Consider the following 87494-nt stretch of genomic DNA (forward strand, 5'->3'; position numbering starts at 1 on the left):
GATTGGGGCGCTTCGCGCTCTCTGCCATAATTTCACCGCGGGCAAACGCCAAGCCGTCGGCACCCATTCCAAACAGCGAAGAGCCTAGATACCTCTTCGCTGTTTCAAGTGGGTGACAGGAGAGCGTCGGGGTCACCTCCTGACACTTGACACGGGCCCGACCTGGAGGGGCGGAGGAATCTCCCGCTAGCGAAGAATTCCCGCGCCGCCTCCGGGGCGCATCCGTGGGGGGACGTGTTCCGGGGGTGTCGCTCGCAAGCTCGCTTGGTCCCCGAGGCGGCGGAGGGGAATAGAGGGGGTTGGTGGATGGGCGAGCAGGCTAAATTCCTTTGTCCCTCCGGGACAACCTTCCGCTTCACCGCAGCGACTTTGTCGCCGCCATGGAGGAGGTGGGCAATGATCATGTCCGCGAACTTCAATCCAGCAACGCAAGGCGCCTTCCGCGTATGTCACTCGACCTGCAATCGTGGATCGGGATCGGGGGCAACTTGATCGGGGCGTAATCAAGGTCAACTGATCTGGAGAATCGCTTTTCGCCTCGCCACCCAACGATTTGACCGAAGAGTTTGATCGCAGGAGGCGGCCCGACCAGCCGCCCCACCCCCGAAACCGAGTTTCGCCGGAAAGGTGCGTTACCAAAGCCCCACTTTGGTAACGAGAGGGAAAGGGGCGAGAGTTGATCCCGCTCACCCGCTCCGCTCACCTATCTCCATTGAGTCCGCTTTGTCTCGCAAACCACTATTTCACATCCTCTACCGGGCCGGCGGAGACCCAACCACCGGCGGCGGCGGCAGGAAGGCTTGGGTGCCGGTGTTTTACCGAATCATACGCCTCGGTAAAGATGCTGAAGACGAATTTCTTCACGACGCGTTTGCGGGATTCCAACGTTTCAAAGGTGAATCTGGCTTGCGCGGTATGGGACTGTGCATCGACGTCATTCGTCGACGCCGTTTCCATCAGTCGGGCTAAATCCAGATAATGGGTGGAACTGGCCGCCCTGAGTTGATACGAACCGCCGAGAGGGCCGCGACTCTGAGCGGACAAAAAACCCCAATCCATCAGCAGCACGCTCTCGGAGTGCTTGCCGCCCGTCGCCGAAGGATGGGCAATGGTCTCGAAACGGCTCTTCAGTTTGCCGTCATCGTACTCGTCCTCGCGAAAAACCACGAGATCCCCCGCATGGGCGGTTGCTTCGAAAATGTATTTGGTGAAGCCCAAATCCTCCGGCGTCACCGTCTCGGCCTTGCTCACCTGCTGCGCGTGAAGAGGACACCCGCAAAGACCGACGACCACCACCGCTGCATAGACTCTCCGCACGACCGGGAAAACCGCCGCTCGCAAACGATCATCCCACCAACTCCTGAAATATCCTCGGATCATTGCCGATTCCTATCTGGGTGAGCCAAACGTGTCAATGCCATCGAAATTCTCGATGTGAGTTCCAAATTCTCTCGTTACCAAAGTGAGGCTTTGGTAATGCACTCCTTCGGCGAAACTGTGTTTCGGTGGCGGAGCGGCTGGTTTCGCTTTCCAGCCCACGCCCGAATTGGCACTCCCTTTTGCGCCTGGTAGGAATTCAGCCTATGGCCCGGCCGCTATCGCATCGAGGAACCCGCTGGCGCATCATGGGATGCTCCCAAGGACTGAGTATTTTCACCACGCCCCGGTGCTGCGGCGGGCCTCGCCGGTGGGCACGATTCCGCTGCGGAGTTTGATCGCTGGACGGCCTGACCAACCGCCCCACCGCCGAAACCGAGTTTCGCCGGAAAGGTGCGTTACCAAAGCCCCACTTTGGTAATGAGGGGGAATTGAACGAGGGGAAATTGAAGCCACGACCGGGACGAGGAATGAATTGCCCCGGCCTGCAGGATCACCTTAATCTCCCGGCGGAGGCGCGCATGATCCTCAAATTTCTTTGTCCGCAATGTGGCCAGAAGATCTCGGTGGATACGCCCGTCCGGGCGCAGACGCCGAAAACAGAGGAGCAGAAGCAATGAGACAATCAGACGATCAGACAATCAGACCGGGAGACAACGAGCGTTCCGTCCTGGGAGACGGGATTCTCCGGCGTCACCTCATCGTCCAGAATGACCGGCCAGGACACGCGCCATCACATCGGATGTCTGCCTTAACCGCCCTGCGCCCGCTGCGGGCTTTTGTCTTCTTTTTCCTGTTTCTGACCGCCGTTGCGGTGGCCCGCGCGGAGGAGATCGACGTCCCATCGCCGCACAAAAAATACGCGTTGCGCGGAAACAGCGGTAACTCCGGTGAGCTGGCGATCGTGCGCCTGGAGGATGGAAAAAAGGTGGCTGATCTTCTTTCCCCAGCGGACGGAATTACCCTGGGAGGCGCGAAGGCGCGGTGGTCTCCGGATGAGAAATGGGTGGTGGTGCTGATTAGTCGAAGGAAACTGTACGACCTGGACATCCTCGTGCGCGCGGAGGACGGGCGGTACGTCGAAAGGGAAATCACGACTCCGGAATTGGAAAAGGTATTTCAGATGACCGGAGACGAGGCCGCTCGACTGGACGGAGAAGATGCCGCGCTGGGCCCGTGGGCGAAAGGCCCCCTGCCCTGGATGAAAGGCGCGCTGACGGTGTGGTCGGACGGCTGGATGCGCACCGACTCCGGCGAATCGCAGCATTATGTTTACCGGTATGCGATCATGCTGGCTCAGGGAAAACCGGTCATCAGAGAGATCAAGAAAGTGGGTATCTTTTCCGACAAACAGTTCGAAACATTCCGCCGGAAACTAAAACAAGAGTCGGGCGTGGACTTATAATGATCGGGTGGGAGCCTACGCCAAGCGGCCAGGCGAAAAACCATGAAAGATAAACCCAAAACATCGCGGTTCGACGAACTGGCAAAAGACGACCCGGAACTGGCGGAGATCCTGGCGGAGATTAGACAGAAAAAAGAAGCTGGCATCATTCGCGACGCCCCGAAGACTTACCGGGATTGCAAGGACTGGCGCGATGCGTGGCTCTATGCTTTTATGCGCGCTAAACTTCATCCGGATCGACACATGCGATTGAATGGCGATGCGGTTCTTTGCGTTGCCTGGATCGGACCCGCTTTCAACGATAAGATCGTTGCGGCGCTGGAGAAGACCGCACCACTGCTTGGTGAAAATAGGGATTTGCGCGAACTAAGATTGATCGCAACCGCTGTCACCGGTGATGGCATGGAACGACTGAAAGCCCTTTTTCCGAAGGCAGCGATAACCGTTCATAGCTGGGAGGACGACCGGAGAGAACCTTCTCTGAGTAACGTCCGCGAAATGTAGGCGCAGGGGCCAGCCTTTCCATTATCCACAAATCAGCCACTGCTGTCCAAAATAGGGTAGTGTCCTAATTTGAATCCGGAACATCACCCCTCGGTGCAGACTCTGCCCTTGTCTCACCACCCCACTCCTTCTTCGCCGCCAGTTTGTAACCTGCACTGCGGTTATCGGTCGAGTGAAAGCCAGACCCCTTGAAAATGATCCCAGCGCCTTTCCCGATCAACCTCTGGACTTGCCCCTTACCCCATTTTTTCTTTGGACACAGAGTTTTTGGGCACACCTTGAAGGCGGTGGCGCTCATCGGTTGAAAGGCTTCGAAGTACGTTTTGCACTTAACGCACTGATAATCGTAGGTGGGCACCCCTCAATCATCTCCGCAAGATCGGTCACAGTCCACGCGGAATTGACGACGCCAGCCTCGACAGCGGGAGTGCAACGGATGGTTTTGCCCCTCGTTCCCAAGCTCCAGCTTGGGAATGCCCCGTCTCCGAAGCTCCAGCTTCGCAATGGGTCACTCTTTTGCCCTCGTGCCCAAAGAGTTTGGGCACGAGAGAACGAGGAGAAATGCCCTGTCTCAAATTTTTCGGCCGATCTGCGGGGCATTTCGCCACGTGCCGAAAATCGGCTTTCTGCGGATGACTTGGGGTGATAACGAAAGGGGAATGTCGCCTCTTCGGAAGTATCGCTCTCTCGGTTCGCGCGGTCGCCTTCGGGCGGGATCGGACACGGGTCAAAGAAGCTACCCCACGCCGATGCACAAGTTAGGCTTCCTTTTCATTCTCGCGGGGCTCAGCTTCCTCCTCTCCGCCTCGACGATCGCCCAGGCCGGTCCGCCGGCGGGTCGCGCCCGGTTCGAATTGCTCGGGATGCTCGATGAATATGAAGGCCGGTCGTTGCCGGATCCTGCTCATAGCGCCCCGAGCGATGGTTTCTTGATCGAGAGCTTTTACGGCTCGGAAGTCGCCGCGGCGAACCATTTTGAGAAGGTGCTCCGGGAATTCTGTGTCGAGGAGTCGCTGCCGCAAAACTGGAAACGTCTGGATGAAAAAGAAACGGAGGGTGGGCATATTTTCTTCGGCAGCACGGAAATCACGGCGGCAATCAACACCAGCTTTACGGCGGATCCGCGCGACCCTTTGCACGGAGTGGTTGCCGCCGAGGTTCTGCGGTCGGCGACCCGAGCAGATATGCTTCGCTATGTGGCGGGTGCGTATGTCCGCTTTGGCGACTATCAATCCGCCCATCGCGCCTTCTTTCACGCGGCCAATAACTTCAGCAAATTCTGTGTCTTGACCGACTTTTTGTCGCGCTTGGGATGTCGCCATCTGCGATTTTACGATGACACCGATGCCGGAACTGCTCCGAGTATCCTGGTGCTGACATTTCGCCCCAGCCTCAAGGTGAAAGCCGTTACCGGAATCCGCCGGGAGCTTACGGCCAAGGAATTGAAGGCCATGGATTACTCCCACCTGAAAGAGAAGAAATTACCGCATTTTAATTGAACTGGCGGTGGTCAATCCCGTGGCTCGGCGATTCAGCAAACGGCCTCGACATTCACTTGCAGAGCCGGGGCGCACCGAGTGTCCGCGGGCTGTTGCCCAGATCCTGAGAGACTGTGAAATAATTAGCCGCTCCCCCGCGTGTCATTCAGAGCGGGGGGCCCCGGTGGTAAGGTGGCGGGGTACGCAGTCGAAAACCGATCCCGCTCTGTGGGAGAGACGCCGATGGGACTGCGGGGCAACCCCGTCGCTTTACCAGGACTTTGCGTCCGCCTTCGAAGGGGTGCGCTAATTTAGGATTCCATTAATTAGCGAGCAGCAAACAATTTGTTTGGCTATGCGACAAGGCTTTATACAAGGTCGCGGGAACTCACCCATGAACACTATTTCCCTTGACGCTGGAGCCGGTTCCCGGACGAGAGCGCTTCTTCGGCTTCTCCCAATGCTGCTTATTTTCCTGGTGGCCGCTGCCTCGGCATTTGGTCAGGCGGGGCCACCGACGATCAACTCCCCTGGCAGTACTAGTTCGCCAGGACCAATCGTCTCGATCCAGACCCCGGTATTTTCCTGGAGTTCCGTTTCCGGCGCGACCGGATATGGGCTTTATATCCGCGACCTGACGACGAATACCCTCATTTTCAATAATGATGGCGGGCCTAAAACAGGCACCACCTTCTCACTGCCTTCAGGTTATCTCGCCCCAGGCCACAGCTACCGCTGGGCCATGACTACTTTTGTCAATACGACGGAGAGCAATCAATCCCCATATCGCTTCTTTCAAACTGGCACTTCCGTGAACCTGGTTCCGTACCTGGTTTCCGGACGCTCGAATATCATTGGGATCGGGACAGGGACATTCGTGATTCCGGCAAATGAGCCAGCGACAATCACAACCAATGACAGCGTTTATTTCGTCAATACGTGGGCCAATGTCGGTAACTGGGTTTCGTCGGGTCTCTATTCGGTGCAGTTATATTTGGATGGTGTATTGGCGACCACGTGGTCTGGGGTATCAGTGAGTAATCCCGGAGCCTATGTGGAAGGTTCCTCATTTCCCGGAAAACTGAGTGCGGGATCGCATACCGCGGTGCTCGTGGTGGATGCACTGAACAATATTCAGGAGAGCGATGAAGGGGACAATCAATACTCCCGGACATTTACTGTAGTCGATTCCGGTTCCGCCCCATCGATATCCAGCGTCACCCCCAATCCCATCGCCGCCGACCCCGCCGATGGCAACCAGATCTTGACGATCAATGGAGCAAACTTCGTCAACAAGCCGACGGTAGCGGTGACATGGACTGGCGGGGGCAGCACACTTTCCTCCGCGCAAGTGACATATGTGAGCAGCACGCAGCTGACGATGTCGATTAAACTGGGGGCGGTGGCGGACAATTGGACGGTCAACGTGAAAAACCCGGATGGACAGAAGTCGAATACTTTCGGTTTTCAGGTCGTAACGACACCCGTGGCCCCGGATGGTCTCGGCGCGCAGGTGTTCCCAGACCACGTATTGCTGGGCTGGAATGATAACTCCACCAATGAATCCGGTTTTAAGATCGAGCGCCGCACCGGCAGTGGATCATATGCGCAAATCGCCGTGATAGGAGCCAATTCCAGCAACGCGGCGTATTACACGGACAACACCGTAAGCCCCCAAACCAGCTATAGCTACCGGGTGCGTGCGTATAACGCGGGCGGAGACTCGGGCTATACGACCGAGGTCACGCTGACCACTCCGGAAGGGCCACCGGGCGCCTTCACGCTGTCCAATACCTCTCCCGTTTGGGATTCCAGTATTCCCGGGCCAGAAGTCCAATTGAATTGGACGGCATCGACCGACGCCGGAGGATATTCGGTCTATCGCAACGGAGTGATCTACTCAGCGGGTATTTCGGGAACGAGTTTTCTCAATTCGGCAAACTTGTCACCCGGCGCGACGTATACCTACTTCATCAGGGCTTCCAACGCGGCGGGTACGACGGATTCGAACACGATCACTGTCACCATGCCGACGGCTCCTCAAGGTCCGAGTGTTACGTCGGTAAATCCAAACCCAGTGCCGGGAAGCAATGCTTCGCAAAACTTCGTGGTCAATGGCTCCAATTTCGACCCCAATTGCACCGTGACCTTACGCGATCTGACGACTGGCATCACGTATGCCAACCGGACGAAGATTGCCCAAACGGGGACATCGATCACCTTGAATCCCAATTTTGGAACGCCGGCTCATATCTGGAGCGTCGAGGTGATTAATCCGGGCTCCGTCAGCTCGGGGCCGTATCAGTTCCTGGTGTCGGCTTCAGCAAGCCTGGTGAGTTTAACGGTCAACGGCCCATCCGCTCTGACCGCGGGCGGCCAGGCTGCGTTTACTGCTACCGCCTATTTCTCCAGTGGATCTCCGCAGGATGTCAGCAATCAGGTCGCGTGGAGCGTGACGGGTGGTCCGACCGGCACGCACATGTCCGGCCGCACTCTCGTCGCTGGCTCTGGTCCTGCATCAACCGCCGCCGTCTCCGCAAGCTACTCGCAGGGCACAGGTATACGCAGTGCCAGTGCAAGTGTGTCGATTGGGGCCGGACTTTCTGTCGCCATCCAGGCAAGCGCACCGTCGACGAGCGCTGGGTCCAGCTTTTATCATCTACAAGCGAATGCGACCCCGAGTGGCGGCTCCGGCACGGTCACTGCGGTATGGAAGATCGACGGTACATCGGTGATCGGCAGCTCGCTTGGGCTGGATACCACCGTCATTGCCACGCAGGGGACTACCCATAATCTGGAAGTGAAAGTCACCGATGGTGCCGGGTTGACGGCGCAAGCCAATGTCGACCTGCTGTTTCCGAAAACCACCCAGGTCAACGAGCAGTTTCCATCAGACGGTAGTGCTGGGGTTCCGCACGCTGCCACATTGTACGCTGCTGACGGGGTCAACGGATTTACCTTTGACGATAGTCTTCGGAACAACGGGGTGATTGTCATCATCCACGGCCTCAACGACAGCGTCGATTCCCAATGGATGCAAGAGATGGCGGCGGCCATTCGAAATAAGCTGGGACCAAATGCCGCACCCAATATCCTGCTCTACGACTGGCGCCAGGATGCCACTCCACTCCTGAACAGTTCGGATTTACTGAACGCGGCTGCGAAAGAAATGCCGGAAGCATTTCCCCCTAACAGCAGTTTAATGAAAAAGATCGAGTCGATCTCGGCGGACGCTTTTTACGAGAGCGGCCCCGTGCTTGTCTTATTGACTCAATGCATCTACATCCGGCCGATGGGTGAAGCCCACGGTTTCACGCTGGCAGATTATCTTTCCAAGCAGATCGATGCAGGACATATCGATGCAACGAAGCCAATTCAGTTGATTGGACACAGTGCTGGCGGCTTCGTGGCAGCGAATGCAGGATTGGCGCTACTGGCGGAAAGACATCCGGCGCAATTGCAAGTCACGACCTTGGACACGCCTTTTCTCCGGGGGACGCAGGTGCTGTTCGTAAAAGGTAATGGGGGTAAGTTTGACCGGTATGTCTCCTCGGCTCTCGGGGAGTTGGTGCCGGGATTGGAATTGCTGAAAAATATGCCGTCTTTGGAGAAAATGCTCCTTTCCTTGACCGGAGATGGGAGCGACAACGGCGGCCAATCCGACGTTGCGGACGTGATCACACAGGATGCTACCTACCATATCGGAGCCGATATTGATACTGCCCCGACCCATTGGTGGCAGGACCTGCTTCCATCACAGATTCTGATTAATCATCAGGATGCGCATGAGTGGTACAGTCGCACGATAGCCAATCCGGACCATTACGGGGAAGGCTTCTATTACTCTCCCTTCATTGGCAATCCCTTCCCCCAGAGCGCTGCAATGCAGCCTCTCGCAATGACTCCGAGTCCGGCGCCCGTCGCGGTTACTGGCTTTTCGAGCTTTGGCAATGTGAGCAACGCCAATGAGGTTTACACGCTCACCGAACAAGGGAACGCCGGAATCTACGAGAATGTGACCATCCCGATGAATGCCAGCACCTTGAAATTCAATGTGCAGTTCACGCATCCCGGGGATGGTGATTTCGTCGAGGTGAGTTTCGGCGACCACCCAGTGCTGGTCAATCTGCCCGATGGCGCGGCCCTCGAGTCCGGCCCCATTCCCATTGAGATTCCCATCGTTTACCTTGGCGGTGAGACGGGCCAGTTGCTCTTCAAGCTGAATGGGATTGGCGCGGACAATGCGATCGTTCAGCTCGACAGTATTGCGATCACGACGGACGACGACGCCGATCACGATGGCCTGACGTATCTTCAAGAGATCGCTCTCGGGACTGATCCCCGCTACCCGGATACGGACGGCGATGGCATCAACGACGGCGACGAGGTAAACATCTACCACACCAATCCCCTGCTCGCCGACACCGATGGCGACGGGATCAAGGACGGAGATGAAGTTGCTGCCGGGACGAATCCGCTCGACCCGACCTCGAACTTCAAATTGGTCGGGGGGCAGCGATTGCCGAACGGGAGCTTCACGGTTTCCTGGTCAGCAGTGGTCGGGAAAAGCTATCGGATTCTGCGCTCGCCCACTCCGGCTTTTGCCAGCTTCGACATACTGGCAGTGGACATTGAGCCTTCCTCGACGACGGCCACCTACACGGATTCGTCCGTGCCGCCGGGGACGACCGCCGCGTTTTACAAGGTGCTGGTGGAATAGACCCGTTGCCCATGGTGGTTCGGCAGCAACGAGACGGAACGAAGGGCAAACGGAGGAAAAGATGGATCACCACGGGCGAGGTGTCCTCTTGCCCCCCCAAGCGGGCCAGCCACAGCCGCACAACTGGGCGGCGCCCGACCAAATACGGCGCAAAACTAACAGACGGCGCTTTCCAAGCCACCCGAAATCTGCTTGCACTGTCAACCGCATGCTAAAAAACCCGTCTAATGAAGCCCCTCACCCGGTGAACCACGATCCATCCGGGAAATCCCGGTTTGCATCCCTCCAGGCGGCCGCGCTTGTCCTGGCCCTGCTCGGGAGCCTCATTCCGCGGGCTTTCGCCACCAACTATTATGTGGCCACCACGGGCAGCGACGGCAATCCCGGCACGCTCAGCCTTCCCTTTCAGCACATCCAAAAGGCCGCTTCCACGATGGTCGCCGGCGATGTTTGTTACATTCGCGCCGGAGTTTATCGCGAAACGGTGACCCCGGCCAATTCCGGCAATGGATCCGCGGCGATTACCTATCAACCCTACGGCAGCGAATCGGTCACGGTGAGTGGAGCGGATGTCGTGACCGGATGGTCCGTTTATAGTGGGGGCATTTACCAGGCGCCTTTTACCGGCTCGCTCGGGGACTCGGATCAGGTGTTTGTCGATGGGCAGATGATGAATCTGGCCCGGTGGCCGAATACCACCCTGGACGTGAGCCGTCCGGTGAAAGCCACCGCGGCCACCGGCAGCTACAATACCACGGCTAATTCCGATGGCACTTACACCGGCACCTACACGGACCCGGCGCTCACCCAGCCCGCGGGATTTTTCAACGGCGCCCGCATTCACACCGTCATCGGTCCGGTGTGGGTCGCGCAAACGGGTACGGTGACCAGTTCCGCCTCGGGGTCGCTGCAGTTTTCCTGGCACTTCGGCGGCGGCACCACCTACATCCCGCAAGCCGGCAATCCCTACTACCTTTTCGGCCTGCTCTCGTTGCTCGACACGCCGAGCGAATGGTTCATCGATGCCAGCGCCCACCTTCTCTATCTCTGGCCGCCGCAGAATGATTCGCCGGCCAATCACCTCGTCGAGGCGAAGCAGCGCACCTATGGTTTTGATCTGCGTGGCCGGGGTTACATCACCATCCAGGGTATCTCCCTTTTTGCCTGCGCCATCAACTCCTCCTCGACCAGCCAGTACCTGACCCTCGACCATCTCCACTGTTCCTACGTCAGCCATTACTCTCTGAACGACACCACCGGCGGTTTCGGGCCGCACATGGAGGATTCCGGCCTCATCCTGAATGGAACGCACCACATCCTGAGCAATAGCACCATTGCCTACAGCGCCGGAAATGGGGTCACGCTCCTCGGGACTTATCATCTCGTGGAAAACTGCACCATTCACGATGTCGACTATCTGGAGGTCGATTGCGGCGCGGTGAATACGGGCAATTCCTCTTCCACCTCGACCAACCACGAGATCGCCGACAACACCTGCTACAATGGGGCCCGGAGTTTGTTCGTCATCCGCTCCTTGCAGGCCGGTTATATTCACAACAACGACCTCTACCGGTCCATGCTGCGGACCACCGACGGGGGTTCCATCTATACTTATAACCATAGCGGGTTGAATACCGAGATCGCTTACAACAAGCTCCACGACAACATTTGCGCGGGCAATCCCGCGGTCGGCGTGTATCTCGACAACAATTCGTCCAATTTCATCGTCGACCATAACCTGATCTACAATACCCAGAGCGCGCTGCAGTATAACCTCCCGAGCGTCAATATTCTTTGGTACAACAATACGGCCATCGGCATCTCGAAAAGTCTCACGGGATCTTTCACGGGCAGTCAGTCGGGCACGCAGGTCGTCAACAATATCTTCACCTCCACGCTGACGACTTACACGGGCGCCACCCTATCGAATAACATCACCAGCACCACCAACCCGCTCTTTGCCTCCCCGGCCACGCTGGATTTCACTGTGCAGAGCGGCTCCCCGGCGGTCGACGCCGGCCTTGTGGAGTCACCGTACACCAACGGTTATGCGGGGACGGCTCCCGATATCGGCGCTTTTGAATCCACGGTCGCACCATGGACGGCGGGTTCTCCCCTCGACACGGGCATCCCCGCCACGCCGACCAACCTGACCGGAACACCCGGCGCCACCAGTGTCCAGCTTTCCTGGACGGATAACTCGACCAACGAAACGAACTACCTGGTCGAGCGCTCCACCAACCAGCAGACCTTCACCCAGATCGCCTGCCTTCCGGCCAACACCACGAGCTATACCGACAGTACCGTCCTCCCCGGGACCTATTACTATCGGGTGCGCGCCGATGAATCCGGGTTCAGCAATTACGCCACGGTCGCCGTGACTGGGCACAACGCCTTTGCCACCATCCAGGCCGGCTCGCTGGATGCGCAGAGCGGCCTCACCGTCCAGCCCTCGTTGATCGGGAGTTGCGACAACGGGGACTGGGCGGAGTATGCGAATGTCGATTTTCAAAACGGCGCTGCGCAGATCACTTTGCAAGTGGCCAGCGGCGCGACTTCCGCCACCAACTATATCGAGGTCCACCTCGGCAGCCTCACCGGGCCGTTGCTGGCGAATATCAATGTCCTGGGAACGGGAAGTTACAGTACTTACACCTCGCTGAGTTCCGCCATGACTCCCGTCTCCGGCGTGCAGACGATTTATCTGCTGTTCAAGGGCGGTTTCGGCATTTGCAACATGGAGTATTTCTCCTTCACCCCGACGTCGACGATTGCCGCTCCGCCCGCGCCGACGGGATCCGCGGCGGCCACCGTCTCGCAGAATGGGCTCCTGGTCACCTGGACGCCACCGGGGACCACGGAACTCGGCTTCAAGATCGAGCGCTCGACGGACAACCAGAATTTCACCGAGATCGCGAGCCTGGCGACGGGGACGTCCTCCTTGAGCGACAGCAATCTTCTTCCGGGAACGACTTATTACTATCGCCTGCGGACTTACAATCAAAACGGGTTTTCCGGCTATACCTCCATCGCCTCGGCGGTGACATGGACGAACCAGCAGGCGTGGCGCAATCTCTACTACGGCACCATTTCCAACAGCGGCAATGCCGCCGACTCCGCCGCGCCCGACGGCGACGGGATCACCAATCTCAACAAATATATCTTCGGCCTGCCGCCGGGGCACGTTGAGTTGCCGTCAGCGCTGACCGTCGTGTCCGTGACCCCAGCGCAAACCACCCTCCGTTTCACCGCCACGCCAGCCTCGGGCACCGGTTATCAGGGTGTGACGCGCACGTACGATCTTTGGAGCGCGAGTAACTTGTCCTCCGGCCCGTGGGCGCCGGTGCCTTCTTACACCGGGATCGTCGGGGATGGCCAGATACACAACTGCATCGTGCCTTCATCGGGCACGCCGCAGTATTTCCGGTTGAATGTGACCGTGCACTGAGCGGCCACTGCCGCTTGCTTCTTCAAACTGAGATCACAGCGATCACTTGATCCTTGGAGAGTGCCCCGAAAGTCGGACAAAAGGAGTCTTTGACCACGGATTGCACGGATTGCGCGGATTACAGAAATTCGCGTCGGCCCGGGCTGACACGGCAGGAAAAGGCAGAAGGATGAGGGATGAGGGATGAAGGATGAAGTGAAGTGCGCTACGCGGCTTTTGGATGTTGGCGTCCTCTTTTCGGGTGACGCCTTTCTTCATCCTTCATCCCTCCGCCTTCATCCTTCTCTTCATTCCCCCGCTTACCTGGATTTCGAAGGGGGATCCTGGGCGAGGGTGAAGCGGGTGGCGCGCTTAATGATCCCATTGAATTCCCCCAAACTGCCACGGAACCCGGCATGGAAGGTGCCTTCGATCGTTACCATCCGGTCGCCATCCATGGCTTTGGAATCGGAGTGTTTCTTGTTCAGGAAACAGGAAGCGGCAGTGACCCAAAAAGCACCTCTGCGCTCCTTGCCTGGCTTTTCCTCCTGCCCCTGGCTCTCCGGTTCCCGATCGGACATCAGCACGCCGTCATCTTTGGTATAGACGCCTTTGCTATAGTAGCCGGTCACGCGCACTCGCTTGCCATGGAAGCGGAAAGGGTCGGCGAGCAGTTCCTGGAATGTCACCGGCTGCGCCGGCTGATCATCGCCCTCGAAAGCGCGCTGCTCAGGATGCCAGGATTGGCGAGGTTCCTGGGCCATTTTCTGGACGAAATCCTCCACCAACGCGTCGAGCTTGCGCGCCAGATCCGCGTCGGGCGAGAGCACCACATAGCGATGGATCTCCCCGTATTCAATCTGCACGGTGGGATATTGCTTTTCCTTCGTCAGGTCTGGCGATTGCGGGAGCCGCCCGAGATCCAGCGCGTCCAAAGCGCAACGGAATTCGTCCTCCAAGTCTGACGGGAGAATTTCCAGCTTCAACTCGGCTTGAGTGAATGCTCTCAACTTTCCCCTGGCTCCGAAGATCCTGCCCGGTCCCCGAAGAATCAGCCCCCACATGAAAGTGCCATCCGCCGGCTGGGACTGGGCGTAGAGGTCGAAATAAAGCTGGTTTTCGAAAACCGTATCCTTTTGCCGCACGACCGACCTTTTGTCGTAATGGAAGGGCTCTTGAGCAAGGCCCATCCCCGCCCCCGAAAGGATCAAGGCCAGCACCTGGACAAATAGAATAAAAGGTCTCATGGATCAGCGCCCGTGCAGGGCCAAAATACACGTGATACAAAGCACCCCGTGTTCCAAGTCTTCCTTCCCGTTTGGGTTGTCCCGGAGGGACAAAGGACATTAGCCCCGGGTCGAGCGAGTCTGCGAGCGAACACCCGGGGTTATCCCCCCTAAAAAAGCGGAGCTTCCAACCGTCCCGGCGCCCGCCGCATCTCTCTGGTCGGCGGGACGTAAAGCTATAGTCGCGACTAATTTAAACGCAGAGGGCGCAGCGCGGCTGAGCCGCAATCAAACGGTTTTCGATTGAGGAGGAGATGAACCACGGATTACTCGGATTGCACGGATTAAAGAATCCGCGGCGACCTGCAATCCGTGAACCGGGTGGAGCGAGATAGCCTGCTGAAGGCAGCCCGAAGGGACGGCACGGCGGTGCCGAGCAATAGTGGCAGGTTGGCAAAGGGCGAGCAGCGCCGACGGCGCTGGCAAATTGTGAAATCAGTGTCATCAAAATGACACGCGAGGAGGGCGGTTTATTTATTTACCAGTCTCTAAGTCGCCGAGGATCTCCTCCGCCGCGCGAGCAACCAGCCGCCGGCCAGCAGTAAGCTCATGGCCACGCCCGGCTCAGGGACGGAGACGGATGCCAGACGAAAACCAGTGGTACTGCCCTCGGCCCCCGGAACGACCAGGACCCGGTAGGAGGACGCCAGGTTGACCGCATTGCTGCCCCACGAGCCGCCCCGCACCCCCCGATCATTGCCGCTGACCGCGTCATTCCAATTATTCACATCGCCATTCTGATCGTAGGTGCCGTAGGCGCTCGCGGAATTCGTAAAGGCTCCCACGTTGGTCAGGTAGTTCTGGTTGGTGTCGTAGACGTTGCTCTGCGTCACCGAATAAAACCCATTAGCAATCGTATTGAAGTTCGCCTGATTGGTGCCATTGCCTACCACATTCCCCGGCGCAGTGTTGCTCCTGGTCGCATAAGTCCAATAACCGCCCGTGCCCCCACTCGCCGTGGGATCGAAATACGCCGCCTTGTACCACTCGCTCTCGGTGGGGATCCAATTCACGGCGTTGGCGTTTTTCAGGATGATCCCCGAGGTCGCCCCATCCAGCGTATAGGCTCCCTCCTCTGTCGTCGCCGCCGTTTCCAAGCCCGTGAGCTGCCCGTTTTGCACCCAGTTGGCGAACCGCGCCGCGTCAAACCAACTCACCGCCGCCACCGGGCGGTTCCCGCTCCCAATCACCGAATAGCTGTAGCTCCCGCTGCTCCCGCTCTGGCTGATGCCCGCGCTGTTCGGGTCCGTCATCCTTGAATTATAGAGGCCGTAAGGGTCCGCCTTGGCCACGGCATTGAGGAAGGTGACATATTGGTTCAGCGTCACGTCGTACTTGCCGATGTCGTAGGTGTAATCCACCTCGCCGTAAATGCTACCGGTCGCCGGGTCATTGGCATTGCCCGGGTCGCCGACGGTCACGTATTGATAACCGATGTCCGCTTGCGCGCTGGCCGCGATGAGGGCGAGGAAGCCGGCAGCGATGAGGTGTTTTGATTTCATAGAAAGATCCGGGGGCCGACAGTGCTCGGTTCCGCCAAGCTAGCAAGGTAATACGCATCCGCGCCTCCCACGGGGGGTGATAGAGACGGGCGCCGAGCGGTCCGGTGAACGTCACCACAGATCTCAAACCAGAGCGGCGGCGGCGCGGGAAAGTGATCCAGGAAAAGGAGCGACGGCGCCCCTTCTCCTCACTCGCCGCGTGGCACCACTTTGGCAATGAGGGGGAATGGAGGCGGGCATCTCCGATCACCTCTGGACAATCGAAGAAGTAATTGCTCTTTTGGATTGAATGAAGCCGCAATACCTCGTCTGGGCTATCATAGGTGCCCTTTTGGCCTATCCGCTTTCGATGGGGCCTGCCTGTTCGTGGTACAAGCACTCTTCTGACCGCAGCGGCTCCAAAACCGCCGGTCTTGCGCGGCTTTATGGTCCGATTATTTTGGTCGGATTTAAGTGTTCACCCGCTTCAAGTGGTGATGCAAGACTACCAGAAATTTTGGGACGATCTGTGGTTGGAATTTGACCCAAATGCAAATTGAGCCACTGCCGGTGATCGGTCTGAATCAGGGCTTTATCCACGCGCACTTCGGGAAGGGCGGGTGCTCACCCTTGGCGGATGCAGTAACTTCGAGACCTAACCCCGACCCGCATTCAGCGTCATTGGCCGAGCCTGTTTCTTGCTAAGTCTTCACCACGACCCGGGTGCCGCGGTGAGATCGCTGGTTGGTGGGCGCGATGCTACTGCGGAGTTTGATCGCGGGAGGCGGCTCGACCCACCGCCCCACCACCGAAACGGAGTTTCGCCGGAAAGGTGCGTTGCCAAAGCCCCACTTTGGTAACGAGGGGCAATCTACGATCGCCCCGTCAAGTGGCGCTGGAGCGGCCAGGCATACCACCCCCTTCGATAGCACGGCGGATGGCCTCGCGGTCGAGCGGCGGGCTGTCCCGCAGGGACAAAGGAAATTAGCCCCGGGTCGAGCGAGTCTGCGAGCGAACACCCGGGGTTATCCCCCAAAAAAAGCGGAGCTTCAACCGTCCCGGCGCCAGCCGCATATCTTTCGTCGGCGAGGAGGAGATGCGGCCGGCGGCCGGGACGGTTGGAGCTACGCTCTTTTTACCATGACCCCGGGTGGTCGCTCGCGGACTCGCTCGACCCGGGGCTAATGTCTTGCTGTCCCTTCGGGACGCGCCGGCCACCTGCTTTCGCGAGTTCCACCTTTGGTCCGCTTTTTTCTCCTCGTGACCAAAGTGAGGCTTTGGTCATGCACTCCTTCGGCGAAACTCTGTTTCCGTGGTGGGATGGCTGGTCTCGTTCTTTCCGCCCGCGCCCCCGGTGGTAACTCCCTTTTGCGCCCGGCGGGAACCAGCCCAGGGCCCGAGTCCATTATGTCCCGCAAAGCGCAGAAAGACTGGATTGCGAAAACTCATCGTCGCCCAGCATTTCGACAATCTTCTTGAGAGATGAAGCAATCGACCATCCGTTGTCTTCATCAAATGGGTCCGGTGGATCGGTCGCATTGTAAATGACCCTGGCTACGAGAAAGGCCAGCGTCAAACTACTCAAAAGCAGATTCTGCTCCGCAGATCTAACGCGAATTTCGCATAACTCACTGGCTTGATTTCTCGCCACGGAGTTTGCGTCATGCGCAGTTTTCCGTTCCGGAGGATGTTTGGCGATCGATAAAACATGATCGATTGAAGGACACTCAATGCCCGCCCGCTCGACAACCAGCCTCAAGATATTGGCTGCCCATTCGACACGGGCCTCAGGCGACAAGTTTTCGCAAATCAAGCGACCCGCCTCCAGCGTCTGGCCAGCCTCCCACAATTGAATGGCTTTATTTCTAAGTTCGCCATCGCTATTTGGCATATCCTCTTCCGTTTACGTCACCGCACGCTTCGTAACAACCAATACTTTCCCGGAGTGAGCGGCACGGCTCAATATCGCTCGACAAAATCGCGGATCCAATCGGCGCATCGCTGTTTGAAAGCATCGGATCGCTGGGTGGTCAGAAATTCAAGGTGGCTGCTGAGGTCCACCATCTCCGCTTGCTGGCGCCAGTCCGCCGGCACATTCAGTCCGCCCGCGACCAGTCCCGCCTCGAGCGCGCCATGCTGCGCCGGGTCGGTGTGCCGCAGAAGATTGCCGATGTCCATATATGGGCTCCCGGCGTGAGAGAACTCCCAGTCCAGAATTCCGGTCACCGCCCTCTGGTGGACGAGGATGTTAGTCGGATTGAAATCCCCATGCACGAGACGCGGTTCGTCGTCGGCCGCGGGTGGCTGCGCCGCCTCGATCCGGCGCAAGGCCGCGGCGGTATCGGCCCCGACCCAGGCGCGCACGTCGGCGCGTTCGAGCATGGACTCGACGAAACTTTTTCCGTCGCCGAAATCAAAGGGCGCAATCGATCCATCTGCTTGAATCCAACCACTCGAGGTGAACCGGAGCGAAGCGATTCGCGCGAGGGCTTCGGCGGCAGCGTGGACACTTTCGGGCGCGTCGGCTAGGGGGATTCCCTCGACAAAGGAGTGAATCGACCAATCGCTACCGCTCGCCAACACCGCGGGCACGGGGACGATTTCCCTGACGAGCCGCAAGATATGGTTCTCGCGTTCGGCGTTGGCGCCGGGGTGGTGGAGCCGCAGCAGGCAGACCTCTCCATCGGCGAGCGTCAGCCGGTAGTTGGTGTTGCTCTTGCCCAACGGCATGAGCTGCACCAACTCGATCTTTCGCCCGGCGAGATAGCTCGCAATCAGAGCGGGATCCAATTGCCGTCGCGGGTGTCTGCGGTCTTCCTCCATGTTTGACGACATGAATAGCGATAGCGGGCGACTGGGAGCAACCTCGAATACGGCTGGGCGCTCCGGATGGCCTCGGCGGACGCTTTCCCCTCGTTGCTCAAAGTGAGGCCCGCGGTTCATTCGCCTTTCTCGCAAAACGCTAGCTCCCACCGGCGGCCGCTTTCTTCTCCATCGCCCGATTGAACAGCGCACGATTGCAAAAAAAGACGACACAGAAGACAAACAATATTCCTGAGCCCAGGCCCATGATATAGGAACGAAAATAGGCCAGACACACCCGCTCATCGACCGACATTTGAGCGGCATAGCGTATCCCGACGAAACTCAAAGCGAGTGACACCACCACCACCGCCGCACCGGCCAACGCGACGATCTTCGCCCACAAGGCGAATAGTCTCCGATGATAGATAAAATACCCAGCGAATAATATCGCCAGGGACATCCCGACGGAAATCACGGCATAATGAACTTCAATCATAACGCAAACGGCTGCAGTTCCATTTAAAGTGCGCTAGGCCAAAACTTCAACTCCGATAAGTCGACCGTCTTGATCAAAATCGAAGTACAAAGTTGCCCCGTCGTAACTGGGAAGCAATTCTTTTAGACTCACCTGCTTGACGGCCACACCCTTGGCGTCCCGCCCGGGGTGATCCGGCAAGTAAAGGTATGCCACCTCTCCGCTGGGTGTAACCTTGAGTTCAAATTTTCCGCTTGGCATAATTTCACCTCTGATGTGACACGGTTTTCCACCTTGCGGTTCCGTTCCGCGTGGTTCGACAGGCTGCAATCAGCGCAAAGGTCACAATGTACACCAACCACTGCAAAGCCAAAATTTTCCCTGCGCTCGCCTTGAGGTATGGCTCCGCGGCCAGGGCCAGTAACAGGATGGGCACAACCACCGCCAGGTCGAATAAGAGTCTCATGATTACTTACGGTGCGGTATCCGCGCCACGCGATGGTATGGGAAAGGTTTGCGCAGAGAAACAAAGAGCCTCTTCGCTGTTTCGAGTGGCTGGCTTACGAACTGCCTATGCTCACGGTGAAATCATCGCAGTGAGCGCGAAGCGCCCGGAAAAAACGTGTCATCCTGAGCGAAGTGTCCCGGGGGGCGAAGGCGGGCGGGACACGCAGTCGAAGGACCTCCAATATCCTTCTTCATCCGTATGTTTGCAGAACACGTTTTCTGCCGGGAGAATCGTCACGGCTCCGCACGAAAACCCACGGAAGTTGGAGGTCCTTCGACTTCGCCCATGCTTCCCCGCTTCGCTCAGGATGACAGAGGTGGGTGGGGCGCTTCGCTCACCGCCATAATTTCACCGCGAGCAAACGCCAAGCCTTCGGCACCCACTCCAAACAGCGAAGAGCCAACAAAGAAAATAGGGGCAGCCGAAGAAACAGCACGAAAACGGTCTCTGGAGCGGCAGCCGACGCTCCCTCCGGCTTCGCTCAGGGCGGGCGCCGGGCGCCGCTACAACGTTGAGGCGCTCCGCGAGTGGCAGCCATCGCGCTCGGAGATCGCGATCCACCGCACCATAAGACGCTGCGCGAACGGAGTTGTTGGATGGCGATCGCCGAGCGCCATGGCAAAAGCCAGCACGCCGGAGGCGTCCATCCCCAAAACCCAGAGCAGTCTTCGCCCATTCACCGCACGAGGACACTCCGCCGGGTGATACACCCCTTCGGAATGATAATCGAAGCACAAGCATCATCGCCGCCGAGCGTCCCGCTCAGACACACCGCGCGCTTCGTCTCGTGGACGAGATACCCGACCGACACGCACGCCTGCGGCTCGGCGTCGATGTCCGCCACGTCCTTCCAGTAATCAAGCGTCGCCGCATCCGCCCATTCAATCCTCACCAGAGGATACTTTCCGGTCGGGTCGTCCGGCTGAAGTCGTTTTGCTTTTTTCCGCGTGCTCATGGAGTTGTTGGCGCAGTTTCCGTCGCGAAGGCACACACCGCCGAAGAAGCTTTCTGGCCGCCTGTTGGAACGCGTTCATGTGGATTCATCTTGCGGTCAATCGGCCCACTGCCATTCGGCGGCGATCATCAGCGGAGGCCGGAGCCCGAGCGCCGCCACCGCATCGGGATTCAAATCAATGCCCGCGCCGTTTGTGATGTTCGCCCGGTGCGGCATCGTATCGCGCAGCTCGCAAATCACCTCGCGCCCGAGCACTCGCACGCGGACCTTTTTCTTCCGCGCTTTCCCGCCCCAGGTCGCCCAATCCTCGGGCGGCAACGCACACGCCGGACCGCTCCCCGTGGCGCAATCGTCGCCCCATTTGCCGATGCCATTGTCCCCTCGCCCAAAGCAATAAGTATCACCGCCGCCCTCCGCCTTGCATTTGCGAAACGCCGCCACATCGGCCGCATCGGCAAAGCTCGACGCCTTCACGCTATGCCAGCCTTCGTCGTTTCGAACGGCCCCGCCTCCCGGCCAATCCGCGCTTTCCGGCAGAGCCGAAAGCGTAGTGAGTTCCTGGAGTGTCTTCGGCCCGATCAAGCCATCCTCCGCCACATGGAGAATCGCCTGGATCTGTTTGATAGCATCGGCAGCGGTAATAGTACTCATAACATCTCTTGGAGGGTGTAGCGTAATTTTATGTAAGCTGAGGAAGGACCACGGATGGCACGGATTGCGCGGATTACAGAAATCCGCGTCGGCTCGTCTCATCCGTGCAATCCGCGTAATCCGTGGTCAAAACTCCTTTTGTCCGACTTTCGATACACTTTCTTAAGGTTCGTCCTTCTCGAGCAGCGGCGACCAGGTGAGCCGATAAGGGTCCACCTCGTAGGCGTGGGCATTGAGCAACACCAACCCACTCGACTCGATGGCCAGCTTCGCAAACATCGAGCAGAACGCGCTCTTGCTCACATCGGTCGTCTCGCCGAGGAACAAGCGAAAGAACGGGTTGAAGCGGAACAGGTCGGAAATCGAGTACGCCTCGTGCACCTCGATGGCATGATTGCCAAACGCGAGAATCCGCTGCTCATGTTCATCCGTCAGTCCCCGGATTTTGAAAAAGTCGATTCCGGAAACCTCCGCTGGATCCAGCACCCGCTTCCGCACCGTGGGATAGTACGCCTCGATGATCGTCCGCGAACCGCGATCGATCTCCAGCGCCGAATGCGTGTATGGCCCGCGCGTCTCCGCCTGGATGAGAAATCCCAGCGGGTCGTGCTGATGCACCCGGAACGATGCGACGCGAATCATGGGCGTTTTCCTTTCCTCCTTCGGCGCTTCCTCGCGCGGGCGGCACCGAATCGAACACGGAGCTGCTCGTAGAGCGCCCGCGCCTCCGCGGCGCTCATCTCGAGCGAATCACTCCCATCGGCATTGGTAATAATCTTCATGGTTGGTAACGATTTGCGAGGGCCCTCGCCAGCAGTCCCGTCAGGAACAGGATGGAGATGGACGCTCGAAAGACCGGGCTCATTTGATGGGCTGTTTGGAAAGCAGTTGCGGAGAAACGTAGAAATGGCCTTCGGAATCGGTAGCGACGTAGCCGGTGGCCAGCGGGCTTTGAATCCGTGCAGGCGGTCCATAAAGGAAGCGCACGACACTCGGATGCAGATAGTGCATACGACTGCCCACGATGAAGCCATGCGGGTAATGTCCAGCTTCGATCGGGCCGGAACAGGCCACGCAGGCGACCAAAGCAAGAGCAGGCAGGAACAGCTTCATTTGGCGTAACCCTCGACCGGGTGGATCGGCGTGATCGTGTAACCCAGATCCCATGTTTGTGAATCGGAGTCATAACTCACATCGACGCGACGCTCATGGGAACGATCGTACTTTTGATACGCCGTCCGCACATCCGCGCAGCCCGCGAAAGCCGCCACGCTCAAGATGGACAGGAGGAGTTTCACCGCGCGGATGCTTGCGTGGCCGCCGAATACAGCGTGTTCACCGTGCCCTGCGTCATCGGCGCGTTCGGCAACGCCGAGACCACCGCGTTCCCCACGCTCGGATTCGCCGCACCCTGCGCAAGATTGGCCGCAGCCGGCGTGCTGCCGACATTCGCCTGGGCCAGCGCCGCGAGCCCGCTGAGATCATTACTGGCCAGCGTGGCGACCTGCGCATTCGTCAGCTTGCCACCGGCGCTCTTCGCCGACTCGATGGTCGCATAGTTACTCAGCGCGATCTGCGCGATCTGCAGCGCCGTAGTTACGCCCTTCTGACCCTGCGGAGTCAGCGAGCCGTCGGAAGCGCATCCGACGAGCAGCAGGGAGACGAGTGCGACCGTGGCGAGGAAGGCCATGGAGTGGAATAAGGCAGTGTTTTTCATGGTGGGTTGTTGGTCTGGTTAGTCTGAGCTGATTTTGGTTATTCGCGTTTATTCGCGTTCATTCGTGGTTGGTAACTTGAGTCCGGTTTAGTCCGGTTTAGCCGGGCCACCCGGCGGATTGACCGGAGTAGCCGCCGGCGGCGGCACGCCCTGCGGACCGATCTCCGGATCGGCCGTACTGATGCCCAGCTTGGAAAAGATGAACCGTTGAATCGCCGGAATGAGCTTCACCACGATCCCCACGCCACTGATCGCCATGATGAAGCTGGTAAACGCCAGCGTATCGAAATTGGCCGTCACCCCCGTCCAATGAACCACCATCGGAGTAAAAACCACGCCACACATCACCGAGGCGGTGAACTTCCAAACCAGCGGCCGAATCCCCGGCAGATGCGAAGGATAAATCCCGAGATTGAGGATCGCCCCGCCAATCGCCCCGATGAGACAAACCACGCGCAACCGTTCATTATCCAAAATCGCCGGCCCGGAGAAAGCCTCCACCGGCACCTCCGCGAGAAAACTGATGATCGAAGCCACCAGCGCGCTGGTCGCTCCCAATAACATCGCCAACCCTTCGTGCATGGCCTGGATTCGGTGGGGCATAAACCGCGCTCGTTGCGCCCAACTTCACGGAGGTCAAGCAAGAAAATGAGGCGCGTTCCCGGCGCGGTTTATGGCGTTGAGAGCATTTTAAACAAAACTGTCGCCACGGCTGAATTAAACGCAGAGAACGCGGAGAACGCAGAGGGCCGCAGAGAAGAAAAGACAATGAGACAACCAGACAATGGGACAATGGGACAATGAGAATAGGGCCCTCCTTGTCGCACTGTCTGTTTGTCTCATTGTCGTCATTGTTTCTGTTCAGTCCTCTGCGGCCCTCCGCGTTCTCTGCGTTCAAACTGCCCCAGTTTCTCGGGACGAGGCACGGCTACAGTTCTACTTAAAACGCTCCACCCGCCTGCAGCTCCGCACACACTCGCCCAATGACCTTTTCCCAATCCCCGGCCACGCACTGCCGAAACAGCCGCATCGTCGGGTACCACGGCGTCACTTCCCCCTCCAATCCCCAGCGCCAATCCGGTACGAATGGCAGTAACATCCACACCTGTTTCCCCATCGCACCCGCGAGGTGAGCCACTGCCGTGTCTACCGTGATGACTAAGTCCAGCTTGTCCACCAGCGCAGCGGTATCGGCAAAATCGCGAATCCCCGCCGCCAGATCGATCATCCCCGCCAGTGCGGGCCGGCCCACTTGCAGGCTGCAGGAGCGCACACCGGGTATCGCGATCAATGGCGCCAGCAACTGCGGATCGATCGAACGCCGCGAATCGCCCGCATGCCGCGGACTGCCTGCCCACACGAACCCCACGGTCCATTTCGCTTTCTGAAACTCCACCTCTTCGTGGGCGCGCAAATACGGTTCGCCCACCCCCAACGGCTCAAATACCCCCAAGGCCAGCGGCAGGCTCATGATCGGGATCTGAACATCCGCGCCACAAGACTCGCCCCGCGCGGCCACTTCGAACCCATTCCCCCGTAGAAGCCGCGTCAATTCCGGAAGACACTCGATGATGATTCGCGCCTCGCTGCGCGCCTTGGCCGCAGGGATGTAGCGTAAGAATTGCAGCATATCGCCAAAGCCTTGTTCGCCGCGAACCAGCAGCGTTCCACCCGGCAAGGGTTCACCATTCCACCGGGGAGCCACGTGCGCCGGCAAAGCGGTATCCGCACATCGCAGGCGCCACTCGTACTCCTTCCATCCCTTCTCATCGTAGTTACGAATCAAGAGCGAATGCGCCAGTGCCCAGTGCGCCTCCTCGTAGTCAGGGGAAAGTCCGATCGCAGTTTCCAGCGCCTCGATCGACTCCGGCACACGACCACGCTTGTACTGCACTATACCGAGGTTGTGATGGGCGGCCGCACACTGCGGATCGAGGGCAATGGCTCGTTGGAACGCCACGGTTGCGGCCTCGTTCTGACCGCGGATCGAGAGCGCGATTCCCAGGTTGCTGTAGGTCGACGCGCACGTGGCGTTCAAGGCAATCGAGCGCTCCAGGTGCGCGACGGCATCGTTTGCGAATCCAAGTCCGATCAGCGCTTCGCCCAGGTTGTTATGGGCTTCCGCGCAATTCGGATCCACCGCCACCACCCGTCGCAGCAATTCCACCGCCTGGGCGGTCCTACCTGCCCGCCGGTATTGGGAGGCAAGTTCGATGGCCTCTGGGACGGTCAGGGAAGGAACTTGCTGCATCCCGCGAAATTGAGCCCGCCCCATCCATCAGCGCAACCATTTAGCGCAAGCGCTAGAGTCTGTTGTGCACTTTTTTTAGGGCGCCGACACGGTCTACGCCGTACGCTCGCGGAAGAAGTGCATAACAGGCTCTAGACTGCCCGCCCGAGGGCAGTCTGGAGATTTTGGACGAGCGTCTGGAAGGAAGCCGGATTCGGGATGTGCCGCCCGTAGGACAAAAAACTGATGTATTCTGCGGAAAAGCTGGTCGCGGAGCCCAGGTCATCCACCGCGCACACATAGAGGTTGTATTCGGCAGGAAGGTCACCGGACACAGTTAGAGAGTTGATCAGAGTTCCAGCGTGGTAGATATTTTGAGTCACTCCAGCGCTATTGATCAATCCAATGCCACCGTTGCTATTGGTCAACTGTGTGTGGGTCGTGGAATCTCCGCATTGGCAGTCGAAGTTACCATTGGTGCTTACTCCCAGGAATAAAGATGTCACCTCGTTTGTAAGACCGGCCTGCATTCCGTCCCCGCCATCGTCCACCGGGACGTAGGACGCGAAGTGAAAATCGTCCCTCGATGCGCCCAATGACGGGTCCATTGTGGTGTCTCCATATCCCGAACCATCTCCTTTCGTCCCGATGGCATCGTGCAGGAGGGTCCCATTCCAAGAAATCGAGTTTCCTCCGAAGTTTCTCCAATCCAACGCATGCGAGGCCGCATTGGCACCGACAAAGCCCCACATATGGAATATTGCATTCCACGCCCCGCTGCTCTTCAGCCCCTTGACGAAGGTCTGAATCGCAGTATCCGCTCCGTCGGGCACGGTCCCTCCGGCTTCCGTGATAGCGGTCACGATCGCCGTGGCATCCGCATCCGGACCCGCTGATGTGCTTCCGAAACGCGTACCAGCCCCAAGAGAAAGCCCTGGGATCAGAATCATCGGTAAGCAATGATCGAACCGCTGGTCAGCGTGATGCTGGTGAAGCTGCCGAAGATTTGCTTCCCGGCCGGAAGGGTGGCACTGGACGCCGCCAGCCCCGAGATATTGCACACGGTCGACGAGTCGAGGACGACGTCCGTCAATACATCGATCGTCGTCCAGTTCCCGGTATGCGCCACGTTGTCGGCGATAAAGTCGCCGCCGGAAAATCCATTGGCCACGATGACCGGCTGCGCGGCCAACTCCCGACGCCGGCCGAAAATGCTGACTTCATATCCTGCAAGTCGTTCACCCATATGTTTGTGTGTGAGGGTTGACGGTTGGTTAGTCTGGTTATGCGAAGGTCACACCCTTCGGCGTGCCGACCAAATACCAGACGCCCTGGTAAGCCTCGCACTCGAAGCCGTTACCCACGGCGGCGCCGAATGTCCCCACGTCGCTCGAGGTGGAACCGTTGTTGAAGCCTGGAGTCGAGTTGGTCACCGTGTGGGCCTGCGCCGTGGTCGAGATGACTCGCAGGCGTTTGCCGTCATCGGCGCCCGCCGTGGGCGCGGCGAGCGTCAGCGCGGCGACGCTGGATTTGGTGATGTAGACCGTGCCGCTCTTGATGGAGATGGCCCCGGAGACACTGAGCACCTGTTGCTGCACCACCACATCGCCATTGAACGTCGTCGTCCCGGTCACTTTGAGGCCGTAATTGGCCACCAACCGGCCGAGGGTTCCCGTCGCCCGGTCGATCGAGGCGCTGAGACGACCCAGCACGACATCGATCAGGCAATTGGCGATCTGGGCGGAAGAGGTGGGCGTGGAATCCGCGCTGAGGGTGGCGCGGGCGAGATTGGCGGCTTTCTGGTAATTCATAGGATAGTAAGGTTGGAGTTACAGACTTCCGCGGGGATGATTCCCCGCGGCAATCGAGCGCGTTGCTACCCATCTCGCGAGGGTCAAGATTTATTTTGCCACCCACTCCCCAGCCTCCGCATCGCGCCAGGCGGCGTCGACATTCACCGGAAGAAGACGCGCCATACTTTAAAGCATTTGAAGTAAAGGTGTGGCCGTAGCCAGAGTCGTTGTAGCCGCGGCCCCGCCATGGCGGGACCGCCGCACCCCGACGGAGCGGGGCGACTACATCCACCGTCCATCCCACGAACGGCCAGGCATTACCCACCTCTTCCGATAGCACGGCCGATGACATCGCAGCCGAGCGGGAGGACTGTCCCGGAGGGACTACGGAAATTAGCCCCGGGTCGAGCGAGTCCGCGAGCGAACACCCGGGGTTATCTCACCCCAAGCGGAGCTTCCAACCGTCCCGGCGCCAGCCGCATCCCTTTGGCCGGCCGAGAGGAGACGTGGCCGACGGCCGGGACGGCTGGAGCCGCGCTCTTTTTTTAACCATGACCCCGGGTGTTCGCTCGCGGGCTCGCTGGACCCGGGGGTTATTGTCTTGCTGTCCCTTCGGGACGCGCCGGCCCGTTGCTTTCGCGAGGTCCACCTTTGGCCCGTTTTTGTGCGCGCCCATAGCGGGATAGTTTCAAAGCTGTTCCCACACGAGGTTATCTGGCCGCTTCCGGGTCGTCATGAATATTCGCAATGCTTCTTTTCCAACCGCATATGGAATTCTGTTCCGCGCCATGTACTCCGTTTCTTCATTTCCATAGCAAAACGATGTCACGCCTCTCGCCGCTGGGTCTCCAAGACTGATAAAATAGGGAGGCCGGAGGGATTCCTGAAAAGTGGCCACTGTCTCCGGCCGGCCAACACCGATCGCAAATGCGAGTCCGGATACCGGGTCAAAAAACTCCACCATGGTCGGCCCGACGGAAGTCGCTTTCTCGAGATCTCCGATCAGTCTCAAGGCCTCCTCACTTGAGGCAATAGATTCTTCATGGGACGAAATGGAATCCGTCCAAACAAACTTCATACTCTCTTTCGCGTTCGGGTTATTCATCTGGAAGGCCGTAAAATTTTGCACATATACGCCAAGTCCGCGAGCGGCAAGGGAAATAGGGGGAATAAGGGTCAACTCTTAACCGCTTACAAGCTGGATATCGCTCCGAGTCGAGGGTCAAACGTTGCCCGCGGGACACTTGACCGGTGCTCATTTCCTGGGAGCGTATTCCAAATTTCGCAAAGAGGGTGAAGGATTGAGACAAACTTCCAAAAACGCTTTGGCGGGAGGCGGCTGATAGGTCGTATCCAAGTCCACCCTGATGCGCCCATAACGTTCATCCCTTGTTTTAATGTAGAATACCTTTCTTAGCCCCCCACCCCAAACCTTCTCATCAGCGGGGTGTTCGACTGTAAAATTTCGGTTGTATCCTTCAAGCGGCGCGCGGTAGGTCCCAGTTCCCTCCAACTCAACCAACCCTCCGCCAATGATCTCGATTTTTGCCGACCATGAAAAATGAGGACCTCCTCTCACGATATTATATGGGGTTCGGATCAGCGTCAGTTGAAAATCGCCGTCGTCGGCCAGCGCTCCGGTAAGCACATTCAATCGAACGGGGCGCCCATCACAGGGAAGTGAAAGATGCGCGTCATAATGGATTAACGGTTCGCCCGAACCCAATTTCACCATCGTGAATATTTCGCGATGCCTGGGGTCCGGTTTGTAGTCTTGGGCTCCCCCGCCCGAGTAAAGCTCACCCCTGCCTCCTTTGGGGCTATACTTATAGCCGTCTTTCGCCAGCGAATCGAAACCCAGGCTAAATCCCTTCCCCCCCCGAATAGAAAAAAGCCCCTCCCCGTCGGAAACGATTTCGCGAAGCTCCGATTTTCCACCGGGTAACCACGGCAGGAAATACATGCTTTGGATACTGTATCGCACCCGAACACCGGCCAGCGGATGATCATCTTGATCAACCACCTTTCCGTAGTAATCGATCGCTACATTCCGCCCTTCGACAATGCTTCGGACGCGCTCTTCGCGCTGCTCCTGCACGACACGCTTTGCCTGGGGTATCGTAACCGTTGCTGGAGGGGACAATATACCGGAAGAACCGGCGGAACGAGGTTCAGCGGCGACCGTCGGGATCGCCATCGGACGAGACCCATGAGGCCAAAAATACCAACCAATCCCGGCAAGAGCCGCGAATGCGAGACCCAAGATAACATAAACTTTTCCTGATCTCATGGAGGCGTCAATTGGAAGGGGGAAGCGGGCCGAATCTTAACAGTTGAAGGAAGGGATATCGCTCCGAGTCGAGTGTCAAGCGTCAAGCGTCAAGCGTCACCTCCGAATATCTGGCCGCCATTACCCCCACACATATCGAATGTCCATTGTCCTCGGATCAATGAGCACACAAAATCGATCCTTTTCGAACAACCACTCGCCAACGTAGTCATCACACTCCTGCTTATTGACAATACTAAAGCTCGGCTCCGATAACTGCAGCAGCAATTCATATCCATTTTGCAAGAGTTCATGAATCTCGGCTTTAACAGGACCAACCAATCGCGTAAACGGTGCACCGCCTATCTTGTGTCCTAGCCACTGTCCCAACGAATCCCATGCAGGGTCGGTTTTGTCGTGGGGGCCTTCTGGATCAATAATCGGTGAAAACACTTCAAATCCATAAAGAGCCGGAATTTGAGGTGCGGGCAGTTCCGAGTGAAATGTCGTAAAGAAAAAGCCGGAATCCTCGCCATAAATCTTTCCGTACTTTGCATGCGCGTCGTTAGCAGCGCCATACTCATCGATCAAGGTAGTACAAATGCGGACGAACACCGGTTCTTGAAGCGATTGCAATCGAAAGCAACAATACTCCCACTTGGACTCTGCAACCTGTGGGCCATTAATCCAGGGGGTTGGAAAGATCCAGGAATCGGAACTGTTTTTTGTTATACGGAAAGGCCAACACCTCCTATGGAGAGATTTTGACCACTCCTTTAGTTGCGATGACGCGTCCATAAAGATCCTTAGATTGTTGCCGCAATGCGTTTATAAGAGCTGCCCCCGGATATTTCCCTGCGACTCGGTTTAATACAAGCGATGCTCTGCATAGGACACTTTTACGGCACGCCAAGCATCTGTCCTGTACATTACTGTCCGGGGATCATAATCCACCGTCAATTGTTCGTTATCGTTCCACTGAATCCCGACCTTGGTTACGTTCTCCACCCGGAAGACGATCGATTCCTTTGTTTCCTTGAGCTTCTCTCCTTTTGGCCGGATACAGACAAAGGTACTATTGCTGACGACCGCCCCACCGAAGCTATTGACCACGCTGGCCACATAGGCCTCATTGGGTGAGGCTTGCTCGATGACGACTTTCTCCTCCCTGTCACCGGCCAGGGAGAACGAGGACATAAAATAAACGCCGCCCCCGACGGCAACCGCCCAAATCGTCGCCAGGAATATCTTCGCCATTCGGAAGATGATTTTGCGAGGGCCGTTCTCAGGTGTCGCCACCGAAAACAGCCATCCGGAGACAATCGCCAGGACACCAAGTGCGCCAGGATACATGAATCGCTCTTGCATTGAGACCTCCTTTCATACCCATTCTCTTTGCATGTTCAATGCCCTTCCGCGGCCATCGAACGCGCCGTCCGATGCGCGCGCGGTCACAGGCTCACGTCGGGCTCTCCTTCTGGCAATCGCTTGGGTGACGGCGCTGCTGATCACGTGCCCGTCCCCAACCGGCATTATGTTGCTCCCGTTTTTTCCAGCCGGTCTGCTTTTTTGGGCGGCCAAACCCGGCAATAGCGAGGCGATATTGACATTCGGGTGGTTGCTTTACGGTGTCCTCTGCGTTGCGATCCTATCTTCTCAAAGACGGTTGCTATTTTACCTTTTCTACGCCGTGTTGGTTAGCCTGCTGCTCACGAACGTGGCGGGTTGCCATCACATCCTCAAGGGGCTTTCCCAGATTCACTGAATTCCATTTATCCTCGCGCCATCCAGGGGCTGGATGATGTAACGCCTTCGGCGGATTCTGTCGCAGCGGCGAAGCGGAAGGTTGTCCCGGAGGAGGGTGTTACGAAAGTGGTTTTGCTCTACAGAGAAGAAAGGTGAACCCGCGTTATGGCTCAGCGCGCCAACGGCGCATTCCATACCAGCCTGGGGCATCGCCCCAGGAATGCGATCCCAACCAAGCAAGAGGGCTGAAGGCCCGCGCCATGCGTGCTGATTCGGGCCTCAGCCCTGATATTTTGGGATGTTTCCTGGGGCGATGCCCCAGGCTGGTATGGATTGCGCCGTTGGCGCGCCGGAACGGAGCGGACGCCAGGCGTCGCTCACGGATTCTTCACCGCCGGGGCGGGCGAATTGTTCGGCGCGGGCGGAGGCGTGGCGAATCTCACCGGGGTCGCCGGCGGACGGCTGGGCATGGTGAAACGCGGGGGCGTCGGGAATGGGGCGGGCGTGAAGCGCGGCAGGGCCGGGTTCGTGCGGTTGAATGGCATCGGCCCATTATTTGGCTGGCGCGCCTGACCAAAAGGCATGCTGCTCTGCGGAGAGTACGGTGACATCGCGGCCGTGGCCGTCGCCGCTTTCTTCTCCGCTTGCGCCGCGGCTTCCTGGTTGGTCTTCGTGATCTCCTTCCCGCCAAAGTAGATCAGCGCGAAGAGGATGAGGTAGAATGGCCAGATCGAGAGCGAGATCAGTTCACGGCAAAACCGGCCAAGGCTGGCGTCTCCACCCTCCCATAACAGCACGGAAGCATCTTCTTTGGCCGGATTCTTCTTCAGCAGTTCCGCGCAATGACGTTGTCCGGACGCCAACCCGATGTCCAACAGCCAGAGCAACACGAGCGGCGATGCGATCCAAAGCACCGGAGAGACGGCGGTGATCTTCCCGGTGGTGGCAAAGGCCAGAATGGCGATGCCACCCGCAACCGAAATCACTTTGCAGATAGACCTTTGTGACGACGAACGGAGAATCCAATCCTTTAACATGGCAAGAAGTCATCAACCTAGGGACAGTAGCAATCGTTGTGGAGCAAAATCGGAATGGCATTTATAAATTCGCTCGGTCAGCGGGGAGCCATCCTCTGCAAGATTGAACGCAGCGGGGCAGGCTATTTCGCCGCTCAGTCGGTGAGCGCGGCGCACAGACGCGCGGAGTGTTCCCAAAAAAGGTCGTCATCCTTGGTTTTCCCTCTGCGCCTCTGCGGCCTCTGCGTTTAAAAAAATCCTTTGGTTGCGGCTCGGCCGCGCTGCGGTTCGCCCACGACGTTACCGCCACTATTCCCCACCTCCGCCTCCTCTGCGTTTAACTCAGCCGTGGCTACAGTTCAAAATGCCCTCGTAACCTTCTACCCCACCACCCCCGCAGCCGGCCCCGCTATCTCGCTGCCGATCCAAAACGGAAGCGTGCTGCTGGCCACGGCGACGGCCCCCTCCTCTGGCGATGGCGCCGCTTCTTTTTGCAAGACGTCCAGTCGCTCCCGCGGCAGCGCGTTGGCGAAATGCTCCAGCACCGGTGCGGGATCCAGCCGCAGCTCGGCATGGCCGATGAGATAGTTACGCACGCGGTCTTCCGTCTGCAGCCGGTACGGCACGCCGGCCGGCCGCTCGAAGCGATGCACCCAGCGCAGGAAGGGCAGACAGAGCGTGCTCTTCCCGGCCTGCCGGAATTTCTCGTGGATGTAACATTCCTCGCCGCCAAAGCCGGAGAAGCGCGGATTGAATCCCACCCACGCATCCCTGCGACAGGCAAACACTCCCATGCCTTGCGCCGGAATCTCGAATGGCCCCTCGGAAGTGAGCGCGGGCGCGAACCCGGCCGCTTCCAGATGTTTCTCGTGTCCGCACCAGGCGATCGATGGCAAAACCCGTTCACATTGGCAGCGGGTGATGCGTTCCCCCGTTTTGAGTGAGTGACAGGCGAGCGTGCCATGCGGTGGTGGCGTCTCCTCGCGGCGCGTGGAAAACATCCCGCCGCACCCGCAGCGCCATGCCGAGGCCCAGATCCCGAGCATCTGGGAGCGCCACACCGGATCGAAGTGCGTGGATTGATGGCGAAGGTCATCGTATTGGAGCGGACCTTGCAGCAGGTTCCCGCCATCGCGGCCGGCCTCGAAGAAGTCGATCAACTTGCGCAGGGCACCCGGAGCCAGCAGCACGTGGCTGTCCAATCCCAGAACGTACGGCGTTGCCGCCAGGTCAAACGCCCGGTATTTCAGCACCGAACCGACGCCATCCGTCACCGGCACGTAACGCACCGGTTGCCCGGCAATCCATTTGGTGAAACGTGCGACCGCGGCGCCGTGGGCGCTGGAGGGATGGTTATCCATGACCAGAAACTCGATCTCCTCGGCGACCTCGGGGTGAAATAGCCGGATGGCTTGTATCGTGAAATACAACCCGTCGAAGTCATCGAAGGTCAGAATGCTAATGGTTAGTTTACGCGTTGAGATAGGCTCCATAAGAAAACTCCGTCGGGATGGGAAATAACTCCTTGCTCGCGGCCAGGATGCGCAGCAGCTCCGCGAATCGCTCGAGCGGCATGAGCTTGTGCACGCAGTATTTCCAGACGAGGAAATCCAGGAACTGGTCGGCACTCACCTCGCCCGGCTCGATCCTCGGCGCCACGTGGCGCCCGGAGTATTGCACGCAGCCGGTTTGCCAGAAATAGCCGGGCGCATATTGCACGACATGTTTGCCGCGCATCAGGGCATCCACGGCGAAGGTCGAGTTATAGGTGAGAACAAACTCGCACTGATCGATCACCGAGGGATTGACGTGCCCGATCTCGCAACCATGTTGTGCGGCCAGGCCGTCGACGAGGGCCATTTCCGCCCGATTGCCGAGGGTGACCGGATGCTTTTTCAGAAAGGCCCGTGGCCCGTAGTGCGCGCACGCCTCGGCGACGAACCGATGATAGTCCGCGGTCGATCCCGCGCGCAAAATGGAGCGGTCATTCGGATGTTGCAGCACGATCACCACCCCCGGCCATTCCCGCTTCGCCGCCGGCTGGCCAAACTTCGGCTTGAGCGCCAGCGTGCGCCAACTGCGCGGAGCTTCGAATCGCTCGATCCACCGGCGGGCGGCCGGAAAGTTGAGCGACGCGCTTTCGTAGAGACCGACCGCGTCGAAATGGATGGCATCCCAAAAGAAGCCGGTCTCCATCGTGCAATGCCGTACGCCGCGCACATTCTCTCCCCAAGCCACGTGAAATCCTTCGCCGGGTGGGCCCACCGAAATTCCGTGCCCGGCCAGTCGCGCGTATTCCTGCGACTTCAAAAATGTCGGCCATAGGGAATCGATCGTGATCACGGAAAAGGGGTGGTGGTCGGGGGATAAGTGGTCGGAGGATGCGTCGTCGTCGTCGTCGTGCTCGTGGTGGTACTGCTCGTCGTGGTGGTTGTACTCGTGGTCGTACTCGTCGTTGTGCTCGTGCTCGTCGTCGTCGACGTTGGTGGTGGCGTCGTCTCCGGCCCCGGACCCTCGAGTCGCGTGAGCTGCGGTCCGCTGGGCGGATCTTCCCCGGCCTCCCCGTCGGTGTCCGGATCGAGCCACGCGTCATCCGCGATCCCGTGAATCATCTGCGGCGCCACCGGCTCGTCGGATTGAAAGGGCAATGGCGAAGCCTGCCACGTGGGCTGATAAGTCGAGATATCGTTCTCTTCGTCCATATCAAGGTGATGTTACTGGAACTTGGAGACTGTGAGAGAAAGCGGCAGCGAGATTATTTGGCCCGCGCATCACACAGATGACGCGAATGAAGAATACGCCCATTTGTGTCATTCGTGTTATTCGCGGGCACTTTTTTCACAGTCTCTTAGACCCCGACGAGCGACGTCGGGTCGTCGCCGGAGGTTCCGCCCGATTCGCTGTCGGTCTGCGAATCCAGCCACGCGTCATCGGCGACCCCGTGGATCATGGGCGGCGCCACCGGTTCATCCGACTGAAATGGCAGGGGCGCGCTCTGCCAGGTCGGCTGGTAAGTGGAAATGGCGTCGTCGTCATCCATCTCAAGACGGCGCAGAGCCACTGGTGTAGGGCACGCTGATCAGGAAGACGACGACCTCCCATAACCCACCCGCGTCGTATTTCGAAGGCTGGCCCATGAGGGTGATGATATCGCCCTGCGTGAATTGAGTGGGGATGCTCGCCGGCAAATCCACGATGGCTCCCGAAAAGCCCAGGATACTGCCTCCGCCGATCAGGCCGCCCAGGGCGGTGATGCCGCCGGAGCCATCGAGCTTCGACGGCGATAATGCTCCCGTCGCGCTGGTGCCGGTGAGGCAGTGCGGAATGCGCCCCGTGCGAAAGTTAACCGAGCTACTGATCGTCGAGTTCACCAGGTCCGGGGTGAAGATCCGCGAAGAAGAGCCACCCTGGATGACAAACGTGCCGCTCGATGGCATGACGAACGTCGGCGCGAGGTTGCTTTCAAACGAGTCCGGCGGCGGCCCGACGAAGAAGCAACGCAGCCGGCGCGCCCGGCAAGGGCCATGATAGCCATCCTGCATCGGCAATCCCACCGCGCCACCCCAACTGGTGGAATAGTTATAACCATTGAATCCGGCCGTGGAACCGCCGTCGTTGTAAAACTGGATGCCCTTGAGAAAGTCGGGGAAGTCGTAGTCCTTCCAGCAATGGAAATCTTCGTTGTAGGTGGCCAGCGCGCCCATCGGCGTCATCGTGCCACCCACGCCCCCGCTGGTGATCGTGGCGATGGCGTCCATGATCACTTCCACCACGATCTTGGTGGAGAGCGGAATGGAGAGAATTTTGCGCGGACCATCGACCTTCGGCGCGGACTTGGTGCCGGATAACATCACCCAATCGCCGACCGACAAGCCATGCGCGGCGTCCAGCGTGACCGTGGCGGTCCCGTTCCCGCTATTGACCACGGACTGCACGTTTCTCATCGCCACGTCGGACACGCTCGGCACCCCGACCATGGTATCGAGCTTGATCAGGATGCTGGCATTGCTCGGGACCGGCTGCAGCTCGCGCACGATGCGGTTGATCGCGGTCATCGTGCCCGCCGCGGTCCCCGCGCCGGTCAGGTTGGCGGAGACGACGATCTGCGTTTCCGAAGGCACGCTGACGATCATCTGGTTCCCATCGATCGCCGGCGCCGAATTCGTGCCCGCGAAGACCACCCAGCATTTCGGCGGAAGATCATGCGCCGCGGAGAGGGTAACGGTACACGTACCATCGCCATTATCCGCGATGGAAGAAACATGGACCGGCGCCGGCTGAAACTCGCCGGCGGTGTAACTGCCGTTTGCGGCGACCTGCCGCCGGGCGGTTAACATCGGGATACCCGTCTCGCGGTAGGAGCGAATATCGACGAAGATGGGCCCCGGCAGCGTCTCGTACACCGCGGTGAAGTTTTGGTCGTCATCGCTGCCCTTGTCCGTGCTCTGGCTGATGAGCAGCGCGTTCGGATAAGAGAGCTTGTCCGGGTGCGCGGAGAGAAACGCCCGTTCCCGGCGGCTGTCCGTCTTGCGGGCGTTCCACGCTTCGACGATGCGCGGGAAACGCAGGTCGCCGTAAGGGTAGCTTACGCCCGGCTTGCCGTACTTGGGATGCGAAGGATCGCGCTGGTCGAGGCGAGGAGGAGGCATGGGAGTGCTTGGTGCTTGGTGCTTAGTAATCAGTAATAAGTCACCTGCCGCGGCGCGGTCAGCGCCCGGCTGTTCTTCAGCTTGTCCAGGGCGATGCGGTATTGCTTCTCGATCCCGGGTTTGGCTTCGGAATTGCGGAAACTCGGCGTGCTGGTGAAACGCCAGAGGGCCATCGGGATGAGGATCAACTCCACGGCCGCGTCGACGATCGGGATAACCGTCCCGGGATCGCCCGCCCCGCCGCCGCTGTCGCTGGTCATCACGCTGACCGTGCCCGTGGCCGAACCTTCGTTGCTGTAACCGCCCAGCGGCGAGGTCACAGCCCCGCTCTGCCAGTACGACGCCGGCGCGGCGCTCAGTCCGGTGAGGCTGGACGCCAGCACATAGGCGCTGGCCCAGGGCGCGTAGAAGATCGCGTAGCCGGGGCGCGTGACCCCGAGGAAAGCGCGATACCCATTGATATCGCACAGGTAAGTGTAACTCTGGTCGGCATCGCCCCCCGACCCGGAAACCGTCAGCGTGGTCAGCGGGCTCACGATATCCGCGCGGGTGAAACGCGGCGGATTCGCCGCCGCGCGGAAAGCCAGGGTGTAATTCTGATCCGGCAACGGCGCCACGCGCAACCGGCGCGGCACATAATCCAGCGTACCATCGTACGCCCCCAAGGCCAGGGCCACGCGCGGACGCCCCACGCTCTTGCGGATGAACGAGAATAGCGGCGAAAGATCGCCACGGCCATCGGGACTGACCACCATCGGCCAGCCCGACAGGCGGAGGAACTCCTCGAGCGAATCCGCGATCGGCATGGGAAATTGATTCGGCAGCCACAGCGGCCCAATCGCCCGGGAGTAATTCGACGGCAGCGTCACGCTGTCGCCGTAAATCGTCGCCGCAACGCCCGTCGCCGTCGGCCCATTGTACGGCCGGGCGAGTTGTGTCTGGCTGGCCAGTTCGTTGTCCTGGTCATCGCCGCCGATGCGGATCGTGCCGCCATTCATCCGCGCGGCGTAACCGGTGAGATTGGCAATCGTCGTGCTCCCCTGGGTGACATCGAGCGTCACCGCCGCTGGGCCGTAAAGCATCGCGCCGGTGCTGACCTCGCGGTTGGCAATCGGCGAAACTTCATGCACCTCGTGCAAGGCCTGGGTGAGAGCCAGCGCGACGTTGTCGAGGTCGCCCGGCTGGCAGGACTCGAGTTGCGAGCCCGCGGGCTGGGGCGTGAATTGCGTGACGCCGATATAACTCAGGAGCGTCCTCGCGGCTTGTTGAACGGTGACGGACATCAGCAGTGCCCTCCGGTGATCGCCTTGAGCAGCTCCTCGCGAGTACTGCCGCGCGTGACCTTCACCCCGGCCGCCTTCGCCGCCTTCAGCAAGGCGGCGCGCGGGAGATCGGGGTGGGCTGCAGTCGGGGCAGTCGAAGCAGTCGGCGTCGGCGTCGCCGTCGCGCTCGGCGCAGTCGTCGCCGCCATCCCCGCCGCCACCGCCTCCCCGAGCACAAGCTTCGGTTCCCAGATGAAGAACCCGCTCATCCCCTGGCGCATCTTCTTGAAGAGATCTTCGCGAGCCGATTCATATTCAGCGAGACTGAGCTCGACGACGTGGCACTTGTGTTCCGGCGAATAGCGCGACAGCGGGCCATAAGCTTTGCCGCTATAGCCCTTCAGCGCGGTGTTCAGCCCGTCGTAACCGAGCATGCGGTTGAGGAGGATGACTTTGGCAGAGTTGTTCATAAATCATTAGCTTTGGGGATTAGTCTCTCGGGTTTGATGGGTTAAGCGGGAGATAGGCAGGCTCGCCTTAGCAGCGGTCCTCAATCGTCGAAGTTGGCGTTTGGAATCAACGGAATGTCCCCCTGGGAGGGGCGACTTTCCAGTCGCCCTGCGTCGCGAAGCGACGCCCAAAAGATGGCGCTGCGCGCGTTGAATTGGGTCAGCGACTGGAAAGTCGCCGCTCCCAGTGAGAGAGCGCGAAGCGCCCCCAAAAATGACCTGTCATCTTGAGCGGAGCGGGGAAGCATGAGCGGAGTCGAAAGCCGAGTTTGGACGCCCGCCCCCCTGCACCCCGAGCCGCCTCGCGGCGGACTCGGGGTGAGGTGTGGCGACTAATCAGTCAGGCTCAGGCGATCACCGGGAAACCGTCGATCTTCCGGGCGAAGACATTCAGCGTGTAGTTCGGTGTCTTGCCGTCGGGCCGTTTGAAGGCCGCGGTGCCGTAGCAGGTCTCGATGCCTTTCGAGAACGCCTGGTTGTGCGGCATGACCCATTCCGTGCGATGGATGCCTTTGGCAAACGAGTTACCCGGCAGCGCGATGCGGCCGTAACCGCAAACCAGCGCCATCTCGCCCATGCCGAAGCCATAGCCGAGCGGCACGCCCTTGCTGTTCGTCTCGTAGATCTTCGAGCCGGCGGCGATCGCGCCTTCGGACACGCCGAGGAACCCGGCGCCGTCCGCAGTAGTCAGCCACGCGCCCGTGTTCCAGCTCACATCGCCGACGTTCTGATTGTAATCCCCCGTGGTCGTCGAGCCGAGGCGCACCACGCCGGTCAGCGTGTTGCCGTTGTTACCGGTGTAACTGAAGAAGCTCGCCAGGCCGGTCACCGAGTCGATGATCACGAAAAAGCCCTTGTTACCGAGGCTATTCCCGAGCGGCGAGGTGTAACCCGTGGGCCGCGCATTGTAAGTCCGCGACACCCGGTTGATCGGCGAGTAAGCATAGAGCGAGAAGAACTCGAAGAAGTTCCGCAACGGCGTCGCGGTCGCCTTCGCCGTCGAACCGCCGCCATCGATCGTCGCCGCGGTCGGCAGCGTGATGCTGGTCCCCTTGGCGGCGATCGCCGTGCCGAGCAACGCATCCGGCTGCAGCGCCGCGCCGATGCTCCCGATGGCGCCATGCTGGATGACATGCCACGGGTAAAGCACGTTATTGTCGTACTCGTAATACTCGCCGGTGAAGAGCGGGTTCTTATCCCCGCGTTCCTTGGCAAACTTGGCCGCCTCCTGCCACACGCTATCGCCTTTCAGCGGGCGGGCATTCTGCTGGCTGGTGAATTGCAGGTACCGATTGATCCGGCCATGCATCTGGTCCTTCATCGTGGTCGTGCGCGCGTCGAAGGGGATCGCCCCGAGATCGTGCAGCCGGCCGCCGGATTTCTCGATGACCGACGTGCTGAAGACATCCGCCGTGCCGAGCGTGTCGATCGTCTTGCCGTTGGGCAGGATGAGGTTATCGCTCGTCGCCTCGCACTTCAGATCCTGCATGGCGTCATCGCTCTGCTGCTTGGCGATGCGCACCGCCAGCAGTTCCTGGCTGATGTCATCCCATTCCGCGCCGATCACGGTCTGCGACTTGCCGGTGTTATCGATCGCCACCGGGAAGAAGCCGAGATCGACGACCAGTTGAAAGTCGCCAGGGCTGACCGCTTCCTCGTTGCCGGTGCGGGCCGCATTGCCGCCCACCACCGGGCCGCCGAGCTGATCGACCGTGGTGATATTGATCGTCGTGCCGCGCAGCTTGCTGAAGTCGTTCTTGACGATGATCGGTTTGCCGGAACCCGGCGCGCCGGTCATGTTATCGGCGAAAGGACTGGAAGCGGCGGCGATCACGCCAACCTTCATCTCCCAGGCGACTTCTTCGTCGTGGGCCGCCGAGCCGATGATCTGCGTTTTGGTCGAACCCGCCACCGCGGCGATATTCGCCATGCCGACGTAGCCGTAGGCGCAGGGATTGATGAACGCCGCCAGCAAGGCGACGGTGAGAGTCGCCAGCCAGCCGGCCGGCGAGACAAGGAGTGCAGCGCCGAGAGTAATACCGGCGCGAGTGATGAGATGTTTCATAGGAATGAAAACAGAGTTAGTGCGTGATTGATTGATGTTAGGGTTTACGGTTTACTGCCTCTCCACGCCGGCTCGCGCCTGGCCGCCAAAAGTTTGTTTGAGAAAAAAGTGAATGCGTCGAAGAAGCGCGCGCGGGGCGAGCTTTCCCCGGAGGGACACGCTCCTGCGTGCTCCCACTCTTCGGCCACGCCGAGGGAAAAAGATGGGGAACGCGCGGGAGCGCATCCCTCCGTTGGGGCAGCCCAGGATCGACTATGGCTCGATCGAAAATCCATTACCGCGTGATGATGCTCCCGATCGGCCGCCGGTAAGCCCGGAAATTCCCCGTCGTCGCCGCCTCGAACGCCGCCTCCGCCTCGCGTGCAATATCCGCCGCGGTCCTGGCCGGCGGCGGCGGAGCGCTGCCCTTGTTCGCCGCCGCGGGCCGGATGGCCGGCGGCGGTTGCGCCGCCGGAACCGCCGGCATCGCCGGTCCCCCGCCCCGCCCCGCTGCGCCTTGGGCGCCAAGCATCCGCGCCGCTTTCGCCGCGAAATGCATCGGCCCATCCACACTCTGCGCCTTGGCATGATCCGGATGCGTCGGGCTGTGCGCCGCCACGGAGAGTTCGTACCAGAGTTGAAAGAGCGGACTGTTTTCGTGATTGAGCGCCGGGAACTGCTTGCGCGCCGCGGCGTCATTGGCATCGCGCTGCGCTTCAAAAGCCCCCAGCTCGCGAGCCTGTTCGCGGGCGTGTTCCCGCTCCGACACCGGGGGCCGCGAAACGCGCCGCCTCCAGCCGGGCGTTCATGCGGCTGAGCTCTTTCGTCACCCGCGCCGCCTCCGAACCATAAAGACTGCCCCCGCCCCGGGTCGTCGCATCGAGTTGCCGCTCGAGCTCCGCCACCTCCGCCTCCAGCGCGGCGATCGACGTCCCCTGCGCCCCCGACGGCGTCGACTGTGCCGACGCCGCGCCCTGCACGAAATTCATCCCGGGAATCTCCAGCGCCATCCGCCCACCCTGCGCCGACTGCCCATTCGGCAAGCCCTGCGCGTTGTTGGGCCCGCCCTGCGAGTTGGACAAACCCTGACCACCCAGCGCATTCGGCAACGGCCCGAGAATCCGCTGCACCGCTTCCGCCAGCGGCACCCCTTTCTTGGTCAGCGCATGAATCGCAATCTGATCCGACTTATCCGCATCCGTGAGATGCGTAATGCGCAGCCGGTTCGGCTCCCGCTCCTCCTCCGGCGCCCGCCCACCCGCCGGCGGTTCCGAGCCCGGAGTGGAAATCGATTCCGGATCAACAGCCGCTGCAGCAGCAGCAGCAGCGCCATCCGCATCCAGCGATGCCGCAGCAGCAGAATCCGCCGACGCCGACGCCGACGCCGGAGCCTGGCGAGCCGCCTCCAGCAAAGCCGTCAAGCGATCGGCCTCCTTGTTATTCCCGGTGGTCCGGGCCTCAAAGATCGCCTCCATCACTTCCCCTTCGGTAGCCGTCGTGCCGCTCTCGGCAGGCGAAGCCGCGACCGCAGAAGCGGGAGCGTGAGTATGAGTATGCGCGTGAGCGTGAACGTCAGCGTGAGTTTCAACCGCGGAATCCGCGGTTCCAGTCAAAGGCTCGCCCACGGCTTGCGCCGGCGAATCGAGCAATGCGTTTTCGGACATGCCAGCGCTCGTTGATCCCCACCCCGCGAGGGTCAAGAATTATTTTTTGCGACGTCCATCCTACCTAACTTCCCTCCCCGGCCCCCTAACCATTACCCACATCTTTGCTCGGTTTAGGGACAGCGGGAATTCGGCTGCGGCTCACTGGGAGGGGCGACTTCCTAGAAAAAACCCTGCGTCGCGGAGCGACGCCCTCAAAGAGAGGCGCTACGCGCAGCGGTTTTTCGGTCAGCGACTAGGAAGTCGCCGCTCCCAGTGGCGCCATCCCGTCCGACGTCCAAACACCGGGCAAAGATGTGGGTAATGCTTAGCCCCGGCCCCAGCCCCGACGCTCCTCTCGGCTCCGCTCAGGGCAGGCATAGAGCGCCGCTACAGGGTTGGCTCTATCGAGAGGACAAGCTCAGGACCCAAGACACGTCATGATCGTCTTGCGAATGGCGCTCCGTCGCACGGTAGACACGGAGCCAAAAGGTTTCCCGTTCAAGGCCGATTTTTTCACCAAGTAAATCACGTCACAAGCCACCAAGCTTTTGTGATCCAACCCGTCCGCACCATTGAGCACCACTTCCACGGCGGTCGCCTGCCGGTCGCCGCGCAGCGTCACGCACATCAAGACATTCACCGAGTTGCCCTTCTCGCACAAACGACTATTTGAAATAACCACCACGGGATGTTTACCGATCGGGTCGGGAAAACTGTACTCGTAAACCTCCCACGGCTTCACGTCGTTTTACAGCGCCAGATGATCCGCGATTTGGTCGAGCTCCGCGATGCGCTCCGGCGGATACGCCGCGTCCAATTCGGCCTTGGTGAGAGGCTCGTAACAAACCACCTTTGTTTTGTCGCTCACTGGAATAACCAACTGTCTGACGACACCGGTACGCATATCTCTTCGGACGGTCACCTCCCCTTCATCCAGCTCTTTGGCAGCCATCGTGCCTCCGCCAGTCTTCTCTCTGACGACGCTCATGTCCCCGCTAGCCGCGCTCCTTACGCGGATGGCGCCCCCACTATCCGCGCTCTTGACGTGCAAATTCAGCACCTTCCCGGCCTTGCCAGAAGGCCGGTATTTCACCCTTTTCGCAATTTTGGGATGGGACTTTTTAGACGCGGTGGTCGGCACGGAACGACCCTACAACGGCGCACTCCGCCAAGCAAGGTCGATGATCGGAACCACAGGCGCACCACCATTCTGGATTCTAGTTAACCAGAGACACAGCAGCAGCTCTCCGCCACCCGCGTCCGTCGGGAGGTCAGGCATACCGGGCTGAAATCCTACCGGTCCGCGTCCGGCTTGGTCCCGCAAATCGCGTGGCCCAAAACGCGCGCTTTTTCCGCGATGTCCTGCGAATAGACCGTCTTCGAACGACGCGCGTTCTCGATCTGTCCCGCCGAACCCGTGGGCAGCGCGGCCAGTTGATCTTCCGTCAAATACTCCATCACGGACGGGAAGAGCGGTTTCAGTTCCATAAAGAGGCGGCAGTAAAGCAGGCGTCTGGCTTCTGTCAACGTGATTGAGGCAGCAACTAGGCCAGACTAATTCGTGGGGGAAACAGGTTCCGGACGCCTTTGGAACCCCGATGGAACCAAGATTCCCGGGCGATGGCAAGCGCCGACCATGGGCTTTTTTCCGTGTTCATACTGATATACAGACTAATCCGTATCAACGCGTAGCCCGAAAATCCCCCTTTCTTCCCCTCGCGGGCCTGAGCTGACATCGAGCAAAATAATCCCGCCGGCCCTCTTCGTCATGTCGTCAGTGCCAGCGCAAATAGCCGCCCGTCACAGCGCGTATTTTCCCTTTTCCTCTCGTCACGAAAGTGAGGCTTTCGTTATGCGCGCCCGCGGAGCAACTCCGTTGCAAGGAGAGCGGCTGGTTTGTTTGGTGGAGCGTGATCGAATCCACCGGAACGATGATCGAGCGCGGAGATCGTGCGGCCCCGCCCCTCGCCGCGCAACGGAGTTGCGACCATGAGGGTTGCGTTACGAAAGCCTCACTTTTCGTCACGAGAAAAAAAAGATTACACCGCCTATCTGCCGCCCCCGACGGAAAGCAGCATTTCTTAATCTTAATCGTAATCTTAATCCTTAATCCCCTATCGTCGGGTGAAGATTAACGATTAAGGATTTGCAGAGCGGCGCTGCTCGCGCGTGGGTCTCAAGCGCCGCGCTTCCAACAGCGCCTCCGCTCGCTTCCCTCCTGCTCGGCATTTATGCGGCCCACTTCACGCCTTGCGCGGCGTAGTTTAGCATCGTTTCGAAAACCTGGTTGCATTTCTCCGTGAAGACGGCGCGGTCGTACGATTTCGGCAACTGCTCATCGAGTACCTCCTCCACCGCGGAACGCACTCTTTTCCTCGATTGGCCATCCTTGAACCAATCCTGCACCAGCACCGGTGGTATCCCCTCGCGCAGCCGGCGCAGGAGTGACTGGGCCGCCAAACGCACCTTCTGCTCCTCGTCCTTGGTCATCTTGTCTTTCTTGATCAGGTCGAAGAGTTCCAGCTCCTCCTCGGTGAGGCCCGCGCGCAGATGCCGCTCCGTCTCCTCGCGCAAATCTTGCGCGAACTTCACCAGTTCCTCGTAATGATTATCCGCAGACGAACTGCCCGAGTTATAGCGATCGATGATACCCTGCAACCGCGTGACGAAATCCCCGCGCGACACGTTTTGCTTCAGCATCTCCTCGAGCTTCTTCTCGATGAATGCCCGCAGGTCCGCGATCTCGATGTTCTTGTGCGGCTTGGTCTGAAAATCCTCCTTCAGCTTCTCGAAGTCGATCTTACTCAAGTCCCAAGTCTTGCCCGTCTGCGTAATGCGAAACTTTTCCGGGTCATCCTCCCGAGCGACGCTCGTCTCATCGACCACCACGCTTTCATCGAGCAGCTCCGCGATGCGCACCGCCACGGCGCCGATATCCGCCTGCTCCACAATGCCCTCGACCACCCCGCGCAGATATTGGAACACCGCCACCGAGCGCACCACCGGCTGGCCGAGGATCTCCGGCTTGCAGGCTTCGTAGAGGCTGGTGATGGTGTTTTCGTAAACGGCAAAGCCCTTGCGCCGGTCATCGCTGGCCAGCAGCGTGTTGGCGTAGTCATCGAAGAGCGCGACCTTTTTGAAGACCTCTTTGTTCTGCCGCAGGGCATCCATATCGATCCCCACGCTCGCGCAGAAAGCCCGGCCCTGGGCGATGGCGTCTTCGAGGAGTTCGAACAGCGCGCCCTTTTCGCGGACCGGCATCTCCTCGTGTCCCTCCTGGCCTTGGGCGTAATCCCGCAGCGCCCGCTTCATGTTCCGGAAGACGTTGTAGTAATCGACGATCTCGCCGTTCTTCTTCTCCTTGCCGTCGATCTTCCATGAAGTCACCCGGTTCGCCCGCGCGATCGTCTGCATGAGGGTGTGATCCTTCATCGGCTTGTCGAGATACAGCGTCGAGAGCGTGGGCGCATCGAAGCCGGTCAGCCACATGGCGCAGACGAAGACCAGTTGCAGCGGGTCCGCGGGATCCTTGAAATTGTACTCGATGTCGTGCCCATGCGCATCGAGCCGGTCCATGCGTTCGCGATGCGGTTTGATGTCGAGGTGCTCCCGGGCAAAGCGCTCCTCCTCCTCGGCCTCGCCGCTAATGACCACCGCCATTTCCACCCCTCTCATATAGTCGCGCCGCTTTTTCAATCGTTCCCTTTCGGGATGCGTCGATGCGTCGCGGATCTCGCCGTTCAGTTCCTGGATGCGCTGCTTCCAGAGCCGCTGCACCTTGTCGTACATCTTCACCGCGGTGAATTTATCGAGCGACACCACCAGCCCCTTGCCGAGATAGCCGCGTCGCGGAAAATGCTTCACGATATCCGCCGCGATCGTCTCCAGCCGGTCGTCGCGCTTGATTACTTCGATCTCTTTGGCAAAGCGGTTCTCCAACTTTTCCTGCTGCGCGGCGTCGAGATTTTCCTCCTCGAAGATTTCCGCCAGGTCCGTGGTCAGATCATCGTTTTGAATCTGCACCTGCGGCACCCGCTTTTTGTAAAAGAGCGGCACCGTCGCCCCGTCATCCATCGACTGCTGGAAATTGTATTCCGAGACGTACTCGCCAAACCATTCCTTCGTCTTCCCCGCGCCGCCACCCTTGAGCAGCGGCGTCCCGGTAAAGGCCAGATATTGCGCATTTTTCAAGCCCGCGCGCATGTTTTCCGCCAGGTCCTTGTACTGCGTGCGATGCGCTTCATCCACGATGACGATGATGTCCCTGCGGTCTGAGAGCAGCGGATAGTCCTGCCCTCTGTCCCAGCGGAATTTCTGGATGAGCGTGAAGACCAGCCGCTTGTTCTGCCCGAGGAAACGCCGGAGCTCCTCGCTGTTTTTCGGCTGCGCCGCCTCCGCACTCGTCACCGTGCCGGTATGGAGAAAGTTCCGGTAAATCTGCCCATCGAGATCCTCGCGATCCGTCACCACCACAAAGGTGAAATTGCCCTTCTGCTTCCGGAAAATCTTCCGGGCGTAAAAGATCATCGAGAAGCTTTTCCCGGAACCCTGCGTGTGCCAGAAGACACCCAACCGGCCGCCCAAGGCGTCGCGCCGCAGGAATTGTTCATAGGCCCGGTTCACGCCGATGAACTGGTGATTCTGCGCGATGATTTTGTCCCGCTCCTTGTAGTAGAGGATGAAATTCTCCACGTAATCGAGCAGCCGCGCGCGCGGAAAGAGCCCGGTGATCACCGCCTCGAGACTCGTGCCCTCGCGCGCGATCGCCACGCGGTCCACCTTTTCCTTTTCATCCTCCGCCCGCAGCCAGACAAAGAAATGCTCCCAGCCGGCCGTGATGCTCCCCATACGCGTCTCGATGGCATTGCTCAGCACGCAGAAGGCATTGGTCAGAAAAAGCTGCGGAATCTCCCGTTTGTAGTTGGTCAGGTTGTCGTCGAAGGCGTTTTTCAGCCGCACGTTCGAGTTCTTCAGCTCGATGAAAACCAGCGGCAACCCATTCACATAGAGCAACACATCCGGCCGGCGAAAACCGCGCTCGCCTTTCACCCAGAGCTGGGTCACGGCGAGATAGCGATTCTCATCCGCCCGGGCGAGATCGAAGGAAATCACCCGCACCCGTTCCTGCTGGCGGCGTCCGTCGGCGTCATCAAAGTCCACCGGAATCCCATCGCGCAACAAGCCGTACACTTCCTGGTTGGCCGCGACCAGCGACATGGCAGCCCGGCGGCCGGTGTGGTATTGATGCCAATGGCGCCAATCGTCGCCCGACTCGTCAACATCACCGAATAGGCAGGGAACATTCGGGCAGAGCTGTTGTTGAACCCTTCCTCTGTACACTGGTCGCCGGATCGATCGAGGAATATGCCAGCCGCGCCGGTGATGTCCGATGGCGTAAACCAGTTCAAGTCTCCACCGATCCAATAGCGGCCGATTTCTTTTGAAGGAGTGCCGCCACCCGTGAACTGAAACGCCTTTTCGAGTTTCACTTGGTCCCACCCCTCCGGAACACCCTTGACGATCTTCACCTTTTCGTGGCCGGGGAAGCGGAGGCGGATGAACCATTCGCGGTAGATTTCCTCGGCTAGCTTTTCCAGCAACGCGATCCGCCGCCGGTTGTTTTCGATTAGCTCGTCATATGCAGAGAGAACTGCCGCGATTTTCGCTTGGGTCTTTGGGGCTGGAACTCGTACGCTCGTGCGATAAATGCGCTCAGGTGAGGTATGACGAATCTTTGCGCCGGCTGACGTGTTTCTGATCTGCTGCCGGACGTAGCTTGTATTGAACAGATAATAGAGAAAAGTTTTGTCGGCTAAATTTTTCTTGGGATGAACAAGTCCAAGCCGCTGGTTATGCAGATACCTTTCCGATTCGGGGATAAGCGCGGCACTGCCAAGAAGACCCTCTCCTTGTTCAGTCATTGCGACGATCAAATCATTTCGTTTGAGTAGATAGCGTTCGGGGAACTTGCCGAGATAAAAGCGGTCGTTGCCTGGCCGTGCTCTGAATCCGCCGGCCTCATGAAAGTTTCCTGGCGTCAATACGATAAGTTCGCCTGCGTCGGAGAAATACTCCCCTTTGAAAGCAAATCCATGCTCTACCCTTGCGAGTTCCCCAATTGTTGTCTCATGCCAGCCAATCATAGCGCTCCACCAAGTAGTTTCAGATTCGTGCGAATGGTTTTTTCAAGCTGCCGAGCACTGTTTATTAGCTGTTCGGTTTCTGCGCTCACATTGAGCAACTCCTCGACAAACTCCTCCTCCGTCTTCCCATCCTCCTCGATCACTACGCCCACATAGCGTCCTGGGTTGAGCGAGTAATCCTGCTCGGCGACTTCCTCCGGCGTGGCCAGTTTGCACAGGCCGGTCACATCTTCGTACTCCGCCCGCGGAAAACGTTCCTGCAGCCAGTGGATGTCCTGGTAGAATTTCTCCGCGTGTTTCACCTCGCGGTGCAATTCCTCGAGCGCCGTCTTGAGCGCGCGCGTCTGGCGGTCGGTCGAGCCGCGTTTGCCTTCTTTCTGCGCCGCCTCGGCCTGCTCCTTTTCGTGCTGGCGCACGATGCGGTCCAGTTGTTTCAAGCCCTCGTGCAGCCCGGTGAAGAAAGGATCGAAGGCCTCGCGTAATTGGTGCTGGGCTTTGTTGCGCTTCTCTATCGGCGCCGAATCCCCGGCGCCTTTCCGGTATTGGTCGTAGCGGGCTTCCAGCTTGCCCAGGCCGGCCCATTGTTTGACCAGCTCGCCCACCGCCTTTTTCCCCGCGGCATCCTCCAGCACCTCCAGCAATTGCCCGGAGACCGGCTGGACCCGTTTCCGGTTTTCCAGCAGCCGCTCCATGCCGAAGGCAAAGTAGCGATCCACCAGCTCCACAAACTCTTCCCGCCGCCCCTTGTGCAGCCGACTGATGATGGCCAGGTTATTGACCTGCGCCGTGGAAAACTCCCGATGCGCGCGGTCGATTTGGGTAAAGACATTGCGCGCATCGATGAAGAGAATGCGATCGTCCGTCTTGGCCCGGTCGAAGAACCACAGCGTCGCCGGCAGGGTCACGGTGTAGAACATGTTCGAGGGCAGCGTGAGCATGCCGTAGATCAAATTCTCCTCGATGAGCTTGCGCCGGATGTCGGCCTCGGAATGCCGCGCATCCGACGCGGAATTCGCCATGACCAGCGCCGCCCGCCCGGTCGGCTTCAGCGAGGTGGCAAAGAGATTGATCCAGAGATAGTTCCCCATTCGGCACCGTCTCCTTGCCTTGGTCCTCTTTCTTCAGCTTCGATTTATTCCGCGGCACGCCGTGGGTATTGAAACGCCGGTCGTGCTCGATGCTGCTCACGCTCACGTCGTCCACGTTGAAGGGCGGATTGGCCAGGACGTAATCGAAGGCCCCAAAGCTCTCGTGGGGATCGTCATAATAGGTATTCGCCTTGCGGACATCGCCGCGCAGCCCATTCACCGCCAGGTTCATCTTGGCCAGATTCACCGTCTCCTGCGTCTTTTCCTGTCCGTAAACGAAGACATCGCCGCGGCCACTGCGCACGTCGCGCCGATGCTCCTCGATGAATTGCGCCGACTGGACAAACATCCCGCCGGAACCGCACGCCGGATCGAAGACCTTGCCGCCATGCGGCTCGATGATCTCCACCATGAGCCGCACCACCGAGCGCGGGGTGAAAAACTCGCCGCCCTTCGACCCTTCACTGCGGGCAAACTCGGCCAGGAAGTATTCGTAAATCTGCCCGAAGAGATCGCCGGAGAAATCCGCCGGAATATCGGCAAAACTTTTCAGGAGCTGATTCGGGATGTCCTTCGTCTTCGGGTCGCGGGTCAGGCGGAAGTATTCGTCCTTTGGCAGCACCCCTTCGAGCTCCGGCTTGTATTCCTCGATCGCCTTCATCGCTTCCTTCAGCGCCTTGGCGATATCCTTTTCCTGCGGGAGGGTGAGCAGGTAATCGTAGCGCGCGTGATCGGGCAGATAAAACCCGCACTTCTCCAGCGCGATCTCGGAGATCGGCTTTTCCCGCCGGGTCCCCTTGAGTTTCTGGAATTCGGCCAGGATTTCCCCTTCGTGCCGGCGGTAATTGTTGTCGGCAAACTTCAGGAAAATCAGCCCCAGGACCGGGATGGAATACTCGCTGGACTTGAGATCGGAATTGGCCCGGAGTTTATCCGCCGCACTCCACAGGTCGGCTTCGAGTTGTTTGAGTTGAGCTTTGGTCATCGCGCAGGCCGGGAGTGTAGGGAAGTCCCACACAACCGAGGAAGCGGCAAATGCCGCTACTGCGCGAGTTTTCCTCCAGCCGTCGCCGCCCCTCTCTCCTGCGCCCTGGAGCGGCGGTCTACGACGGTCTCGAAGCCAAATCGAAGAAACAGTCAGACTTCTTTCCCTCGGACTGCGACTACCGAGGCTCACAGAGCATCGACGTCAAAAAAAAGCGGATTCAGGCGATGGACGCGCTTACCGTTCCGCCATGATCGCCACTCGCTGACGTGGCGTCATCCGGGCTTTGGGGCAACCCGGAATTTGGCGAAGAGGGCGTCGAACTGCTCCAGGCCACGGTCGAGCGGACAGATCACTCGCTCGGTGAAAGAGCGGAAAATCGGCGGATCGGGCTGGTGGATCGTCAGCTCGAAACGGAGGAGGCCGATGCCATGCGCGACGATGGAAAACTGCGGGGCAAACTTTCGGTCGGCGTGGTCGGCGAAGTGGCTGATGCGCAGCAACGCATGCGAGGTGAAAAAGTGGAAACCGTCGAAGGTGCGCGCGGCGAAAAGTGGCGGGAGGAAAGCCCTCATGGTTTCGAGCGAATTCCAACCCGGTTTGCCACGAAATTCTTCATAGAAGGCGAGAATCTCGTCAGGGTTCATGGGTGTTCGGTTTACTCTGCTCGCGCGTCAAGGGCTCCATATTTGTTCACTTTGCCCTCGTGCCCAAACTCTATTTGGGCACGCACCTGGGAGCGAAACTCGGTTTCGCATGGAGGGGGTGTCTGCGGGCGGGATCCTCCGAAGCCAACCCGCCGACGCCCCTCCACACACAATGGAATTGTGCCCGCAAGGGCGTGCCAAATGGAGTTTGGGCACGAGAGCAATTTTTCTTAATCCTAATCGTAATCTTAATCTTAATCCCCACCCGTTCGGGCAGATTAAGATTAAGAATTGTCAGTGAGGCGCTGCGCGCGTTGGATTGGGTCGGCGACTGGGAAGTCGCCGCTCCCAGTGAGGTAAGCTTTTTTAACGTGGCCGCGGAGAAATCTCCCGTTTGCCAGTGGCGATTGGCCTCGTAGTGGATGGACCAGTGCTTCGAACGCCGTGCCATCCCTTCGGGCGGCCCCGCCGCAGCGGAGCAGGCTATCTCGCTGCTCGGTTCCCTTCGGCCTCCTCGGTCCCTGCGATCCTGATTCGGAGGCGCATTCCGGCAAGGGCGCCAAGGGAAATCCCCTATCCACTTTTGGGAATCCACCCCATACTCAGAAGTGGGAGACCGGCACATGGTTCTGCGCGCCACGGTGATGGCTGCGTCCCCCACGTGTTTTCATATCTTTCATTCCCGATCCGCGCGCACACGCGAACGAGCCGCAGTCCCCAGCCTCATCAGGCCGGCAGCGGGAAGACGCGGACGACGGAGAATCGACGCGAGAGTTCCCTTGTGGCGCCACTGGGGGGCCACAAAGCTGCACCTGTCCCGCTCCCGGGGCTTGGTGATGTGCCGGCCGCCGATGGGCGCAAGATCCGCTTTCTTTTATGAGCACTCCCTATCGTACTCGAGTTGGTTGGATTTCCGGCGCCGTCGCGCTGGGGACCGCGTTGTTATATCACGTCGTCGCGCAAGAAGCGCCGGTCATCGACGTCCCGAAGGCGCGCAGTTTCGATGCGCCACCGCCATCCGGGAAACTGGCCCAAATCTCGACGCAAGTTCTTGTACGCGGAATACCAAAAGCGGGCCAAGGACGTGCTGGCGGCTCCCGCGGAGCAGCTCAGCTGGCTCAAGCTGCCGCGAGCGAAAAACCTCAGCCTCTTTACCACGAAGGCGGGCAAGAAAGCTGCGGCCGCCGCGCAAACTCTATCCGTCTACGAAGACCTGCCCTCCGGGCGTGGTCCCGCCAGCGTCTATCCCGAGGTGGAGGAACTTTCCAACGCCGAGCTCGGAACGGAGATATTCAACCGCAGCGAGAACATCCGAAAGACGATTTATGGCACCGGCGATCATCGCATCGATATCTACACCGCGGAGGATCGCCGCGCGCATGCCGTCGCGGAAGCGCACGACCCCGCGCCCATCGAGGGTTTCTACATCGAGCAGGCCAAGTCGGTGGGCTTCATCCTGCATGAAAGCATGCTGCGAGAGCTTCCCAACGGAAACTTTTATGTCATGCCGGAGAATTATGGACTGATCAAAGGTCTCTGCGATTCGGAACTCTTCACCAAACAGCCGTGTTTGACCCAGTTCGGAGTCGGCGGCATCGGCACTGCGTTTCTCGTCAGCGGCCAGAAGGCGATGACCGCCAGGCACTGCGTCCCCGATGATACCACCGCGAAATCTCTGCGACTCGTTTTTGGCTATGCGCTGACCTCGAGTTCCATTCCGTTCACCATCTCATTTCAAAAGGAAGACGTGTTTCACATCAAGGTGGCGAATAGTAACAACAGCGACGACTGGGCGGTCCTGGAACTCGATCGCCCGACCACCCGCCCGGCGCTGAAATTTGGGAGTGGGAAACCGGACGTGGGGACGATCGTCTATGCATTGGGATATCCCGACGCCTTGCCGCTAAAGATATCGCCGCAGGGAGTGGTCAGAGGCGCCATCGACGCCTCGCATCATTTCATAGCCGCGGTCGACGCCTTTGGCGGTAACTCCGGCAGCCCGGTGCTGAATAGCCAGACGCACGAGGTCGAAGGCATCCTGGTCAGCGGGAATAGTGACTTCCGTTGGATCCCGGTCGACCGGTGCAGCCGGTCGGTCATCATCAACAATGATCACGCGGGGGAAACCATTTGCAGCATCTCTGTCGCTCCGAAGCCGTAAGTCCATCGATCCCTATCCAACACGCATCTCCTCTCCATTCCATTCTCATGCGCTATCTGAATTTCCGTCGTTTCCAGCCCTCGGTGCTCCTGCTTTGCGGTTCAGCGATGCTGGCCGGCTGTTCCGTCTGGCTGACCGACAGCCCCCACGCCGGCTACCCGGAGCCCTCATCCAGTGAAACGACGGACGGTTCACAGGGACCCTCCGGGCCAGCCGGAGCGGCCGGCACCCCAAAACCCAAACCAAAATTCAAATGCACCCCGGAACCCAAATTAGAGCAGGTGGTCCAGAAGAAGGATGCGGGGGTGGATCGGACCCGGACGGAGGACGGTCAACCTTACTTTTTGCCCAAGGGTTTGATCCACCTGGTCATCACCCCGGTCGATAGTTCCTCGGCCAAGTCGAGCACGGGATCGGCCGCCCCTGCAGCAACTGCGCCAGCCCCAGCCGCATCGACCGCGAACACCCCCGCCATTCAACTCCCGACCGACGGCACGGCGCAGTTGGATATTACTCCCAGTGGAAGCGGGGGTGCGGGTGGCGGTAACGGCGGCGGCGGGGCCAGCGCCCAGGGTGAGTCTGCCAAGTTAGGCTTCACACTCAATTACCCGAAAGCCGCGTCCACACCGACCGCGTCGAAGCTCGAGAATCATGTGACTTACTCGATCAACGCCACCGTCGTGCTCGTGCCGGACAAACGTGCTGGGGTCCTCTACGCCCACTATCATCCCAACTGGCTCTTCAACGACAAGACCAGCATCAGCGTGACGAAGGACGGGCTGTTGAGCGGATTGAACGCCACCGTGGAGGATCGCACCCCGCAAATCCTGGCCAACCTGGAACAGACCGCGGTCAATGTCGGGGAATTTTTCGCGGCCGGAGGACTGTCGGGCCTTGGACCTGCCCTTGCGGCTCCCACATTCGCGAAAGGCCTCCCTTCTGGAACTTTTCAACTCGTCGAAGATCCAAAGCAGGCGCAACAGGAGTATTACTGCGAAAAACTTCAAGATCAGGTAGTGGAATTCGAGAACGACTACAATGACTTGAAAGAAAAGTTTGAGACTAACAATCCACTGGCGAACTCGACACTGCCCGAATTTTATTTAAAACGGCTGAACATCGACGAAACGTTTGACCCCTTCAACAAGGATGATCGCAAGAGGGTGCAGGCCCTGTTTGCGGATAGCGACGCCGGGAAGCTCGATAGTGACGCAGCAGGCCTTGGCGGAACCAATATTTATTCCCCTCTGAAGATTGAAATTCACCTGGTGAAAGATGCTGTCATCGGGACGCATTCGACCGATGCGCGGCCGCGTCACAATGGCCTCTGGTTTCGGCAACCGACCCAGGTGGAATTGGTCGTGAAGCCGAACCCATGTTATATCGGGTTCCTCCGGGATTACGTGAAAGATCTACCCAAGTCTTCGCTGGCAACTACCACCGCGAAGCTGACCGGGTATAAGGATACCGCCAGCTCTCTCAGTACCAGGGCGACGAATTTGCTCGTCCAAATCAAAGACGCTCAGGGGCAAATGAAGGGCCTTTGGGATGCCAGCATCCCGAAATCGCCCAGTGCCAGCGCTTTATTCCTGAGTGAGGCCGAGGCCCAAAGGACCATCGCGGGGATTGCTCTGGGCCATGCGCAAGGTTTCAGCGTCCAGCAGCCTGTGGACACCGACGAATTTGCGAAAGCTTTGCAGCAAGCGAGCGATGCGGCAACCGCGGCCGTGGCCGCTGGGCAGCGCACCAGGGAAACACTGGATGCGGCGGTGCAGCAGGAGAAGACGAACAGAGACCTGGCGACAAAGACGCCGCAGAATGCGACCGCCATCCAGAACGCCAAGGATGCTACCACCACGCGGATTATGACCACTCTCGACCTGGCGCACGCCGCCAATGCCGCCGCCGCCGCCGTCCAGTCCGTCAGGACGATCCTCAACCTGACGGAGGGTAAAAAGGATTTCGACAAAATAAAACCGAATCTCGACGCGGCCAGGACGCAATTGACCCAAGCGGCGAGCGACCAGCTAAAGATTGGCGCCGACATTGCCGCCATTCCTGCGATAGCGACACCCCTTGTGGAGCGGATCCAAAATTGGTTGGAAATATTGTCGAAAGATCAATTGCAGTTGCAGATCGCTCAGCAGTCCCTCTCCCATTTTGGCTCGGATGTCGATACCGTCATCTCGACTTACACCGCGCAAATCAACTCGCTCCGGGACCAATCTTACTTCGGGAATCTTCAGGGGGAAGTGGCCGGCCTGGGCCGGATTAGCTGCACCGTTCCCGATCCCGCGAAACCTTTCTCGTTCAATATCCCCCGGAGCGCCTTTGTCACTCGCACGACGACACTGACCATCGAGAATGGAATGCTCCTCGGCTTCAGTCACAACAAGCCCAGCGAAGTGGAAGGCTTCACCACCATTCCCCTCACCCTCTCGGAAAAACTCGCCGGCCTGCCCAAGGCTTTGTGGGATTCGAAGAATACCTCCATCCAGGGCAACGATACCGCGGTGAAATCGCAGACCCAGTTGGTCAACGATCAGCAGGCCTTGACCCAGGCGATCCAGAACGCCGCCGGCAAGGCCAAGGCGACTCCGAAGCCGGCCAGCCCGTGAGCGGAGCGTTTTGTTTCCGCCCACTTCGGGGCTGATCCGTTTTTTGCCCTCGTGCCCTCGTGTCCAAATGGAGCTTGGGTACGAGAGAGGGAAGGATGGCGCTGCGCGCGTTGGATTGGGTCAGCGACTGGGAAGTCGCCGCTCCCAGTGGGGGCCTGTCTCGCTCCAGGTCGCAAACACCCAACACTTCCAATCCTTAATCTTAATCTTAATCTGACCGAACGGGTTGAGGATTAAGATTAAGATTAGGATTAAGATTAAGAGCGCCTTCTGCCGGAGGCGGGGGGCGGGCGCGCGGGGCGCTCGGCACCGCCGCCTCCGGCGTGATGATCTCGCCGGCGATCAGGCCACGAAGTGAGTGGCCCGCTGGCGCGCGATGACTTCCAGCTTGGCACGATGCTTCTGGCAACTGGCCATGAGCGCTTTGTTCGGTTTGCGCTTCGCTTTCTTTTTGATCGCGCTGACTTTGGAATCCACCCAGACCCGCAGGCTCTGGCCCGGCTGGGCCGGCCCCAGGTCGTTGTAAACCGGAGGACCGGGATTGACCCAGAGGATCTGCTTCCACTCGTCGGTCGACAGGTCGACATAGGAGATATATCCCCCCTTGAGCATCTGCCGCGGGCCCTTGATCGCCCCGGTAAAGCTATAGCGCGTGCCGGGCGTGACGACCGGATCGTAATAATGGGGGGTGATGAAATCCGAGACGGCGATGCCGCTGATCGAATAGGCGAAGGCGTTGTCTTCGCAGGGATCGCACGCCTCGACCAGATAGTTGAATTCGCCGGGCACATCCTTCACCCCGTTGCCGGAAATGGCGATGGCCCGGGAACTTTGCAACCGGTTCCCATAGGGGTCGACGAGCATCTCGATAGTTTCATGGCTGGCGTCAATTGACCACGTCGTGTCCCCGGGCGTGGCGATGACCAGCGAATACGGTTGATTATGTTTGTCCATGTGGACGCCGCCTTCTCCCGGCGGCAGCTTGGGCACGAGGCGCACGGGCCAGACTCCGGGCGGTATCTTCTTGGCATTCGGCAGATACATGACGGTCGCGGTCACGTTCCAGAACTGCGGCAGATCCCGCGTCACTTGAATGTTCAGCGCTTGCGCGACGGAACTTACGAACTCCGGGTCCAAATCACCCTTGGTATCGACTAATCCTACCTGAATAACGGACATGGCATTACCTTTCTGTTATGTGGTTTATGGGTTACCTAATGGAGAGTGTAAGACACTCCCCAGCGCGGTCGCGGAACCGGTGGCCGGTGATCGGGGGCTGATTTTTTCCAGGCGTGCGGAATGGGTCCGGCGTCTTGATTCTTGCTTCAGTCGACTTGCAGTGGCCCCGGCATGGGCTTTGAGGTTCCTCGGACGCTGCCGGATCGTAGGGAATGCGGAGGAGATTGACAAGCGGTGGATTCCCGTGAATGCGATGAGTAACATCCCTCGAAGGAGATAGGTAGGTTTACGCAAGCGTCGGGAGCGACGGCCATTCTTAATCTTAATCGTAATCCTAATCTTAATCCCTCCCGTCACCCGAGCGCAGACAGATTAAGATTAAGATTAAGAGCTAACCACTTTGCCCTTGCCCTCGTGCCCAAACTCTATTTGGCACGAGAGAACAACCAGCACTGTAGCGGCGCTCCCGCCATGGCGGGGCCGCCGGACTTCTCTCCCCAGCCGCAACTACAACGCCCCCGCCCCGCCACGCCGAGGATCCCGCCCTCACTGCCCACGCACCGGCGGCTCCGCCTGGGGCGCCATCGCGTCGCGGAGGCCGCGAATGAGGAGCAGCGTCTTGACTCGTTCATTCGCGAAGTGTGCGGCGGTAATCAGCTGGAAAACCCAACAGTAAATACTCATCCCGGCAATGACCCAGACTACGCCCATGCCAGGAGTTACAATGGCTTTCAACCACGCTGGCAGCACGGGACTGGGCGGCAGCTGACCGGCCCGCACTGCATGCCAGAACGGATAAAGCATCTGCCAAGCCTGGTAGAGAACGCCGGCGGCCAGCAGGAGACAGATCACGACGACGGCCTTTAAAGCCGCTATCCCCAGACGGCGTTGCTTTTGGCAACGTTGCAAAAGCTGTTCAAACTTTTCCCGGTCGCGCCCCGCTTCCTCAAAGAGTTTGTCGTAACGTTCGAACCTCATGCGCGCCATTCAGAAACTTCACCGTTGCGCCGTCAAGCCCGCGTTGACCAGCCGAGCGGTGCGCGCGGCGCCTCTCTTGCAATCCTTAATCTTAATCTTAATCGTAATCTTAATCTGCCCGAACAGGTTGAGGATTAAGATTAAGATGAAGATTAGGATTAAGAAACATATCCTCGTGCTCAAACTCCATTTGGGCACGAGAGAAGAGTCGCTTTTCCGAACTCAGGACGCGCTCCGATAGCGGCTGGCTACTGACGGGCGCTGACCGTCGGTGGTAAAGGCCACCCGGCCCGTGCAGTCGAGGGCAGTGATGCTGACCGGCGCATCGCCACATTCGCGACGCACATACTCGAGCGCGGCCAGGATGTCGGAAAATCCGTGGACGGGTTCCCCTTCCCTCTCTCGCGCGTAACACCGGCCATCGAACTGGCTATAGATGAGAAATTCGCGGGGCATGGAGAAAACTTCGGGTTGAAGGTGCGGGGGCAAAATCGGGGCGCGCCCTGATCGAGCAGCCGGGTCAGGGGCGGGGATGTTTAAAAATGCGCTGCATGCGGGACGAGAAGTCCAAGCGACTGGAGGACGGCGAGCGTCGCGGCGATGGTGCAACCCACCGCGATAGCCGCCGCCAGGCGTTTCAGGAGCGAGATATCCATGACAACGTCCCCATATTTCGCTGGCCGTGGGCAAGTGGTCGTAGGCAGTGCGAATTTTTGCTAGTTGAGCTTCGAGGCGGCGCGGGAAATCCGCGGTGGCGTGGGGACAACTCCGCCGCGGTGCCAACCCTAACAATGTCCGCGGTCTGCGTCGGTTTTTTAACCGCGAATGGACACGAATAAACGCGAATAGAAAATCGCGTTTGTCCCCCTTTATTCGCGTTCATTGGCGTCCATTCGCGGTTTTACTCCACCAGCCCCTCGACACTTCTTCTCTGCGCCTCTGCGGCCTCTGCGTTTAAAAATTTGCCTCTTCGCTGTTTCGAGTGGGTGGCTTACGAACTGCCTATGCTCACGGTGAAATCATCGCAGTGAGCGCGAAGCGCCCGGAAAAAACGTGTCATCCTGAGCGAAGTGTCCCGGGGGGGCGAAGGCGGGCGGGACACGCAGTCGAAGGACCTCCAATATCCTTCTTCATCCGTATGTTTGCAGAACACGTTTTCTGCCGGGAGAATCGTCACGGCTCCGCACGAAAACCCACGGAAGTTGGAGGTCCTTCGACTTCGCCCATGCTTCCCCGCTTCGCTCAGGATGACAGAGGTGGGTGGGGCGCTTCGCTCACCGCCATAATTTCACCGCGAGCAAACGCCAAGCCTTCGGCACCCACTCCAAACAGCGAAGAGCCAAAAATTTCACCCTGCGTCGCGGAGCGACCCGCCAGAGATGGCGCTCCGCGCGTCGGTTTTTCGGTCGGCGACTGGGAAGTCGCCGCTCCCAGTGGCGCCAGCCTCTTCGACATCTAAACATCGCCCTCTGCGGCCCTCTGCGTTCTCGGCGGCTCGCCCATTCCCGGCCGCCGCTATTCCCCACCTCCGCCTCGGTCCTCTGCGTTTAAATGGATAGGCCTTCAGTTGCGGCTCCGCCGGCGAGCTGTTCCGGGGCGCTTGTCCAGCCATCGACCGATCCGAATGCGAAATACGGGTAAGCAAAAACCCTGCATGACAATTGCCCGACAATCGAGGAAACCCCTTTTGGCCACCCCCACCGCACCCCATCGACCGGGTCCGCGGCCCCGGGAAATATCCGTGTCCTGGATCTCGCTGGGCCGGGTGATCCTGGCCATCGCCGTCATCGGCCTGCTGTTCCTGCTGGGCAAGCTTTTGCTGGTCCTCTTTCTCTCCACGCTCCTGGCGCTGGCGCTCAATCAAGTAGTCGGGTGGGTGGGCCGCTGGGGCTGGCCACGTTGGGCGGGCATCGGCGTCGCGCTGCTCATCGTGCTCGCCTTTGTCGCCCTGCTGGGCCTGCTGATTCCCGGGCTGGCCGGGCAAGCCGGCAAGCTGGTCGCGCATTTGCCCGATGTGCAGAAGCAAGTCGTCACGCAGCTGCCGGGCAGCGGACCACTGCCGGAAATCGCCAACAAGTTACTGCAGTCCGCGTCGTTCTCCGATCCGGACGCGGTCATAGGCAAGTTCGTCACCGGAGCGGCGGTGGCGCTCGAGGTCGTCTCGCAGTTTCTGGTCATGCTGGTCATCGCGGTGTATCTCCTGGTCGATGGCAGTCGCATTTTCCAATGGCTGCTGGCTTTCCTGCCGCGCGCGCAACGGAGCAAATTTCGCGAGGCTTCGCCGAAAATCGCCCAGGTCGTCTCCCGGTTCATCGTCGGGCAGTTCATCTGCTCCACCCTGGCGGGGACTTATGCGTTCGTCGTCCTTTCCTGCCTCCATGTCCCGAACGCGATCCTCCTCGCGTTGGTCGCGGCGATCTTCGATATCCTGCCCATCCTCGGCTTTTTCCTTTTCATCATTCCCGCGGTGGGGATGGCCTTTACCGTTTCACCCGTCGTCGCGGGAGCGGTGGCGGCGCTCTACGGCGCGTATCACCTCATGGAAGCCTACTTCATCGTCCCCAAGGTGTACGGCGAGCAACTGAAACTCTCCACGTTGACCGTGCTGCTCTCGTGCCTGGCCGGATGGCTTTTGGGCGGGCCAGTCGGCGCGGTGGCGATCCTCCCCGTGGTGGCGTCGTATCCGGTGGTGGAGAAGATCTGGCTGGAGCCGTGGTTACAGAGCGACACCGTGGCGAAGCACGAGAAGATGGAAAATGAATCGTCCGCGGGAGAGGACGCCTGAGGCGGAACCTTTCAGTCCCTTTGCCGGAACCACTGGTTGGCCCTCCACAGCCAGCATCCACCGCCCAGGACGAGCAAACCGCCAGTGACGAATCTGCCTACGTCAAAGATGCGGGAAGACAAATCGGGCGGGACTTTCGTCCCGTCCTGAAAGTAACTTCGCGGCGTAGTCGCCGCTGACCCTATTCTCGCCTCCATCTCGTACATCACATACAGGCCGGTGCTCACGTTGATCAGCACGGCGGCCACGATTGGCACCCATTCGATAGGGCGCAGCAGGAAGAGCGTGGCGAACGATTTTTTAGCGGTCATTTTTTCGCTGGCTGCTATTTCGGCGAGGCCTTCAGAATGATGTGACGACCATGCCACCGGCCTTTGGTCGTGACGATGCCTTTGAGTTGTTCGTTGTTCAACGTCGAGGGATCGAATTTGATCGTGAAGCCATCTTTCGTATCCAGGGCGGTCAAAATGAGCTTTCCTCCCTCGAAACTCCAAATCCCGTGCATTCCATCAGTCCCGTTGAACTTCTTGTCTCGGGTGAACGTGATGCGGGTATTATACGCATCTTCTACGACGTTGTAGATCAGCTCCGGCTTTTTTTCGGCGCTGCCGAATAGAAATGTCGTGATCTGCTCCTCGGGTGTTGCGGCCCCAGCGAGACTGAGGTGTATACCGGCCAGTAATACGACGAGAAAGGCCGTAACTCTTTGAATGGTATTCATATTAGTTTTAGGGGGAGAAGCCTGACGACGCCCGGCTCAGAGACTGTGAAATAAAGCGGCAGCGAGATTATTTGGCCCGCGAATCACACAGATGACGCGAATGAAGAATACGCCCATTTGTGTCATTCGTGTTATTCGCGGGCACTTTTTTCACAATCTCTCAGGCGACATCCATCCAGTAGAGCGATTATCTCGTCCAACGTCCAGACGCGACCGGAAATCCCGGCCTCCATCGCCACGCCACCATGCTTGCTCTCGTTCCCACCCGCGTGCCCAAACTCAAGCCCCTCGTGCCCAAGCTCCAGCTTGGACACGCCCGTGTCCCCGAAGCTCCCGCTTCCCTTCCCGCCCGCGGCCCAAATGGAGTTTGGGCACGACAGAATTCGAATCGGGGGGCCATGGACGCTTGCGTTTTGGAGTGCGGCTCGCCCGTCCACCGACCTGCCACTATTCCCCTCCGCCGCCTCGGCGCTGCTGCGCCGCTTTTGGAAATCGCGGAGCGATGCGGGCATGGCGTTACGCACGGTGGAAGAGTCGCGGAGAGAGGGCGGGATGTCTGGACCCATTTGCACCTATCAAAAAGCGGCGCAGCAGCACCGCACTCCAAAACGCAAGCGTGACGCGTCGCTCAGCTCAATTCGTGAACCCACCCCTAGCCGCGCTTTCGCCGCCGAAGGAAAAGTGGCCCGGCAAAAATCCCCATCACCGCCAGGCCCAGCGAGGAAGGCTCCGGCACGCCCAACGGTTGGACCACGACGTCATTGAGACTTCCCGGGAAGAAGGAGGGGACGTCGATCGGGGTGTTGCTCAGCGTGCCGCCGTTGTTCGTATATTCGAGGACGAAGCCGCCATCGGCCCCCCCTCGATTGGTGACATAAAGGTCGCCCAGGGAGTCGAAGGCCAGCCCGGTCGGTGATTGCAGGCCAGTGAGACCGAAAAATGTCTCCTGACCCGTCGGGGTGACTTTCACCACGCGATCCTCCCTGAGCTCGGCGCCCCACAGGTTGCCTTTGCTGTCGAAGGTCATGCCATTCGTCACATCCGTGCCGCTCGCGAAGGTGGTGACGTTGTGCGTGACCGCGTCGATCTTGTCGATACTGCCCGTGTTGGCATCGTTGCTGTAAATGTTCCCCTGGCTATCCACGGCGATCGCAAAGGGAAAGAGAATGTTCGGATCGATGACCACCGGCGTCGTGCTCAAGACTCCGCCGATCTTCGGGTATTCCACGATCGTGCTATCCTGCTGGCTCCCGATATAAAGATTGCCCTGCGAGTCAAAAGTCAGGGAACTCGGCTGATGGAGACCGCTGGTGAAAGCGACCCGGCTTCCATCCGGAGCAATATCCAGGATGCTCCCACTGCCGATATCCGCCGAGAAAAGATGACCATTGCTCGCAAAGGCGATCGATTGCGGCCCGCCGATGCCCGTGGAAAAAGAAGTGATCGTCCCGCCCTGGATTTCCCAGATCGTATCATGCCCGTCGGCGACAAAGAGAGTCTGGGTTTGTGCGCGGGCGACGGGAGTTAGCAGCACCAGCGCAGCCGCGCCGGCGAGAAAAGTGAGAGAGAACAGTTTCGCATCCATAGTCATTCACGTGGGAACCAAACGATTGCCATTTCCAAAAATGGCGCGGCGAGTGTGCCTAACCTTGCGGTAATAAGGAAAACAATTTTCCGGGAATTTACGCAGACTAATGTCTGCACAACGGCAGTTAGGCAGATTGTTAGTTTATCTCCAACTCCGGAGCGGCTACCGGGCGTATCTCGCTGAGTTAAAATAAAGCGCGGCAGTTTCGCCGATAGGCTGCACCTCCAGAAAGAGCGGCTGCAAAGTGGCGGTGGATGGCGATCTCCGAGCGCCATGGCAAATACCAACACGCCGGAGGCGTCCATCTTGTTTCTCTCGTGCCAAAACTCTTTGGGCACGAGAGAACGAGGAACCCCTTCCTCGCTCCCAAGCTCCAGCTTGGGAATGTCCCTGTCCCGGATGCTCCCGCATACTGGAACGGCGGCCGACGAAGCTGGAGCTTCGCAGACAGGTGCGTTCCCAAGCTGGAGCTTGGGAACGAGAGTACAGTCGGCGTATGACATCCAATCGAAGCGACGCTGGCATACTCCGCCTGCCGCCCGCGGCCAACCAGCCTCCACTTGCCCGCTTTGGTCTTGCGGTCAGAGAGATATTGGTGTCGGCTGTCGCGCTGCGGGCGGTAGACCCGAGACGACATGCCGATAATTTTCCCTCCTCCCGGTCGGTCCAATAAGATGTTAGGCGCTTCCTCGCGCTCACCGAAATGAAAGACATTCTTATCCAGCTTGGTCGCCGCGCAGGTATTGGTCCCGTTTCATTCGGTGCGTTCGATCCGACTCCTCTTTTTGCGGGTGCTTCCTTTGAGTTCGCGCCATGTGCCAGCGAGTTCTTCAGCACTTGTATTCCAAGCGCCAAGCTCGACCTCGACCTCTACCGCATATTCTCGGCGGCGGACATTACCTCCGACAACACCGACTTCATCCCGAGCTATTTCTGCGCACCGCACGGTTTCATTACCATCTCCACCGATTCGTCTGGCGACGCATTCTCCGTCGATATCACCACAGGCAAAGTCTTTTACCTGTCACACGAGAAGTATGAGACGGACGGAATCCACCCCGGTTGGAACGCCGAAGCCACCGCATTCCTTCCGACACTGCCTGTCACCCGCGAGAACATCGTCAACACTTCAGAAGGTCATTGGGACAGCATCACCGATTTCCTCCAGGAGGTTTTGGACTATGCGACCGAAAGCGCCTAACGCTGCAGCGCACGGGCCGGGAACTTCCTTCTGCGTTCGACGCGTTGACGGCCGGTCGCTGAGCTTGCACACGTTAGGCGTATCCTTCGGCATCCGCCGACAAACGAAGCATGTTTGATTTTTTCTCCCAGGTTCTGGAGCACGTTGCCCCGTTCGTCGTTGCGACGCACCTTCTCTTCATGTTGGCGGCTGCGGCCATCTGCAGCTTGGTCGTCGTTTTGCTGGTGTATTATTTGGTGCGCTTCGCCGGTTTCGCGATCTCATGGCAGCCGAAAGACTTTGTCGGCGCGCCCCGCAACCCTCGTCAATCTGATCCGAGTTCCACTCCTGGAACCACCGCCAACGAACGCCATGCTCCTACGCTTCTGCGTCAGACGGCTCCCATTTCGCCCCTGAAGACCGGCGACAAGCTCGAGAAAGAGCTGCTCGATATGGCGTCAGAATCTGCCCGGAAGATCAGAGCGAAATGCCGCCTTTCGGAGGACGATGTTTGCCGGCTGAGAGCTCTTGAAAATCTGATGCAGAAACTTCAAGAACGCCAACCGCAAAAGGAGCTCACAAAATGACGCCTAACATGCGCTGCAGCGAACGGCTCCGGCTGGCGCTGAGCTTGGGGTCGTTTTCCTCGTTCCCAAGCTCCAGCTTGGGAATGTCCCTGTCCCGGATGCTCCCGCATCCTGGAACGACGGCCGACGAAGCTGGAGCTTCGCAGACAGGTGCGTTCCCAAGCTGGAGCTTGGGGACGAGAGTAAAGTCGCTCCGCCGCACATCGTGCCAGTTCGCGACGGCCTTCCAGACTTGCCTCATCTGGATATTCCCTTTATTGGCCGCTCATGCTGCCCACGCTTCCCGGCTTTGACCTTCCCGCCTTTGTTGCCTCGACGCTGGCGGAGGACCTCGGCACGGGGTTACCCGGTGGCGGACACGACGTCACGAGCGAGAGCGTCATTCCTCCCGATGCCTGTTTCGTTGGCGTAATGGAAAGCCGCGAGGCGATGATCGTTGCCGGGTTACCGATTGCCGCAGAGTTTTTCCGCCATCTGGATCCCAACTGCAGGATTGAATTGCTGTGCCGGGATGGCGATCCCGTCACTCCCGGCACCGCGCTCATGCGCCTTGCCGGTAAGGCCCGCGCTCTGCTCACGGCCGAGCGCAGCGCCCTGAACACCGTCCAACATCTCTCGGGCATTGCGACGATGACGCGCCAGTACGTCGATGCGATGGCGGGGCGCGCCACCTTGCTCGATACCCGAAAGACCATCCCCGGCCTGCGCGTCCTGGAAAAATACGCCACGCGCATGGGAGGTGCGACGAACTACCGCATGGGTCTGTGGGACGCCGCCATGATCAAAGACAATCACGTCGCGGTCGCGGGCGGCGTTGGGCCGGCAGTGGCGCGGGCGAAAGCGGCCGGCGTGCAGCGGATCATTTGCGAAGTCGATCGGCTCGATCAGATCGAACCGGCGATTGTCGCTGGCGCAACCCATATCCTGCTCGACAATATGACGCTGCCTTTACTGACCCAGGCGGTCGCGCTGGTGGCTGGACGAGCGGCCACCGAAGCCTCCGGCGGAGTGCGGCTCGACACGATCGGCCCGATTGCCGCCAGCGGTGTGGATTTCATCTCGGTCGGCCGACTAATGCAAAGCGCTCCGGCAGCGGATATCGGCCTGGATTTCGAACTGGTCCGGGAAAGCTGAGTTTCGACCCGGGAAACCTGGTAGGGTATTCCTCGTTCCCAAGCTCCAGCTTGGGAATGCCCCTGTCCTGGATGCTCCCGCATCCTGGAATGGCGGCCGAAGCTGGAGCTTCGCAGAAAGGGGCGTTCCCAAGCATGAAGCTTGGGAACGAGGGGATCATAATGCAAAAAACTGGGGGCACGATCTACGACACCTTTACAGCGAAAACAGTCTTGCGATTCCGTCAAGCTGATCGATGGCATTAATATGAGAAGTTGGCTCCTAACTTTCTGGCTTTTGCTTTTGCTGAGCCCCGCTTGGGGAACATCGGTCATGACTTCGGAACAGCAGAAACTCATGGCCCTGGCCGGCGCGCTGGAGCAGTTTGCCGCGCACTCGGGCGGAGAGTTGCCGCGGGATTTGGCACCGTTGCGTGACTACGCCGATTGGCCCCGGGTATTGCGGCCGGAGGCGGACCCCCTTGGGCCGTTCCCGGATCGTTACGCCTTTTTGCCGGCGAAGCCTTGGGTGGAGGCGCCGGGGGCGGCCCCCAAGCAGCTTTTGGCCATCAGCGTCAAGCCCGGAGCGGACGGCAGCCGCGGCGCTGTCTGGCGTTATCGCGCGGGCGAATATGCCGGCGGCACCCTTGGCCCGCTGGAACTGGAAGCTGGCCTGAAAAACTTCTCGCTGGCCGATGTAAAGCCGATGGGCGGCGGAGTGCCCACCCCTACGCACCCGTTCCCGGAGCCACCGATCACCGATTATCAGGCGAAGGTCATGCAACTTGTCCGCGAAGATAAGATCACGCCGCCGCCGCGGAGTGAAAGCTCGGCTGCAAGGCAGGTAAATAGTGCGCTTCCCACTCCCGCGGCGAGCGTTGCGCCGACGATCGCGCCTCGATCGACGCCGACCAACGCCGCGAGGCGCGAGTTACCGGCTGGCGCCGCTCAGCGCGAGAGGGGAGCTTGGCCATGGGCCATAGCAGGCTTCATTGTCGTTGGCATCGCGTTGTTTGCTTGGAAGCGCCGCGGTTAAGATGGTAACGGGCAATCTACGCTCTTTTTTGCTCCCGTTCCCTGGAAGCGGTATCCGTGGCTCCCCGCGGATTTGGTTGACGGTGCAAGTCGACCGGCGAGCCCAGCATAGATTGCATCGCGTGAGGCTATGCAATTTATGATGCTTTATTCCTCGTTCCCAAGCTCCAGCTTGGGAATGTTCCTGTCTTGGATGCTCCGGCATCCTGGAACGGCAGCCGACGAAGCTGGAGCTTCGCAAAAAGGGGCGTTCGAGTAAGACTTACAATGACAAGGGCTCGCTACGGTGCAAGACAATCCGATCGGGCCGAACAATTTAAAGAAAAGTATTTACCTCAGGGTTGCGGAGGCCGAATTTGGGCTGCCATGCCGATAAGCAAATTACAAGTTGGACTGCCGGTGCCGCATGTATTATCGCTAAAGCCAGGTGATGCGGTGGCTATTCCACTGGTAAATGGAAAATGGGCATTCGGGCGGGTATTCCGCGCTGCGACATTAGGAATATTTCAATGCTTGAGCACTTTCTTGGTACCACCAGACAAGCTGCTTGGGACGCCGATAGCGTTTCATGTTGGGTTTTACTGCATGCCTAAGCAAAAGCCTGACTTTGATTGGGTTTATTTAGGTTGCGTTCCGTTTGAGTCCGATGAGGAAGCTTGGCCGCCACCACAATACAGTGAGGATGTTGCTAGTCCCGGTCATTTCCATCTTCATTACAAAGGTAAGATAAGTCCTGCAGGGGATCAGCAAATCCGGGGGTTGGAGCGGCACGTGATGTCATCGCCGGGATCGATTCGCAAGCGCGTTTCGGAAACCTCTACAAGTTGGCCCAATATCTAAACAGAATCATTCGTTGCCCGGAGAGATGGGAGAAAAAGGGAAAAAGGGGGCAGGGCTACATTTCTTGACAGAATGCGGGCCACGTACCCTCTCGACTACCTCCTTGTCAGTCAGAAACTGTCGCCTGCCCCCTATTTCCCCACCCCTATTTTACCTATTTTATGCCCTCCTTCGTGTGGTTGATTTGAGGGCGGTGGCAAACGGTTTAAGTGATGGACGCCTCGTAGATGCTTTGAATCGCGGAATCGAGCTGCGTGTCGAATTCCGCGTCGGATTGCTGGGCCGATAACCCTTCGATGAGCGCCCGGGAAAAACTCGCTATCACGCCAGGATTCTGGTGAAGGCGCCGGTTGCCTTCTTCCCGCGAATAACCTCCCGAAAGCGCCAGCACTTTCAAAACCCGCGGATGCTTGACCAGTTCGGTATGAAAGCCATCCTGCTCCGGGAGCGTCAGTTTGAGCATGACCAGCTGGCTGCCGGGCAACGAATTGAGCTCTTCGATCAGGGCCGCCTTGAGCAGGGCTTCGGCTTTTCCTTTATCCGGGCAATGAATGTTCACTTCCGGCTCGACGATGGGCATCAGCCCCGCCGCAAGAATTTGCGCCGCGACCTCGAACTGCTGGCGCACCAAGGCTTTGATGCCGGCGGCGTTGGCCTGATTCACGACAGAGCGCATCTTGGTTCCGAAGATGCGTTTCCTGCCGGCCTTGTCGAGCAGCGCCGGCAGGCCCGGCATTGGTTTCATCAGTTGGACACCGTCGCTCTCGCCGGCCAGTCCCTGGTCCACTTTCAGAAACGGCACGACCCGCTGCTGGTCCCACAAATAGTCGGCTGTTGGCTGGCCTTCGATGTCCCGGTCCATGGTCCCCTCGAACAAGATCGCCCCGAGAATCCGATCCCCGTTGAAACAGGGGCTGGTGACGATGCGTGCGCGCATCTGGTGCACCAGCGCAAACATCTCCTCGTCCCCGGACCAGGCATTTTCCTTGATGCCGTAGGCCAGCAACGCCTTGGGCGTGCTCCCTCCGCTTTGATCCAGCGCGGCAAAGAAGCCGGACTGGGTCATGATTTTCCGCTGCTGTAGTTCGGTCAAACTGAGTGCATTCATAGTTTTTGTTTGTTCTCCGGTAATGACGGATCAAGTGGTTGGTCGAGTTGTCGTGTTTCAGCTTCGGCGACGCGGCGCTTTCGTCAGGATAAGGCTGAGCGCTCAGAGTACACTCGAACTGAGTTCCTGGCGAAAGGTAGAAAATGCGTGCGGGCCGCTCCCCGGCCTTTGAGTTCCGCAACACCCCGGGGCGCGACGGAATACAACCCTTCGATGCGGATACTCCGCCGCAATGGCGGCTGCCCCTTTCCTCTTTTCTCTCCTTTTTGCCCTCGTGCCCAAACTCTATTTGGGCACGCACCCGGGAGCGAACTCGAGCGGAGCGAGAGGCCAACCGCAGGTTGCCCGCAGGGCAGCGACGGCGGTCGCTGGCAACTCCGTTTCGCACGGAGGGGGTGTCTGCGGGCGGGATTCTCCAAAAGCCAATCCGCCTACGCCCCCTCCCCGCCCAATGGAATTGGGCCCACAAGGGCGTGCCCAAATGGAGTTCGGGCACGAGGGAAATGGCTTCTCAAGCGGCCGCGCGATGTATTGCATACGGTCTGAGTGAAACGAGCCCAGTGCCGAATATTCCGGGACGAATCAATAAAAAGAGACGGTAAAAGACATGAATGGCCGAACAATAGCCACGTTGCAGGACCTTGAAAAGGCAGTTTGGTTTTCATACGTTGGTGTGAAAGACACGACAGCAGCGATTGTTGTTTCATCTTGGCCAGATGCTATCAGCTATTGCAGTTCGGTTGAGTGGGGCGATCTCTGCGTCGAGGCATCCAATCAGTTTCGCGAGCGTCTTCTCGAGCGTTCGAAAGAACGATTTGAGAAGTGGAACGAAATTACGTTGGAGTTGAAGAAAGCCACTGTTCCATTTGTTCAACGAAAAATCGAAGCTGTGGTCCGTGAACACAACCTGCCGAAAATCTTTGAAGATATGGTCCAATGGGATATCCTTGGGGTCTGCATGGAGGCTGAGTATGCCGATGTTTACCCTCCCGGGTTCTACGCGAGCCACGCATACTGGTATGTTAAAGGACACTTCCCGTGTGGTTGGCAAGGGGGACCGTTTCCGAACGGAACACTTGCAATATATTGAAAATCGGGAACCAACCCGCGTCAGGGTGCGGACCGGACACAGGCAGGAAGGGATCAGTCACAAATCTTGACAGCTAACGAACATCACAACGATTTGGACTCATGCTTCTCCCTATGTTGACTGCCCCCTTCCTCCCTTCCTCGGGAAAGACGGGTCGGCCAGCCGCGCGCTAGAAGGGAAGCGGCGGAAGTGGGGGCAACCCTTGCGCCTTGCGCCGTTGATTCCCGTAGTGATGCGTGACCAACCTGCTGGCCGTGGTGACGGGGCCTAAATGGCCGATGTGCACATCTTCAAATCGTCTCTCCAGCGGGATGGGCTCTTCTTTCGGCGTCCAGTTTCGGAAGTGCCAATGCAAAAACGAATAGAGCTCCATGGCCGACTCCTCGGCGGGTTGGCGAATGTGGCGGTCCGGATCGACCAGCGCCTGCTCGAGGTCCTCCTTGAATTTTTCATCCAGCGCATCCCAGACCCGCGCGATGTGCCCGAGCGCGCTCACACCAATGGAGCGCAGGATTCGGTTCCCGGAGTGAAGGCATCGCTCAGTGGCCGCATAAGCCGTCGCCAGGTCGCGGGCGCCACATCGGGTCAGTTCAAAGACGACGTTGTTGGCACCGTTCATGTCATCCTCAGCGATGGCGGTCTCCAGTTGCCCCAAGGGGTCGTCACTTAATTTCCAAGACATAGTAAATGATGAAGCGTCGATCGAGGGGGCGGTTTCCTCTCGTTTCCAAACTCGAGTGGAGCGAGGGATAAAGTCGCCCTTGTCTTAGTGCCATTCTTGACTGCCTCCTTCCTCCCCGTCGCCAGTCAAAAATGACGCCTGAGCCCTAATCCTGGCCCCTATTTTCGCTTTCTTCGTTCAGGGCCGCGGCCCTTTTCCTGCGCTCGCGGTATTCAGCAAGGAGTTTCTCACCCAATTCCAATTGTTCCGGGGTCAGTTCTGGCCGCTGCTGACGCTGACGCTCCAACTCCTCCTGGTCCCATTGCCATTTGTCAATGTAGGCGTGGACGCTGGTCCCAGCAGGCAATCGTAAGACCCATTCGCGAACGGTTCCCACGGGAATGATGACGCTCCCTTCCGGCCCGAATATCTTGTAGGCTGGCCCGAGATCACCAGCCGCCTGGATCTCGGCTTCGTGGCCCGAGTCGAAGTGATAGTGCACCTCGATATTCCGAATCTCGTCGTAGACCTCAAACGGTAAAAGAAAAGTACCTGGCCCCGCCGGCGGCGGAACGTACTCACCTCGACCATACGGTCCCACCCTCCTTACCCCCTCCTCATCCGCATATTGCCATCCGTCAGGCAAAAAAAACGGTCTCCCACGACGGTCAAATAGAGGAAGCTCTTTGTCAGGCGGGTCTTCGGGTCCTTTGTTCATAGCCGAGCGGGGAAGATGGAGAGAAAATACACGCCGGGAAGTTAAGGCACAATCGTTTTAGGATTGATCGCGGCCAACACTCGCAATCGATCACTTCTCCCTCTCTCGCCGGCAGTCGCCTACCCTTCCTCGCGCCGTTTCCGTGCTTCTTCTAGGGCTCTCCTCCCCTCTTCCAAGTCTTCCGGGGTCATTTCCCACTTTGGAAGGCGCGCTATTTTTTCCAGGTCCTTTTGCCACTTATCGATGTAGGCGTGCACCTGCGTCCCGGCGGGTAAGTGGATCATCCACTGGCGCACGTTTCCCACCGGAATAATGACATGCCCCTCCGGCGCGGAGATCTTGTATTCTGGCGCTCCCTCTTCGGCCGCCTGGATCTCCGCTTCACGGCCCGTTACAAACTCATACTTCACCTCGATCGCCTTGATCGTGTCGTAAACCGAAAAGTCCAACGGAAAAGTGCCTGGCCCAACGGGCAGCGGACAAGATTTGTCGCGGAAAGCATAGTGGGACACAGGACGCGGATATTCCCATCCGTCGGACAGGAGAGGCCGCAATTTCGTATCAAACTCGGAGAGCTCGTGGTACGGTCGGTTTTCGGATTTTTCGTTCATGGCCGAGCGGATTGGGATAAAAATACCTGCTGAAAATTCTCCTCCTCCAGAACACTCTGCAACTCGACACCAAGACGTTCCGGCTCATGCCAGCCCGGCTGGTTCGTCCACGGCAATTTGTTCGGGGTGCGCATGTCCATTTTCGATTCGACCGGATCTTTGGAAGGCAGATTATCCATCGTGCGAGACAGGGTTTTGGGGCGATGGGGGTTTTGTCATTTTATTGCCCCCGTCTCAAGCTTTCCAGTTTTGCCTTCTCGTTCCCGAAGCGCCCAACTCCTATTTCTTGCTATCCCTGTCTCTTCTTTCGCTCCCGGTATTCAGCAAGGAATTTCTTCCCCATTTCTAATTGTTCCGGAGTCAGTTCTGGCCGCTGCTGACGCTGACGCTCCAACTCCTCCAAGTCCCATTGCCATTTGTGAATGTAGGCGTGGACGCTGGTCCCAGCGGGCAACCGTAAAACCCATTCGCGAACCGTTCCCACGGGAATGATGACGCTCCCTTCCGGCGCGAATATCCTGTAGGCCGGGCCGTGATCTCCAGCCGCCTGGATCTCTGCTTCACGGCCCGAGTCGAAGTGATAGTGCACCTCGATATTGCGGATCTCGTCGTAGACCTCAAACGGTAAAAGAAAAGTCCCTGGCCCCACCGGCGGCGGAACATACTCGCCGTGCCCATGCGGCTCCACGATCTTCCCACCATCCCCATCGGTATAATGCCACCCGTCGGACAAAAGCGGCCTCCGATGACAGTCAACCTTAGGAAGCTTTTGGTATGGCGGATTTTCGGGTCCTTTGTTCATAGCCTTGCGGGAGGATTTAGGATCAATCATAGACTCTTGGAATCAGGGCACAATAGGTTTTCGCGCCTTCGCTTCCGCGGCGACCCGTCTCACTCGATCGGCAAATTGCGGACCGAATTCCTCGGCCGGAACCTGTAAAGCCATCCGGTTGTAAAACCGGGTTCGTGCGCGATGCTCGCTCGGATCAATGAATTCAAGGTGACCGGTCTCAGTATTTGCTTTTTCGTTCATATGTTGCGCCACCTGGCGAACGGCTTCGCCTCCGAAAGCTTGTCGGGTTTGGGTATCGGATTGCAAATCCTGCCAGATTTTCAGATCCGCGTGCCCTTCGTAAGTTGCACCGTCGTAATTTCGCAGAAGAGTGGCCACATCGTGAATGGCTTTTCCTCGTTCTTCCGATGGTAAATTCTCGATATGCTTGACGACATCCTCTGCGAGTTCGCGATCTTTCTCATTGGTATATTCGATGAAATCATAACCGCTAGCTTTGCCGCCTCGCTGCTGCCAGTCCTTCTTCATCTTCAGGAGCTCAATGGTGTGGTAATACTCCTCCTCGTGAGCCTGTTCCACGTAGGCAAGCGCGGCATCGAGATCTCCTCCCGACCGGCGTAGCGCCTTCTTGAATAAGACGTCGTTAGGTAGGTTCGGAGTAATATTACCGTCTGAATCTATATCTACGGCAAACCGGCCGTTCGCATGCTCAGTCGGAGTGATTCCTAAGTTACTATAGCGCGCGTCCATATCCGCTCGCTTATTGCCAATGAAAAACTCAAGGTTGAACCGATCCTTGGAGGACATCGGCTTGAATGGCGGGAGCCCACCGCTTCCGGCGCCCATGGATTTAGTAGCGTCATTCGATGTGCCCTCGCCTCCGCCATTGGCGGAGGCGGATCCTGGTTTAGAAGCATCCCCGCCCGCGGAACCCGCCAGCCGCGTTTCCGCCTGCGGGACGGTCTGCAGTTTCCCCGCGGCATCGCGGATGGCCACGTTGGGGTTGGGCGTGTCGGGGAGCGGTCCGACTACCAGCGTGCCGGTCCGGCCGTCTTGTGTTTCGATGGGCAGGCCGCGATGGGCGTCGGTGACTTCGCCCCACCGGGCGGGATTCGGCGGTGGGGTGTTGGGATTGGCGGGCGTGTTAGGTGCGGGGGCGCCGCCGTCCGGTGAAGGGGCATCCCCGCCCGCGGAACCCGCCAGCCGCGTTTCCGCCTGCGGGACGGTCTGCAGTTTCCCCTGGGCGTCGCGGATGGCGACGTTGGGGTTGGGGGTGTTGGGGAGCGGTCCCGCTTCCAGGGTGCCGGTCCGGCCGTCTTGTGTTTCGACGGGCAGGCCGCGGTGGGCGTCGGTCACTCCGCCCCACGGGCCGGGATTCGCCGGCGTGTTAGAAGTCGCCGGCGTGTTAGGATTGGCGGGCGTGTTAGGTGCGGGGGCGGCGCCGTCCGGTGAAGGGGCATCGCCGCCCGCGGAACCCGCCAGCCGCGTTTCCGCCTGCGGGACGGTCTGCAGTTTCCCCGCGGCGTCGCGGATGGCCACGTTGGGATTGGGCGTGTCGGGGAGCGGCCCCGCTTCGAGCGTGCCGGTCCGGCCGTCTCGCGTTTCGACGGGCAAGCCGCGGTGGGCGTCGGTCACTTCGCCCCAGGGGGCGGGATTCGCTGGTGGGGTGTTGGCAGAAGGCGCTGGAGATACCGCGCCGCCTTGGGGAGAGGTTGTTTCCGCCGCCGGACGATTGGCCGCCGGCCACATCCGACGCAGGGCGATCTGGAATCGTGAGGGATCTTTGCGGAGTTGCCGTCCACCCTCTTGCATCATCTGCGCCAGGTTGGGCGCCAGACCATTCAGATCCTTGAGTTCCGAGGCGCTCAAAACCTGTTCGATCGGCACACCCGCCGCTGTCGCGCGCGTATATTTTTCAAAAAGCGCCGCGGCCCTGGCGTTGTCGCCTCCTTGGCCTTCCCCCGAGAGGGCCGCCCCCAGCACCGCCGAGGTCAGGATCGATTGCACCGTCGGGTTCTGAAAATCATCATGGCTGATGCCCGCGACATCGGCCGCCGTGTGGAGCAGCCCATCGAACGCCGGCCGCACCACCGTTTCGAAGCCCGCGCCGGCCGCCGCTCCCCATCCCAGCCGCGTGCCGACCAGCTTGGCCGCGGCCACCCGCCCCTGCTGCGCGGCGGCGGCGGCATCCGCCCCATTCAGCACGGCCCGACCGGCCACGTCCGCGGCTTCCTGGCCGCCGAGTTTCGCCAGGCCGCCGACGGAAGAGACCACCTGCCTGGCGCCGCCGGCCAGCGAGCCGATCTGGGCGGCCACTGGCTCGAGTTGCTCCGCGGCGGCCATCGACTTCACGGTATCGCTGTAATTGGCCAGCTTGGCTTGCAGCGCCTTGAGCGCTTTATCGGCCGTGTATTGCCCGGCGAGGAAAGTGATGCCGTGCACGAGGGCCGGAAGCGCGATCGCGCCCCAGCCGCCCGTTTCGGAGGTAATCGCGCCTCCGATCCCGGCCAGCCACGCATCGGAGATGCCGCCCACCGCGCTGGAAAGCGCCGCGCCCGCTTCCATCGAAAGTCCCGATTTGATGCCCGAGGCGAGGAAGGCCTTGAGCTTCGGGTTACTGCCCGCCGCGGTGACGAGATCACGATACTGCGCGTCGGCCTGCTGGGCGAAGGGGATGAGTTTCTGCGCTTGATCCGGCGGGAGGAGACCATCCTGGAGCGCCTGCTGGATTCCCTGGGCGCGCGCCCCATCTTTCCATTGCAGCATGCCGTCGTCGGAAATCGCATACGGCTTCCTGCCCTGTCGCGCCGCCTGGATCGCCTCACCGGGCGCCGGTGGCGAAGATGGAGGCGCAGACGCAGCGGATGGCGTGGACCCATTCGGCGGCGTAACTGCGGGGTCAGTTCCTGGGCCGTTAGGGATGGAGTGATTAGTGGGAGAGTTATTAGTTATCGAGCCGTTCGTCAGCGCGCCGGGGATCCCCTGCCCGGCCCGAAGGTTATCCAGCGCGGTCGAAGAAGAGTGATCCAGCCCGGGAATGGTTGGTGTCGGGTGCGGTTGCGGCCTGGTGGGAGACGGTGTGGGCTGCGGCGATGTGAGAGTCGGCGCCGGCGTCGCTGGCGGTGGCTGTAACTGCGGAGCGGTCGGTGGCGGCGTCGGCTGTGGCTGCGTGGGGGCCGGCTGTGGCGGTGCGGAAGCCGCTGTGAGTGGTGGCTGCGATGGTCCGGGGTTGGGCTGCGGCTGCGCGGCGTTCGGCTGCGCCGGCACGCCGGTCGCCGGTCCTTGCGCGTCCGTCGACTGCGGCTGCGAAGCTGCCCCTTGGTCTGGCGAAGCGACGGTCGGCGGCTCCGGGGTGGGCGGCCGCGAAGCTGACTGCAGCGCGCCGTACGAGCCGCGCAAGTCATCCAAGGTATCGGCATGATCGCTGACGATCGACGCCGCGCGGTTGCCGAGGTCCGCGAGGTCATTGCGCAGAAGCTGGGACTGCGGCGTGAGCCGCGTGGGCCCAAACGGTGAAAACTGATTGGCGCTGGGATCGGCCAGCGCCGCATTGATCCGCGCCTGGATCGCGCTGTGCAACGCCGCCGGATCGGCCAGCGCCTCATCCGGCACGCTGAACCCGAGATAGCCCAGCTTCTGCCGCGTCTCGAGCATCGACTGCCCGGCCACCTGCCGCGCCGCCTGGTAATCCTGCTGCGCCTTGGCCACCGGATCCGCCGGGACCGGCGAAGCATCCGGACCGGAGCCCGACGGCGTGGCGATGGCCGTCAGCGCCGCGCCCGGAGCGGCCGAGGATGGAGTTACTTTCGATGGAGAGACGTACGGCGAAGTGACATAGGGCGAGGCCCCAAACGACGGCGGACCCGGCGGCGCATCCGGAACGTCCGAGGCATCCGGCGCGAATGCATCCGGCGTGTTGGAAAACGAGTTATCGGTCCACGGCACCGGCGTATAATAAGTGAGCCCGCGCTGCGCGAGGTCAGACGCCTTGATCGTGGCCTCATCGAGCGTCGTGGGGCTGCTCGACGACGTCGTCGTCGGAGCTGCGTCCAAGGCCTCGGGATCGGAATCAAAAAAGGGATCGCCCATCCCCCGCGGCCGTTGCGCCCCTTCCCGCGAGGGTCAAGCGCGAAAGTATCGGGTTAGGGTATTTCAAATAACACTGTCGCCACGGCTGATTTAAACGCCGAGGCGAATGCGGAATTCGGATTGCGGAGTGCGGAATGCGGAGTGCGGAATGCGGAGTGCGGAATGCGGAATTCGGAATTCGGAATTCGGAATTCGGAACGCGGAATGCGGAAGCGGAAGCGAACATCCAATATTTCCCCATTCTCCATTCCCCATTCTCCATTCCCCCCATTCCCCATTCCCCATTCCCCATTCCCCATTCCCCATTCCCCATTCGTCATTCGTCATTCGTCATTCGTCATTCGTCATTCCCCCATTCTCCCATTCTCCCATTCCCCATTCCGCATTCCGCACTCCGCACTCCGCACTCCGCACTCCGCACTCCGCACTCCGCACTCCGCACTCCGCACTCCGCACTCCGCACTCCGCATTCCTTGACCCCCGCCCCTCCCCGCCCGTAAATGAACCCGTGAGCACCAGCCCCCTCCCCATCGCGTTTTCCGTCTGTCTTTTCACCCTGACCCTGGCGCTGCCGGCGCCGGCAGCGGATGCCCCCCGCCCCAAACCCAACACCCGCGATCCGCACACCCCGGGCTACGTCACCGCCCGGGAATTGCCCGACGGCACCGTCCCCCCGGTGAATGCCGACGGCAACTTCATCATCGGCCCCACCCACCCGAAAGCGCCCGAAATGACCGCGCCCGCAGGCAGGCCGCAGGGCAAGGTCTTCACCCTCACCATGAAGTCCGAGGACAGCAAGATTTACCCCGGCATCGCCCGGGAGCCGCATACCTTCGGCACGCCCGACCCCAGCAATCCCAACAAGCTCGACGTCACGACCAGCCACCCCGCCCCCTACACGCGCCGCGTCGGCGTCTATGTGCCCAGCCAATACGTCCCCGGCACCGCCGCGCCCTTCATCGTCGGCGCCGACGGCATCGACAAGTCGCTCTTCACCGCCCTGGACAACCTGATCGCCGCGCATCGCGTGCCGGCGATGATCGCCATCTCCATCGGCAACGGGAGCGGCCAACGCCCAGGGCAGCGAGCGCGGCCCTGGAGTACGACACCATGTCCGGCCTCTACGCGGAATTCGTCGGAGAAAGGAAGTCTTGCCGCTCGTCGAGAAGGAATGCGGGGTCAAGCTCACCAAAAGATCCCGATGGCCGGGCGACGATGGGCTGCAGTTCCGGCGCATCCTGTGCGCTGATCATGGCCTGGTATCACCCCGAGCTCTATCATCGCGTCCTCAGCTTTTCCGGCACGTTCGTCAACCAGCAGTGGCCCTACAATCCCGCCACCCCGCGTGGTTGCTGGGAAATGCATCAGCACCTCATCCCCGAGAGCCCGGCCAAGCCGTTGCGCATCTGGATGGAAGTCGGCGATCGCGATCTGCTCAACCCCAACGTCATGCGCGACGACGCCCACGACTGGGTCCTGGCCAACGAGCACACCGCCCAGGCGCTGGCCGCCAAGGGCTATCACTACCAATTCTCCTTCGTCGAGAACGCCGGCCACTGCGACGGGAGCATGAAACAGCAACTGCTGCCCGAAGCCTTGGAATACGTCTGGCAAGGCTACCCGGCCACCGGCGCGAAGGGCAAATAGCGGCCACGGTACTGGATCAAGGCCCTCAAGCTCAGAGACTGCGGAGCAGTTCGCTGCACCGCTTAGGCGTTGCGGTGATCGCGAAGATAGTCGGCATACTCATCTTGGATGACGGCTTGGTTGACGTAGCGGTCTCGTGCCGCGGAGTACGAACTCTCCGCGAATGCCAGGGCGTCCTCGAGAGTGGAGAATGAATGCCGCATGGGATCGTCGTCGGGAGAAATGCGTTCAAAGGAATAGACGTCGAGGTAGTCTGGAGAACCGTCGTCAAATACTTCGTGAAGCGTTAGCGTGAATTGGTCATCCGTCGCGCGAAGTTCAAGCCACCGTAAAACGCCTGCATCGTTGATCGTCGTAGGGCGGATGAGCTGCTCGACATAGCGGCCTCGCTGAAGAGCAGACTGGATATTGGATTCAGTAAGATGACGCATGGAGCAGAGTTCCGCGAGTCTTCGTTCACAGAACAGGGATAGCGGCGCCTAACGCACGCCAGCTCAGACACGGGCCTGCAAGCGCGTCGAACGCAGGAGGGAGTTCCCAGCCCGTTCGCTGTCCTTCGATAGACTCGGGACCTTTCCCTCGGCAGGCTCGGGACCTTGAGCTTGTCGAAACGGGAGCTTGTCGAAACGGGAGCCTGTCGAAACGGCAGCGCATTGTTAGGCGTTGCGGGTGTTGGGAATTGCTGGCAAACCATAATACTGGCGACTGGACGCGCCAAATGTGTAAGCCCGAAAGAGCAGAAGGAGAAGAGCAACGCCACAAGCGGCAAAAATGATAGCGGGAAGTGCCGCCCGCGGCGCATGGAAAAGACCGCTACGGTAAGCGGCAATATCGAACCAGAGGGATTGGAGTGACCGGATGAGGACCAAACCGAGCGTAATGATGCCAAGTGTGTAAGTCCGTGATGAGCGGGCGTAGAGCAGCGAAGCGAAGAAAGCGGCAGTCCCAGCGAAAGTAACGATGACGCCAAGAACATCGAAGTGCCCCGAGACGTTCAGCATAATATTGACGGCGGCGACGGCGACGAAGACGAATAGAGCCCACTTGTGCGAAGCGGGTCGTTTGGTAACAACGTTGTCTGATGTGTTCATTGTGGTGTGCGCGTAGCGACGCCTAACATGGTATTAGACCGACTGGGAGGGGAGGAAATCATCGGCATATCTTCTCGGGTTCGCTGGCTCCAGGTGAAAGTAGACACCATTCATTTCTCTTGAGCCAAGAGAAAAAAGGGGGCGGCGAGGCTGGTCGATGGCCAGGCACGGTCGGAGTATGACGGCTTTCCCGCGTTTGAAAGTCAGGTGCCGACTGATTCCGCTTTTTTGGGAACGTGCTTCCGGGGCGGAAACTCCGTTTCCAGTTCGACATCATGGGATGCAGGAAGCCTCAGACGGAAACAGAGTTTCAAGCCGAAGACCGTTCCCAAAGCGCTTCGCTAACTTTGGGAACGAGGTCAAAAAGAGATCACAGGTGTTGCGGCTTTCCTGAATTTCGCTGTGAGCGACGATAACCTTCGGGTGGAACGAATCCAAAACGAAAAACCTTGCGGACAATCCATGACACTCCCGGAGAAAGAACGCATTCGGATGTCCGCTCCGCCACAGACTCGTCGTCCTCTCTGCCCACAACCAAGGCTGGATATGTCACTGCGAATGATGGTAGGGCAGAATCCTGAAGAGTGACGGTGACCTCTGCATCAGGGGAACGCCCGAGCTGAATTGTGAAGCCCGAGTCATCCATCGCCAGCACAGCGATGTGCGATGAACTGGGAACCGACTCCCGAATCTCCGAAAGCAATCTCTCAAGAATCGTTTGCACGGTGCGCGTGAGATAGGCCTAACGACCCCAATCCCACCGTGGCGAGAGACGGGCCTGTGAGCGCATCGAACGCAGGAGCGAGTTCCCGGCCCGTTCGCTGGGGCGCTTTGTTAGGCCAGATTTTCTGATTCTTCATCTTTTTCGGCCCTCCGGTGCTCTTCCATCCAAGGCAATGCCTGCGATATCGCAAATACCAACGCCTCATCGGGAGCATCACAGCGACTGCGTGCTAACTGGAAGAACTTCTGAACCTCGGTCATCATGAGATGCTCAGCAGCATGGATGAAGGACTCGTCTGCAGCAAATACGAAGAACTCGACTGCCGTTTTCCGAAAAATCGCAGCCAATGCCACGTCATCGACATGACAGAATGTGACGAAGTCCTCATGCTCGATCTCTCCGCGGGCAATCGCATCGTCACGCACTTCGAGACAACTGGAAGCAATACCGCGAATCAGAGAGTCAGCGTGGGATAGACTTAACTCTGGCCGAGCCCGCATCAACCGCATCCTGAGTTCGAGGTCAATATCTGCCATAACGCGTGTCAGTCGCCTAACATGGTATTAGACCGACTGGGAGGGGAGGCAATCATCGGCATATCTTCTCGGCTCGCTGGCTACAGGTGAAAGTAGACACCATTCATTTCTCTTGAGCCAAGAGAAAAAGGGGGCCTGCGAGGCTTGTCGATGGCCAGGCACGGTCGGAGTATGACGGCTTTCCCGCGTTTGAAAGTCAGATGCCGACTGATTCCGCTTTTCCCTCTCGTTCCCAAACTCGAGCGGAGCGAGTGGTCAGACGCAGTCATTTGATCGGGGTGATCGGGGGTGATCGGGGTCAACTCTTGAAAGTTAGATAGCGCACGTCGAAGCGCGCTTTGGCAAAACGCCGTGAAGGGAGGACCACGCTATCCGTTGGCATCAAGGCATTACGCGCCCTACCACCTTGCTCGAAGCGTCGGTTTGCATGCGCGTCCCTAGGAAGAAGAGATTCGATGTTCGCTTTGGAAACGCCCCGGACTCATAGTCCTTGAAAATCTGGCTCGCTATGGCGCGGTCGAGTGCAAGTAAGTTCTTGTATGTCGAGCACGCGTAACGAAGCACGTCCAAACGGCGAGAGAATCTGAAGCGCATGATGTCGCGCGCATTCGGGTTGCTGGGCAGACGGCAACGAACCTCAAATCCGTCGGAATACTGGTTACACGCGAATGTCAGCATCGTATCAACGCATGTATAGTGAACGAAACAGTCGCGGTAATTCTTCATACGCGAGACCCAGCGATCTTGGGCAGTGCGCAAGATTCCGATGCAGCCGTCGCGTTCATGGCGCTTGCAAAGTTTAGTGAACGATGGCGGAGTCTGCTCCTTGAAGGCAGTACCAACGAGGCGAGCTAGAACGTCAAGCGCAGCACCTAGTGCATTTAGAAAAGCCTCAAAATCCCAGTAAACCATGAGGGTCTCCAAGCTACTGGTCGACATACCGACGCAATTCGGGTCGGACTTTGATAACTCTACTGAGAAATGCTCATGCGCTTTCTGATAACGCTGATATATAGACCTCAACCGATGCTCTATGTGCCCAAAATGGTGTCTATAAACACGTGGATATTCTCTGGCGAACCAGCAAAACTCAGCCATGGATTCATCCGCATCGAGTTGAAAGCGAATTTGGTCCAATACTCGAACTACTTGTGGCGACTCTCTTGAGAACCTAGGCGCCGGCCGGAGGGGTAATAGCACGTGTGACGACACGGAATCGTTCATGGCAATACGCGAGGAACGCCTAACATGGTATTAGACCGACTGGGAGGGGAGGAAATCAGCGGCATATCTTCTCGGGTTCGCTGGCCAGAGGTGAAAGTAGACACCATTCATTCCTCTCGAGCCAAGAGAAAAAGGGGCCTGCGAGGCTGGTCGATGGCCAGGCACGGTCGGAGTATGACAACTTTCCCGCGTTTGCCCTCGTGCCCAAACTCCGTTTGGGCACGCATCCAGGAGCGAACTCGAGCGGAGCGAGAGGGCCGACCGCAGGTTGCCCGCAGGGCCGAGGAGGCGGAGGGGAATAATGGAAGGCCGGTAACGGGCGAGCAGCGATGGCGGTCGCTGGCAACTCCGTTTCGCATGGAGGGTGTGTCTGCAGGCGGTATTCCCAAAAAGCCCACCCGCAGCCCCCCGCCACACACAATGGAGTTGTGCCCGCAAGCGCGCGCCCAAATGAGTTCGGGCACGAGAGAACATCGTTGCCCTTACGGGGCTTCGATCTTCGCTCACGAAGAGGAGATCCGTCGTCGCCGTCGGGAAAAAACCGCCGCAAACAAGCCGCCCCTTCGGGTTCCCATTCGCTCCTCTCGAGAGTAATTCCTAGTTAGCTTCTGAGGAGGCGATGGTTGCAGCGGTTTTCTGGGGCAAAGTAAATGCAAGCACACCGATGATAAAGCTGAACAGAGCGAGCGAACAAATTGCTGAAGGAATGCGCAGAGCGTAGCGAAACGTCTCGGAGGGCGATACAGCAACAGCAAGGCTGGAGAACGACTCGAATGTATTGGCGATGCTCAAAACGCAATAGAGCAAAGCGGTGGTGGGCCCAGCGCAAAGGAAAGCAAGATCACGACCGAGGTTCGTTGGCCGCGACCGAAGGCAACCTCGAATGCGAGAAATGAGAAGCCCGAGCGAGCAGGTAAGAATAAAAACCGCGGGGATGAAGCCAACGGGCCGATTCTCAAAAAGAATCCAGAAAATATTCGGTGCATGCTCTTCCATCGTGTTGTGTGTTCGTCGCCCCAAACTCAGCAAGGCGGAGGCTGGCGCGACTGCTGCGCGGTGGGGGTAAGGCGGAGGTGGAAATTAGACCGACCGGGAGGGGAGGAAATCATCGGCATATCTTCTCGAGCTCGCTGGCTCCAGGTGAAAGTAGACACCATTCATTTCTCTTGAGCCAAGAGAAAAAGGGGGCCCGCGAGGCTGGTCGATGGCCAGGCACGGCCGGAGTATGACGGCTTTCCCGCGTTTGAGAGTTAGACGCCGACTGAATCCGCTTTTCCATGGCCGGCGACCGAAGAACGCGCGCCCGGCGGTTGGGCAATAGAGCCATATTGACGGCCCGTCAAAAGACGTCGACTGCCCCCGCCTCAACCGGTCGATTTATTCCGGGGGCGGAAAATCCTTCCGCAGTTCACGCAATCAACTGGGCGCACCATTCGTTATCTCTACTACGAGCATTATGAATACGCACCCTCTCGCGGCTGCCCAGCCCACCCATCCTCCGCCAGCACGATTTTCGCGCTTTCTGCATCGCGGATATCGTGAATATGCGCCGCTTCTGCTGCGCCTCGTGATGGGCTACGGGTTCATGGAACACGGCTGGGCGAAGCTCGCGCACGGTCCGGCCAACTTCGAAAGATTGCTCGGGCAAATCGGTGCGCCCCTGCCGCATCTGACTTCCTGGGTGGTGCCGGCGGTGGAACTGCTGGGCGGGGCGGCCATCCTCCTGGGTGCTTATGTCAGCGTGGCCGCGATTCCTCTGATTGCGGTGATGCTGGTCGCCACATTTACTGTCCACCTCAGATATGGTTTTAGTTCGATCAAAACCATCGGACTGACGCCGGCCGGCCCGGTTTTCGGACCACCGGGATTCGAGGTGGCGTTGCTCTATATCGCCGGACTCGTAGCGCTCATTCTTGGAGGGGCTGGGGCTTTTTCCGTGGCGTCGTTGACCCACCGTTTCAGGAAGACGCCGCAGCCGCCGGAGGGGTGAGGAGGCGTGCGGTCTGGCCCGGACGGGCGGAAGAGCGGCTGGGTGTCTTGAAACTCTGTCTCCTGATAGAGAGGGAAAGAAATGAGACAGAGTTTCAGGAACCGGAAATAGGGCAGTCGACAAATTCTTCGATCCCTCGTGCCCAAGCTCCCTCGACCAAGCTCCGGCTTGGACACGCCCGTGTCCCGGAAGCTCCCGCTTCCCTTCCCGCCCGCGCCCCCCGACTGAGGTGGATGGCGATCTCCGAGCGCAATGGCAAATATTAACACGCCGGAGGCGTCCATCTGATGCGTCGCCGTCCACGCCCCGGAAGGATTGTAACTATAAGTCAGATCAAATGCCGGCGCCAGTGACCACCCGCCCTCGCGGTCCAACCCAAAACGTCGCACATGGCGTTTTATCTCATTTTCACAATAACGCGTCACAAATGACGTTTTATACCAATTATTTGGAACAACACGCCATCCATGGCGTCCAATTCAGCCAGGCCGAGCCCGGCGGCAATTTCTTTTGCATCCTCACCCTCGACGCCCCTAACCGCGCTTGCGTCTTGGAGTGCTGCTCTTCACTCAGCACCAAGAGAGCTGATCTCCTCGCCCGGGAACCCGTTCCCGCATCGCGCTTGCGTTTTGGAGTGCTGCTCGCCCGTCCGCCGACCTGCCACTATTCCCCTCCGCCGCCTAGGCACAGCTGCGCCGCTTTCGGAATGTCTGCGGGCAGGCCCCACCATCCCACCATTTTGCCCCCGTGCCCAAACTCTATGGGCACGAGGGCAGAATGACGAAGTCATTGCGGCGAGGTGGCGTCAGGGCCACTCGCTGAAGCATTCAACCTAAAAAAGGGAATGGTTAGCCGCAAAGAGGCGCAAAAGGCGCAAAAAGAACGATTTCCATCCATCGTCCTTCTCACCGCTTTGATGATGAGGTCGTGGCGTCCTTTCGCGTCACAATCCATTTGTCTTGTGCTTTTTGTGCCTTTTTGCGGCCATTCCCATCTTCCTATTTAGGTAGAGTGGACGCAACCGCATCTTGATAGTTCACGCCGTCAAAGTTTTGCGCTGCGGTGGAGAGTCAAGTTCCTCCGTGAACAGTAATTCCCCGTCTGCGGCGTAGAAGAACAGTTGGACATCGCTCATCCCGCGCCGTTCTCGGCGGACGAAGTGAAGCGCCTCTCGGATAGTCGGAAATTGCGCCGCTTTGGATCGACGGTTTTTCTGAACACGACACGCCCCGTTATCCATTTGCCAGATACAGAATGTCTGCCGTTTAGCCATCACTAGAGGAATCGAATCGCCGGCGCCGTTGGATGGATTTTCTTACGTAGACTTGCGTCATCACCGGGCAGCTCGTGGACCGTGCTCGCATTCGCTATTCCGAACGTCCGGTCCGCTTTCGTCGCGTCACACGAGGGGGCAGAGCGGTCGAATCGCTTCGGCCGAATCCGCGACCATCCCCCACGCCCCCGGTTCGAGTAGAACGCACTCTCCCCGCATCGCGTTGCGCGGAACAAAATCGCCCCGTGATTCGGCAGCGAGCAAACCGCAACCGCAGGCCGCGGCGATTTCCGAATGTGAGAACCAATTTGGGGATTTGGATAACATCAATTCTTCTTCTCTTGCTCGAGTGCATGGCCTCTGCGGGAGAGTACTCGATCGAAGTCGACCTCGAAGAGCAGCGTGCTTATTTGCTCTTCCACCATCGCATGGTCATGGAGAGTCCCATCTGCAGTGGGCGAACGCAATATCCCACCCCCACGGGGACTTTTCAGGTCCTCGAAAAGGATGCGCTCCATCGCTCTTCCTTCTATGGCAAGATGGTCGATGCCGCGGGCCGGACGGTGCTCGCCGATGCCGATGCGGACATGCCGGTTCCGCCCGGTATGCGATTCGTGAACGCCCCGATGCCGTATTTTATGCGGTTCACCAACGGAGTCGGTCTCCACGAAGGCTACCTCCCCGGTTATCCCGCGTCCCACGGCTGCGTGCGAATGCCGAAAGAGCAGGCCATTGCGTTCTACAACGCCGTCGAGATCGGCACCCCGGTCACGGTATTCGGACATGCGCCCTCGCGGATTTTGACTTCCCGCCCGCTCACCCAGCCGCGGCTTCTGCCCTTCTTTCGCAACTAACAAGTCGTCCCTGCCTTGTCACGCCGAGCCGCCGGCGACGCGGCGCAGCCATGGGAGCAGGAACCAGCCGGCCTCAGGCGAAGGAGCGCAGGAAATTCGCCTCTTCGCTGTTTCAAGTGGGTGGCGAATGCTTGGCGTTTGCCCGCGGTGAAATTATGGCGGTGAGCGAAGCGCCCCACCCATCTTTGTCATCCTGAGCGAAGCGGGGAAGCGTGGGCGGAGTCGAAGGACCTCTAACTTCCGTGGGTTTCGTCCGGAGCCGTGACGATTCTCCCGGCAGAAAACGTGTTCTGCAAACATACGGATGAAGAAGGATATTGGAGGTTTGCCCCACAGTCCCATAGGCGTCTCGCGGACTCGGCTTTCGACTGCGTGTCCCGCCCGCCTTCGCCCCCGGGACACTCCGCTCAGGATGACACGTTTTTTTCCGGGCGCTTCGCGCTCACTGCGATGATTTCATCGTGAGCATAGGCAGTTCGGCGCCCACTCCAAACAGCGAAGAGGCGGAGTAATCTATTCTTTTCGCGGTAAGACCGCCCACTAGCCCTCGAAAGACGATCAATGGATGAACCCCCGACTGCTTATGAAATATCGAATTGAAACAGCACTTCTCACCATCGTTTCGGTTTGTTCGCTTTCTCTTAGCGGATGGGCCGCCGATGCGAATACATCCGCGGCCGACAATTCGAAGAAAAACGAGCGGGATCGGAGTGGCCAAACCAAGACGCCGGTCGATCAATCCAACCGTCCAGAAGATCTCCAGGTGACGCAGTCGATCCGTAAAGCGGTGGTCAAAGACGGTTCACTCTCCATGACCGCTAAAAACGTCAAGATCATCACCGCGGACGGCAAGGTGACCCTGCGTGGTCCGGTCAATACCGCGGAGGAAAAAAAGAAGATCGAAGCCTATGCCAAAGCATCCGCTGGAACAATGACGGTGGTCAATCAAATCGAAGTCAAAACAAAGTAACCTCCAACTATCTTACCTATGTCCAAATCCGTATTCGGTATCGCTACCACCCAAGGCCAGGCTGAAACCATCGTTCAGCGTCTTCAATCGCAAGGGTTCGCCAATTCCGAAATCTCCGTTCTTTTGCCTGATACCTCGGGAACTGGCGATTTCGGCCATGTGAAATCGACGAAAGCCTCGGAGGGCGTGACGGCAGGTGCCACCACCGGTGGTGTCGCCGGCGGGGCCTTGGGTCTTCTGGCGGGCATTGGTGCGCTGGCCATTCCCGGTCTGGGACCGTTTATCGCTGCCGGTCCCATCATGGCCGCACTGAGCGGAGCGGCCGTCGGAGCCACTGCTGGCGGAATTGTCGGAGGACTCATCGGTCTCGGCATCCCGGAGATCGAAGCCCGGCGCTATGAAAACAAACTGAAAAAGGGTAACTACCTCATCGCCGCGCGCGCTATGGATAGCGATCAGGTCGACCGTGCCGAAAAGATTTTCAAGGAAGCCGGTGCCGAAGATATTAGCACGGT

At 59.2% G+C, this 87494-nt stretch carries 77 protein-coding genes and 1 pseudogene; 21 read left to right on the top strand and 57 right to left on the bottom strand.

Annotated elements, in window-relative coordinates; genetic code table 11:
• Nucleotides 1–738: 738 nt before the first annotated feature.
• Nucleotides 739–1251 (bottom strand): hypothetical protein, encoded by a 513-nt coding sequence (locus tag CFE428DRAFT_RS26810; protein WP_042725883.1) that lies wholly within the window; start codon nucleotides 1249–1251, stop codon nucleotides 739–741.
• 673 nt (nucleotides 1252–1924) lie between these two features.
• On the opposite strand from CFE428DRAFT_RS26810, the gene CFE428DRAFT_RS26815 reads away from it, so the two are divergent.
• Nucleotides 1925–2782 (top strand): hypothetical protein, encoded by an 858-nt coding sequence (locus CFE428DRAFT_RS26815; protein ID WP_157447644.1) that lies wholly within the window; start codon nucleotides 1925–1927, stop codon nucleotides 2780–2782.
• A 42-nt stretch (nucleotides 2783–2824) separates the two neighbouring features.
• A complete protein-coding gene (locus tag CFE428DRAFT_RS26820; RefSeq protein WP_006982833.1) occupies nucleotides 2825–3286 on the top strand; it encodes a hypothetical protein in 462 nt (153 codons plus the stop codon).
• 64 nt (nucleotides 3287–3350) lie between these two features.
• On the opposite strand, the gene CFE428DRAFT_RS41395 is transcribed toward CFE428DRAFT_RS26820, so the two are convergent.
• Complete coding sequence (locus CFE428DRAFT_RS41395) at nucleotides 3351–3644, bottom strand: FmdB family zinc ribbon protein (protein ID WP_042725884.1); 294 nt, start codon at nucleotides 3642–3644, stop codon at nucleotides 3351–3353.
• 391 nt (nucleotides 3645–4035) lie between these two features.
• Between CFE428DRAFT_RS41395 and CFE428DRAFT_RS26830 the strand changes: the two genes are divergently transcribed.
• The 3 genes from CFE428DRAFT_RS26830 (at nucleotide 4036) to CFE428DRAFT_RS34565 (ending at nucleotide 12932) form a co-directional block, all read left to right on the top strand.
• Complete coding sequence (locus CFE428DRAFT_RS26830; RefSeq protein WP_006982834.1) at nucleotides 4036–4785, top strand: hypothetical protein; 750 nt, start codon at nucleotides 4036–4038, stop codon at nucleotides 4783–4785.
• A 439-nt stretch (nucleotides 4786–5224) separates the two neighbouring features.
• Complete coding sequence (locus tag CFE428DRAFT_RS26835; protein ID WP_006982835.1) at nucleotides 5225–9484, top strand: CARDB domain-containing protein; 4260 nt, start codon at nucleotides 5225–5227, stop codon at nucleotides 9482–9484.
• Between the two features lie 244 nt (nucleotides 9485–9728).
• Nucleotides 9729–12932 (top strand): carbohydrate-binding protein, encoded by a 3204-nt coding sequence (locus CFE428DRAFT_RS34565; protein WP_162145318.1) that lies wholly within the window; start codon nucleotides 9729–9731, stop codon nucleotides 12930–12932.
• Between the two features lie 299 nt (nucleotides 12933–13231).
• On the opposite strand, the gene CFE428DRAFT_RS26845 is transcribed toward CFE428DRAFT_RS34565, so the two are convergent.
• The 20 genes from CFE428DRAFT_RS26845 to CFE428DRAFT_RS26950 form a co-directional block, all read right to left on the bottom strand.
• Nucleotides 13232–14158, bottom strand: a complete 927-nt coding sequence (locus CFE428DRAFT_RS26845; protein WP_006982837.1) for a hypothetical protein — start codon at nucleotides 14156–14158, stop codon at nucleotides 13232–13234.
• A 527-nt stretch (nucleotides 14159–14685) separates the two neighbouring features.
• Nucleotides 14686–15699, bottom strand: a complete 1014-nt coding sequence (locus CFE428DRAFT_RS26850; protein ID WP_006982838.1) for a formylglycine-generating enzyme family protein — start codon at nucleotides 15697–15699, stop codon at nucleotides 14686–14688.
• Between the two features lie 1384 nt (nucleotides 15700–17083).
• On the bottom strand, nucleotides 17084–17569 hold the full coding sequence (locus CFE428DRAFT_RS26855) for a hypothetical protein (protein WP_131989867.1): 486 nt from the start codon (nucleotides 17567–17569) through the stop codon (nucleotides 17084–17086).
• Nucleotides 17570–17637: 68 nt separating this feature from the next.
• The gene (locus CFE428DRAFT_RS26860; protein WP_157447645.1) at nucleotides 17638–18468 is read right to left on the bottom strand and encodes a phosphotransferase; all 831 of its coding nucleotides are present in this window, start codon (nucleotides 18466–18468) and stop codon (nucleotides 17638–17640) included.
• Nucleotides 18469–18640: 172 nt separating this feature from the next.
• Complete coding sequence (locus CFE428DRAFT_RS37815) at nucleotides 18641–18979, bottom strand: hypothetical protein (RefSeq protein ID WP_006982840.1); 339 nt, start codon at nucleotides 18977–18979, stop codon at nucleotides 18641–18643.
• 1163 nt (nucleotides 18980–20142) lie between these two features.
• Nucleotides 20143–20421 carry a hypothetical protein gene (locus CFE428DRAFT_RS26880; protein ID WP_006982844.1) on the bottom strand — a complete coding sequence of 93 codons (279 nt, stop codon included), beginning with the start codon at nucleotides 20419–20421 and terminating at the stop codon, nucleotides 20143–20145.
• Between the two features lie 96 nt (nucleotides 20422–20517).
• Nucleotides 20518–21072, bottom strand: coding sequence for a hypothetical protein (locus CFE428DRAFT_RS26885; RefSeq protein ID WP_006982845.1), 555 nt, complete (start codon nucleotides 21070–21072; stop codon nucleotides 20518–20520).
• Nucleotides 21073–21234: 162 nt separating this feature from the next.
• Nucleotides 21235–21714, bottom strand: a complete 480-nt coding sequence (locus CFE428DRAFT_RS26890) for a hypothetical protein (RefSeq protein WP_006982846.1) — start codon at nucleotides 21712–21714, stop codon at nucleotides 21235–21237.
• Nucleotides 21715–21933: 219 nt separating this feature from the next.
• On the bottom strand, nucleotides 21934–22185 hold the full coding sequence (locus CFE428DRAFT_RS26895) for a hypothetical protein (protein WP_006982847.1): 252 nt from the start codon (nucleotides 22183–22185) through the stop codon (nucleotides 21934–21936).
• Nucleotides 22182–22370: a hypothetical protein gene (locus tag CFE428DRAFT_RS26900; protein WP_006982848.1), complete on the bottom strand. Its 189-nt coding sequence runs from the start codon at nucleotides 22368–22370 to the stop codon at nucleotides 22182–22184. Before CFE428DRAFT_RS26900 ends, CFE428DRAFT_RS26895 begins: the two co-directional genes overlap by 4 nt.
• Nucleotides 22367–22789: a hypothetical protein gene (locus tag CFE428DRAFT_RS26905; RefSeq protein ID WP_006982849.1), complete on the bottom strand. Its 423-nt coding sequence runs from the start codon at nucleotides 22787–22789 to the stop codon at nucleotides 22367–22369. Before CFE428DRAFT_RS26905 ends, CFE428DRAFT_RS26900 begins: the two co-directional genes overlap by 4 nt.
• Before the next feature lie 87 nt (nucleotides 22790–22876).
• A complete protein-coding gene (locus CFE428DRAFT_RS26910) occupies nucleotides 22877–23392 on the bottom strand; it encodes a hypothetical protein (protein ID WP_006982850.1) in 516 nt (171 codons plus the stop codon).
• Nucleotides 23393–23729: 337 nt separating this feature from the next.
• On the bottom strand, nucleotides 23730–25040 hold the full coding sequence (locus tag CFE428DRAFT_RS26915) for a tetratricopeptide repeat protein (RefSeq protein ID WP_006982851.1): 1311 nt from the start codon (nucleotides 25038–25040) through the stop codon (nucleotides 23730–23732).
• A 131-nt stretch (nucleotides 25041–25171) separates the two neighbouring features.
• Entirely contained in the window at nucleotides 25172–25969 is a 798-nt protein-coding gene (locus CFE428DRAFT_RS26920; RefSeq protein ID WP_006982852.1) for a hypothetical protein, read from the bottom strand.
• On the bottom strand, nucleotides 25966–26265 hold the full coding sequence (locus CFE428DRAFT_RS26925; RefSeq protein WP_006982853.1) for a hypothetical protein: 300 nt from the start codon (nucleotides 26263–26265) through the stop codon (nucleotides 25966–25968). The genes CFE428DRAFT_RS26920 and CFE428DRAFT_RS26925 overlap by 4 nt, the downstream gene beginning before the upstream one ends.
• Nucleotides 26266–26302: 37 nt before the next feature.
• Nucleotides 26303–26830, bottom strand: a complete 528-nt coding sequence (locus CFE428DRAFT_RS26930; RefSeq protein WP_006982854.1) for a hypothetical protein — start codon at nucleotides 26828–26830, stop codon at nucleotides 26303–26305.
• A 670-nt stretch (nucleotides 26831–27500) separates the two neighbouring features.
• Nucleotides 27501–27917 (bottom strand): Imm1 family immunity protein, encoded by a 417-nt coding sequence (locus tag CFE428DRAFT_RS26935; protein ID WP_006982855.1) that lies wholly within the window; start codon nucleotides 27915–27917, stop codon nucleotides 27501–27503.
• Nucleotides 27918–28067: 150 nt separating this feature from the next.
• Nucleotides 28068–29009, bottom strand: a complete 942-nt coding sequence (locus CFE428DRAFT_RS26940) for a hypothetical protein (RefSeq protein WP_042725892.1) — start codon at nucleotides 29007–29009, stop codon at nucleotides 28068–28070.
• Between the two features lie 213 nt (nucleotides 29010–29222).
• Entirely contained in the window at nucleotides 29223–29696 is a 474-nt protein-coding gene (locus tag CFE428DRAFT_RS26945; RefSeq protein ID WP_157447647.1) for a hypothetical protein, read from the bottom strand.
• Nucleotides 29697–29948: 252 nt separating this feature from the next.
• The gene (locus tag CFE428DRAFT_RS26950) at nucleotides 29949–30449 is read right to left on the bottom strand and encodes a DUF5412 family protein (protein WP_006982858.1); all 501 of its coding nucleotides are present in this window, start codon (nucleotides 30447–30449) and stop codon (nucleotides 29949–29951) included.
• A 166-nt stretch (nucleotides 30450–30615) separates the two neighbouring features.
• Here CFE428DRAFT_RS26950 and CFE428DRAFT_RS37820 point away from each other — a divergent pair, with 166 nt between their 5' ends.
• On the top strand, nucleotides 30616–30846 hold the full coding sequence (locus tag CFE428DRAFT_RS37820; RefSeq protein WP_006982859.1) for a hypothetical protein: 231 nt from the start codon (nucleotides 30616–30618) through the stop codon (nucleotides 30844–30846).
• Nucleotides 30847–31204: 358 nt separating this feature from the next.
• On the opposite strand, the gene CFE428DRAFT_RS26965 is transcribed toward CFE428DRAFT_RS37820, so the two are convergent.
• The 18 genes and pseudogenes from CFE428DRAFT_RS26965 to CFE428DRAFT_RS27055 all read right to left on the bottom strand — a co-directional run bounded on the left by CFE428DRAFT_RS26965 (nucleotide 31205) and on the right by CFE428DRAFT_RS27055 (nucleotide 50816).
• Nucleotides 31205–31813: a hypothetical protein gene (locus tag CFE428DRAFT_RS26965; protein ID WP_042725896.1), complete on the bottom strand. Its 609-nt coding sequence runs from the start codon at nucleotides 31811–31813 to the stop codon at nucleotides 31205–31207.
• Nucleotides 31814–32223: 410 nt separating this feature from the next.
• Nucleotides 32224–33336, bottom strand: a complete 1113-nt coding sequence (locus CFE428DRAFT_RS26970; protein WP_006982861.1) for a glycosyltransferase family 2 protein — start codon at nucleotides 33334–33336, stop codon at nucleotides 32224–32226.
• Complete coding sequence (locus CFE428DRAFT_RS26975) at nucleotides 33314–34186, bottom strand: capsular polysaccharide export protein, LipB/KpsS family (protein WP_042725898.1); 873 nt, start codon at nucleotides 34184–34186, stop codon at nucleotides 33314–33316. The genes CFE428DRAFT_RS26970 and CFE428DRAFT_RS26975 overlap by 23 nt, the downstream gene beginning before the upstream one ends.
• A complete protein-coding gene (locus tag CFE428DRAFT_RS38495; RefSeq protein ID WP_006982863.1) occupies nucleotides 34183–34545 on the bottom strand; it encodes a hypothetical protein in 363 nt (120 codons plus the stop codon). The genes CFE428DRAFT_RS26975 and CFE428DRAFT_RS38495 overlap by 4 nt, the downstream gene beginning before the upstream one ends.
• 146 nt (nucleotides 34546–34691) lie before the next feature.
• Nucleotides 34692–34904: a hypothetical protein gene (locus CFE428DRAFT_RS26985; protein WP_131989868.1), complete on the bottom strand. Its 213-nt coding sequence runs from the start codon at nucleotides 34902–34904 to the stop codon at nucleotides 34692–34694.
• Nucleotides 34885–36492 carry a hypothetical protein gene (locus CFE428DRAFT_RS26990; protein ID WP_006982865.1) on the bottom strand — a complete coding sequence of 536 codons (1608 nt, stop codon included), beginning with the start codon at nucleotides 36490–36492 and terminating at the stop codon, nucleotides 34885–34887. Before CFE428DRAFT_RS26990 ends, CFE428DRAFT_RS26985 begins: the two co-directional genes overlap by 20 nt.
• Before the next feature lie 29 nt (nucleotides 36493–36521).
• Entirely contained in the window at nucleotides 36522–37775 is a 1254-nt protein-coding gene (locus tag CFE428DRAFT_RS26995) for a hypothetical protein (protein ID WP_006982866.1), read from the bottom strand.
• A complete protein-coding gene (locus CFE428DRAFT_RS27000; RefSeq protein ID WP_006982867.1) occupies nucleotides 37775–38224 on the bottom strand; it encodes a hypothetical protein in 450 nt (149 codons plus the stop codon). Before CFE428DRAFT_RS27000 ends, CFE428DRAFT_RS26995 begins: the two co-directional genes overlap by 1 nt.
• 385 nt (nucleotides 38225–38609) lie before the next feature.
• Nucleotides 38610–40328 (bottom strand): phage capsid family protein, encoded by a 1719-nt coding sequence (locus tag CFE428DRAFT_RS27010; RefSeq protein ID WP_006982868.1) that lies wholly within the window; start codon nucleotides 40326–40328, stop codon nucleotides 38610–38612.
• Between the two features lie 274 nt (nucleotides 40329–40602).
• The gene (locus tag CFE428DRAFT_RS27015) at nucleotides 40603–41076 is read right to left on the bottom strand and encodes a hypothetical protein (RefSeq protein ID WP_006982869.1); all 474 of its coding nucleotides are present in this window, start codon (nucleotides 41074–41076) and stop codon (nucleotides 40603–40605) included.
• Entirely contained in the window at nucleotides 41024–41971 is a 948-nt protein-coding gene (locus CFE428DRAFT_RS38325) for a hypothetical protein (protein WP_042725900.1), read from the bottom strand. The genes CFE428DRAFT_RS27015 and CFE428DRAFT_RS38325 overlap by 53 nt, the downstream gene beginning before the upstream one ends.
• 400 nt (nucleotides 41972–42371) lie before the next feature.
• The gene (locus CFE428DRAFT_RS27025; protein ID WP_006982871.1) at nucleotides 42372–42695 is read right to left on the bottom strand and encodes a type II toxin-antitoxin system PemK/MazF family toxin; all 324 of its coding nucleotides are present in this window, start codon (nucleotides 42693–42695) and stop codon (nucleotides 42372–42374) included.
• Nucleotides 42696–42701: 6 nt separating this feature from the next.
• A complete protein-coding gene (locus CFE428DRAFT_RS27030) occupies nucleotides 42702–43094 on the bottom strand; it encodes a hypothetical protein (RefSeq protein ID WP_006982872.1) in 393 nt (130 codons plus the stop codon).
• A 152-nt stretch (nucleotides 43095–43246) separates the two neighbouring features.
• A complete protein-coding gene (locus CFE428DRAFT_RS27035) occupies nucleotides 43247–43441 on the bottom strand; it encodes a hypothetical protein (RefSeq protein ID WP_006982874.1) in 195 nt (64 codons plus the stop codon).
• A 741-nt stretch (nucleotides 43442–44182) separates the two neighbouring features.
• Entirely contained in the window at nucleotides 44183–47170 is a 2988-nt protein-coding gene (locus tag CFE428DRAFT_RS27040; RefSeq protein WP_006982875.1) for a type I restriction endonuclease subunit R, read from the bottom strand.
• The gene (locus tag CFE428DRAFT_RS39230; RefSeq protein ID WP_049975768.1) at nucleotides 47062–48096 is read right to left on the bottom strand and encodes a restriction endonuclease subunit S; all 1035 of its coding nucleotides are present in this window, start codon (nucleotides 48094–48096) and stop codon (nucleotides 47062–47064) included. Before CFE428DRAFT_RS39230 ends, CFE428DRAFT_RS27040 begins: the two co-directional genes overlap by 109 nt.
• Nucleotides 48093–50169 (bottom strand): annotated as a pseudogene (locus CFE428DRAFT_RS41400) (type I restriction-modification system subunit M). Before CFE428DRAFT_RS41400 ends, CFE428DRAFT_RS39230 begins: the two are co-directional and overlap by 4 nt.
• A gap of 275 nt (nucleotides 50170–50444) precedes the next feature.
• Nucleotides 50445–50816: a hypothetical protein gene (locus tag CFE428DRAFT_RS27055; protein WP_006982879.1), complete on the bottom strand. Its 372-nt coding sequence runs from the start codon at nucleotides 50814–50816 to the stop codon at nucleotides 50445–50447.
• Between the two features lie 1051 nt (nucleotides 50817–51867).
• On the opposite strand from CFE428DRAFT_RS27055, the gene CFE428DRAFT_RS34570 reads away from it, so the two are divergent.
• Both CFE428DRAFT_RS34570 and CFE428DRAFT_RS27070 read left to right on the top strand, forming a co-directional pair.
• A complete protein-coding gene (locus CFE428DRAFT_RS34570) occupies nucleotides 51868–52977 on the top strand; it encodes a trypsin-like serine peptidase (RefSeq protein ID WP_157447649.1) in 1110 nt (369 codons plus the stop codon).
• 47 nt (nucleotides 52978–53024) lie between these two features.
• Nucleotides 53025–55595, top strand: coding sequence for a hypothetical protein (locus tag CFE428DRAFT_RS27070; RefSeq protein ID WP_006982882.1), 2571 nt, complete (start codon nucleotides 53025–53027; stop codon nucleotides 55593–55595).
• Nucleotides 55596–55937: 342 nt separating this feature from the next.
• Here the strand turns inward: CFE428DRAFT_RS27070 and CFE428DRAFT_RS27075 are convergent, their stop codons facing one another.
• The 3 genes from CFE428DRAFT_RS27075 to CFE428DRAFT_RS27090 form a co-directional block, all read right to left on the bottom strand.
• Nucleotides 55938–56774 (bottom strand): hypothetical protein, encoded by an 837-nt coding sequence (locus CFE428DRAFT_RS27075; RefSeq protein WP_006982883.1) that lies wholly within the window; start codon nucleotides 56772–56774, stop codon nucleotides 55938–55940.
• Nucleotides 56775–57320: 546 nt separating this feature from the next.
• On the bottom strand, nucleotides 57321–57752 hold the full coding sequence (locus tag CFE428DRAFT_RS27080; protein ID WP_131989872.1) for a hypothetical protein: 432 nt from the start codon (nucleotides 57750–57752) through the stop codon (nucleotides 57321–57323).
• A 222-nt stretch (nucleotides 57753–57974) separates the two neighbouring features.
• A complete protein-coding gene (locus CFE428DRAFT_RS27090; protein ID WP_006982885.1) occupies nucleotides 57975–58208 on the bottom strand; it encodes a hypothetical protein in 234 nt (77 codons plus the stop codon).
• A gap of 1285 nt (nucleotides 58209–59493) precedes the next feature.
• Here CFE428DRAFT_RS27090 and CFE428DRAFT_RS27095 point away from each other — a divergent pair.
• A complete protein-coding gene (locus tag CFE428DRAFT_RS27095; protein WP_006982887.1) occupies nucleotides 59494–60537 on the top strand; it encodes an AI-2E family transporter in 1044 nt (347 codons plus the stop codon).
• 11 nt (nucleotides 60538–60548) lie between these two features.
• Here CFE428DRAFT_RS27095 and CFE428DRAFT_RS27100 read toward each other — a convergent pair whose 3' ends face one another.
• From CFE428DRAFT_RS27100 to CFE428DRAFT_RS27115, 3 genes are all read right to left on the bottom strand, one after another.
• A complete protein-coding gene (locus tag CFE428DRAFT_RS27100; RefSeq protein ID WP_006982888.1) occupies nucleotides 60549–60848 on the bottom strand; it encodes a hypothetical protein in 300 nt (99 codons plus the stop codon).
• A gap of 14 nt (nucleotides 60849–60862) precedes the next feature.
• Nucleotides 60863–61258, bottom strand: coding sequence for a hypothetical protein (locus tag CFE428DRAFT_RS27105; protein WP_006982889.1), 396 nt, complete (start codon nucleotides 61256–61258; stop codon nucleotides 60863–60865).
• 652 nt (nucleotides 61259–61910) lie between these two features.
• Nucleotides 61911–62843 carry an SMP-30/gluconolactonase/LRE family protein gene (locus CFE428DRAFT_RS27115; RefSeq protein ID WP_157447650.1) on the bottom strand — a complete coding sequence of 311 codons (933 nt, stop codon included), beginning with the start codon at nucleotides 62841–62843 and terminating at the stop codon, nucleotides 61911–61913.
• 706 nt (nucleotides 62844–63549) lie between these two features.
• Between CFE428DRAFT_RS27115 and CFE428DRAFT_RS27120 the strand changes: the two genes are divergently transcribed.
• From CFE428DRAFT_RS27120 to CFE428DRAFT_RS37835, 5 genes are all read left to right on the top strand, one after another.
• On the top strand, nucleotides 63550–64047 hold the full coding sequence (locus tag CFE428DRAFT_RS27120; protein ID WP_006982893.1) for a hypothetical protein: 498 nt from the start codon (nucleotides 63550–63552) through the stop codon (nucleotides 64045–64047).
• A 110-nt stretch (nucleotides 64048–64157) separates the two neighbouring features.
• A complete protein-coding gene (locus CFE428DRAFT_RS27125; protein WP_006982894.1) occupies nucleotides 64158–64613 on the top strand; it encodes a hypothetical protein in 456 nt (151 codons plus the stop codon).
• A 267-nt stretch (nucleotides 64614–64880) separates the two neighbouring features.
• Nucleotides 64881–65747 carry a carboxylating nicotinate-nucleotide diphosphorylase gene (gene nadC, locus CFE428DRAFT_RS27135; protein WP_006982896.1) on the top strand — a complete coding sequence of 289 codons (867 nt, stop codon included), beginning with the start codon at nucleotides 64881–64883 and terminating at the stop codon, nucleotides 65745–65747.
• 312 nt (nucleotides 65748–66059) lie between these two features.
• Nucleotides 66060–66761, top strand: coding sequence for a hypothetical protein (locus tag CFE428DRAFT_RS27140; protein ID WP_006982897.1), 702 nt, complete (start codon nucleotides 66060–66062; stop codon nucleotides 66759–66761).
• 365 nt (nucleotides 66762–67126) lie between these two features.
• The gene (locus CFE428DRAFT_RS37835) at nucleotides 67127–67600 is read left to right on the top strand and encodes a hypothetical protein (RefSeq protein WP_157447652.1); all 474 of its coding nucleotides are present in this window, start codon (nucleotides 67127–67129) and stop codon (nucleotides 67598–67600) included.
• A gap of 205 nt (nucleotides 67601–67805) precedes the next feature.
• Here the strand turns inward: CFE428DRAFT_RS37835 and CFE428DRAFT_RS27145 are convergent, their stop codons facing one another.
• Nucleotides 67806–68708, bottom strand: a complete 903-nt coding sequence (locus CFE428DRAFT_RS27145) for a fructose bisphosphate aldolase (protein ID WP_006982898.1) — start codon at nucleotides 68706–68708, stop codon at nucleotides 67806–67808.
• A gap of 607 nt (nucleotides 68709–69315) precedes the next feature.
• Between CFE428DRAFT_RS27145 and CFE428DRAFT_RS37840 the strand changes: the two genes are divergently transcribed.
• Nucleotides 69316–69798: a hypothetical protein gene (locus tag CFE428DRAFT_RS37840; protein WP_131989873.1), complete on the top strand. Its 483-nt coding sequence runs from the start codon at nucleotides 69316–69318 to the stop codon at nucleotides 69796–69798.
• A 169-nt stretch (nucleotides 69799–69967) separates the two neighbouring features.
• On the opposite strand, the gene CFE428DRAFT_RS27155 is transcribed toward CFE428DRAFT_RS37840, so the two are convergent.
• The 6 genes from CFE428DRAFT_RS27155 to CFE428DRAFT_RS27175 form a co-directional block, all read right to left on the bottom strand.
• Nucleotides 69968–70480: a hypothetical protein gene (locus CFE428DRAFT_RS27155; protein ID WP_006982899.1), complete on the bottom strand. Its 513-nt coding sequence runs from the start codon at nucleotides 70478–70480 to the stop codon at nucleotides 69968–69970.
• 145 nt (nucleotides 70481–70625) lie between these two features.
• Nucleotides 70626–71177, bottom strand: coding sequence for a hypothetical protein (locus CFE428DRAFT_RS27160; RefSeq protein WP_006982900.1), 552 nt, complete (start codon nucleotides 71175–71177; stop codon nucleotides 70626–70628).
• A gap of 119 nt (nucleotides 71178–71296) precedes the next feature.
• Nucleotides 71297–71788: a hypothetical protein gene (locus CFE428DRAFT_RS34575; protein ID WP_006982901.1), complete on the bottom strand. Its 492-nt coding sequence runs from the start codon at nucleotides 71786–71788 to the stop codon at nucleotides 71297–71299.
• Nucleotides 71785–71967: a hypothetical protein gene (locus tag CFE428DRAFT_RS27165; protein WP_006982902.1), complete on the bottom strand. Its 183-nt coding sequence runs from the start codon at nucleotides 71965–71967 to the stop codon at nucleotides 71785–71787. Before CFE428DRAFT_RS27165 ends, CFE428DRAFT_RS34575 begins: the two co-directional genes overlap by 4 nt.
• Before the next feature lie 110 nt (nucleotides 71968–72077).
• A complete protein-coding gene (locus CFE428DRAFT_RS27170; RefSeq protein ID WP_042725907.1) occupies nucleotides 72078–72620 on the bottom strand; it encodes a hypothetical protein in 543 nt (180 codons plus the stop codon).
• A gap of 12 nt (nucleotides 72621–72632) precedes the next feature.
• On the bottom strand, nucleotides 72633–76670 hold the full coding sequence (locus CFE428DRAFT_RS27175) for a hypothetical protein (protein ID WP_006982904.1): 4038 nt from the start codon (nucleotides 76668–76670) through the stop codon (nucleotides 72633–72635).
• A gap of 508 nt (nucleotides 76671–77178) precedes the next feature.
• Here CFE428DRAFT_RS27175 and CFE428DRAFT_RS27180 point away from each other — a divergent pair.
• Nucleotides 77179–77919, top strand: coding sequence for an alpha/beta hydrolase (locus CFE428DRAFT_RS27180; RefSeq protein WP_006982905.1), 741 nt, complete (start codon nucleotides 77179–77181; stop codon nucleotides 77917–77919).
• On the top strand, nucleotides 77886–78317 hold the full coding sequence (locus tag CFE428DRAFT_RS39245) for an alpha/beta hydrolase (RefSeq protein ID WP_202797514.1): 432 nt from the start codon (nucleotides 77886–77888) through the stop codon (nucleotides 78315–78317). Before CFE428DRAFT_RS27180 ends, CFE428DRAFT_RS39245 begins: the two co-directional genes overlap by 34 nt.
• Nucleotides 78318–78379: 62 nt before the next feature.
• Here CFE428DRAFT_RS39245 and CFE428DRAFT_RS34580 read toward each other — a convergent pair whose 3' ends face one another.
• The 4 genes from CFE428DRAFT_RS34580 to CFE428DRAFT_RS37850 all read right to left on the bottom strand — a co-directional run bounded on the left by CFE428DRAFT_RS34580 (nucleotide 78380) and on the right by CFE428DRAFT_RS37850 (nucleotide 82888).
• Nucleotides 78380–78748 (bottom strand): hypothetical protein, encoded by a 369-nt coding sequence (locus CFE428DRAFT_RS34580; RefSeq protein WP_006982907.1) that lies wholly within the window; start codon nucleotides 78746–78748, stop codon nucleotides 78380–78382.
• A 225-nt stretch (nucleotides 78749–78973) separates the two neighbouring features.
• Nucleotides 78974–79408 carry a hypothetical protein gene (locus tag CFE428DRAFT_RS27190; RefSeq protein WP_006982908.1) on the bottom strand — a complete coding sequence of 145 codons (435 nt, stop codon included), beginning with the start codon at nucleotides 79406–79408 and terminating at the stop codon, nucleotides 78974–78976.
• 834 nt (nucleotides 79409–80242) lie between these two features.
• Nucleotides 80243–80668 carry a hypothetical protein gene (locus tag CFE428DRAFT_RS37845; protein WP_131989876.1) on the bottom strand — a complete coding sequence of 142 codons (426 nt, stop codon included), beginning with the start codon at nucleotides 80666–80668 and terminating at the stop codon, nucleotides 80243–80245.
• Nucleotides 80669–82489: 1821 nt separating this feature from the next.
• On the bottom strand, nucleotides 82490–82888 hold the full coding sequence (locus CFE428DRAFT_RS37850; RefSeq protein ID WP_131989877.1) for a hypothetical protein: 399 nt from the start codon (nucleotides 82886–82888) through the stop codon (nucleotides 82490–82492).
• Between the two features lie 460 nt (nucleotides 82889–83348).
• On the opposite strand from CFE428DRAFT_RS37850, the gene CFE428DRAFT_RS27210 reads away from it, so the two are divergent.
• From CFE428DRAFT_RS27210 to CFE428DRAFT_RS27230, 4 genes are all read left to right on the top strand, one after another.
• Entirely contained in the window at nucleotides 83349–83882 is a 534-nt protein-coding gene (locus CFE428DRAFT_RS27210) for a DoxX family protein (protein WP_083805372.1), read from the top strand.
• 1626 nt (nucleotides 83883–85508) lie between these two features.
• Entirely contained in the window at nucleotides 85509–86009 is a 501-nt protein-coding gene (locus CFE428DRAFT_RS27220; RefSeq protein WP_006982913.1) for a L,D-transpeptidase, read from the top strand.
• A gap of 583 nt (nucleotides 86010–86592) precedes the next feature.
• Complete coding sequence (locus CFE428DRAFT_RS27225; protein WP_042725911.1) at nucleotides 86593–86979, top strand: BON domain-containing protein; 387 nt, start codon at nucleotides 86593–86595, stop codon at nucleotides 86977–86979.
• An 18-nt stretch (nucleotides 86980–86997) separates the two neighbouring features.
• A partial coding sequence (locus CFE428DRAFT_RS27230; protein WP_042725912.1) for a hypothetical protein occupies nucleotides 86998–87494 on the top strand: 497 nt, incomplete at its 3' end.

The organism is Chthoniobacter flavus Ellin428 (assembly GCF_000173075.1).
Classification (GTDB): Bacteria; Verrucomicrobiota; Verrucomicrobiia; order Chthoniobacterales; family Chthoniobacteraceae; genus Chthoniobacter; species Chthoniobacter flavus.

Bases quoted from the DNA above. Each gene is read 5' to 3' on its own strand.
- CFE428DRAFT_RS37820 (WP_006982859.1), top strand. From the start codon at position 30,616: ATGTTGCTCCCGTTTTTTCCAGCCGGTCTGCTTTTTTGGGCGGCCAAA.
- CFE428DRAFT_RS27145 (WP_006982898.1), bottom strand. From the start codon at position 68,708: ATGAATGCACTCAGTTTGACCGAACTACAGCAGCGGAAAATCATGACC.
- CFE428DRAFT_RS27140 (WP_006982897.1), top strand. From the start codon at position 66,060: ATGACTTCGGAACAGCAGAAACTCATGGCCCTGGCCGGCGCGCTGGAG.
- CFE428DRAFT_RS26845 (WP_006982837.1), bottom strand. From the start codon at position 14,158: ATGAGACCTTTTATTCTATTTGTCCAGGTGCTGGCCTTGATCCTTTCG.
- nadC (WP_006982896.1), top strand. From the start codon at position 64,881: ATGCTGCCCACGCTTCCCGGCTTTGACCTTCCCGCCTTTGTTGCCTCG.
- CFE428DRAFT_RS26935 (WP_006982855.1), bottom strand. From the start codon at position 27,917: ATGAATAACCCGAACGCGAAAGAGAGTATGAAGTTTGTTTGGACGGAT.
- CFE428DRAFT_RS26940 (WP_042725892.1), bottom strand. From the start codon at position 29,009: ATGGCGATCCCGACGGTCGCCGCTGAACCTCGTTCCGCCGGTTCTTCC.
- CFE428DRAFT_RS39230 (WP_049975768.1), bottom strand. From the start codon at position 48,096: ATGATTGGCTGGCATGAGACAACAATTGGGGAACTCGCAAGGGTAGAG.
- CFE428DRAFT_RS27160 (WP_006982900.1), bottom strand. From the start codon at position 71,177: ATGAACAAAGGACCCGAAGACCCGCCTGACAAAGAGCTTCCTCTATTT.
- CFE428DRAFT_RS26925 (WP_006982853.1), bottom strand. From the start codon at position 26,265: ATGGGTGAACGACTTGCAGGATATGAAGTCAGCATTTTCGGCCGGCGT.
- CFE428DRAFT_RS39245 (WP_202797514.1), top strand. From the start codon at position 77,886: ATGGGCTGCAGTTCCGGCGCATCCTGTGCGCTGATCATGGCCTGGTAT.
- CFE428DRAFT_RS27165 (WP_006982902.1), bottom strand. From the start codon at position 71,967: ATGGATAATCTGCCTTCCAAAGATCCGGTCGAATCGAAAATGGACATG.
- CFE428DRAFT_RS27115 (WP_157447650.1), bottom strand. From the start codon at position 62,843: ATGGATGCGAAACTGTTCTCTCTCACTTTTCTCGCCGGCGCGGCTGCG.
- CFE428DRAFT_RS27035 (WP_006982874.1), bottom strand. From the start codon at position 43,441: ATGGAACTGAAACCGCTCTTCCCGTCCGTGATGGAGTATTTGACGGAA.
- CFE428DRAFT_RS34575 (WP_006982901.1), bottom strand. From the start codon at position 71,788: ATGAACGAAAAATCCGAAAACCGACCGTACCACGAGCTCTCCGAGTTT.
- CFE428DRAFT_RS26815 (WP_157447644.1), top strand. From the start codon at position 1,925: ATGTGGCCAGAAGATCTCGGTGGATACGCCCGTCCGGGCGCAGACGCC.
- CFE428DRAFT_RS27170 (WP_042725907.1), bottom strand. From the start codon at position 72,620: ATGATTGATCCTAAATCCTCCCGCAAGGCTATGAACAAAGGACCCGAA.
- CFE428DRAFT_RS26880 (WP_006982844.1), bottom strand. From the start codon at position 20,421: ATGAGCACGCGGAAAAAAGCAAAACGACTTCAGCCGGACGACCCGACC.
- CFE428DRAFT_RS26835 (WP_006982835.1), top strand. From the start codon at position 5,225: ATGCTGCTTATTTTCCTGGTGGCCGCTGCCTCGGCATTTGGTCAGGCG.
- CFE428DRAFT_RS26890 (WP_006982846.1), bottom strand. From the start codon at position 21,714: ATGATTCGCGTCGCATCGTTCCGGGTGCATCAGCACGACCCGCTGGGA.
- CFE428DRAFT_RS27090 (WP_006982885.1), bottom strand. From the start codon at position 58,208: ATGCCCCGCGAATTTCTCATCTATAGCCAGTTCGATGGCCGGTGTTAC.
- CFE428DRAFT_RS27105 (WP_006982889.1), bottom strand. From the start codon at position 61,258: ATGAATACCATTCAAAGAGTTACGGCCTTTCTCGTCGTATTACTGGCC.
- CFE428DRAFT_RS26830 (WP_006982834.1), top strand. From the start codon at position 4,036: ATGCACAAGTTAGGCTTCCTTTTCATTCTCGCGGGGCTCAGCTTCCTC.
- CFE428DRAFT_RS26905 (WP_006982849.1), bottom strand. From the start codon at position 22,789: ATGAAAAACACTGCCTTATTCCACTCCATGGCCTTCCTCGCCACGGTC.
- CFE428DRAFT_RS27125 (WP_006982894.1), top strand. From the start codon at position 64,158: ATGTTTGATTTTTTCTCCCAGGTTCTGGAGCACGTTGCCCCGTTCGTC.
- CFE428DRAFT_RS27040 (WP_006982875.1), bottom strand. From the start codon at position 47,170: ATGTCGCTGGTCGCGGCCAACCAGGAAGTGTACGGCTTGTTGCGCGAT.
- CFE428DRAFT_RS26895 (WP_006982847.1), bottom strand. From the start codon at position 22,185: ATGAAGCTGTTCCTGCCTGCTCTTGCTTTGGTCGCCTGCGTGGCCTGT.
- CFE428DRAFT_RS27190 (WP_006982908.1), bottom strand. From the start codon at position 79,408: ATGAACACATCAGACAACGTTGTTACCAAACGACCCGCTTCGCACAAG.
- CFE428DRAFT_RS27010 (WP_006982868.1), bottom strand. From the start codon at position 40,328: ATGAAACATCTCATCACTCGCGCCGGTATTACTCTCGGCGCTGCACTC.
- CFE428DRAFT_RS27070 (WP_006982882.1), top strand. From the start codon at position 53,025: ATGCGCTATCTGAATTTCCGTCGTTTCCAGCCCTCGGTGCTCCTGCTT.
- CFE428DRAFT_RS27155 (WP_006982899.1), bottom strand. From the start codon at position 70,480: ATGTCTTGGAAATTAAGTGACGACCCCTTGGGGCAACTGGAGACCGCC.
- CFE428DRAFT_RS26990 (WP_006982865.1), bottom strand. From the start codon at position 36,492: ATGCCTCCTCCTCGCCTCGACCAGCGCGATCCTTCGCATCCCAAGTAC.
- CFE428DRAFT_RS26915 (WP_006982851.1), bottom strand. From the start codon at position 25,040: ATGCAGCAAGTTCCTTCCCTGACCGTCCCAGAGGCCATCGAACTTGCC.
- CFE428DRAFT_RS34580 (WP_006982907.1), bottom strand. From the start codon at position 78,748: ATGCGTCATCTTACTGAATCCAATATCCAGTCTGCTCTTCAGCGAGGC.
- CFE428DRAFT_RS27225 (WP_042725911.1), top strand. From the start codon at position 86,593: ATGAAATATCGAATTGAAACAGCACTTCTCACCATCGTTTCGGTTTGT.
- CFE428DRAFT_RS37815 (WP_006982840.1), bottom strand. From the start codon at position 18,979: ATGATTGAAGTTCATTATGCCGTGATTTCCGTCGGGATGTCCCTGGCG.
- CFE428DRAFT_RS27120 (WP_006982893.1), top strand. From the start codon at position 63,550: ATGAAAGACATTCTTATCCAGCTTGGTCGCCGCGCAGGTATTGGTCCC.
- CFE428DRAFT_RS27210 (WP_083805372.1), top strand. From the start codon at position 83,349: ATGAATACGCACCCTCTCGCGGCTGCCCAGCCCACCCATCCTCCGCCA.
- CFE428DRAFT_RS26930 (WP_006982854.1), bottom strand. From the start codon at position 26,830: ATGAATTACCAGAAAGCCGCCAATCTCGCCCGCGCCACCCTCAGCGCG.
- CFE428DRAFT_RS27175 (WP_006982904.1), bottom strand. From the start codon at position 76,670: ATGGGCGATCCCTTTTTTGATTCCGATCCCGAGGCCTTGGACGCAGCT.
- CFE428DRAFT_RS26950 (WP_006982858.1), bottom strand. From the start codon at position 30,449: ATGCAAGAGCGATTCATGTATCCTGGCGCACTTGGTGTCCTGGCGATT.
- CFE428DRAFT_RS27100 (WP_006982888.1), bottom strand. From the start codon at position 60,848: ATGACCGCTAAAAAATCGTTCGCCACGCTCTTCCTGCTGCGCCCTATC.
- CFE428DRAFT_RS26920 (WP_006982852.1), bottom strand. From the start codon at position 25,969: ATGATTCTGATCCCAGGGCTTTCTCTTGGGGCTGGTACGCGTTTCGGA.
- CFE428DRAFT_RS37835 (WP_157447652.1), top strand. From the start codon at position 67,127: ATGCCGATAAGCAAATTACAAGTTGGACTGCCGGTGCCGCATGTATTA.
- CFE428DRAFT_RS26970 (WP_006982861.1), bottom strand. From the start codon at position 33,336: ATGGAGCCTATCTCAACGCGTAAACTAACCATTAGCATTCTGACCTTC.
- CFE428DRAFT_RS27075 (WP_006982883.1), bottom strand. From the start codon at position 56,774: ATGTCCGTTATTCAGGTAGGATTAGTCGATACCAAGGGTGATTTGGAC.
- CFE428DRAFT_RS26850 (WP_006982838.1), bottom strand. From the start codon at position 15,699: ATGAAATCAAAACACCTCATCGCTGCCGGCTTCCTCGCCCTCATCGCG.
- CFE428DRAFT_RS26820 (WP_006982833.1), top strand. From the start codon at position 2,825: ATGAAAGATAAACCCAAAACATCGCGGTTCGACGAACTGGCAAAAGAC.
- CFE428DRAFT_RS26995 (WP_006982866.1), bottom strand. From the start codon at position 37,775: ATGTCCGTCACCGTTCAACAAGCCGCGAGGACGCTCCTGAGTTATATC.
- CFE428DRAFT_RS37840 (WP_131989873.1), top strand. From the start codon at position 69,316: ATGAATGGCCGAACAATAGCCACGTTGCAGGACCTTGAAAAGGCAGTT.
- CFE428DRAFT_RS26855 (WP_131989867.1), bottom strand. From the start codon at position 17,569: ATGCCAAATAGCGATGGCGAACTTAGAAATAAAGCCATTCAATTGTGG.
- CFE428DRAFT_RS37845 (WP_131989876.1), bottom strand. From the start codon at position 80,668: ATGGCAGATATTGACCTCGAACTCAGGATGCGGTTGATGCGGGCTCGG.
- CFE428DRAFT_RS26910 (WP_006982850.1), bottom strand. From the start codon at position 23,392: ATGCCCCACCGAATCCAGGCCATGCACGAAGGGTTGGCGATGTTATTG.
- CFE428DRAFT_RS26885 (WP_006982845.1), bottom strand. From the start codon at position 21,072: ATGAGTACTATTACCGCTGCCGATGCTATCAAACAGATCCAGGCGATT.
- CFE428DRAFT_RS37850 (WP_131989877.1), bottom strand. From the start codon at position 82,888: ATGGAAGAGCATGCACCGAATATTTTCTGGATTCTTTTTGAGAATCGG.
- CFE428DRAFT_RS27055 (WP_006982879.1), bottom strand. From the start codon at position 50,816: ATGAACCCTGACGAGATTCTCGCCTTCTATGAAGAATTTCGTGGCAAA.
- CFE428DRAFT_RS27080 (WP_131989872.1), bottom strand. From the start codon at position 57,752: ATGAGGTTCGAACGTTACGACAAACTCTTTGAGGAAGCGGGGCGCGAC.
- CFE428DRAFT_RS27220 (WP_006982913.1), top strand. From the start codon at position 85,509: ATGGCCTCTGCGGGAGAGTACTCGATCGAAGTCGACCTCGAAGAGCAG.
- CFE428DRAFT_RS38325 (WP_042725900.1), bottom strand. From the start codon at position 41,971: ATGTCCGAAAACGCATTGCTCGATTCGCCGGCGCAAGCCGTGGGCGAG.
- CFE428DRAFT_RS38495 (WP_006982863.1), bottom strand. From the start codon at position 34,545: ATGGACGAAGAGAACGATATCTCGACTTATCAGCCCACGTGGCAGGCT.
- CFE428DRAFT_RS27000 (WP_006982867.1), bottom strand. From the start codon at position 38,224: ATGAACAACTCTGCCAAAGTCATCCTCCTCAACCGCATGCTCGGTTAC.